At 61.6% G+C, this 115,343-nt stretch carries 101 protein-coding genes, 1 tRNA gene and 3 pseudogenes (2 of these 105 cut by a window edge); 32 read left to right on the plus strand and 73 right to left on the minus strand.

Translation table 11 applies throughout. The features are described 5' to 3' along the window. The 4 genes in view from QUH67_RS21365 to QUH67_RS21380 are tightly spaced (at most 17 nt apart) and all read right to left on the minus strand, a layout consistent with a single transcriptional unit that may run on beyond the window. A protein-coding gene (locus tag QUH67_RS21365; RefSeq protein WP_300940983.1) for an ABC transporter ATP-binding protein crosses the window boundary here: on the minus strand, positions 1 to 878 show its 5' portion. Its footprint begins 25 nt before the window's first position; only the first 878 of its 903 coding nucleotides appear in the window; it begins with the start codon at positions 876 to 878; the stop codon falls past the left edge of the window. Then, positions 875 to 2,236: a nitrous oxide reductase family maturation protein NosD gene (locus QUH67_RS21370; RefSeq protein WP_300940985.1), complete on the minus strand. Its 1,362-nt coding sequence runs from the start codon at positions 2,234 to 2,236 to the stop codon at positions 875 to 877. The genes QUH67_RS21365 and QUH67_RS21370 overlap by 4 nt, the downstream gene beginning before the upstream one ends. A 13-nt stretch (positions 2,237 to 2,249) precedes the next feature. Continuing rightward, positions 2,250 to 4,187 carry a TAT-dependent nitrous-oxide reductase gene (nosZ, locus tag QUH67_RS21375; protein WP_300940987.1) on the minus strand — a complete coding sequence of 646 codons (1,938 nt, stop codon included), beginning with the start codon at positions 4,185 to 4,187 and terminating at the stop codon, positions 2,250 to 2,252. A gap of 17 nt (positions 4,188 to 4,204) precedes the next feature. Continuing rightward, the gene (locus QUH67_RS21380) at positions 4,205 to 6,442 is read right to left on the minus strand and encodes a NosR/NirI family protein (protein WP_300948121.1); all 2,238 of its coding nucleotides are present in this window, start codon (positions 6,440 to 6,442) and stop codon (positions 4,205 to 4,207) included. Between the two features lie 206 nt (positions 6,443 to 6,648). On the opposite strand from QUH67_RS21380, the gene QUH67_RS21385 reads away from it, so the two are divergent. Then, entirely contained in the window at positions 6,649 to 7,527 is an 879-nt protein-coding gene (locus QUH67_RS21385) for a ferritin family protein (RefSeq protein ID WP_300940988.1), read from the plus strand. 230 nt (positions 7,528 to 7,757) lie between these two features. Next, positions 7,758 to 7,940, plus strand: coding sequence for a hypothetical protein (locus QUH67_RS21390; protein ID WP_300940989.1), 183 nt, complete (start codon positions 7,758 to 7,760; stop codon positions 7,938 to 7,940). Between the two features lie 733 nt (positions 7,941 to 8,673). Here QUH67_RS21390 and ccoG read toward each other — a convergent pair. From ccoG to QUH67_RS21420, 6 genes and pseudogenes are all read right to left on the minus strand, one after another. Continuing rightward, the gene (gene ccoG, locus QUH67_RS21395) at positions 8,674 to 10,092 is read right to left on the minus strand and encodes a cytochrome c oxidase accessory protein CcoG (protein ID WP_300940990.1); all 1,419 of its coding nucleotides are present in this window, start codon (positions 10,090 to 10,092) and stop codon (positions 8,674 to 8,676) included. Between the two features lie 5 nt (positions 10,093 to 10,097). Further along, a complete protein-coding gene (locus QUH67_RS21400; RefSeq protein ID WP_300940992.1) occupies positions 10,098 to 10,412 on the minus strand; it encodes a metal-sulfur cluster assembly factor in 315 nt (104 codons plus the stop codon). Continuing rightward, complete coding sequence (locus QUH67_RS21405) at positions 10,409 to 10,915, minus strand: DUF2249 domain-containing protein (RefSeq protein ID WP_300940994.1); 507 nt, start codon at positions 10,913 to 10,915, stop codon at positions 10,409 to 10,411. The genes QUH67_RS21400 and QUH67_RS21405 overlap by 4 nt, the downstream gene beginning before the upstream one ends. An 11-nt stretch (positions 10,916 to 10,926) precedes the next feature. After that, complete coding sequence (locus QUH67_RS21410) at positions 10,927 to 12,234, minus strand: hypothetical protein (RefSeq protein WP_300940995.1); 1,308 nt, start codon at positions 12,232 to 12,234, stop codon at positions 10,927 to 10,929. 37 nt (positions 12,235 to 12,271) lie between these two features. After that, entirely contained in the window at positions 12,272 to 13,450 is a 1,179-nt protein-coding gene (locus QUH67_RS21415) for an NnrS family protein (protein WP_300940996.1), read from the minus strand. A 738-nt stretch (positions 13,451 to 14,188) separates the two neighbouring features. Further along, positions 14,189 to 14,574: pseudogene (locus QUH67_RS21420) on the minus strand (pseudoazurin). A gap of 258 nt (positions 14,575 to 14,832) precedes the next feature. On the opposite strand from QUH67_RS21420, the gene QUH67_RS21425 reads away from it, so the two are divergent. Then, positions 14,833 to 15,555 carry a Crp/Fnr family transcriptional regulator gene (locus QUH67_RS21425; RefSeq protein ID WP_300940997.1) on the plus strand — a complete coding sequence of 241 codons (723 nt, stop codon included), beginning with the start codon at positions 14,833 to 14,835 and terminating at the stop codon, positions 15,553 to 15,555. Here QUH67_RS21425 and QUH67_RS21430 read toward each other — a convergent pair. From QUH67_RS21430 to QUH67_RS21500, 15 genes are all read right to left on the minus strand, one after another. Next, the gene (locus tag QUH67_RS21430; RefSeq protein WP_300940998.1) at positions 15,552 to 15,767 is read right to left on the minus strand and encodes a DUF1858 domain-containing protein; all 216 of its coding nucleotides are present in this window, start codon (positions 15,765 to 15,767) and stop codon (positions 15,552 to 15,554) included. The genes QUH67_RS21425 and QUH67_RS21430 overlap by 4 nt on opposite strands. A 342-nt stretch (positions 15,768 to 16,109) precedes the next feature. Further along, positions 16,110 to 16,349, minus strand: coding sequence for a DUF2274 domain-containing protein (locus QUH67_RS21435; RefSeq protein WP_300940999.1), 240 nt, complete (start codon positions 16,347 to 16,349; stop codon positions 16,110 to 16,112). A 4-nt stretch (positions 16,350 to 16,353) separates the two neighbouring features. After that, a complete protein-coding gene (locus QUH67_RS21440; protein ID WP_300948122.1) occupies positions 16,354 to 17,535 on the minus strand; it encodes a TrbI/VirB10 family protein in 1,182 nt (393 codons plus the stop codon). 11 nt (positions 17,536 to 17,546) lie between these two features. After that, complete coding sequence (gene trbG, locus QUH67_RS21445) at positions 17,547 to 18,482, minus strand: P-type conjugative transfer protein TrbG (RefSeq protein WP_300941000.1); 936 nt, start codon at positions 18,480 to 18,482, stop codon at positions 17,547 to 17,549. A gap of 44 nt (positions 18,483 to 18,526) precedes the next feature. Next, complete coding sequence (gene trbF / locus QUH67_RS21450; protein ID WP_300941001.1) at positions 18,527 to 19,210, minus strand: conjugal transfer protein TrbF; 684 nt, start codon at positions 19,208 to 19,210, stop codon at positions 18,527 to 18,529. Then, on the minus strand, positions 19,210 to 20,457 hold the full coding sequence (trbL, locus tag QUH67_RS21455; protein WP_300941002.1) for a P-type conjugative transfer protein TrbL: 1,248 nt from the start codon (positions 20,455 to 20,457) through the stop codon (positions 19,210 to 19,212). Before trbL ends, trbF begins: the two co-directional genes overlap by 1 nt. 5 nt (positions 20,458 to 20,462) lie before the next feature. Further along, positions 20,463 to 20,846, minus strand: coding sequence for a putative entry exclusion protein TrbK-alt (gene trbK-alt, locus QUH67_RS21460; RefSeq protein WP_320416085.1), 384 nt, complete (start codon positions 20,844 to 20,846; stop codon positions 20,463 to 20,465). Next, a complete protein-coding gene (gene trbJ / locus QUH67_RS21465) occupies positions 20,843 to 21,580 on the minus strand; it encodes a P-type conjugative transfer protein TrbJ (RefSeq protein ID WP_300941003.1) in 738 nt (245 codons plus the stop codon). Before trbJ ends, trbK-alt begins: the two co-directional genes overlap by 4 nt. Next, positions 21,577 to 24,018, minus strand: coding sequence for a conjugal transfer protein TrbE (gene trbE, locus QUH67_RS21470; RefSeq protein WP_300941004.1), 2,442 nt, complete (start codon positions 24,016 to 24,018; stop codon positions 21,577 to 21,579). The genes trbJ and trbE overlap by 4 nt, the downstream gene beginning before the upstream one ends. A gap of 6 nt (positions 24,019 to 24,024) precedes the next feature. Next, entirely contained in the window at positions 24,025 to 24,288 is a 264-nt protein-coding gene (locus QUH67_RS21475) for a VirB3 family type IV secretion system protein (protein ID WP_300941005.1), read from the minus strand. Then, complete coding sequence (locus QUH67_RS21480; RefSeq protein ID WP_300941006.1) at positions 24,288 to 24,584, minus strand: TrbC/VirB2 family protein; 297 nt, start codon at positions 24,582 to 24,584, stop codon at positions 24,288 to 24,290. Before QUH67_RS21480 ends, QUH67_RS21475 begins: the two co-directional genes overlap by 1 nt. Before the next feature lie 23 nt (positions 24,585 to 24,607). Further along, on the minus strand, positions 24,608 to 25,576 hold the full coding sequence (gene trbB / locus QUH67_RS21485; protein ID WP_300941007.1) for a P-type conjugative transfer ATPase TrbB: 969 nt from the start codon (positions 25,574 to 25,576) through the stop codon (positions 24,608 to 24,610). A 129-nt stretch (positions 25,577 to 25,705) separates the two neighbouring features. Then, positions 25,706 to 26,140, minus strand: a complete 435-nt coding sequence (locus tag QUH67_RS21490; protein ID WP_300941008.1) for a CopG family transcriptional regulator — start codon at positions 26,138 to 26,140, stop codon at positions 25,706 to 25,708. Positions 26,141 to 26,149: 9 nt separating this feature from the next. After that, positions 26,150 to 28,144 carry a conjugal transfer protein TraG gene (locus QUH67_RS21495; protein ID WP_300941010.1) on the minus strand — a complete coding sequence of 665 codons (1,995 nt, stop codon included), beginning with the start codon at positions 28,142 to 28,144 and terminating at the stop codon, positions 26,150 to 26,152. A gap of 480 nt (positions 28,145 to 28,624) precedes the next feature. Then, positions 28,625 to 29,026, minus strand: a complete 402-nt coding sequence (locus QUH67_RS21500) for a lipocalin-like domain-containing protein (RefSeq protein WP_300941012.1) — start codon at positions 29,024 to 29,026, stop codon at positions 28,625 to 28,627. A gap of 402 nt (positions 29,027 to 29,428) precedes the next feature. Between QUH67_RS21500 and QUH67_RS21505 the strand changes: the two genes are divergently transcribed. From QUH67_RS21505 to QUH67_RS21525, 5 genes are all read left to right on the plus strand, one after another. Continuing rightward, positions 29,429 to 30,091 (plus strand): methyltransferase domain-containing protein, encoded by a 663-nt coding sequence (locus QUH67_RS21505; protein WP_300941014.1) that lies wholly within the window; start codon positions 29,429 to 29,431, stop codon positions 30,089 to 30,091. Then, positions 30,088 to 30,687, plus strand: coding sequence for a class I SAM-dependent methyltransferase (locus QUH67_RS21510; RefSeq protein WP_300941016.1), 600 nt, complete (start codon positions 30,088 to 30,090; stop codon positions 30,685 to 30,687). Before QUH67_RS21505 ends, QUH67_RS21510 begins: the two co-directional genes overlap by 4 nt. 5 nt (positions 30,688 to 30,692) lie before the next feature. After that, positions 30,693 to 31,478 (plus strand): nucleoside phosphorylase, encoded by a 786-nt coding sequence (locus QUH67_RS21515; protein ID WP_300941018.1) that lies wholly within the window; start codon positions 30,693 to 30,695, stop codon positions 31,476 to 31,478. Between the two features lie 292 nt (positions 31,479 to 31,770). After that, the gene (locus tag QUH67_RS21520; RefSeq protein ID WP_320416086.1) at positions 31,771 to 33,765 is read left to right on the plus strand and encodes a methyl-accepting chemotaxis protein; all 1,995 of its coding nucleotides are present in this window, start codon (positions 31,771 to 31,773) and stop codon (positions 33,763 to 33,765) included. A gap of 374 nt (positions 33,766 to 34,139) precedes the next feature. Next, positions 34,140 to 35,246, plus strand: coding sequence for a PAS domain-containing protein (locus tag QUH67_RS21525; RefSeq protein WP_300941021.1), 1,107 nt, complete (start codon positions 34,140 to 34,142; stop codon positions 35,244 to 35,246). A gap of 81 nt (positions 35,247 to 35,327) precedes the next feature. On the opposite strand, the gene QUH67_RS21530 is transcribed toward QUH67_RS21525, so the two are convergent. From QUH67_RS21530 to QUH67_RS21580, 11 genes are all read right to left on the minus strand, one after another. After that, on the minus strand, positions 35,328 to 35,612 hold the full coding sequence (locus tag QUH67_RS21530; protein WP_300941022.1) for a hypothetical protein: 285 nt from the start codon (positions 35,610 to 35,612) through the stop codon (positions 35,328 to 35,330). Positions 35,613 to 35,971: 359 nt separating this feature from the next. After that, positions 35,972 to 37,099, minus strand: coding sequence for an MFS transporter (locus QUH67_RS21535; protein WP_300941023.1), 1,128 nt, complete (start codon positions 37,097 to 37,099; stop codon positions 35,972 to 35,974). Between the two features lie 100 nt (positions 37,100 to 37,199). Continuing rightward, complete coding sequence (locus QUH67_RS21540; protein WP_300941025.1) at positions 37,200 to 37,841, minus strand: ribbon-helix-helix protein, CopG family; 642 nt, start codon at positions 37,839 to 37,841, stop codon at positions 37,200 to 37,202. A 151-nt stretch (positions 37,842 to 37,992) separates the two neighbouring features. After that, positions 37,993 to 39,747, minus strand: a complete 1,755-nt coding sequence (locus QUH67_RS21545) for a relaxase/mobilization nuclease domain-containing protein (RefSeq protein WP_300941028.1) — start codon at positions 39,745 to 39,747, stop codon at positions 37,993 to 37,995. 936 nt (positions 39,748 to 40,683) lie between these two features. After that, on the minus strand, positions 40,684 to 41,193 hold the full coding sequence (locus tag QUH67_RS21550; protein WP_300941032.1) for a S26 family signal peptidase: 510 nt from the start codon (positions 41,191 to 41,193) through the stop codon (positions 40,684 to 40,686). Then, positions 41,190 to 41,654 (minus strand): DUF2840 domain-containing protein, encoded by a 465-nt coding sequence (locus QUH67_RS21555; protein ID WP_300941038.1) that lies wholly within the window; start codon positions 41,652 to 41,654, stop codon positions 41,190 to 41,192. Before QUH67_RS21555 ends, QUH67_RS21550 begins: the two co-directional genes overlap by 4 nt. Positions 41,655 to 41,904: 250 nt before the next feature. After that, a complete protein-coding gene (locus QUH67_RS21560; protein WP_300941039.1) occupies positions 41,905 to 42,807 on the minus strand; it encodes a replication initiator protein A in 903 nt (300 codons plus the stop codon). Continuing rightward, complete coding sequence (locus QUH67_RS21565; RefSeq protein ID WP_214489757.1) at positions 42,807 to 43,088, minus strand: helix-turn-helix transcriptional regulator; 282 nt, start codon at positions 43,086 to 43,088, stop codon at positions 42,807 to 42,809. The genes QUH67_RS21560 and QUH67_RS21565 overlap by 1 nt, the downstream gene beginning before the upstream one ends. 133 nt (positions 43,089 to 43,221) lie before the next feature. Continuing rightward, a complete protein-coding gene (locus QUH67_RS21570) occupies positions 43,222 to 43,569 on the minus strand; it encodes a DUF2285 domain-containing protein (protein ID WP_320416087.1) in 348 nt (115 codons plus the stop codon). A gap of 229 nt (positions 43,570 to 43,798) precedes the next feature. Then, positions 43,799 to 43,996, minus strand: a complete 198-nt coding sequence (locus QUH67_RS21575; RefSeq protein WP_300941042.1) for a transcriptional regulator domain-containing protein — start codon at positions 43,994 to 43,996, stop codon at positions 43,799 to 43,801. A 148-nt stretch (positions 43,997 to 44,144) separates the two neighbouring features. Continuing rightward, entirely contained in the window at positions 44,145 to 44,432 is a 288-nt protein-coding gene (locus QUH67_RS21580) for a DNA -binding domain-containing protein (RefSeq protein WP_300941043.1), read from the minus strand. 216 nt (positions 44,433 to 44,648) lie between these two features. Here QUH67_RS21580 and QUH67_RS21585 point away from each other — a divergent pair, with 216 nt between their 5' ends. After that, entirely contained in the window at positions 44,649 to 44,903 is a 255-nt protein-coding gene (locus tag QUH67_RS21585; protein WP_214489760.1) for a helix-turn-helix domain-containing protein, read from the plus strand. Positions 44,904 to 45,058: 155 nt separating this feature from the next. On the opposite strand, the gene QUH67_RS21590 is transcribed toward QUH67_RS21585, so the two are convergent. From QUH67_RS21590 to QUH67_RS21630, 9 genes are all read right to left on the minus strand, one after another. Next, positions 45,059 to 45,382 carry a DUF736 domain-containing protein gene (locus tag QUH67_RS21590; RefSeq protein ID WP_300941046.1) on the minus strand — a complete coding sequence of 108 codons (324 nt, stop codon included), beginning with the start codon at positions 45,380 to 45,382 and terminating at the stop codon, positions 45,059 to 45,061. Between the two features lies 1 nt (position 45,383). Further along, positions 45,384 to 45,653 carry a hypothetical protein gene (locus QUH67_RS21595; protein ID WP_300941047.1) on the minus strand — a complete coding sequence of 90 codons (270 nt, stop codon included), beginning with the start codon at positions 45,651 to 45,653 and terminating at the stop codon, positions 45,384 to 45,386. Between the two features lie 270 nt (positions 45,654 to 45,923). Next, positions 45,924 to 46,412 (minus strand): hypothetical protein, encoded by a 489-nt coding sequence (locus QUH67_RS21600; RefSeq protein ID WP_300941049.1) that lies wholly within the window; start codon positions 46,410 to 46,412, stop codon positions 45,924 to 45,926. Between the two features lie 165 nt (positions 46,413 to 46,577). Beyond that, positions 46,578 to 47,519 carry a DUF2493 domain-containing protein gene (locus QUH67_RS21605; protein WP_300941050.1) on the minus strand — a complete coding sequence of 314 codons (942 nt, stop codon included), beginning with the start codon at positions 47,517 to 47,519 and terminating at the stop codon, positions 46,578 to 46,580. Between the two features lie 326 nt (positions 47,520 to 47,845). Continuing rightward, entirely contained in the window at positions 47,846 to 48,913 is a 1,068-nt protein-coding gene (locus QUH67_RS21610) for a DUF7146 domain-containing protein (RefSeq protein WP_300941052.1), read from the minus strand. Position 48,914: 1 nt separating this feature from the next. After that, positions 48,915 to 53,258: a strawberry notch-like NTP hydrolase domain-containing protein gene (locus tag QUH67_RS21615; protein ID WP_300941054.1), complete on the minus strand. Its 4,344-nt coding sequence runs from the start codon at positions 53,256 to 53,258 to the stop codon at positions 48,915 to 48,917. A 265-nt stretch (positions 53,259 to 53,523) separates the two neighbouring features. After that, on the minus strand, positions 53,524 to 54,033 hold the full coding sequence (locus QUH67_RS21620) for a hypothetical protein (protein ID WP_300941055.1): 510 nt from the start codon (positions 54,031 to 54,033) through the stop codon (positions 53,524 to 53,526). A 120-nt stretch (positions 54,034 to 54,153) separates the two neighbouring features. Next, complete coding sequence (locus QUH67_RS21625) at positions 54,154 to 56,262, minus strand: ParB/RepB/Spo0J family partition protein (RefSeq protein ID WP_300941057.1); 2,109 nt, start codon at positions 56,260 to 56,262, stop codon at positions 54,154 to 54,156. Between the two features lie 134 nt (positions 56,263 to 56,396). After that, positions 56,397 to 57,347, minus strand: coding sequence for an ArdC family protein (locus QUH67_RS21630; RefSeq protein WP_300941059.1), 951 nt, complete (start codon positions 57,345 to 57,347; stop codon positions 56,397 to 56,399). A 735-nt stretch (positions 57,348 to 58,082) separates the two neighbouring features. Between QUH67_RS21630 and QUH67_RS21635 the strand changes: the two genes are divergently transcribed. Continuing rightward, positions 58,083 to 58,346, plus strand: a complete 264-nt coding sequence (locus QUH67_RS21635; protein WP_300948125.1) for a hypothetical protein — start codon at positions 58,083 to 58,085, stop codon at positions 58,344 to 58,346. A gap of 26 nt (positions 58,347 to 58,372) precedes the next feature. On the opposite strand, the gene QUH67_RS21640 is transcribed toward QUH67_RS21635, so the two are convergent. The 5 genes from QUH67_RS21640 to QUH67_RS21660 form a co-directional block, all read right to left on the minus strand. Continuing rightward, entirely contained in the window at positions 58,373 to 58,987 is a 615-nt protein-coding gene (locus QUH67_RS21640; protein WP_300941061.1) for a cell envelope biogenesis protein TolA, read from the minus strand. A gap of 417 nt (positions 58,988 to 59,404) precedes the next feature. Next, positions 59,405 to 59,530 carry a hypothetical protein gene (locus QUH67_RS21645; protein ID WP_300948317.1) on the minus strand — a complete coding sequence of 42 codons (126 nt, stop codon included), beginning with the start codon at positions 59,528 to 59,530 and terminating at the stop codon, positions 59,405 to 59,407. A 48-nt stretch (positions 59,531 to 59,578) separates the two neighbouring features. Continuing rightward, complete coding sequence (locus QUH67_RS21650) at positions 59,579 to 63,073, minus strand: ATP-binding protein (RefSeq protein WP_300941063.1); 3,495 nt, start codon at positions 63,071 to 63,073, stop codon at positions 59,579 to 59,581. Continuing rightward, positions 63,073 to 64,350, minus strand: coding sequence for a metallophosphoesterase family protein (locus QUH67_RS21655; RefSeq protein WP_300941065.1), 1,278 nt, complete (start codon positions 64,348 to 64,350; stop codon positions 63,073 to 63,075). Before QUH67_RS21655 ends, QUH67_RS21650 begins: the two co-directional genes overlap by 1 nt. Positions 64,351 to 64,472: 122 nt before the next feature. Next, the gene (locus QUH67_RS21660; RefSeq protein ID WP_320416088.1) at positions 64,473 to 64,790 is read right to left on the minus strand and encodes a hypothetical protein; all 318 of its coding nucleotides are present in this window, start codon (positions 64,788 to 64,790) and stop codon (positions 64,473 to 64,475) included. Positions 64,791 to 65,427: 637 nt separating this feature from the next. On the opposite strand from QUH67_RS21660, the gene QUH67_RS21670 reads away from it, so the two are divergent. The 4 genes from QUH67_RS21670 to QUH67_RS21685 all read left to right on the plus strand — a co-directional run bounded on the left by QUH67_RS21670 (position 65,428) and on the right by QUH67_RS21685 (position 70,424). Beyond that, positions 65,428 to 65,676: a hypothetical protein gene (locus tag QUH67_RS21670; protein WP_300941068.1), complete on the plus strand. Its 249-nt coding sequence runs from the start codon at positions 65,428 to 65,430 to the stop codon at positions 65,674 to 65,676. Between the two features lie 471 nt (positions 65,677 to 66,147). After that, positions 66,148 to 67,521 (plus strand): phospholipase effector Tle1 domain-containing protein, encoded by a 1,374-nt coding sequence (locus tag QUH67_RS21675; RefSeq protein WP_300941069.1) that lies wholly within the window; start codon positions 66,148 to 66,150, stop codon positions 67,519 to 67,521. Between the two features lie 289 nt (positions 67,522 to 67,810). Further along, complete coding sequence (locus QUH67_RS21680; RefSeq protein WP_300941071.1) at positions 67,811 to 69,499, plus strand: hypothetical protein; 1,689 nt, start codon at positions 67,811 to 67,813, stop codon at positions 69,497 to 69,499. A 208-nt stretch (positions 69,500 to 69,707) separates the two neighbouring features. Then, entirely contained in the window at positions 69,708 to 70,424 is a 717-nt protein-coding gene (locus tag QUH67_RS21685; RefSeq protein ID WP_300941073.1) for a hypothetical protein, read from the plus strand. Positions 70,425 to 70,463: 39 nt separating this feature from the next. Here QUH67_RS21685 and QUH67_RS21690 read toward each other — a convergent pair whose 3' ends face one another. From QUH67_RS21690 to QUH67_RS21700, 3 genes are all read right to left on the minus strand, one after another. Beyond that, positions 70,464 to 71,129 (minus strand): NYN domain-containing protein, encoded by a 666-nt coding sequence (locus QUH67_RS21690; RefSeq protein WP_300941075.1) that lies wholly within the window; start codon positions 71,127 to 71,129, stop codon positions 70,464 to 70,466. 170 nt (positions 71,130 to 71,299) lie between these two features. Next, positions 71,300 to 72,241 carry an ImmA/IrrE family metallo-endopeptidase gene (locus QUH67_RS21695; RefSeq protein WP_300941076.1) on the minus strand — a complete coding sequence of 314 codons (942 nt, stop codon included), beginning with the start codon at positions 72,239 to 72,241 and terminating at the stop codon, positions 71,300 to 71,302. Continuing rightward, a complete protein-coding gene (locus tag QUH67_RS21700) occupies positions 72,238 to 72,615 on the minus strand; it encodes a helix-turn-helix domain-containing protein (protein WP_300941077.1) in 378 nt (125 codons plus the stop codon). The genes QUH67_RS21695 and QUH67_RS21700 overlap by 4 nt, the downstream gene beginning before the upstream one ends. A gap of 159 nt (positions 72,616 to 72,774) precedes the next feature. Between QUH67_RS21700 and QUH67_RS21705 the strand changes: the two genes are divergently transcribed. The 3 genes from QUH67_RS21705 (at position 72,775) to QUH67_RS21715 (ending at position 75,417) form a co-directional block, all read left to right on the plus strand. Then, on the plus strand, positions 72,775 to 73,527 hold the full coding sequence (locus tag QUH67_RS21705; RefSeq protein WP_300941079.1) for a multiubiquitin domain-containing protein: 753 nt from the start codon (positions 72,775 to 72,777) through the stop codon (positions 73,525 to 73,527). Between the two features lie 13 nt (positions 73,528 to 73,540). Further along, positions 73,541 to 73,963 (plus strand): hypothetical protein, encoded by a 423-nt coding sequence (locus tag QUH67_RS21710; RefSeq protein ID WP_300941080.1) that lies wholly within the window; start codon positions 73,541 to 73,543, stop codon positions 73,961 to 73,963. A 206-nt stretch (positions 73,964 to 74,169) separates the two neighbouring features. Beyond that, positions 74,170 to 75,417, plus strand: a complete 1,248-nt coding sequence (locus QUH67_RS21715) for a ThiF family adenylyltransferase (RefSeq protein ID WP_300941082.1) — start codon at positions 74,170 to 74,172, stop codon at positions 75,415 to 75,417. A gap of 472 nt (positions 75,418 to 75,889) precedes the next feature. Here QUH67_RS21715 and QUH67_RS21720 read toward each other — a convergent pair whose 3' ends face one another. Continuing rightward, positions 75,890 to 77,671: a phospholipase D-like domain-containing protein gene (locus QUH67_RS21720; protein ID WP_300941084.1), complete on the minus strand. Its 1,782-nt coding sequence runs from the start codon at positions 77,669 to 77,671 to the stop codon at positions 75,890 to 75,892. Continuing rightward, on the minus strand, positions 77,668 to 81,309 hold the full coding sequence (locus QUH67_RS21725; RefSeq protein ID WP_300941086.1) for an AAA domain-containing protein: 3,642 nt from the start codon (positions 81,307 to 81,309) through the stop codon (positions 77,668 to 77,670). Before QUH67_RS21725 ends, QUH67_RS21720 begins: the two co-directional genes overlap by 4 nt. A 918-nt stretch (positions 81,310 to 82,227) precedes the next feature. Between QUH67_RS21725 and QUH67_RS21730 the strand changes: the two genes are divergently transcribed. From QUH67_RS21730 to QUH67_RS21740, 3 genes are all read left to right on the plus strand, one after another. Next, on the plus strand, positions 82,228 to 82,512 hold the full coding sequence (locus QUH67_RS21730) for a helix-turn-helix transcriptional regulator (protein WP_300941088.1): 285 nt from the start codon (positions 82,228 to 82,230) through the stop codon (positions 82,510 to 82,512). After that, positions 82,499 to 83,680, plus strand: coding sequence for a site-specific integrase (locus QUH67_RS21735; protein ID WP_300941089.1), 1,182 nt, complete (start codon positions 82,499 to 82,501; stop codon positions 83,678 to 83,680). Before QUH67_RS21730 ends, QUH67_RS21735 begins: the two co-directional genes overlap by 14 nt. Before the next feature lie 132 nt (positions 83,681 to 83,812). Beyond that, positions 83,813 to 83,886 (plus strand) — tRNA-Gln (locus QUH67_RS21740). A gap of 36 nt (positions 83,887 to 83,922) precedes the next feature. Here QUH67_RS21740 and QUH67_RS21745 read toward each other — a convergent pair. The 11 genes and pseudogenes from QUH67_RS21745 to QUH67_RS21790 all read right to left on the minus strand — a co-directional run. Next, entirely contained in the window at positions 83,923 to 85,137 is a 1,215-nt protein-coding gene (locus QUH67_RS21745) for a cytochrome P450 (RefSeq protein ID WP_300941090.1), read from the minus strand. A 127-nt stretch (positions 85,138 to 85,264) separates the two neighbouring features. Continuing rightward, positions 85,265 to 85,374: pseudogene (locus QUH67_RS34990) on the minus strand (catechol 2,3-dioxygenase); the annotation flags it as partial. 20 nt (positions 85,375 to 85,394) lie between these two features. Continuing rightward, positions 85,395 to 87,671 (minus strand): TonB-dependent siderophore receptor, encoded by a 2,277-nt coding sequence (locus QUH67_RS21750; RefSeq protein WP_300941092.1) that lies wholly within the window; start codon positions 87,669 to 87,671, stop codon positions 85,395 to 85,397. Between the two features lie 268 nt (positions 87,672 to 87,939). Beyond that, positions 87,940 to 88,890: a catechol 2,3-dioxygenase gene (locus QUH67_RS21755; protein ID WP_300941093.1), complete on the minus strand. Its 951-nt coding sequence runs from the start codon at positions 88,888 to 88,890 to the stop codon at positions 87,940 to 87,942. A gap of 124 nt (positions 88,891 to 89,014) precedes the next feature. Further along, positions 89,015 to 89,860: a substrate-binding domain-containing protein gene (locus QUH67_RS21760; RefSeq protein WP_300948127.1), complete on the minus strand. Its 846-nt coding sequence runs from the start codon at positions 89,858 to 89,860 to the stop codon at positions 89,015 to 89,017. Positions 89,861 to 89,911: 51 nt separating this feature from the next. Next, complete coding sequence (locus tag QUH67_RS21765) at positions 89,912 to 90,637, minus strand: PIG-L deacetylase family protein (protein WP_300941095.1); 726 nt, start codon at positions 90,635 to 90,637, stop codon at positions 89,912 to 89,914. A gap of 49 nt (positions 90,638 to 90,686) precedes the next feature. Then, positions 90,687 to 91,688, minus strand: a complete 1,002-nt coding sequence (locus QUH67_RS21770) for a Bug family tripartite tricarboxylate transporter substrate binding protein (RefSeq protein WP_300941097.1) — start codon at positions 91,686 to 91,688, stop codon at positions 90,687 to 90,689. A gap of 13 nt (positions 91,689 to 91,701) precedes the next feature. After that, the gene (locus QUH67_RS21775) at positions 91,702 to 92,571 is read right to left on the minus strand and encodes an amidohydrolase family protein (protein WP_300941098.1); all 870 of its coding nucleotides are present in this window, start codon (positions 92,569 to 92,571) and stop codon (positions 91,702 to 91,704) included. A gap of 45 nt (positions 92,572 to 92,616) precedes the next feature. After that, a complete protein-coding gene (locus QUH67_RS21780; protein WP_300941100.1) occupies positions 92,617 to 93,333 on the minus strand; it encodes a TetR/AcrR family transcriptional regulator in 717 nt (238 codons plus the stop codon). Positions 93,334 to 93,549: 216 nt separating this feature from the next. After that, complete coding sequence (locus tag QUH67_RS21785; protein WP_300941102.1) at positions 93,550 to 94,809, minus strand: MFS transporter; 1,260 nt, start codon at positions 94,807 to 94,809, stop codon at positions 93,550 to 93,552. Between the two features lie 81 nt (positions 94,810 to 94,890). Continuing rightward, a pseudogene (locus QUH67_RS21790) lies at positions 94,891 to 96,705 on the minus strand (putative bifunctional diguanylate cyclase/phosphodiesterase); the annotation flags it as partial. A 519-nt stretch (positions 96,706 to 97,224) separates the two neighbouring features. Here QUH67_RS21790 and QUH67_RS21795 point away from each other — a divergent pair. From QUH67_RS21795 to QUH67_RS21815, 5 genes are all read left to right on the plus strand, one after another. Further along, a complete protein-coding gene (locus QUH67_RS21795) occupies positions 97,225 to 98,988 on the plus strand; it encodes an ATP-binding protein (RefSeq protein WP_300941104.1) in 1,764 nt (587 codons plus the stop codon). 105 nt (positions 98,989 to 99,093) lie between these two features. Beyond that, positions 99,094 to 99,678, plus strand: a complete 585-nt coding sequence (locus tag QUH67_RS21800) for a peroxidase-related enzyme (protein WP_300941105.1) — start codon at positions 99,094 to 99,096, stop codon at positions 99,676 to 99,678. A gap of 128 nt (positions 99,679 to 99,806) precedes the next feature. Further along, positions 99,807 to 100,166, plus strand: coding sequence for a hypothetical protein (locus QUH67_RS21805; protein ID WP_300941107.1), 360 nt, complete (start codon positions 99,807 to 99,809; stop codon positions 100,164 to 100,166). A gap of 262 nt (positions 100,167 to 100,428) precedes the next feature. Beyond that, the gene (locus QUH67_RS21810) at positions 100,429 to 101,388 is read left to right on the plus strand and encodes an alpha/beta hydrolase (protein ID WP_300941109.1); all 960 of its coding nucleotides are present in this window, start codon (positions 100,429 to 100,431) and stop codon (positions 101,386 to 101,388) included. A 48-nt stretch (positions 101,389 to 101,436) separates the two neighbouring features. Beyond that, complete coding sequence (locus tag QUH67_RS21815) at positions 101,437 to 103,359, plus strand: FAD-binding monooxygenase (RefSeq protein ID WP_300941110.1); 1,923 nt, start codon at positions 101,437 to 101,439, stop codon at positions 103,357 to 103,359. A gap of 73 nt (positions 103,360 to 103,432) precedes the next feature. On the opposite strand, the gene QUH67_RS21820 is transcribed toward QUH67_RS21815, so the two are convergent. Next, positions 103,433 to 103,852 (minus strand): immunity 70 family protein, encoded by a 420-nt coding sequence (locus tag QUH67_RS21820; protein ID WP_300941111.1) that lies wholly within the window; start codon positions 103,850 to 103,852, stop codon positions 103,433 to 103,435. 174 nt (positions 103,853 to 104,026) lie between these two features. Between QUH67_RS21820 and QUH67_RS21825 the strand changes: the two genes are divergently transcribed. From QUH67_RS21825 to QUH67_RS21850, 6 genes are all read left to right on the plus strand, one after another. After that, positions 104,027 to 105,001: a hypothetical protein gene (locus QUH67_RS21825; RefSeq protein WP_300941113.1), complete on the plus strand. Its 975-nt coding sequence runs from the start codon at positions 104,027 to 104,029 to the stop codon at positions 104,999 to 105,001. A gap of 320 nt (positions 105,002 to 105,321) precedes the next feature. After that, entirely contained in the window at positions 105,322 to 105,615 is a 294-nt protein-coding gene (locus QUH67_RS21830) for an acyl carrier protein (RefSeq protein ID WP_028346689.1), read from the plus strand. A gap of 112 nt (positions 105,616 to 105,727) precedes the next feature. Then, positions 105,728 to 106,201 carry a 3-hydroxyacyl-ACP dehydratase FabZ family protein gene (locus QUH67_RS21835; RefSeq protein WP_300941115.1) on the plus strand — a complete coding sequence of 158 codons (474 nt, stop codon included), beginning with the start codon at positions 105,728 to 105,730 and terminating at the stop codon, positions 106,199 to 106,201. Next, positions 106,194 to 107,396, plus strand: a complete 1,203-nt coding sequence (locus QUH67_RS21840; protein WP_300941117.1) for a beta-ketoacyl-ACP synthase — start codon at positions 106,194 to 106,196, stop codon at positions 107,394 to 107,396. The genes QUH67_RS21835 and QUH67_RS21840 overlap by 8 nt, the downstream gene beginning before the upstream one ends. Before the next feature lie 21 nt (positions 107,397 to 107,417). Continuing rightward, on the plus strand, positions 107,418 to 108,695 hold the full coding sequence (locus tag QUH67_RS21845; protein WP_300941119.1) for a beta-ketoacyl-ACP synthase: 1,278 nt from the start codon (positions 107,418 to 107,420) through the stop codon (positions 108,693 to 108,695). A gap of 18 nt (positions 108,696 to 108,713) precedes the next feature. Next, on the plus strand, positions 108,714 to 109,649 hold the full coding sequence (locus QUH67_RS21850) for a lipid A biosynthesis lauroyl acyltransferase (RefSeq protein WP_300941120.1): 936 nt from the start codon (positions 108,714 to 108,716) through the stop codon (positions 109,647 to 109,649). Between the two features lie 230 nt (positions 109,650 to 109,879). On the opposite strand, the gene QUH67_RS21855 is transcribed toward QUH67_RS21850, so the two are convergent. The 4 genes from QUH67_RS21855 to QUH67_RS21870 form a co-directional block, all read right to left on the minus strand. Further along, the gene (locus tag QUH67_RS21855; protein ID WP_300941122.1) at positions 109,880 to 110,986 is read right to left on the minus strand and encodes a polyamine ABC transporter substrate-binding protein; all 1,107 of its coding nucleotides are present in this window, start codon (positions 110,984 to 110,986) and stop codon (positions 109,880 to 109,882) included. A gap of 3 nt (positions 110,987 to 110,989) precedes the next feature. Continuing rightward, positions 110,990 to 112,162 carry an aminotransferase gene (locus QUH67_RS21860; RefSeq protein WP_300941124.1) on the minus strand — a complete coding sequence of 391 codons (1,173 nt, stop codon included), beginning with the start codon at positions 112,160 to 112,162 and terminating at the stop codon, positions 110,990 to 110,992. A gap of 8 nt (positions 112,163 to 112,170) precedes the next feature. Then, complete coding sequence (locus QUH67_RS21865) at positions 112,171 to 112,500, minus strand: rhodanese-like domain-containing protein (protein WP_300941126.1); 330 nt, start codon at positions 112,498 to 112,500, stop codon at positions 112,171 to 112,173. 163 nt (positions 112,501 to 112,663) lie between these two features. Beyond that, positions 112,664 to 113,113, minus strand: coding sequence for a GNAT family N-acetyltransferase (locus tag QUH67_RS21870; protein WP_300941128.1), 450 nt, complete (start codon positions 113,111 to 113,113; stop codon positions 112,664 to 112,666). A 167-nt stretch (positions 113,114 to 113,280) separates the two neighbouring features. Here QUH67_RS21870 and QUH67_RS21875 point away from each other — a divergent pair, with 167 nt between their 5' ends. Beyond that, positions 113,281 to 113,898 (plus strand): L,D-transpeptidase, encoded by a 618-nt coding sequence (locus tag QUH67_RS21875; protein WP_300941130.1) that lies wholly within the window; start codon positions 113,281 to 113,283, stop codon positions 113,896 to 113,898. A gap of 72 nt (positions 113,899 to 113,970) precedes the next feature. Here QUH67_RS21875 and QUH67_RS21880 read toward each other — a convergent pair whose 3' ends face one another. Both QUH67_RS21880 and QUH67_RS21885 read right to left on the minus strand, forming a co-directional pair. Beyond that, complete coding sequence (locus QUH67_RS21880) at positions 113,971 to 114,546, minus strand: hypothetical protein (RefSeq protein WP_300941132.1); 576 nt, start codon at positions 114,544 to 114,546, stop codon at positions 113,971 to 113,973. A 298-nt stretch (positions 114,547 to 114,844) separates the two neighbouring features. Continuing rightward, positions 114,845 to 115,343: the 3' end of a potassium transporter Kup gene (locus tag QUH67_RS21885; protein WP_300941134.1), read on the minus strand. It continues 1,400 nt past the right edge of the window; only the last 499 of its 1,899 coding nucleotides appear in the window; its start codon lies off the right edge, out of view — the gene reads right to left on this strand; the stop codon is at positions 114,845 to 114,847.

Here is a 115,343-nt window from a genome sequence, read left to right on the forward strand (position 1 = left end):
TGGGCATAGAGGTCGTCCAGCGTCGGCGCCGCGATTTCGATATTGGTGACACCGGGATTGCCGGCGGCGGCGCGCAACAGCGCCATCTTGGCGGCATCGTCGGGCACCAGCAGGATGCGGCCGTGGGGAGCCGGGCCACTCGGCCCGTTCATCCAGGCCGGCGGCATGGTGGCGCCGGGCGCCAATTCGAGCGAGACGCGGATCGGCAGTTGCGAGATCGAACGCAGCTCCGCAAGCGAGCCCTGCGCCGCCAGCTGTCCGCGATTCATGATCAGGACATGCTCGGCGCGATCTTCGAGCTCGTTCAAGGCGTGCGAGGAGATCAGCACGGTGGCGCCGTCGTCTCGCAATTCGTTCAGGATTTCGTAGAAGGTCTGGCGGAGCGCCGGATCCAAGCCGGTGGTCGGCTCGTCCAGCAGCAACACGCGCGGCCGGCCCAGCAGCGCCTGGGCAAGGCCCAGCCGCTGCCGCATGCCTTTGGAATAGGTCCCTACCCTGCGATCGGCGGCATGCATCAGGCCGACGCGGTCCAGCAGAGGCCATGCCGAGGCGGGCTTGATCTGCTTTAGCCGCGCGTAGAACGCCAGCGTTTCGCGCCCGGTCAGGGCGGCGTTGAACGCGACATTCTCCGGTAGATAGCCAAGCTGGCGACGGGCCGAGAACTCGCCGGCGGCCGGATCCTCGCCGAGCACGCGGACCGCGCCGCGTTCGGCGCGAATGAGGCCGAGCATCAGCTTGATCAGCGTGGTCTTGCCGGCGCCGTTGTGCCCAACCAGCGCGCTCAGCCGCCCTGGACCGAGATCAAACGAGACGGCGCGCAGCGCCTTGACCGCGCCGTAGCTCTTCTCCACGCCATTGACGGAAACAGTGACGCTCATCGCAGGCTCCGGCTGGCTGATGGTTTCGGCGGCGGCGCGATCAGGGGATGGGTGTCGACCACGCCGCCGGGATAGAGTGCCGGAAACTGCGCCTGCGCCCAGCGCAGCACCTGTACCGCCGGACTGTTGATCAGCACCTTGGCCGCGGGCGCGGTCCACAGCACCCGATCAACCAGATCGTTGGGACGGTAGGCGGTGTCGGCAATGCCGTCGCCATTGAGATCGAACGCCGGATTGTCGCTCCAGTAATTGCCGCGGCCGCCCTTCGACCAGTCGAGATCGCGGGTGCCGACATATTTCACCTGGTTGCGGTTGCCGACAAAGGCGTTGCCGATGATCTCGTTGCCCTCTGAACCGGCGGTGAAGTGCACGCCGATGCCGCAGCGCTCGAACCAGTTGTTGCGAAACCTGTTGTGATTGGTGTTGTAGATGAAGACGCATTTGCCGGGTCCGCTGCGCAGGCCCGCTTCGGGCTTCGATTCCGGCAGCATGCCACGCTCATCGGGCGGACCTTCGTCGCGGCTGCTGGCGATGTTGTCGAGCGAGCCGCCGTTCACCCAATTGCCGTCGATCTCGGCGTAATTGGCGTAATTGAACAGCATGCCGTAGTCGCGGTCGCGATCACTGATATTGTTGCGGATGATCAGCCGGTTCGAGAACATGATGGCGTAGCCGACGTGGTTGCCAACCGAGACGTTGCCGCTGACTTCGCTGTCGTTGGTGTACATGTAATGCACCGCGAACCGCACCTGCTCGAAGCGGTTGTCGAGGAAGCGGTCCTTGCGGCTGGAAATCGTGAAGATGCCGTCGCGGCCGTAGCGGAAGCTGTTCCCGGCGATGGTGACATCGGGCGCATTCCATACCGAGACGCCGTTGCCGGCGTCGTTGCGGCGTCCGCCCTGCATACCGTCGACGATGTTGCGCAGCACGCGCGACCCCGTCGCCCCATGGACATAGATGCCGTACAGATTGCCTTCGAGGCGGTTGTCTTCGACCAGCGCGCGTTGCGCTGTCTTCTCCAGGAACACGCCGGAATCCATTTTCTCGAGATCGTGGCCCGATCCCCGGATGGTCACGCCGCGGATGATGACATCAGGCGCCGTCACGGTGACGACATTGCCGGTGCCGCCGCCATTGAGCACCGTGCCCGGTCGTCCGCTCAATACCACGCGCCGCTCGATCCGGATCGCGCCCTTGTATTCGCCCGGCGTAAGATCGACGACGTCGCCGTCCTGCGCCCGGTCGAGCACCGCCTGCAGCGGCTGTTCCGGCACAGCCTTCAACGTCTCCGCAAACGCGAAGCCCGGAATTCCGGCGGCGAGGATCGCCGCCGGAAGGATGCGCTGGAAGGGGAGCACGTACCGTTCCGCCTCAGGACGTCTTGGGCTCGACGAACATGCGGCCCTTCATCTCCATGTGCATGGCGTGACAGAACCACGAACAATAGTACCAGAACACGCCGGCCTTGTCGGCCGTGAACGACACCGAAGCCGTCGCCATGGGGCCAACTTCCATGTTGATGCCGTAGTTCACGATGCAGAAGCCGTGCGTGAGATCTTCCACCGCGTCGATATTGGTGACGTAGACGGTGACCTCGTCGCCCTGCTTGATCTGGAACTGCTCTAGGCCGAATGCCGGCGCGGTCGAGGTCATGTAGACGCGAACCTTCTTGCCATCCCTGATCACCTTGGAGTCGGCCTCGAGATCGATCTTGTCGGCCTTGGCCTGCTTGACCGCATCCGCAAACATCGGATCGGCACGATCCCAGATCGAGACCGGATTGATCTTGGAACGGTGCACGATGGTCGCGTCATGCGGCTCGGCAAAGCTCGGACCGTCATGCACCAGCTTCATCTTGTCGCCGGAGATGTCGATCAGCTGGTCATTCTCGGGCTTCAGCGGCCCGACATTGAGGAAGCGGTCTTTCGAGAACTTGTTGAGCGAGATCAGCCATTTTCCGTCCGCCTCCTTGGTCTGCCCCATCGAGGTGTGGTTGTGGCCGGGCTGATAATGCACATCGAGCTTCTGCAGCACCGGGTCGACCTTCTCGCCCTTGAAGGCTCGTTTGGCGAGATCGATATTCCATTTGCAGACCTGGCTGTCGAGGAACAGCGTCGTATAGGCGTTGCCCTTGCCGTCATAGGCCGTATGCAACGGTCCGAGACCGAGTTCGGGCTCGGCGACCACGACGTCGCGCGGCTTGATCTTGTCGTCGAACAACTGATCGAACAGCCGGACGTCCATCACGGTGACGGTCGGCGAGAGTTTTCCGGCTGCCACGATATGGATGCCGTCCGGCGCGGTATTCATGCCGTGCGGGCTGTTGGCAACCGGGACGTAGCGCGTATAGGGCGAGCCCTTGCGGCCGTCGATCACGGGCACGCCGTTGATTTCCTTGAAGTCGCCCTTCTTCACGGCGTCCTCGATGCGCTTGATGTTGAAGATGGTGACCCAGTCCTGCTCCTTGGCGGTCATTTCGGCGAGCGTGACGCCCTCTTCCGAATTGTAGCAGGTGGCGAAGGCGTATTTTCCCTGGTAGTCGGCATCGACGTTGTCGAGGTTGCCGCTGACGATCACTTGCCAGGCCACCTTCATGGTGTCGCCGTCGATCGCCGAGAAGATCGAGCGGTACTGCGACTTGTCATCGAGGATCTTGCCGTCGTTCGGCAGCGGCACGCCGTCCTCTCCATTGGCGAAGACATAGCCGGTACGCGGGTATTTCTGCACGCGCAGGCCATGCACCGTGTGCTGGTTCGGCAGCTGGATGATCTTGTCGCATTTCATGACGTCGAGACGAACCCGCGCGACGCGGGTGTTGGCCTTGTCGTTCATGAAGGCGTAGCGGCCGTCATAGGTGCCGTCGGTGAAGGAGATGTGCGGATGGTGCAAATCGCCATTCATGTAGGTGCCGCCGCGATTCTTGAGGAACTCGCGGGTCTCGGGCAGCAGCCCCTCGGTCAGGATCTTCAGGCTTTCATTGGTCTGGCCCCATCCGGTGGCGCTGCAGCGGTTGAACACGGGAACGCGCATCAATTCGCGCATTGACGGCAGGCCGACGATACGTAGCTCGCCGGACTGTCCGCTGGAGAAGAAGGTGTAGTATTCGTCCAGTTCGCCGGGATGCACTTCGGCCTTCTGCACAACGGCGGGTCGCGCGGCCGGCGCCTTCGGCGCCGCGGCCTTGGTCTGCGCATCGGCGTTCGTGGCGGTGAATGCTGCGCCTCCGGCAAGACCGACACCCGCGGCGGCCGCGGTGGTTCCAAGCAGGGTGCGCCGGCTGACGCCCTTTCCGTTTTCGTTGTCGCTCATAATAGCCTCCTAGGCTTTCAGGTTGCAGGTGGTGTGATGGCGGCGGCCGGCGGCAAATTGATCGGCCTGCCGCCTGCGGTGATGATGGTGTTCGGACCCTTGCCGCCGCTGCGCATCGAGGGCGACGACAGCGCATCGCGCTTCTCGCGCTTAAGCCGCACCTGAATCTGATGCGGGCAGCGGTGATCGTCGAAGTACAGTTCCTGGCAATGCATGCAGTAGATGCATTCATTTACGTTGATGTGTCCCTCGGGGTGGATAGCCTGCACCGGGCATTCCTTGGCGCAGCGCTGGCAGGGCGTGCCGCATTCGGGCCAGCGCCGCAGCCATTCGAACATCCTGACGCGGCCGGGAATCGCCAGTGCTGCGCCGAGCGGGCACATGTACCGGCAGAAGAACCGCTCGACGAACAGGCCGGCGGACAGCACCGTCAGGGCGTATATGACGTAGGGCCATTCGCGCGCGAACTTCAGCACGATCACGGTCTTGAACGGCTCGACTTCGGCCAGTTGCTCGGCGAGCGCGGTCGAATAAAGCGACATGCCGAACAGGCCAAGGAAGATGATGTATTTGATCGGCCACAGCCGCTCGTGCAGACCCCATGGCAGCCGGTATTGCGGGATCTTCACCGCCTGGGCGATGTTGTTGAGCAATTCCTGCAGCGCGCCGAACGGGCATAGCCAGCCGCAGAACGGTCCGCGTCCCCAGAACAGCAGACCGGCAGCGATCGAGGCCCAGAGCAGGAAGATCAACGGCGCCGACAGGAAATATTCCCAGCTAAAGCCGGTCAGCAGTGAATTGGCGAAGGTCAGGACGTTGACTACCGAGAGCTGGGCATTGGCGTACCAGCCGAGCCAGACCAGAATGAACAGCAGGTAACCGCGGCGGACCCAGACGTACAGCTTGGGACGCCGCACCAGGCTATTCTGAAAGAAGAAGATCAGCGTCAGCGCGCCGAGTGCGGCGATCGTGATGCCGATCATGACCGTATTGCCGCGCCAGATCTTCATCCACAGCGGTTCGTCCTCGGCGGCGAATCCTGCCGCGGGTTCGGGCGGCGCGGCGGCTGGCGTTCCCGGCGTTGCGGCGGGAGATGGGTTGGATTGGGCTGTCTGAACCGCTGCCACCGGTTCGCGCTTGATGTAGCCGTCCGGCAGTGTGTATCCGAGATCGAAGGTGAGCCATGCCTTGTCCTTGGCGCCGATCACCCGTTGCACCAGCAATTGCAGCACCCAGGGCTCGGTCGGATCGAAGCTGAAGTCGGCTGGCAGCACGAAAAGCGCGATTTCGGGAAAGCGCGGCGCACCCTCGGCTTCGAGGCTTCCCAGCCTCGTGTGGTCGCGGTCGCGGAAGCGGATGCTGTTGCTGTCCTGGATCAATTCGACGCGGTCGAAGATGCCGCCGCGGACATAGGCGGCGCCCTTGAAGGAGTAACGTCCCGTTCCCGCGACTACGAGGGCCTGCTGACCGCGCTTGAGCCGGCCGGCCAGGCGTTTGAAGCCGTCTTCGCCGAGCAGGCTGCCGCCGATCGCGGGCACCGCGACGTCGGCGACATAGAGATCGATGAAGGTGTCGTCCGGATCGCCCTCCTCCGGATGCGCGGCGGCGGCGGCATTGCCGGTCTTTTCGAACGCCCTGTTGATGTCGTCTATGGAAAGCACCAGCCGGCGGATGGAACCGTCGCCAACCAGGGTCTCCCAGTCGCGAATCTCGCCCTTGCCGAAATCGATCGTCTTCTTCACTTGCGGCGCCGCGGCGACAGCGCCGCGACCCTGATCCCCGAGCCAGCCGCCCTTGATCAGCTTGGTGGCGGAACGGACGATGCTGTCGCCCATGACCAGCACGGTAACCGTGGCGCCGCTGACGATGTCGACCTGCGGCGCGGGCGCGGTTCCGCGCGCGACGCGGTCCATGTCGGCGCCAATCAGCTTGTTGACGGCATCCACCACGCGCTTTTCGGGAATGCCAAGGAGAACGATTGGCTCCTTGTGTTCTACCATCTTGAAACCGGTCACCACGCCCTTCGGCGTGATGCCGACCAGCAGCTGGATCGGCTTGCCGGAATAGCCGGTGGCGTTGGCAAAATCGGAGTTGAGGTAGACGAAGCCGATGACCTGATCGTCTTTCAGCGCGGGAACGATCGCGGGATCGCCCTGTGGCGGTCCGAAGCGAGTGGCGCCGGCAACCAGTTCCGCCGGCTCGGCTTTGCCGAGATACTCGTTGAGACGGCCAGCGGCGTGCGCCTCGCCTAGCATGGCAATCCAGCCGCAAACGGCCAGGATTCGCAACAGCGTATGAATGTTGACAGGTTTTCGCAAATTGCCGGTTCCAGATTTCAGCAGAACGCCGTTGTTCTGGATCGCAAACTCACTCATGGATAGTGTACTGAAAATGATCGATAGTTGCGCTGGATCAAACTGCCGACAATCTGTCGGTCACTATCTATCAAAGAGGCCTCGATATGCGCGAAGAGCCACTATTTTCCGCAGCGCTGCCGCTTCCTGTCAGAAGTCTTGCCGAGCTTTACGCTATCGCGTTCGAGCAGGCCCGCAAGGCCGCGCAGGATTACCTCTCCACCGCTGCGCAGATGAACGACCGCTTCTCGCCGTCGCGCTCCGTATTCGAGGTACTTGCCTCACACGAACGCGATCATGCCGATCGTCTTGTGGTAGACTGCCTTGCGGCCTGCGGCAAGCGTCCTGATATCCATGAATTACGCTGGGCACCGGCCGAATTGATGCCGACGGCCGATATTCTTGCCGTCGGGAATTCCAGCCTCTCGACGCCATATACCGCTTGGGCACTCGCAGTCAGGTATGGACAACGCGCCTTCGTATTCTGGACCTACGTAATCGCCGTCACGGAAGATCCGACAGTCAGACGGGTAGCGGAAAGCTTCGCGCACGGAGCGCTGTCCGATTGCAATCGGCTCCGTATCGAGCGGAGACTTGCATGGCGGGCCGAGCGCCGCGCGGAATTGGAACACGCGGCACGAGATCACGAGCCAAGCTCGGCAGCGCTCCTAGAAAGCCTTCTCTTAAAGGACATCGTTGCCTGGTCTCAGAACATCACTCCCGCGCAGCGCGGACAACTCCTGAACTCTAATTTTTCAACCATGCCGGAGGTGACGACTCTTCCGAGGGCTTCCAAACATGACGATTCACATCTCGGTGCTGATAAAATCGAACAACTCAGATGTGATGCACTTCGTCGTGCCGAAAAATTGGTCAATATCTACCTTGACGACGCCGATCGAGCCACGACACAGAGCAGCATGGAATTGGCTCAAAAGCTTGCATCGCAGTCAATCATCCGATTGGCGAAGCTTCGGCATCTTTAAGATTGGCTGAACCCGGTGTCAGCTGCAAAGCTCATCAGGTACAATGCCCGTATGATATTCGTCATTCTAGCTCAACCAAAGTTAACCGGCATGCGAGAGTTGTGACCGCTTGCACATTGGGTCTTGTCATCAGGCGGCTCGCACCGGGTCGAGGAACTGGCCGACCTCTGGCTTCAGGCGATTGGAGTCGCCCGAGAGCGACTTGGCCGCTGAGAACCTGGGAGAACGCGGTGTTCGACGATCGCCGTAATCAGCTTGACGATACTACCGACCTTGTCGGCTGCCACGGCGAGCCGCGCCATCGACTGATCGGTGCTGTTCGCCTGGTTGGCCACTTTCGACGATCCCTCGATTTGGCGGCCGATTTCGGCGGCCGTCGCGGCCTCTCCTCGGTCACCGCGGCCACCGACTGAACGCTTGCGGATGCTTCCTCGGACGCGGAGGCTACCGTCGTCGACATCTCGCCCGTGGAGGGTTCGGTATTCGTCAGCGCTGCAGCCGCTTGCTCAAGGCTCGCCGAACCCGACGATACGCGTTCGATGATTTCGCCGACCGCGCTCTTGAACGAAAGTGGTAGATTTTCCATGTCCTGCTTCCGCTGGGCGCCAAAGCGGGCCTCCGATTCGCCTGATCCGCTCGCAATCGTCCGTCTCGAGAAGTCCCTGCTTGAAGACCTGCGTGGCTCGAGCCATGGCGCCGATTTCGTCGCCACGTTCGAGGCCTGCGATTGCGACGGACAGATGCCCACCCGCGAGCGCTTTCGTGCATGCAACCGTTCCGCCGGACGGCCGAGACACGACGAATACCCCCGCGGCGATGAGGACGGCGATCGCTACGCCGCCGACGATGGCGGACGTCATGGCGGAGCTCTGCGCGAACCTCGTTCGTCTCGGCTTCCGCTCTCGTCGAAGCGAACTTGACGACTTCCACGGCAAGCTCGTCGACTTTCATGGAAGCCGGAACCGTCACAGTACGTGCGAGGTCGGCGACTTCCTTGTCGAGCAACGCCATCTCCTCGGAGCGTCTGGCCACGCTTGCAACGATGTCCTTGTGCCGGTTGATGGCGACACGACCACCGGCGCCGGCGTAGACTTCGATCTGCTTGCGCAGCTCGACGACGCGAGCCTTGTTTTCCACCGAGCCCCTTCAGCGCTCAAGGAAGCTGTCCTTTACGGAAAGGGCGGCCCCGGTTTCGTCCCGCGCCGTGAAGACGACATCGCCCTGACCGACAGCATCGGCGGTCAGGGTAACCCGCAGCGTCGCGGAGGTTTTGGGTCCGACCGAAATGGACGAGTCGCTTCGGCCTTCAACGATGGCGAGCTTCGCATCGAAGCCGCTGACGGAGAGCGCATAAATATGAGAACCAGCCGACTTGTTCAGAAGCTTCAACGTGTAGGCGTTGCGCAGCGAGCCGTCCGAGAGCCTGACCGCGATGGGATCCCGATCGTGCTGGACGGATAGGGTCGCCGTTGCCTTGGCCTCGAGACCGATCGCTATCGCGGCGGCCATCACCACGCAGGCTGCTGTCAGGCCCATGGTCTTCGGCCGCACCAGCCGATTGACTCTTCGCTCGGCCCTGCGGCCCCGCTCGATGTTGTTCCAACTTTCGTAGTCGATCAGACCACGCGGGCGGCCGAGCTTCTTCATCACGCCATCGCAAGCATCAACGCACAGTCCGCAGTTGATGCAAGCGAAGTTCGGTCCTTCCCGGATGTCGATGCCGATCGGGCATACCGTGACACACTGGCCGCAATCGACGCAATCGCCCGCAGGCTTACCCTCGAACTGTACCGCGGCGGCCTTCTTCGCGGACATCCGCTGCTCGCCGCGATAATCGCGATAGTTGACGGTGTATGCTTCCGGGTCCCAGATCGCGCCCTGCAGCCTGGGCCAGGGACACATGAAGGTGCAGACCTGATCTCGCGCGAAGCCGGCCAGACCGTAGGTGGTCCCGGCAAAAACGACGATCCATGTCAGCGCATTGACCGAAACGTCTCCGGCCGCGAAGCTCCGCAGCAGGCCCGGGGCGTCGGTAAAGTAAAAGATCAAAGTCCCGCCGGTGGCGAATGAGATCAGCAGCCAGGCGGCGTGCTTCGCGGCCATTTGGGCGGTCCGCTTTGGGGTCAATGGTACGCCGATGTTCTTCAGGCGCTGGCGTCTATCGCCCTCGATCCACCGCTCCACCAGCAGGAAGAGGTCGGTCCAGACGGTTTGCGGACAGGCAAAACCACACCACAAGCGGCCGGCCAGCGCATTGGTCAAGATCAGCATTGTGGCTGCGAGCACCATCAGCCCGGTCAAGAGGTAAAGATCTTGTGGCCAGATCTCGACGAAAAACGCGTAGAGGCGTCCGTTGGCGAAATCGAGCAGGACGGCCTGGTCCGGAGCATTGGGCCCGCGGTGCCAACGGATGAATGGAGTGACGTAGTAGATCGAAAGAGTCACAAGCAAGACGCCCCATTTAATCCGCCGGATCGGACCTTTGACGGATTGGGGCACGACCGGCCGGCCGGCCGCGGCCCTGGCGCGCGTCTTGGCGTGGTCGACTACAATGGTCAGGGCCATGGCCGTCAGTTCACCGCAGCAAAGCCAAGAGAAGCCCGAACGGCGGGGGCGATGCGGGAGGGGTCCCATGCCGGCTCGAAGGTCATCGTCACGACCGCGGAAACGACCCCTGGGACGCCGCTCGCAGCAGCCTGAACCCCTTCCTTCAGGAAACCCGTCGCCGGGCATCCCGGAGTCGTCGCGGTCATCGTAATTCTGACAACTCCTTCGGCGACCGCGATGCCGTAGATGAAACCAAGATCGACGATGTTTTCGCCTAGTTCCGGATCGATCACGACCCGCAGCGCTTCGCGCACCCGATCGGCGAGCTCGCCGCTCACGACGGAGCCCGGACGGTCAGTTCGTAGGTCTCGCCATCGGGCGTGAAGCCGCCGAGCCAACGGAAACCGCGTTTTTCGAGCTGTGGGAACAGAAATACCGGCTCGCGGCGCAGCAGCGCCGACAGGGTCTCGCCGGGCGCAAGCTGGTCCGCGGCAGCAAGGATCCGTACCATGGGCTCCGGAGGATCGAGATCCCGATTGTCGAGCTTGAGGGCGGGCTCTGGCCATTCTTCGAAGGCCGAGGGGTTCGCGACCGCCGCCTGGTCGGGCTTCGTAACCGCCGGGGTGAACAAGACCTCCCACTGGCCGCCATCGAGTTCCCGCTCGGAATGTGCGAATCCCTTTTCGGCCATGACGGCGAATAGCGGGAGCGGCTTGAACGTCGCGTAGAGACGAATCCCCTGGCCCGGCTCGAGACCTTGAAGCGCGGCCATGATGACAGAGAACGGTTCGCCTCCGGATCGAAGGATCGGGCGGACGTCGACGTCGATGTAGTGCGTCATGGTTTCCTCTCTCAATTTCTGGCAAACAGCAAGTGCGGGGCTACTGCGCCGCCAGGAAGCCGCAGCGGATCCGCGACATAGGCGAGCCGCCGGATCCGAATTACCTCGCGCACGATTCCGACGACGCCGAGGGTCATCGCGGCGATCGTAAGCCGGAATATCTCCGGAGCGCCTGCCAGCAGCGTCAACGTCCCAGCGCCGACCGCTGCGTAGTAGACGATGAACCACTTCGTCGCCCTGCCCTCGGCGACGAGGTCCTGGACACGCGGTGTCGGCGCCCGCCCCATCACGGGTCCGTAGGTCTCGAGCCAGGTCAGGAACGCTACGATCTTGTAGAGCTTTGCGAGAACCAGGCCAGAGAGCCAGCCGAATACGGCAAGGAATGCGAATGCCCCCAAATGTGCGGCGAAAGTATCGCTCATCGCGAGTGCGACGCCCACGACAGCCGTCCCTGCCAAGCTTACGAAGGACAACGTCGCCATACGCATGTTGAGTTCAAGCTGTCGCCTCTTTCGGTTGCGGAAAATGAAAGCAATGTCGCGGCCATAGAGCGCCGCGGAGGCCAGCCCGAGAATGGCCGCCATCGACAACACGATCTTCAGGCCGGAATTCAAACCGATCGCGAGGCCGCCGCCGGCAACCGTCACGGCGACGGCGAGAGCTCCGGCGGCGAGGGTAAGCCGGCTCTGCCGGTCGTCCACGTCCGGCGATAGCATGAACATGGCGAGTAGGCGGTAGCTCACGCCCATGGCCGTCAACGTCAGCCAGCCGCCCAACCCGGCTATGGCGTGCAGCGGGACGCCGGTGGTCATGAGAACGTCACCGAGCGACCCCGCCCAACCCGCAAGTCCAAAAGCGAAAATCGCGCCGAAAGCGATCGTGGCGCAAAGCGAGGCCAAGCCGACGAGGACGAAGCGGGCCGGCCCCGTCGGGCGCAGCCACGCCGTCAGGCCGAGGTCGACGACGACCAGGCCGAAGCCGGCGACGAGCAGCACGGCTCCGGCGGGAAGCAGCCAAAGCGCCGGCGGCAGATGGCCGCCCAAGGAAAGAAAACCGGCAAGCAGAACGAGGAGCCCGGCACTCAGGAGCGCCAGCGCCGGCAGCGCGCATTTCTCCGAGAACAGGGGCTTTGCCACGAGAACGGGAACGAACTGGAACAGCGCGCCGCACATCGCAAGGCTGAGCCAGCCGATGCTGACCGCGTGAACTAGGATCAGCGTATCCGGGGAAACTATGTCGGACGCCGGATAGCCGACTCCCGCGATCATGAGCGCAAGCGCGACGAACAGCCACGCGAGCGCCATCGCGAAGTAGGTCATTGTCCATCGAGATATGCTGGCGCCGATCATCACAGCCTCAAAACCTTTTCGCTCGGCACAGAAGTGGCGCGTAGGCGACCGCGAAGCCGAAGAAGGCAAGCATCCATGCGATGCCGGATACCGTCAGCAACGGGAGGGCGTGGCTCGGCTCGAGAGCCGCACAGACACGTGCAAGGGCAGCGACCACGATGGCCGCGTAGACGGACTGAACGAGAGCCGACGCCTTGAGCGCTTGCCCGGTATGTCCGAGCGAAGCTCGTGTCATGACGGCGATCGTCATGCAACCGATCGCGCCGCCGGTCCAGGCATGCACGCCCGCACCTTGGGCGACGAGATTGATCGAGGCCAAGGCCGAGAGGAAGAAACCGGCAGGCACGAACGCATAAGCCACGTGCAGGATCAGGACCAGGCGATCCGAAAAGGTGCGCTCTCCGGCCCAGCGGAGGAGACGCGCCAGATGGAGCAGCCCGGCGGCCGTAAGCGCGCCGGCCGGCAGCCACCCCGTCGGCGCATACACCCACAGGATCATTGCAAAGACCCCGACGATCATAGCGATCGCGTCGAAACGGTCGAAAGGAACTGGAAGCCGTCCCGGCGTGCGGCGCGCGAGCCAGTTGCGCGTGAAACTCGGCACGATCCGCCCACCGATCACGCAGACCAGTGTCACGACGAGGGCGATACCGGCGCGTGTTGAATATTCCGCCGCGCCATGGAAGTGCGCTTCCAAATGGAAGGCGACGTTCACCAGCGCCAAAAGCGAGATGATGGCGACCACCTTCAGGTTGTTCCATTTGCGTCCGGCAGCGATCTCGCGGGCCGCCGCGACCGCAAGCAGCACAAGGAAAGTCGCATCGACGGCCAAAGCGATCTGCCAGGCCACCCAGCCGCCGAACGTCACGGCCAGACGACCCGCCATCCAGGACGAAAACAGGACGGCGAGCGGAACGCCCTGGATGGGAAGCCGCCCGGTCCAATTCGGAATCGCGGTCAGAAGGAAGCCCGCGATGACGGCGCCCATGTAACCGAACAGCATCTCGTGGACGTGCCAGTCCCGCGGCGAAAATGCCAAAGGTAGCGAGACGTGACCGGTGAACACCGCGAGCCACAAGGGAATCATAACGCCGGCATAAACCGCGCCAAAAAGGAAAAAGGGGCGGAAGCCGTGCGACAGAAGTGCAGGCCCCTTGAAGTCTCTCAATTTCTGCATCGTCGCCATGGACGTCGTTCCCGTTTGATTGGAGGCATCGTAGGCCGAAGCGACCCGGCATCTCTTTGTCGTGGCACAAACTACGCGGTCGTTCGTCCTGATGTTTGAACTCCAACAAAGAACGGGCCCGGTGGCTCCGGCATTATCCGAAACATCACCGACGGAGGACGAGATGCGAATTTTCGAGAGCTGCGTGGTCGGGAACGAAGCCACAGCGGCATTGAGCGAAGGCACGCAGAAACCATCGCCGCGGACCTCCTGCGCCGCATGGACGACGAAATTCCTCTCTTGACCTTTCCCGAAGGCAAATCGAGTTGTTGCTCCTGCTGTTCGGCCGAGCCGGAAGCGGCGCAGTAATCAACGAAGCTTGCGTCGAAGCTCCTCGACCAGCCCGCGCTGTTGCTCGGCGTGAGTCCTCCGCGTACGTCTCAGCAGCCTTCATTGCGTCTTTTGGCACGCATCCGACCGCGATCCCTCGATCCGTTCCTTTGGACGCTCTTCAGTTTCGATCAATCATCTCCAACCAGTGCCTATTCGTATCAGATGCCGGCAACGGCTCGCTGCGGGGCAGTTGGATCCCGATCACGCTTGCGACCATTGCACTCGGCGACATCAGGGGACGGCATCGAACGCATCCGCTCTGCGGCCGGCCCATAGAGGGTCTGCACAACGCGTGGACGGATGACGGGGTCCTCTTCCATCCGATGCAATGGTGTGTGCGGCGGCGATAGCCTCGTGTTAGACCGCTTACTTTGCGGCGGTCTTGCTGGCCTCGAGCTTGTCGAACAGGGTCGCGAACACCTGCTTGGCCTTGCCGACCTGCGGGACAGCCTTGGCCTGGCCGATGTTCGTAGGGGATCCAACGACGATCATAGCAACCATTCCCATGCCGTAATGAGGTACGCACTTCACGCCGTAGATGCCGTCCTTGTCGAACTTCACGACGATATCATCGTTGTCCTTGCCTGGAACAGGGTGGCGCCGTCGGGTAGCATGACCTTGATGGATTCCGCGTTGTGGCCTTTATCGGTCGGAACGAACTTGACGGTGTCCCCCGGAGCAATTTTCACCAAGGCCGGCTCGAACATCATCACGGCGACGTCGCTCCCCTGGTTGAGCATCTTGACTTCGATCTCGGCAGCCTTGGCACCGCCGGCAAGCCATGATCAGACACGCCGCAGCGGCGGCCAGCATTGCAGACTTCCTCGTTCCGCTTTCCTTCGAACTTACCCCCGGGGGGCCGGACCCCTGAATGACATAAGCCGACCGGCCCCTCCGGAGATTGCGCCAGCGCAACTTCCAAGCGGGTTCCATGGAGTAAGACCCGCCAACGGCATTGAGGCGTGCGCGGGAGCCGGATATCGTCCGTCGCGATCCAAGGAAAGAGAATCATGGCCTCTGTCGACCGGTCGCTGGTGGCGAATTTGCCGATGTTCGCGGGCCTTTCGCCGGCCGAGCAGGACGACCTGCTGCGCGAAGCGCGCTCGACCCGGTACTCCAAGGGCACTGCGGTCTTCGATCAGGGACTGGAGGCCATCCGGTTCTTTCTTCTGCTTCACGGACATCTGCGCGTCGAAAAGACGACCGCGCAGGGGCAGCAGACCGTGGTTCGCTACGTTTCCGCGGGCGAGCTCTTCGGGGTGGCACAGGCCATGAACCTGACGCACTATCCCGCGACCGCGGTCGCCGCCGTCGACAGCATCGCGCTGGCATGGCCGTCATCGTCATGGCAGCGCCTGATAGCCAAATATCCCAGCCTTGCTGCGAGCGCCCTGCAAACCGTTGGCAGCCGTCTGCAGGACACCCAGGCACGCGTTCTGGAGTTATCGAACGAACAGGTCGAACAACGGGTCGCCCACGCCCTTCTCCGCCTCGCCAAACAAGCAGGACGAAAGGTCGAGAGTGGCGTCGAGATCGACTTTCCGATCAGCCGGCAGGACATCGCCGAGATGACCGGTACGACCCTGCACACGGTCAGCCGCATCCTCAGCGCTTGGGAAAGCGAAGGACTCATCGAGGGAGGCCGGCAGCGCATCGTGTTGCGGGACCCCCACCGCCTCCATGGACTTGCCCAAGGCGACGAGGCCATTCAGGCACGTAAGCGTAGTCCCTAAGTCGCCTCTTTCGCCTTCTCCACGATTTTCGACAGGAAGGTTCCGGTCTCGAGTTCGTGCTCATCGCTCGCCTCGCCGACCGAGTGGAAGTTCGCGATCGGACACCCCACGCATAGCATTTGGAATTTCACAAAAATTCGGATCGTCGATGGCCAACGACGCATCACATCATCGACGATCATTTCCGTAGTGGGTACCGATATGTTTTGCATGCCACCATTCTGAGGCCTCGGCGCCATTGGATCTTTGCGCCCGCGCAAATTTCAGGTCGATTTAACCCCGCCGATTCTCAGAAGGTTCGCCGGCAGGTCCGTGAGCTGGCGATCTCCGTCGTCCTTCGGCGCACTTTCGGCGATCACCAGCATCAAGACCCTAATATCAATAGGCTTTGGTGTCAGGCAGCCAAGTCCGGCATCGGCATCACTTTTGCGAGCCTGACTTATCGAAAGGTACGAGACGGCACGGGCCCGAGTCAGGTCAATTTATTCCGCACATTGGTGCACGGACAATGACAATCCAGCGCTGGCGAACTTCCAGAAACTTTTGAGTGAGCGCTATCCCTTGCCTTGTGCAGGCTGACCCTTGCGGCGAGTCTTTGCAAAGGCTCGGTCGGTTGCCATGAATCGCGCCAGCATTGGCGCGACCAGCTTTGCCGGATCCGAGATCGACTGCCCGGTTTCACGGGCGAGCATGTCGGTGTAGGCCGCGAGATCGCGATGGACATCGGCCGGCAGATCCACGGTGAGCTTTACCGGCTTGTCATCGGCGATAGCGCCGAGCTTCAGCTTTCCCATTTTTTCAGCCTCTATATGGTTCGAGCACGAGGTCGCGATTGACGATTACCCGCACCGGAAAACCCGGCCGGATTGTCAGGGTCGGCTGGATGTTGAGATTGCGCCGAACGATCTGTTGACCGGTTTGGTTCAGGGACTCCCCTACCCCACGGCGAAGGGCCTGCAGAATGGCGCTGTTTCCACTGCCGGCATCCGAGCCGGACCCAAGTTCGGTTCCTACACCAAGCAAAGTCGACAGCAACGCCGCCTTGAACAGCTCGCCCCAGTGGTGATCGACCTCGTCGTGAAGCCCGGCATAGCCTGCGGTATCGGCACCCGGCTGGCGCTCGAGGACAATCGATCGGCCGTTCGGCAGGATCAGGCGTGTCCAGACCAGGAGCACGCGCGACTGTCCCTGTGTAATGCGGCTATCGTAGATTCCTATCAGCCGCGCCCCCTGGGGCACCAACAAAGTTTGACCGGACAGCGTATCAAATAGCGGTTCGGTCACATGCGCCATGATCTGCCCAGGCAGATCGGATCGGATGCCCGTAATAAGGGCCGCCGAAATCACGGACCCCGCCTGGACGACATAACGCGAGGCTGGCTTCGCCACACGGTCAGGGCTCGTGGTCCGCCGATCAACGGCAGCGCTCACAAAAGCGAGCTTGCGGTCCTGTCCATTCTGGGCAGACGCCTCATCGGACGGCGCTGCGACATTTGAGGTCGTCTCGGCAGAAGTTGCTGCAGCCGGTGGTCGAACATTCGTTGACGCAAATACCTTGCTGGTGCGCGCGGCCTCACTTTCCTGACTCATTCGCTGCTGCTCGGGATCGATCCCAAGGGGCCCGGACTGGGCCTGGGCCGCAACAATGGGACGACCAAGATCACCCGGCAACGGCGGCCCAAGGCGCGGCACATCGCGCGGAATGCCCGCATAGTCGCGCGGCAGCCCGGCAAGGCCGTCGGCCACATTGTGGTGATCGATGCTGTAAAGCTCTTCGGAAGCTGGACCACGCGCGCGATTCTGCTGCAGGGCCCACAGCACGGCTCCGGAAACGAGAACGAGCGCGAGGGCCGTGCCCGCAGCCAACACCTTACGCGACAGGCGTGTCACGGGCGGACGTTCTGGACGCAGGCGCAGTGAACTGGCTATCTCCGTAGCACTCTTATGCGAGGTAGAACCAGGACCATCGGCGCCAGTCATTTGCTTATCAGTCACGACGGCCTTCCGTCGCTTCTCATGAGCCGGACTTTTTGCTGAGGGTTGCCGCCAAGTCGCAGCTCTGCCGCGGCAAACAGCCGATCGACGATCAGCACGTTACGATAGGTTCGGTAGTTGACGATCTCGGAACTGCCGTCGGGACCGATGACAAACAGCGGAGGCATTTCTCCCTGAACGATGCCGGGCGAGAACTCGATATAGACCTTGCGGCCATCGTCATAGACGCCGATCGGCCGCCAAGGCGGATTGTCGCCCTCGAGGGCGTAGCGATAGCGACGCTCAGAAAATTCAGGAAAAGCTGGCGTCGGGGAAACTGCCCGGGCACGGCCGGACCTGTCCTCGGGATAAAACCAGGCGACCGATGGCATATAGTGCTTTTCACGCGAGCGCAGCTCGATGAGATAGGTGCGCCGGTCCGTGTTGACCACGAGGTTGGTCTCAATCGAAGGCCGCGTCGGCTTGACCATGATGTGGACACGTCTGGTATCGCCGCTTCCGCTTTCGGTGTCGCCAACGACCCAGCGCACGGTGTCGCCAGCCGACACCGGCCCCGAGCCCGTGAGCTGCTCGCCGGGCTCAAGTGCGATATCGGTGATCTGTCCGGGGCTCGCGTAAATCTGATAAAGGGCGCCGGGACTAAACGGGAACACTTGCACAGCATTGAAGTAGCCGGCGCTACGCGGCTCGACGCGCGCAGCGTCATTGGCGGTCTCGATCCGCGCAGCAGGCTCCTTTGCCTCAACGCTTCCCTTCTTGCCTCCCTTCGCCGGCGTCCAGGACGGCGGAACGTGAAGGGATCGTGGACGATCCTCGGCCAGCGAGGGCGGAGCGGGAAGTGGCGGGATATCGTAGTCGTAGCTGATCTGCGGCGGTTTGGAGGCCGCACAGCCGCTGAGTGCAAATACGCAAGCCAACAAAAACGAGCGCATGACGTCGCGTACACTCGGGCTAGCGCATCCAGGAATCTGCATATTCACTGCCCAAGCTCCTTCGACCAGTTGATGGCGTTGACATAGACCCCGAGAGGATTTTTGCGCAGACGATCAGCATCGCGCGGAGTTTCGATCACGATCGTGAGGATGGCGGTCCAGCGCTCGGTGGCGGTAAGCTGCCCATTGTCGTAGCGGCGCTCGATCCAGGCGACCCGAAAGCTTTCCGGCGAGGCACGAATGACGCTGGATATTTCCACTGCGATCTGCAGCTTGCCGAGTTTGGCAAAGGGATCGTTGACGCGGGCGTGGTCATTGAGGGCGGCGGCGCCGCGATCGGTCGTAAAGTCGTAGGCGCGCAGCCAGTCCTGACGCAGCACGATGGCATCAGCCGACAGCCCGCGAACATTCTCGATGAAGCGTGCCAAATGAAAGGCAATCTGCGGATCGGTTGGCTGATAGAAGGGATTGGCTGGGCTAACCGCCTCTGCCTGGCCGAGACGATCGACCTCAATGACCCAGGGCGTAATGCTGCCTTGAGTCGACTGCCAGACAAGACCGGATGCGAGCCCCGTCGACAGGATCAGCGAACCGAATGCCATCAACCGCCAGTTCTTCGCCTGCACCCGCGCCGAGCCGATGCGCTCGTCCCACACTTGCGCCGCTTTCTGATAGGGCGTTACGGGCGCAGGCGTGCGGCCATAGTGAACGGATGGTCGTTTGAACATCACTTCCCTCCTTCGGAGAGATCGACGGAGGCGCCTCCTCCACCATGGTCGGCAGTGCGAACGACGTTGGTAGCGGCCGACGCCCCCTGACCCATTGTCTGCATCCGCTTCAAGCGTCTGGCCGAACTGGACTGACTGTCCGGAGGTGAGGAACTTGCCGGTGGCTGAGCTGCGCCAGTTTCACCGGCTGGAGTGCCACCAGTTGAAGCCGAGCCGCTTGCAGCCGCGGCGCGACGAAGCGGGCTCGTCATCGCGGATGCGGCGGCACCCGCGACGCCGGACAAACCATCCGCCCGAAACGCTCCGCTCGCACTACCCGCTAGCGCCGCAGTCCCGCGCGCCGCGCCGGCGAGTGCACCGAGGCTTCCGGCAGCGAGGCCCGCTCCGGCCACCACGACCCCGCCGGCAGCTAACCCCGTGCCTGCGGCGGCTCCGGCGCCAAGTTGCGGACCGCCGGACACGATGCCATTGGCGATGCCGGGCCCAAAGATTCCGAGGCCCAGCAGCGCTAACGCGGCGAGCACCAGGGCCATGGCATCTTCAATGCCGACCTGTGCGCCGGCCGAGCTAACGGTAAATTGTGAGAACAACGACGAGCCGATGCCGACGATGGCGGCGAGCACCATGACTTTGACGCCGGACGAGATGACGTTGCCGAGCACGCGTTCGGCGGCGAAGGCCGTCTTGCCGAACAGACCGAACGGAATCAGGATGAAGCCCGCGAGGGTCGTCAGCTTGAACTCAATCAGGGTGACAAAGAGCTGGATTGCGAGGATGAAGAAGGCGAGCAGCACGATCACCCAGGCAAACAGCAGCACCGCGATCTGAACGAAGTTCTCAAAGAAGCTGACATAGCCCATCAATCCCGAGATCGACTCCAGGATCGGCCGCCCCGCATCGATACCGACCTGCGCGATCCGCCCCGGACGCAAGAAATCCGCCGACGATAGCGCAGTGCCTGAGGCCTTGAGGCCAAGACCGGCAAAGCTCTCAAAAACGATGCGTGCGAGATTGTTCCAGTTGCCGATCAGGTAAGCGAACACGCCGACAAAGATCGTCTTCCTCACGAGGCGAGCGATGATGTCTTCATCGGTACCCCAGGCCCAGAACAGAGCGGCGAGCGTGACATCTATCGCGGCGAGCGTGGTTGCGAGGAAGGCGACTTCGTTACCAAGCAGGCCGAAGCCGCTGTCGATATAGCGGGTGAACGTTTCCAGAAATCGGTCGATGACGCCGGTGCCACCCATTGGAATCACTCGCGTTCGGGTGTTGCAGCGGGCGGCCAGCCCTGGGGGAGACGATCAGGATGCTTGGGCTGCGCCAACATCGGTGTCGGGCTGCCTGGTTGAGCATCGGCGGAAGTAGCGCCCGGTGTTTTCTTTGATCCGAGGAAGCGACGGCGGTTCTCCGCCCAGATCAGACGGCACGCCTGCAGTTCTGCCACCTGCTCGGAGGTGACCTTCCGGCAGCGTTCGAGTTCGCTGCCAAGCGGACTGGTTGCCCGGGATGCCCAGGATGCCGCTGGTGGACCGTCACTGTCGTCGCGAAGCTGGATTGCGCAGGCTGCGACGAGGATGGGGACGGCAGCCGCTGTCGTCACAAGCATCACCCGCTTAAGTCCATCACGTCCGCTCATTGGTGAAACATCCGCACGCTTGAAGGCTGATAGCCCCGACCGGGTGCGAGAAAGCGACGAAGCTGCTCCCTGCCCTGGTCCTGGGCGACGGTGCGCTGTGCGGTCTCGAGGCTTTGTGCCCGTCCCTGCGCGACAACTGCTGCCGTAAGGTCGGCGAGCTGCTGCGCCTGCAGACCAAGGAGCTGATTGCCGGCCTGACTGGCCTGCAGCGCGCCGGTAGCGCTTTGGCTTGAGCTGATGAGAGCCGACATCTCTTTGCGGTGAGTGTCCAGATTCCCGACCACGGTCGCCTGAACGCGCAACGCATCCTGCAGGCCGGCCACAGAATTCTGCCAGCGCGTCTGCGCATTCGCGATCAACGCTAGATCTGACTCGTTCGTCGAGGCCGGCGCATAGGTCGTCGAGAACGCTCGATCGACCTGCTTGATATCGTAGGCAATGCGCTGGGCCTGACCGAGCAGCGCTTGGGTTCGCTGGATCGACTGATCGAGCTGCTGCAGCGAGGAATACGGCAGGCTGGCGAGATTTCTGGCCTGGTTGATCAGCATCTGCGCCTGGTTGTGCAGCGAGGTGATCTGGTTGTTGATCTGCTGCAGCTCCCGCGCGGCCGTGAGCACGCTCTGCGCATAGTTGTTGGGATCAAATACGATCAGTTGCGCCGAGGTGGACGAAACTGCGCATGCGGCGGCAATGGCGAGCGCACCCACCGCTGAGAGGTGACGGCGACGCTTCATGATAAGCCTTCCTGCTTGATAAGACCGGGAATGAGATCGGCAGCCCAACCCAGCCCACGCGCGTTGAGCCAGCCGGTGACAAAACCGTCACGGCCGTGTTCGGCGAGCACTCGCTCGATCATTGCCTGATCTGACTTCGAAGAAGCCGCCGTGAAGGCGAGCGCGAACTCTTCAAGACCGAGCTCAAACAGGCGATTGCCGCGTCGGGATTGGCAGTAGTAGTCACGCTTGGGCGTGGCGCGCGCCAGGATCTCGATCTGCCGGTCGTTGAGGCCGAAGCGCCGATAGATAGCCGAGATCTGCGGCTCGATAGCTCGCTCATTCGGAAGGAGTAGCCGCGTTGGGCAACTCTCGATAATGGCGGGCGCAATCGCGGAGCCGTCGATATCCGAGAGCGACTGCGTGGCGAAGACGACGGAGGCATTCTTCTTGCGGAGCGTCTTCAGCCATTCGCGCACCTGGCCGGCAAACCCTTCGTCATCGAGCGCGAGCCAACCTTCGTCGATAATGAGGAGCGTTGGCCTGCCGTCGAGCTGGCCCTCAATTCGGTGATAGAGATAGGACAGGACGGCCGGCGCGGCGCCGGTGCCGATCAGCCCCTCGGTTTCGAACACCTGAACCGAACTTATTCCAAGCCGTTCGGTCTCGGCATCGAGCAAGCGCCCAAAGGGGCCGCCGAGGCAGTAGGGTTGGAGGGCCCTTTTCAGGCTCTGCGACTGCAGCAGCACGGACAGACCGGTCAGCGTTCGTTCGCCAATAGGCGCCGAGGCCAGCGAGGACAGCGCCGACCAAAGATGTTCCTTGGCTTCTGGCGTCGTGTCGATCTTTTCGCGGGCGAGGATGGCTGCGATCCATTCCGCCGCCCAGCCACGCTCCGCCGCATCGTCAATCATGGCTAGCGGCTGCAAGGCGACTGGATCGGAGGCGTTGTCGGACAGCGCACCGCCGAGATCGTGCCAATCGCCCTTCATGGCGAGAGCTGCGGCCCGGATAGACCCGCCGAAGTCGAAGGCAAAGATCTGGGAGGTTGGATACCGGCGGAACTGCAGCGCCATCAGCGCGAGCAGAACGGATTTGCCGGCACCGGTCGGACCGACTACCAGCGTATGTCCGACGTCCCCGACATGGAGGGAGAAACGAAACGGCGTTGATCCTTCCGTCCTGGCGAAGAACAGCGGCGGCGCGCCGAGATGAGTGTCCCTCGCCGGCCCTGCCCAAACCGCGGACAACGGTATCATATGGGCCATGTTCAGGGTCGAAACCGGAGGCTGGCGAACGTTCGCATAGACGTGGCCGGGCAACGAGCCCAGCCAGGCATCAACGGCGTTGACGGCCTCTACCATGCAGGTGAAGTCGCGTCCCTGAATGACCTTCTCGACCAAGCGCAACCGTTCGTCCGCGACGCGCGGATTCTCGTCCCAGACCGTGATCGTGGCAGTGACAAACGCCTCTCCGATCAGATCGGAGCCGAGCTCCTGCAACGCGGCGTCGGCATCGATAGCCTTGTTGCTGGCGTCGGTATCGATGAGAGACGAAGCCTCATTGGTCATCACCTCCTTCAGGATTGCGGCAACGGATTTCCGTTTGGCGAACCATTGCCGCCGAATCCTTGTCAGGAGTTTCGTTGCATCCGCCTTGTCGAGCATGATCGCCCGGGTCGACCACCGATAAGGGAAGGCAAGCCGGTTGAGATCGTCCAGGATCCCCGGCGTGGTTGCCGTCGGGAACCCAACAATCGTGAGCACCCGCAGGTGTTGGTCGCCCAGCATCGGCTCGAGCCCACCCGTCAGGGGCTGGTCCGCCAACAGCGCATCGAGATACATCGGAATCTCGGGAACGCGGACGCGATGTAGCTTGGTCGAGACGCAAGCATGCAGGTAGGTCAGGGTCTCGCCGTCATCGAGCCATCGGCACTCCGGCATAAACCCCTCGACCAGTTGCAGCACGCGGTCGGTCCGATCGACAAAGCCGCGCAATACCTCATGGGCGCCGGCAGACTGCCCGCGCTCCCGCCCCTCAAAAAGGAGACGCTCGGCCCGCGCCGCATCCTCCGCCGGCGGCAGATACAGGAAGCTGAGGAAATAGGCTGACTCGTAGTGAGCTCCCTCTTCCTCGAATTGGGCCCGGCGCTCGGCATCGACCAGCGCCGATGCCACATCCGGACAACTGCTTGGTGGATAGGCATTCGATGAATACCTCTGCGCTTCAACAAACACCGCCCAGCCGGATCCGAGGCGCCTCAAGGCGTTATTGAGGCGGCCGGCAACCGCAACAAGTTCTGCTGGAACAGAGGAATCAAGATCGGGCCCGCGAAAGCGCGCGGTCCTCTGAAACGATCCGTCCTTGTTGAGGACGATGCCTTCGCCGACCAGTGCGGCCCATGGCAGGAAATCCGCAAGACGCGTGGTGGAATGGCGGTATTCGGCAAGGTTAATCATTGGTGCTCACACATTCAGATGGGTTGGGATGCGCAGATGGCGTCTTGCGGTCTCGACAAAGAGCGGATCGCGCTTCGCGGCCCAGACGGCAGCAGCATGACCGAGCGCCCAGATCAGGAGGCCTGCGATCCACAGCCGCAGGCCGAGGCCGAGCGCTGCGGCAACGGTGCCGTTGACGATGGCGATCGCACGCGGCGCGCCGCCGAGCAGGATCGGTTCGGTCAGCGCGCGGTGCACCGGAATTGCAAAACCTTCAACCGGCCCGTCCATCAGATCAGCACTCCGCCGCCGAATGAGAAAAATGCCAGGAAGAAGCTCGAGGCTGCGAACGCGATCGACAGACCGAACACGATCTGGATCAGGCGCCGAAAGCCGCCCGAAGTGTCGCCGAAGGCGAGCGTAAGGCCCGTGACGATGATGATGATCACGGCCAGAATCTTGGCGACGGGCCCCTCGACCGACTGCAGGATCTGGTTAAGCGGCTGCTCCCACGGCATGTTGGAGCCGGCGGCCTCTGCAGTGGGCGGGATCGCCACGGAGCTGAGAGCTATTGCAACAGCTATCATTCCGCTTCTCAATGTGACGCCGTTCATGATGGGTCTCCTGCGGGTGAAATGAGGTAGTCGCCCTCGGCCGTCAGGCCATCGACGCGCACGAGTTCCGTCAGCCGTCGGTCCGCACCGCGGCCGGAGAGAACGGCAATCACACCGATGGTGTCCGCGATCAGCGCCCGCGGCACGGTGATGACGGCTTCCTGGATAAGCTGTTCGAGGCGGTGAAGGGCGCCAAGCGCCGTGCCGGCATGAATGGTGCCGACGCCACCGGGATGGCCGGTGCCCCAAGCCTTGAGAAGGTCGAGCGCCTCGGCCCCTCGCACCTCACCGATCGGGATTCGGTCCGGGCGTAGCCGGAGTGAGGAGCGCACGAGGTCGGACAGCGAGGCGACACCATCCTTGGTGCGCAGCGCCACAAGGTTAGCCGACTTGCATTGGAGTTCGCGCGTATCCTCGATCAGCACAACGCGATCTGCAGTTTTTGCAATCTCGGCCAGCAGGGCATTGGTCAGCGTGGTCTTGCCGGTCGAAGTACCGCCGGCCACGAGGATGTTTTGACGGTCCCGGACAGCGTTCCGCAGCCCTTCAGCCTGAGCGGCTGTCAGGATGCCGGCGGCGACATAGTCGTCGAGCGTGAAGACGGCCACCGCCGGCTTGCGAATGGCAAAGGCTGGAGCGGTCACCACCGGCGGCAGCAGCCCCTCGAACCGCTCTCCCGTCTCGGGCAACTCGGCCGAGACGCGTGGCCGCGCGGCGTGAACCTCAGCGCCGACGTGATGGGCAACGAGCCGCACGATGCGCTCGCCGTCGGCTGCGGCGAGACGCTCGCCGGTATCTGTCATGCCCCCCGACAACCGATCGACCCAGAGCCGGCCATCGGGATTGAGCATGACCTCGACGATCCCAGCGTCTTCGAGCCAGGCCGCTATCGCCGGTCCGAGCGCGGTGCGCAACATGCGTGCACCACGCGAGGCCGCCTCGGACTGAAAGGAATGAACTGCCACGCTTGCCCCCGAGGTCGCCGAGATATGAGCTCGGCGGTGGGGATCAGTAGAAAAGGCAGGTTACGCGCTCGTGCAACAAGCTCATATCAGTCGGTGTGCCGTGGCGTAGCAAAAGAAAGAATGGCGGAATCACTCACGAGGAACGGTTGGCGACATTTGCGTCGGATCGACGTCGAGCGAGATCTCCTGGGCCAAGGTCTGGCCCCTGGCCAGCCGGCGCCCGAGGGCTCCAACAAACCCCTCATACCGTTCCCGGCCCTTGGCCTGTGCGGCGGGCTGCGCCGTATCAGGCAGCGGCGGCGTTGCGGTCAGCCAGAACCGCACGAACAAGGCCAGCGCTTCATTTGAGATGGTGATATGACGCTCCAGCCGCTCGACCTGCCGAGTCAGCCGGTCAAGGCGACGGCCGAGCGCCGCCTCCATCCGCTCCGAATTGTCCGGCGACAGGAACGAGGCCAGCGCGGTTTCGACGATGAGCGCCTGAGGTACTCTCTTGCGGTTGGCATGATCGGCGAGCTGGCCCGCAAGGTCCGGAGGCAAACGAAACGTGTGCTTGGTTCGCATTATCTCATCCTAGAGGTCGAGGCCGTCGCCTGGATCCATCGCGGCCTGACGCGCCAGACCGGGAACGTTCATGCGCAGCGCGCGCGCCCGTATGGCGTGACTGTCGCTCTCGTCCTCCGTGAAGTCGAACTCAGGTGGAGGTTTCAAAACCTCTGGCGCGATATTTTCGTGCTCGGGAAGCTCCGGCTCACGGCGAATGCCGGAATTTGCGGTAGATTGCCGAGCACCCGAGAAGCTTACCGGATCGGCAACATTTGAATTCTGCGCAGCTGGCTGCCGGCTCCAATCGTCTGTCGCCGCCCCACCGTCGGGCTCGAGGGAGCGTGAGTTTGGCGGTGGTAGCACGCGCTCGGTCAAACGTGGATCCTCAAAGTACCTCGCCTTCCTGGCGCGGATCGGTGGCACGCCGGAAACCAGCACCAGTTCGTCCTCGGGCGGAAGCTGCATCACTTCGCCGGGCGTTAGCAATGGCCGCGCGGTCTCCTGTCGCGAAACCATGAGATGGCCAAGCCACGGGCTGAGCCTGTGACCGGCGTAGTTCTTCATCGCCCTTAATTCCGTGGCAGTTCCAAGCGCATCCGAAACCCGCCTGGCCGTACGCTCGTCATTGGTCGCAAAGGAAACGCGCACATGACAATTATCGAGGATCGCGTTATTCGGCCCGTATGCTCTTTCGATCTGATTGAGCGACTGCGCAATGAGGAAACTCTTGAGCCCATAGCCCGCCATGAAGGCGAGCGCCGACTCGAAGAAATCAAGCCTTCCAAGCGCCGGAAACTCGTCGAGCATGAGCAGCAATCGATGCCGGCGGCCCTTTGCGTGGAGGTCCTCGGTGAGACGACGACCGATCTGGTTGAGGATCAAGCGCACCAGCGGCGTGGTGCGGCTGATGTCGGACGGAGGCACAACGAGATAGAGCGTCGTCGGCCGATCGTCTTCGACGAGATCGCGGATGCACCAATCACAGCGGCGCGTCACCTCGGCAACAACAGGGTCGCGGTAAAGGCCGAGGAAAGACATCGCGGTCGAAAGCACGCCGGACCGTTCATTCTCGCTCTTGTTCAACAGTTCTCTCGCTGCGGACGCGATCACTGGATGGGTCCCGGCTTCACCGAGATGCCGCGTGGTCATCATCGCGCGGAGCGTGGTTTCGATCGGCCGCTTTGGATCGGACAGAAAACTCGCGACGCCGGCGAGCGTCTTGTCCTGCTCCGCATAGAGAACGTGAAGGATGGCTCCGACCAGCAGCGCGTGGCTGGTCTTCTCCCAATGGTTTCGCCGCTCCAGGGACCCTTCTGGATCGACCAGCACGTCCGCGACATTTTGGACGTCACGAACTTCCCACTCCCCTCGCCTCACTTCCAAAAGGGGGTTGTACGCTGCACTCGCCGAGTTGGTTGGATCAAACAACAGCACCCGGCCGTGTCGGGCACGAAAGCCTGACGTCAGGGTCCAGTTTTCACCCTTGATGTCATGGACGATGGCACTCCCCGGCCAGGTCAGGAGTGTTGGCACAACAAGTCCGACACCCTTGCCGGATCTGGTCGGCGCGAAGCACAGCACATGCTCCGGTCCATCGTGCCGCAGATAAAGCCCCTCGAACCGCCCGAGGATCACGCCATCTGCGCCGGCAAGGCCAGCACTTCGAACCTCAAGCTGGCTGGCCCAACGTGCAGAACCATATGTAGCCGCTGTCTCCGCCTCCCGAGCCCGCCACACCGACATCGCGAAAGCGACTATAATCGAGATGATCCCGCCGGACGCAGCGACGCATGCCCCTTCAGCGAACACGTCAGGTGCGTAGGCATCGTAGGCATACCACCACCAGAAGAAGGCCGGAGGCAGATAGATAGGAACGCCCGGCGCGAGCTCAAACCAGGGGTGTCCGAGTTGCGGCTGATAGCCGAGACGCCAGGCTGTCCATTGCGTCGCGGCCCACATCGTAATGAGCACGACGGTCAGGACGCAAGCGATCTGGCCCCAAAGTATTCTGGTTGCGGACATGGCATGGAATATCGAGCGACTCCGTAATCCGCACACAAGCCCTCTTGCAGGCTGCGAGTATTTTCGGATGTTCAGGCGAGCAAATTGGTGCGTCAGTCGCCGAGCGCCGCAAGAAAGACGACCAGGACGTTAGTCGCCGCATCTATTCGAGGCTGAGCCGTCTGTTTAAAGAACAAGCGCACCTTCTCACCGGAGATCCCTTGTCGCAGCATGGTTGTATTCCAGCCGGTGTCCCAGAAAGCCGTTCAAGATGACAACCATCGGGAAAGACCCGTTGGCCGGGCATCCTCGCCGAGCCATCGGATGCCCTGTCACCACTAACCGGGGGTTGGCGTCGCTGGACGAACGCATGGAAGGTTTGTTGAACGGCACAACCCTAAACGATTTACGCTTGACCCCGATGAACGGACGTCGGCAACAGCCGATCCGATATCCGCTTCGTGCCACAAGCAGGCACCCCCTTAGGCGCACTCGCACAGTTTACTTAACTCGTTCCCAAACAAGTTCGGTTGTTAGGATCTTACCACCGACCGTGGTTGGTGGCGTCATGAGGGTTAGTCGATCGCCGTCGAAACGGACGAGGCGGATCAAGTCCGTGTTCACCCAGTTTTCGACGGAAGCAATTTCGACGTGGTGCACAACTTTGTCATCGACGACATTATAGCTTCCGGCGTACGCGAAGAGCGTCGCGAAGGCTTCGGCACGTTCTTCAACGGAGGCTGATATTCGATCGCCGCTTGACAACGGCTTTCTGCCGCCATGGCTTACAATAGCCGACATTCTGCCGTCACCAGTATACGTGATATAACCAGCTCGAAGTGGGCTGGGCGGCGATGCGGCGGCCAAACGCCACGTACCGACAATCTTGTCCAACGGTTTCAAGTTATCACTCCTGCTTGCGCGACAACGACGGCGATGGCGGGGCGGACAGTAGCGCTAAGACCCTACTCACCATTCCAGCCCTCGTTCCACTGGCAAAGAAAGCGCATGCATCTTATCGGCAACTACCGGCAAAGGAAAACCTGCCGACTTGGATGCTGACTTCCGCTTCGGGTCAATCGCGTCGATCTGGCCAAAGGCCAGCCACTTCCGGTCTACCCCAATAACCTGATATATTCAGAACTGGGTCGGCATGTCTCGAAGGTGCCAGGAAGAGACTCGTGCAACGCAGCATTCGCTGGCACGAATATTCATACTTTTGGGTGCCGATAAGTGGCCAGGCAGCTTGTAGCAGTGGTATAGGCCCCATCAGGCAGTTCCACGATCGAAATGCCGGGAGAACGAATGCGCAAACCGCGGTTCATCGCTAAGCAAGGACGCAAGCCATCCGGCCTGCTGGGCCAGATCGTTGTGCGCGTCATGGCAACGGAAACGGCCGACGAAAATGCGTTTGCGTTGGATCTGTTGCAGCTTCAGCCCCAGGACGCCGTACTGGAGATTGGATCTGGCCATGGGGACACTCTGGCGAAGGCGGCCAATGTCGTCTCGCGTGGTTCCCTTTGTGGAATTGATTTCTCAACGGTGATGCACCGCCACGCCATGCGTCGACATCGGCGCTTGGTGGCGGAGAAGCGAATTGAATTTCACTTCGGAAGCAGCGACCAGCTGCCCTTCGATAACCAGTCGTTCGACAAGGTCTTCGCTGTCCATACTGTCTATTTTTGGGAGAAGCCGCTTGATCATCTTGCCGAAGCACGCCGCGTGCTGAAACCGGGAGGTCGCTTCGTTGTCGGCTTTCGTCCGGCGGAAGATACTGGGTTTCGGGCCACGTATCCCAGTGAAATCTACAATATCCGGTCCGAAGCCGAAATTGCTCAATTGGTTAGAGACTCCGACTTCGAGGCGGTCGCATTGCGCCGACATACGCGAGGCGCGTTACAGTTTAGTTTCGTGATTGGTACATCCACGCCAAGGGAGGGTTGCCAACCGGAGGCGACGCGATCATGATGATACCCGGATGCTTTCAAGGCACTGGAATGCCAGACGCAGGCTGGTGGGAGGCACTTTTCCCCGATCCGGCTGCGATCCTCAAATCGGTCAGGTTGTCTCCCGAAAGTGACGCGGTCGATCTTTGTTCCGGCGACGGGTGGTTTACGTTGCAGATGGCACGCATCGCCCGCCACGTTGTTGCCGTCGATATCGATGCTCGATTACTTGAGATCAGCCGCGCAAGACTCAGCGAGTCGAGCGTCACTAATTGTACGTTCGTCGCAGGCGACGCGTATGAACTTCGGACAATGGTGCCAGAGCCGATCGATTTCGTCTTTATGGCCAACGCTTTTCATGGTGTTCCGGACCGGCTGAAGTTGGCTAATGCGATCAAAACGGTGCTCAAGCCGGCAGGTCTGGTGGCCATCGTCAATTGGCACGACCGTCCCCGTGAAGAGACAACAATTCTCGGTGAACCTCGCGGCCCCGAAAGTGGATTGAGATTATCTCCATCCCGTACTATCGAGGCGGTGCAGCCAAGCGGCTTGATGCTTCAAGATATCGTTGAAATCTTGCCTTATCACTATGGAGCCGTGTTTCAGAAACCGGCCTGAGAACAATGCCATCCATTCTGGACAGCAAAAACACGGCCGCGCCATCGGTTTTTCTTCCGGCCGCTTTGTTGCGCGAGGCCCGTCGGCAGAAAAAACTGGCAACCGCAGACGTCCCCGCCATCTGCATCCTCGATCCCGATGGCGACATGGTTCGGCGGCTGCGGGAGAGCGACGAGGCTCAACCTTTCAAACCATGGGCTTGTTATCATACGCAGCTCGATACGTTCATGCTTGCCGGCCAGACAGTCGGTATGGTCGGGTGTGCAGTTGGTGCACCGTTCGCCGTGCTTGTCGCCGAGCAGCTTTTCGCCAGCGGCTGTCGCTTATTGATCAGCTTAACATCTGCTGGACAGATCACGGCGAACACACCGCCACCCTATTTCGTTATCATTGACCGGGCGCTAAGGGATGAGGGCACAAGCTATCACTATGCTGCCCCCTCCGAGTATGCTGAGGCCGCTCCGAGTCTGGTGAAGATGGCGCGCGATGCGCTTGGTTGCGCAAAACAGCAAGTTCTTGTCGGTGCGACGTGGACGACGGATGCGCCGTTTCGGGAAACTGCTGATGCGATCGATCTGGCGAGATCAAAAGGTGCATTGGCCGTCGAGATGGAGGCCGCCGCGCTCTATGCTTTCGCTGCCGCCGCGGGGGTTCCTGTGCTCTGCCTTGCCCACGTTACCAATTCGATGGGACAGGCCGGAGACGACTTCGAAAAGGGCGAGGCCGACGGCACGCGGGATGCATTTGCGGTGCTTGCGCGCCTCGTCAATGCGTTCCAGGGGCTTTCCTAAACGCGGCGAATGGTCCAAGCGAGCAAATTGGTGCGTCAGTCGCCGAGCGCCGCAAGCAAGACGACCAGGACGCTAGTCGCCGCATCCGTTCAGGTTCACTAGGCGGCCTGCCAATCGCTGCAATCGCGGATTGCTTCGACCAAGATTGGACATGCCGGTACGAGTCAATCACCGTGGAACTACGGGCACTAACTCACGTGAATCCTTTAGGCTATTTCGGATAAACTTGACGATGCACCGCTATCGTTGATGCCATGCCGCTCCATATCAGGCATTTTTAGTCAGGCTACCCATGAAAATGAGTTTGTCGATCTCCAAGATCATCGTCACGTTCGGTCTGTTGCTGGTGCTGGGCTTCACTGCCGTCGTTGGCACCGGCGTTTACTCGCTGCGTGAGCTGAAAGTTGGTGGCCCCCTTTACTCCGATATCAAGCTGGGCAACGACTTGGTTGCCGATATCCTTCCTCCGCCGGCCTATGTGCTAGAAGCGTATCTTGAAGCAACGCTCGCGATGCGCGAGCCAAGCGAAGCGGCAACTCACGGTGAGCGTCTAGTCCAACTCCGCAAGGATTATGATGATCGCAAGGTGTTTTGGACTGGATCATCGCTCGAACCCGATTTGAAGGCAGCACTGGTTTCGAAGTCTGACAGCGAGGTGCAAACGTTCTGGAGCCTGATGTTCGACCGGATACTTCCGACCCTAAAGAGCAAAGACTTGGCCTCAGCGGAGCGAGCTTATGCGCAACTGAAGGACGTTTATGCAGCGCACCGCGGCATCATTGACAATGTTGTCGAGCGCGCGAACAAGCGGAATGCGGACATGGAAAAGCTCGCGGCCGAGCGCGATGCCCGTATTTCATGGATTACATGGAGCGTTTCTTTCGCTGTCTTGGCGTTGATTGTCACTGGTCTTGCCTTTATTGCGCTGGGTGTCGTGCGCCCGATCGTATGCATGACCGGAGCGATGCAGGAACTTGCCGCCGGTGATCTCTCTGCTGGCGTTCCATATGCCGGTCGTCGAGACGAGGTTGGTGCGATGGCTGCCGCCCTAGTCATATTCAAGCAAAGCGCATCGGAAAACGCACAGCTTCGCGAGGAGCAGTTGCGCGGCGAAGAGCAGGCCGCTACCGCCAAGCGCCGTGCCATACTTGAAATGGCCGACACGGTGGAACGCGAGAGCGCCTCCGCCGTGGAGACGACATCAGCTTCGACCCAGCACGTGCAGGAAACCGCCGCTTCATTGTGCGAAATTGCTCGCGACCTGTCCGTGGAGTCGCAGGCAGTCGCCGCTGCCTCTGAACACGCATTGGCCAGTGCAGAGACGGTCTCCTCGGCGGCCGAAGAGTTAACTAGCTCCATTCGCGAAATCGCTTCTCAGATCGCTCGCACCAGCGAAGTAACCAAATCTGCTGTTGCTGGACGCGAACATGCGAGTGGCACGATTCGGGCACTCTCGGAATCGGTGCGCAGGATCGCGGAAGTAACCGATATCATCGGCAGCATCGCCGGTCAGACCAACCTGCTGGCTCTCAACGCAACGATCGAAGCGGCGCGCGCTGGCGATGCCGGGCGCGGGTTCGCTGTGGTTGCCGCAGAGGTCAAGTCCCTATCGACCCAGACGGCCAAATCCACCGAAGAGATCGCCCGTCTGATCGCTGAAATCCAGTCATCGACCGAAGCCGCGGTTGCATCTGTCGAGGCAATGGGAGGCCACATTCTGGAGATCGACGGGGTGGCGACCGCAGTTGCTGCAGCGATGGAGGAGCAAGATGCGGCTACCCGAGAGATTGCCCGGTCGATCTCCGAATCTGCAGGAGCAGCTCGGGAAGTTTCCGCCAAGATTGCAAACGTCAGTCTAGATGCGGATTCAGTGAACGAGCGGGCCGCCGACATGAGCCGGACAATTGCCAGCGTCTCAACCGGCCTCGCGTCGCTTCAATCCGTTCTGGTGCGCACGGTGCGAGGGGCTACCACCGAAGCAGACCGCCGCTCCAGCAAGCGCTATCCGCCGAATTCCCAAGTTACCGTAACCGATAGCAGACGCACGGAGCATTCCACCACGCTTGTGGACATCTCGGAAGGCGGAGCCCGGGTTCGGTGTGTTCCGCAACTCCAGGTCGGCGAGACCGCCACCCTGAGGATCAGTTCGTTTGCTCCGGCGCTCCCTTTCGTCGTGCGAAATCATGATGGCGAGGCTGCAAATGTCGCCTTCAGGCTGTCAGATGAGTTAAAAGATCAATTGGGGATGTGGATAGCCCGCAATTTCCATCGTGACGCAGCTGCCTGATCCGAGCGCTGTAACAGGCAAACAGTCTGACCCGCTCCCACCACTGGACGCGAACCAGCGCCACGCATAGGGGTCCGCGAATGTGCCGAACAGCGACGTTGGCTTGCGTGAGTGTCGCGCGCGGATTTTCTGCTGCGCAAGTCATGCTTCTTTTAAGCCGTCTATCATGTCCACGGTGGAATGATCTCCGTGCACAATCTAAGGGCGCCAACAATGCTACCTCGGATTTACGATCCGCAATTAAGACCCACGGGCCGTGTGGCGCTTACCGAGTAAGCCGTCAGAATTTCAGCAACAACCCAAGCCAAGGCGCTTAGCTTTACGTATCATATTAGGACCATCCTTTAATCGAATCATTTGGAAGGCCAGCCGTTGTGCCAGAGAGGGAACTTGACCACGTCGATAAATTTCCTCGCGCCTTCCTCGATAATCTCGGGGTTGGAATATCGTTGGTCGATGTCGCCCGCGGACAAATAGTCTTTGCCAACACTGAATGTGCGCGCATTTTTGGATGCTCGCAGCAGGAACTGAACAGCGGTCAGATCACATTTATCGAATTGACGCATCCTGAGGATCGCGATCGGAATCTTGCCGAGCATCACCGGCTGTTGAAGGGTGAAATCCGTCAGTATCGGCTGAGAAAGCGATACCTGAGGCGGGACGGCAGTGTCGTTTGGGCCAGGGTCGCGGTGAACGGCATTAGTGACAGCGCGGGTACCTTGCGATGGTGCTGCGCTGTTCTAGAAGACATAACCGAAAAAGTGCGGCTTGAGCAGCAATTGTCGCTAGCGGTAAGAGTCTCCGGAATGGCGACCTGGAGCTATGTCGTCAGGACGAATACGTCGGAGACCTCTAAAACTTACAATTCCGTGTTTGGTGTTGGGGAAAACGAGGGGGCGCCGAGCTTGGATGAGCTGCTTAGGCGTGTGCATCCCGACGACCGAAAATCCGTAGCGACAACAATCCAGCGAGCCATAGCAACCGGTAGCGGCTACGCACAGGAATACAGAATCGTTCAGGAGAACGGGCACGTACGTTGGCTGCGAAGTATGGCCAGTTGTACGCTAGACACCGCGGGATGTGTCACCCACCTTTTCGGCGCGACGATCGATATAACAGAGAGTAAAAATCGAATTCAGCACCGTTCGCCAAAGCAGATGAGCGAAATGCTAGCCTATATTGACGAAAATTGGAATGAGCCGCTTTCAATCGACCTGCTTGCGAAACAAGCTGGATGCAGTTCAAGAAAGATTCACAGATTTTTTGCGTCGGAAGGTACGACAGCGGTCGCGCATATCAAGAAAGTTCGGTTGCGCCACTCGCGTCAACAACTGAGCAATCCCGAGCGGGGCACAACGGTTACCGGCGTCGCGCTAGCTTGTTGTTTCCAGAATGTGGGCCACTTTGCCAGGGACTACCGAAATGAATTCGGTGAATTGCCATCAGAGACGTTGAAGCAGGCCCGAAGCTCCGAAAGATGACTGCGTTCGCCTTTTTCGTCGACCCGGAAATCATCGCATATCGGTCTGGATTAAGCCAACGCCAGCCTCAGGCATGAGATCCTAAATGATGATCGAAGCTGCTTTAGCCTTTAGCAACTCTACGGAAAGGTGCACCAACTTCTTTTCTATGCCGTTCAACAGTTTCAGTGTCTTTTCGCGCACGTCCGGATCTTCTGTACTTATCGCTATCGCAACTACAATTGCGACGTCTCTTTCGAGGGCATTTCTTGCCCGTTTTAACGAAGGAACGCTTCCGGCTTCGGTCGCAAGATACTGATGAGGCGCTACTGTTGAGCCAGCGCGCCGCTGATTTTCTAGTTTCCCGAATTGAACTACTTCGCCCATGAGAGGGTCTCGAATCCCGTTCTTTGTCTCTTTGTAGGCGGAGTCTAAGCTAAATGTTCTTTCGTTTACCCTAGGCCGAAAGCCGCCGTGGTGCTCCAGATCTGCCATTGGAAGCGGTGGGCCGACAGGTCTAATGCCGCAGTGGATCACTCGCGTCGGATGTGCCGAACCACGGCGACTTCCGGTCTACCCCAGTGAACGGATATTCTCAGGATGCGCGGGCATGCGTTGCAGCGGCTTGAGGGAGAATGCATCAAGTTCATTCCGCTCGCCTCGTCTCGTCAGAATCCAAGTTAGCGCAAACCAAACCCCGGCTACGATCTGAAGCCCTACGTTGAATGCAAACGCGGCCTGGTAGGCTATCTCAGGATAGTGCCCATTGGTGGATCCCAAAGCTGAAGCACTAAGCCCGTCACGTATTGCACGACAAACGCACCACCGATGTGGAAGAGGTTAAGAGCCGCATTCGCCCTACCCGCCAGTTCCTTTGGGAAATACTCGGCCAGGATAGCGTAACTGAGAACAGTTCCAGCACCGACTGCCGCCACGACGATCCACGGGACATATGACGGGAGCGGCCATCGCATGATCAATGCCAACTGGGCCCCGATGAACACCGTGGCGACAAGGCCCAACGGGCCCCGCGGCCCGATCCCACGTCGGCGCGCGCGATCGGCCACAACGCCCCACAGAAGCCCGCCCAAGCTCAAGGCGATTGCCATAACAAGCAAATGCCAGAGTAGTCCCGACCGGTCGACGCGCTCGACATCGCTGAGCCATGGCGCCGCCCACAGTCCTTGCAACGCCCATGCCGTCCCGATGCAGGCGGCTGAAACCGGAGCCAGGCGCCAGAAGCGTGGGTCGGCATAAACTGTCCTTAGACTTTTAGGCGTTGGTCCGCCCGCTACCGACATAAGTGTCGGCACCTCTGGGACAGCAAGATAGATGACAAGAGCGCAACCGGCCGAGACAATCGCGAGCAGCGCAAACAATGCTCGCCAGCCCATTGAGACCAGCAGAAATTCTGCAGGCAAAGTTGCCGTCAGAGCGCCCAAGCCCCCCAGCATGATCGTCAGGCCGTTGAGCAATGGCACCCGTTCGCTGGGAAACCAGAGCACGAGGGCTTTCAGTCCGGCCGTCAATGACGCTGCGACACCAAGACCGATCAGCGCTCGACCGCAGAGGAGCAGCCAAAAACTATCCGAGACGGCGAATAGTGCTGCGCCCAGAGCTGCGGCAACCATCACGACACTTTGGATTGCCCCCGGCCCATAACGGTCCAACAAGATGCCGATCGGAATCTGGGCTGCCGCGAAGGTCAGGTAGTAAACGGACGTCAGCAGGCCGAGATCGCCAGCGCTGAGGCCAAATTCCGACGTCAAAGAGCCGGCGACCGTCGCATTGATCGTCCGGAATAGAAACGAGAGATAGTAAGCGGCAACGAACGGCAGGAACACCCGCAGAATCAGGTGCCAGTTTTCTGTCAAGCCGCCGACACCTCGGCGTCGGGTCGCAAGGCTGGACAGTCGGGACCGTGGTGGCTGTTCGACCGATTCTTCGTGAGCAATTGTCTCTTTCGCAACAGGTCTAGTGCAGAGGCAGTCCCGCCTTCCCTGGAAAGTTGAACAGGCTGCCGCCCTCCCGGACGGCAGTGGCGTGCTCTACTTCGAGGCTGACCGGGTTTGACGTGCGGAGATCTGCCTCGTGAACTGGCGAGGAGGTCTTTGCCACTCCCTTACCAAAATCGTCAGCTAGAGTACCTCTCTTGTAGCCGAGCCGATCCACCGTCTCATGCACGAGCGAAGTCCCCGACTGAACGCGCCGCCAAACCTGTGTCGCAAATTCATCGAACCGCTCCGACCCTAGCGCACACGCGGCCCGCAGTGCTGCTGCCGGTAGCGGCGGCGTGACCGCAAGCTGGTATCGAGCCTGCAGCGCGACACTCTCGTTGACAACCCTAAGATCCCGATCGAGCTGTTCGAGCTGGCGGCTCATAAGAGAAAGGCGGCGATCTACCGGGAGATTATCGCTATCCTCGTCCGAACCGAAGAACTGAGCCAGGGCGGCCTCAACGAGCGCCGACTTGCTGGCGCCAGGACGTTTGGCGGCTGCCGCTAGCCGCGCGGCCATCTGCTCCGAGAGGTAGACGCCAATTCTGGGCTTCATCGTTGACCCTTTGAAATCCTGATTTCCTGCAGTGCGCGTCTGAAGCAGCGGCGCGCTGAACAAAAGGGGCTGCTCACGTCCCCGAGCAACTGCTCAATCGCAACCATCGTGCGTTCGGATAGATCGGCGTAGAGGAAGGCCGATCGAGATTGCATGGCACGTGGCGGCCGGCGCGAGGTGCGACCTGGCGCGGAAGTGCCGGGCAGTCCGCCAATCAGATTCCCAGGCTAATTTTCCTTCCGAAGCTCCAGGTCACCCCGCCTCCGCGTGCCGCGACGCCGGATACCTGTCGATCGAGATGCTGCTCCAATGCCGGTCGCCAAGGCACGAGCTGGAATCCAAGCCCGTCATCGATCATGGCAAACCGGCCAGACGACAGTATTACGCGCTGACGATAGACGCCCGCGATGCGCTCGCCCTCCGACGAAGGAGTATGCGATAACCCCGTCTCGGCCGAGAGTCTTGCAACCGTCGCATCGAGTTCCCGCCGCCTTAGCGTGTTGAGGAGATCGCGAGCAAAGATGACCCTTGCCCCCTGTCGCCGCGCAAGGCCCTCGCCTGCGAGATAGTCAACCCGGCGCTCCATGGCTTCGCGCAGTTCGGATCCGAAACCGCCGCTCGCCACGATCGAATCCCGCGCGAGCAATTGCCGGTCAATCCAGGTCGCTCCCGGCGCCGTGATCTGGGCTTCAACACTAAGATCCGATCGGGTGGCGAGCGAAAGCCGCTCAGCGCCTCTCGCATCCTCGTAAGACCGCGCCTCCACGATTGCGCCGGGCGCCGCATCGCCGGTCATTTCAATATCGGTGAACCGGATGTGATGCGTTCGTCCATCGATCCCCTCGACGATCGCATAGGCCGAGCCTTTCAGTTCGTCATGCAGTCCGCGCTCGACCAGACGCCCTAGCACGGGATCTGTCGGTTCCTCGCCGTGCAAGGCAAAGCCGGAGACATCCGGCTCGCGGCCACGAGCGCTCATCGCCCGATGCATGGTCTTGATGACATCGCCGCGAATCGACAGGTCACGCAGCCTGTCCTCAATACCAGGCTTGAGGGTCCAGCGGCCCGGTGCAATCTGTTCTGCAACACCGAGGCGTTCCAGCCTCGCTGCCCGACCGACCATCAGCCGTCGGAGCCCCAAGTCTTCGCCTGACGCATTTGGCCGAAGGTTCGCCACGCCGGCGCCCTCGTCGGCGGCGACACGCAGCGCCCGATCGAGGCTGGTCCAACGTTCGGCCTCAACCTCCCTTTCCAGGGCGGATTGGATGTCCCGTTCGCTGCGCGGACCGAGTTCGAGCGTAACCCGCTCGGCAGCGCGATCCCGAAACCCGCGGCTGATGTAGTCCCGGCTGATGACCAGATCCTGGCCATCCTCCGCGCGGCCGCGGATCAGAACATGAATATGCGGATTGTCGGTATTCCAGTGGTCGACCGCGATCCAGTCCAGTTTGGTCCCAAGATCCCGAGCGACGTCGGTCATCAACTCGCGGGTGAACGTGCGGAGGTCGCCGAGCTCGGCGGCATCCTCCGGAGAAATGATAAATCGAAAATGATGGCGGTCGTCCTTGCAGCGTTCGGCAAAGGCGCGTTCATCCGCCGCATCTGATTTCGCGTCGATCATCCGGGCGTCCGCACCGTCGCGTGTCACTCCCTCGCGCTTCAAGTAAGTGATGTGCTTGGACAGTGGTGCCGAGCGAAAGCGGGTGCCGTGGTGACGGACCACGCGCGCCTTCATCACCACACGTCGCGAGGTCGAGCGGAGCGACAAGGAGAGCGCGGCACGCCGGCCCCGTCCGAAATGTGACCGGCTCGCTCCACCTTTACCGCGGCCGAAACTGTCGCCGACATGCCCAGCCTTCTTGGCCGCTCGCATGACCTGGCCGACAAAGCTCTTCGAACGCGCGGAGCTACGTCCGCGGTCGCGAATGCGGCCAGGGCGAACACGAAGTTCATCGTCGCGCTGGCTCATGATGGCTTCCCTGCAAACTTGCGCAGGCCGACGGCGCCGGCTGCGTTGATTTCCTTGACGATTTGGAAGGGAGCGACGGCTAGATCACTTTCGATACTCTTCAAAACCTCAACTCCACCAACCACATGCGCCCGACCGAAGGCGGCGCTTTTCCCTTGCCATCCACAGTCGCTGGTTCCCAGGGCCCAACTTCCAGGCCAACAGACTCCCGGTACTCGTGGCGATTTGCGACAAAATCCAGTTCGGGTCATGCGGTGGATCCTCCGACGGCAACTACCGAACAGCTCGGCTGGTGACCGATTCATTGCGAAGGAGCCGCCGCGACTTGGCAGTTGACGTGCGAAGCCCCCACTGTTTGCGAGCCAGGCGAGCGTTTGCGATAGCGATCGTTACCCGAAGGGCCGAGACACCCGCAGGGTGGCTCGGTGAGGAGCGAAGCGACGAGTAGAGCGCGGGCCGAAGGCATCGCCCGTACGCCTCATGACTTGGTGCAGCGCCTCGAATGCAAACCGAATGTCCGTCACGCTGCGCCCGCCCGCTCAACAAACAGCCGCTCGACAGCAGGCAACCCCCGCCAAGGAAGTGCACGCCTGCCGTCATCTGCGGCATGTTCACGCTGCTCGTTGTCCAGCAATCGTATGACCGCCGCGACGTAGGCCGTCGTTCCGCATGGAAGCTGATGGCGGTGCGGTCCGTGCGCGCACGCCAGGCTCGAAGAGCGCGGAACCAGCGATCCGACACACGAATGGCGCGACCGCCAACATAGCAAGATTCGTCGGATCGAACGAAGCGACACTGCCGAGCCAGCAAGCTCGCAGACACGCGCTTTCCGCTGCAGGCTGTGAGAACGATGCTTCACTGTTGGCCGGCAAGGAAAGAGTGGAGGCCCTTCGGAGGAGCCGTCATCCGTCGGGTTGTTGAGGAGTTCGTGCATGATCACTCCTCGTTGGTCCACACGGGTACCGCTCTGCCGATCACTGCGGAGGCAGGAAGTGGCCCGAAGTAGCGGCTGTCCAGCGAGTCGGTTGACTGCCAGTTCATGACAAAGATTTCGCCATCAGCAATGACGCGGCATCCGTTCCAGGCCGGAAGCGGACGGCCTCTCCCGTCGCGTTCCTGCGCCTGGCCGACCTCGACGCCGTCGACGGTGATCGTCAGGCGGCTTCGGCAAACCTTCTGCCCGGGGAGGGCCAGCACGCGCTTCAGCATGGGGACACCGATCGGCAGATAACCATTGAGATCAAGGAATGCAGCAAGGAAATCTGGCGGCTGAATCGCGACAAGTTCGGTAACGGCCAATGTGGTCATCGGATGAAGGCGGTAAAGACCGGTTGGAACGCTGTTCGATGCATTCCATATGTAGCGTGGTGGCGCTCTTTCGATCGTTGAAAGCAGAAGAACGGTTACCACAGATGCCGTGAGAACTGTCGCACGCCGGGCGCTCATGACATCATCCTGCGCCGATGGAGCCAGGCCTGGTGCCGGGACCGGGTGTATGTCCGAGGTACTTCGTTGACCGACAACCGGTTATGCGCATGGTGCCAGTAATCGGGCGCGGCGTCGGCAGGATCGATGCCGAGCGCCTCAACGGCATCGATCAGCTGCATTACGCGCTGGACCCTCGGCCAGCCTGACAGACGCAAAAGGATCTCGCCACCGGGTTTGACGTAAGGAACAGTCGAGCAGCGCTGGCCGGGTGCTACCGCCCGCAAGATGTCGATGCGGGAAACGACCGTCCCAAAATCGTTCGACATCCAGCGCACGAACGCAAAAATGCTGCCGGGCGCGAATGAAAGGACCCGCCTGCGACGATCGAGGATTCGTTCCTCGGCGATACGACCGAAACGGATGCGATTCTCGATGCGACCTTCAAGCCATAGCAGCTCAACCTGCGTGAGATCGCTCATGCGGCTGCTCCATCTGCTCGGGGGTCAAACGCCTTGGTCCGCCCAAGCAGGCGGCGCAGCGCCCACTTACCAACAGGCTGGAAAACGACCGTCCCCGTTAGAAGGAACCCGAAGGATTCCAGGTTAGTAAAGTTACGGCCGCGACAAGCTACTGAGTACCAAGACGTTTCATCCGATTTTGGTCCTCGATAGCACGAGGATCGGGTCCTCGATGGCACGTGAATCCCGGTCCCCGATAGCACGAGCTGATTCACAGGTTTTCCCCCGTGCGACAGAAACCACGCTTGCGCAGACGTTCTACAAACGGATCGACGGGAGTCGGCGTAAAGACGAGACGTTCAGCGCCTCGAGGTCCCGGTCGGATGAAAAGACGGTAGCCAGGCATTGCCTGGCGACGGACTATTTCGCGCAGGTCGTAGGCAAAATGTTTGAGCGGCGAGAGGCTGCCGGACTTGGCGTGGAGATGAACAAGATCGAAACTCCAGCCGCCTTGCTGATGGCCGCCGTGCTTACGGACGACCCGATAAAGCCAACGCTCAAGTCCACCTGTCAGGTCGAAATAGGCCCGGTCGATCGTGAGCACGAGCGCGTCGTCCAATACACCGCCGTAGAACCAGTCTGGCAGGATCAACTCCAGTCCACGCGGGCGGCCGTGCACATCCGCGGTCTCCTTCCACTCGTTAATCCAGGAGAACCGGTGCCGCCGGCGCTCCGTCGGTTGCCGGATCGACGTCATCACGCTGGTCGATTGCAGCCGGTCGAGCGCCGCCTTGAGACGGTCGTAGTCGCGAGCGCTGGTACCGCGGCCGACGAAGGTAAGGATTTCGTAGGGCGTTGTCGCCATCAGGCGGGAGGTCTTCAACCCGCTGTCTCGCGCTTCAACAATCTGCGAAGCCGCCCAGATCAGCACATCCGCGTCCCAGATCGTCGCCATGCCGTGTTCCGGCACAGCCTCGACGCGAATGGCGATCTTGCCAGCGCGGAAGTCGATCGGAACGACGCGCCTGGACTTGGCCAGGGAGAAGAACGGATATGCCATTAGGTCCTGCGCGTCGCGTGCCGCGAGGTCGCCCGGAAGCGCTCGGAACAGGTCGAGCTGTTCGCGCTCTAAGATACCTCGGCGCCAGGCCGGCCGATCATGTTCCCTGGCCATCAGCGTCGCGCCTTGCCCGCGTAGGGAATGGGGCTCGCATGCCGCCTGGCGGGTAGCACCGTGCCGGCGCCTGGATCAGAGGTGGAGGTTTTGGCGCCCCGATCTGCCCAGGCCCTCAGATCCTCCAGCGCATAGACCACGCGCCCACCAAGTTTTCGGTAGGCAGGGCCGGTGCCGTAGGTTCGGTGCTTTTCAAGCGTGCGACCGGAAAGCGAGAGGAACCGCGCAGCCTCGGGCGTGCGCAGATAGCGCGGCGGCAAGCCGGCGTTCGGATCGGGCATTTGAGAGGCTCCATGATCTTCTGGAGCGCCGGCGAGGTTGGCGGCGCGTCGAAGGTCAGGGTGGCGCAGTGAGGGCGCGAAGGGGGATGCCGATGATCGGGAGGTCCGTTTTCGGCACCCCTTGAATGATCGGCTATTGCTTGGGGCGCGACCGCCGAAGCAATGCCCGATAGCTGCCACGCATCAGCGCCAGCCCGCTCTGGACCAGGCGGATCGTGCGGTTACGCAGGTCATGGGTTTTCCAGGCATGATCCGGAATGCGGCTTTTGCCAAACAAGGCTTCTGCGATGGCGCGATAGCTGTTTCCTTCGGCTTGGCCATCGAGGGCGCGGATGGCAAGCGTTATCCGCTGGCGTCTTTGCGCAGACAGCGCAGGAAGTGGCGGTCCCGGCCGCCGTCCGCCAAGAGCCGACCACAGCCGATGCGCGGCGCGCGAGCGAACGTCGAACTCGGCGTCGAGCGGCAGTTCGAGGATCAGCAATGAGGCCTCAGTTGGGGGCTCCCTCAGCCAGAGCCGATGCGTCGTCCCGCCTAACCGGACAACGGCATGCCATCCATCTGACGCACGCCGAAGCTCGGCGCCGGTCAGTTTGGTCAGGTCAAAATCGTACCGACAAGCATCAATCGACGAACGAACACCCGCCGGCAGCACGGTCGGCAGAACCTCGGGCGCCCAGAAGATGGCCTGCGTATCGAAGGAATGGCGGGGGTCAGCTGCGAAAAGAAAGCCCCCATCGCTCTCGGAATTTTTCCTCGCTCAGCGCAGCCTGCGACCCGCCACGCTGTAGCGAGCGGTAATCTTCACGATAGTCGAGATTGCGACGAAGACACTCCCAGGCGAAGTCAGTTGCTTCGGCACTCTGCAGGCTTGCATAGGCATTCGGCGATCTCCAATCGAATTCCGACATCGTACTACTTTCCCCATGCTTAAAAGGACAGGGAATTGCAGCACGAAAATGGGGACCCTTTATGGTTGCACGATACGCTGTCGCTATTGCGTCATTCAGCTTTGCAATCAAGGGACAAACAAGAAGTCATCTTTCTGTCAAATGGAATTCACTTTCCATCTTCTCGCCGGCCTCGATGCAGCAGATGACGATAGCCCTGGTCCGCCATCCATTTCGCGCGAGCAAGATGGGTGTCGAACGCACGGCGTGCACGTTCCGGCTCCCGGACGGCATCAATGTGGAGGATGAGGCGCGCCGCTTCGCGCCAATCCGCGTTATCGGCCTCGGCGTCGAGCAGGCGCAAGTAGGTGACGACGTGTTCCTCGTCATACACTGTCAGGACGGGATCATCGGGAGCCGTATCTGCAACATTGGGATCGAGCGGTGGCGACGGCATTGAAACTCCTACTATTTTCTAGAAGCTTCGACCTCGGGACATCTTAGCTGCCCTCAGGCGATCTTTGTACTGGGAAGCCCGGCCGCTTAGAGGCTTTGTTGGCCCCAAAAGATTAACCAACCGTTTGTACGGAACGTTCCCACCCGTCGGATATCACGCGCGATTGTAGAGAATACTCCGTGGTGAAATACTCTTCAAGGCGCTGCCCTCTCACGTATGGAGATACGAGAGGTACTCGCGCTCAATCTGAGGAAGCTTCGACGGGCACGCGGCTTTTCGCAGGAAGAGTTGGCGCACCGTGCCAAAATCGACCGTACCTATATCAGCTCGCTTGAACGAAACCTTTACGCCGCCGGCATCGACGTGGTGGACAGGCTCGGACGGGCTCTTGGGGTCGAAGCCGCAGATCTTCTCAGGCTTCCCCCTGCCGAATCAGGCGAACGAAAGAAGCGGACGCCGTCCAAGCGTTGAAATCGAAATTTGGATCGGGTGCTGGTGCAACGCCTTTTCGCGAGCCGGGCCTAAAGGCAAGCCAGGCCGGACGCAGTCCCGCCTTGGCCGATCCTAGCCGAAAATGCAGGAATCAACACCCCGCTCGACGAGCGGGGTGTTGGGTCTGGTTCGGCTCAGTCCCCGTTGGGCTTGCGGCTGCGGGACCAGATCAGGGTGGAGGTCTCGGCGTCTTCGTCGTCGAAGAGGTTGGCGTAGATCGGAGCGTTAAAGCTCGGATCGTCGAGCTTCACCGAAAGATAATCGCGACCCTCGCTGGAGCGCTTCGGCCAGGCGGCCCCGATCTCGGCGCGGCCGACATAGACCCGGTGGCTCGGCGCGTTGTCGCTGGTCCGGTCTGTCTCGGGCACGATGCGGACGCCCTTGGTCTGGAGGCTCAAGGTGACGATCTCGCCCTGTAATTCCTGGCCGGACTTCTTGAATGAACCGATGTTAGCCATGTCACTTCTCCTTAGCTTGTTTCGAGCCCGCGACCACCGCGGCCTCGATGGCGATCTGAAAGCCGAAGGCGATCGACGCCGCACCCGCTTGGGCCGCAGCGCAGCGGAGGATGGCGGCGGTGAGACTTTCTTGGCCCCGCGAGGAATGGGCGAAGCCCAGGGGAAGAAAGTCGATCCGTCCGCCATTGCGGTTCAGGCGATCGAGGCGCAGCCGGCCTTCGGCCAGATCAAGCCAATGAGAGGCAAGGTGCTCGCGTGCTTTGAACAGCATTCGAGGAGATGTGCCCAGCTTTCAATCGGTCCGAACAGGAGACCCTGGCGCCTCCGGGAAGGAAGAGAAAACCTGGCGTACAGAAAGGCGGCCAAGCGTCGACGAGACAAATCGGGCCAACGACAACGCTCCAAGCCTTCAGTATTATCGTCCACCGACGGGATCGTCACCGCCCGTTCGAAGCGCTCCCGCGCGGGCCGTTATCTCTCGGTCACGAAGAACGACAGCCTCCCGCTCCATAGCCAGCCGAGAGATGACGGAGCCGAACGATCACCCGTCTGGGGTCACCGATCCCAAGCGTGGTCCCAAGGGTGATGGAGCCGAACCAGCACCAACGCCCTCGCTGAGAACAGGTGTCGTCGTTATCGCCACGCGGGCCCAAGCGGTGAATCCGATGCCGACCGCGCCGACCAGGGCAAACACTTCCCGCCACCATTCCGAGGAAATGCCGATATGAGCGAGGTTGAACGTCACCTCATAGCCGGCCCACGCCGCGGGAGCCGCGAACAAAAGGGCTATGACAAGACGGATGGCGGGAGAGCGTGTGACAGAGAAGAGATACCGACCGGCCAAAAGTCCGAAGGCACCCGCGACAAAACCAACAGCGATGGCGCCAATGGGACCTATTCCAGTTCGATACGTATACATGCCGGCGGTCATGCCGACAAAGAACGGCAGTGCATAGACTGCGAGCGTGAATAGCGCCCAACAGACGACGCCGAGCCCGGCGATATTGAGAAGAATGCCAATGATGATCATGGTGGGGGGTCCCGTGACAGGTTTTGCAAGGGTTACGCCTCCACCACCACCACGGCGCAGCATTTGGTATAGCCGAAGACATGAGGTGACGGGAGAGGAAATTCGTTGGCGGTACCGCCGTCTGGTCAAGACGGAAATGTGCCTTTGGTCCGGCAGTAGCGGGGCTTACGCGCCGCCGTCGCCGCCGAACTTCCAGACGGGAATGCCGAGCTTGCGCGCCTTGTCGGCGAGATTGTCTTGAATACCGGTGCCGGGGAATACCATGACGCCAACTGGCAGGACGTCGAGCATCTGGTCGTTGCGCTTGAAGGGTGCCGCCTTGGCGTGGCGGGTCCAGTCCGGCTTGAAGGCGATCTGCGTTACCTTGCGGTGATCGGCCCAGCGGGCGGCGATGCGTTCAGCCCCCTTCGGTGATCCTCCATGCAGCAGGACCATGTCAGGATATTTGGCCCGGACCTTGTCAAGCGTATCCCAGATCAGGCGGTGATCGTTGCAATCGAGTCCACCGGTAAAGGCGATCCTGGTGCCCGCCGGCATCAGCGGCTCAAGGGCGACACGACGTTTGGCTGCGAGAAAGTCGCGGCTGTCGATCATGGCCGAAGTCAGGGTGCGATGGTTCACCAGAGACCCCGAGCGTGGCCGCCAGGCTGAGCCTGTGTGACGCTCGAATTGCTCGGCGGCCTGGTCGCGGAAGAACTCGATGGCGTTGCGGCGTTCGATCAGGGTCATGCCCTCGGCGATGAGGCGTTCCAATTCGACCGAGCGGATTTCCGAGCCATCCTGATCCTTCTGGCTGCGCTTCTGCGCCAACTCATTGCCGTCGAGGTCGCGTTCGATACGCATCGTGGCGCGGTGGAAGAGATTGACGCTTCCCCACAGCAGGTTCTCAAGATCTGGTTCGAGACGGGTCTCGCTGAGCGTCGCGATCAGGGCGTCAAAGATGTCGGCGACGGCGTCGGCGACGGTGTGCGCTTCAGGCAGCGGTCTGGGGTCGGGTTCGTCCTGAAAGGGGCGATAGCCATGGAGTTGGAGTTCGGTGAGAACGTGATCGGTTGGGGATGTCGTGAGCGGCGGATCCCAGGTCTGTTCGTCGCGATCAGTCGTCATGGCGGTTTCCTTTGTCGGAACGGCCGCGCCCATCGCGGCCTTCGTGGCGACGAAAGGCGGCGGGCGGACCGGACCTGCACCGCGAAGCGGCCGAAGCAGAGCGGAGGATGGCGGGAGCCGGCTATTTTGCTTCGCGATGTAAAGCGTCTGTAAGGACGCGACGGAAAATAGCCGGCTCGCGCCATTGCGTGGCCGGGCCGCTTGCCGCAGGGTCGCCCTCTCAGAAGGCCGGGGAGCGATCCTCTACGACCCACCCGGAAACGCCTGCGAACCGGCGCGAGGGAATGCGCAAGACACTGCCTTCGTGGGCCCGTACCGGCGGCGAGTCAGAACTCAATGAAGCGCGCTACGTCCTCCGGGGCGAGTTGCACTCGCAGGGCAGCCCGAAGCGCATCAATGCCGAAACCTCGGAGATCCTCGTTGAAGTCTCCGCAGCGCGGCGACAGGGCGATCGCCTCGATCCCGTTCGCGCCAGCCCGTGCGCTCAAGCTTTCCATTGCATGATCTCCGGCGGGATCGTCGTCGCGAACGATGTAAAGGCGACGCAGTGTGGCCGGAAGGAGAATGGCTGCGAGGTGAGCGGCTGAAAGTGCCGCGGCCATTGGCATATCAGGCAAACCGCAACGGAGCGACAATATGGTTTCGATCCCCTCGCCGGCCGCCATCACGTCGTCTGCGACACCGAAACGAACGGCGTTACCGAGGAGATGGCCCATCGCGCGCCGTGGCGTGTCGATTGGCGCCTTGCCGCTGGCCGAACGATCGAACCCTTGCGGATTGAGGTAGGTACGATGCGCGCCGGTAATCCTTCCGTCAAGATCGGTCACCGCCGCGATCATCGCCGGCCAGGTCTCGGTCGGTTCGTATGGATCCGGGCGGTAGTAGCAGCGCGGATGGAACCGAAGGCTTGCGCAATCGCGAAGAACCGTGATGCCGCGGGCACGGAGATTTGCTTCCGCAAGCGTCCCCGCAATCGGCTGAGACATCGCGAATAGCCGCCGTGCCGATTCCGGAGATTTCCTGGTCGCCGACTTCGGCGATCCAGTCGGTACCACCGAATGACGCGGTGGGTAGTCCGGTTCAGGTCGTGGTAGCCTGAGGAAGCGTCTTGCTTCGCCAGCCACGTCGCGGAAATCGACGAAGCCGCAGCTTTTGCGGATGACGTCGAGCAGATCGCCGTGCTCGCCGGTGGCGGCGTCGGTCCATTTGCCGGCGGTGCGTTTGCCGGATGCATCGCGGCTCAGACGTACGAACATCGAGCGGCCAGCGGCGTTCCTGACATCGCCGACCTGCCAATAGTTTCCGACCCGCCGCCCGTTGGAGAGATAGTGACGGCACACCGCCTCGGCTTCCCGCGCCAGGCGATGCGCCAATTCGGTTGCATCGCGGGGCATGTCACGCCGCCGCAGATTCGGAGATGCGCGAGAGCGGATAGCGCTCCAGCACTTTGCCCAGGATTGCCGGCCCGGAAGCGTCCGTCGGCACGAACAAGCGCAGCTTCCACGAGATGATTTCGTGGAACAGGCCATAGGCTCGCAGCCGGTCCCGCATCGCGTCTGTAAAACCGGACAGTTCGATGCGGTTCACACCCATGACGCGGACGCGACGAAGTTTCAGGCCTTCGGCGAGATCGAGCACGGTCTTGCCGTCCATCAGCGCCGTAAAGGCCCCGTCCGGCGTCAACGTCGCCATACCGGTTGAAAGTGCGCCCACGACCCAAGCCGGCGAGACCTGGCGGCCAATGATGCGCTCGCCGGTATCCAGTTGGAGCCGGTAGACCCGCGTCGACTCGTTGGGCAGGCGCTTCCAGATCGGTAACAACAATCCAGACACGATGTGGATCTCGCTGTCGGTGAATTCCGGTACCTCGGCAACCTCCGCGGTCCAGACACGCGAAAAGGTCTCGCGGTCGGTCTCCTGCCAGTGGGTCTGTGGCATCATCGCCAACGCGACAGTTGGATGCTCCATCGGTCGAATGAGACGCACCCGGCGTTCGACCTCACCGTCGTCAGTCATCAGACTGCGAGCCGGTACCTGCACTGCCGCTCGTCTCGACTGGCTGTTGACCAGGAGCGCGGCGCGCGGATCGGCGAGACGATTGAGCGCGTCGTCGAGGGTAACGGGTCTGTTGCGATCACGTTGGGTGATCGTCAGCAGACGGGTCTCGGCCGACGTGCCGGGATGGGTGTAGATGGTCTGCCGATCGGCGATGGCAAAGGACTCTGCCGTGAGCGTTTCCAATCCGACATCATAGGTACCGCTTGCGATCGCCCCCTCGATGCGCGAGGTCAGCAATCGTTCGAAAGCCGTGAACAGGATGTTCTGCAGATCGATAGTCATCGCCAGCAGACGGTTGAGGAAGGTCGTGATCGGCGGCAATTCGTCCCTGATGCCGTTGGCATCCATAAGCTTGAGCCCTGTGGTATCCTCAAACGTCTGGAGTGAACAATCCTCGACCTTGCCCATGACAAGGAGAACGTAGAGCTGCCGCAGGGCATCGCCGGCATAGTGGCTCTCCAAATTGTCCTCGGATCTGAACAACCCCTGCCCGCCGGTCTGGCGCTGGCCTTTGGTGATGGCGCCGAGGGTGTCGAGACGCCGCGCGATGGTCGAGAGAAAGCGCTTCTCGGCCTTCACGTTGGTCGCGATCGGGCGGAACAGCGGCGGCTGCACCTGGTTGGTGCGGTTGGTACGGCCAAGGCCCTGAATGGCGGCATCGGCCTTCCATCCGGCCTCAAGAAGGTAGTGAACCCGAAGGCGGCGGTTTTTGGCTGACAGCTCCGCATGATAACTGCGTCCGGTACCGCCTGCTTCGGAGAAAACGAGGATGCGCTTGTCGTCATCCATGAACGCCTGGGTTTCGGCGAGATTCGCCGAACCCGCGCGGTTCTCGACCACGAGCCGATCGATGCGATCGGCGCCCCGCTTGCGAACGATCCGGCGCGAACGGCCGGTGACTTCGGCCACCATGTCGGTGCCGAAGCGCTGAACGATCTGATCGAGCGCGCCGTGGACAGGCGTTAACGAGGCGAGTTTTTCGATCAGCCGGTCGCGGCGCGCGACGGCGTCCCGACACTGCACTGGCTGGCCGTCACGGTATACCGGCCGTGACGACAAATTGCCCTCGCTGTCGATGAAGGGCTCGTAGAGCTGGGTCGGGAACGAATGCGCGAGATAATCCAGCACGTATTCGCGCGGGGTAATGTCGACCTGGACGTCGCCCCATTCCTCGGTCGGAATTTCGGCGAGCCGCCGTTCCATCAGCGCCTCGCCGGTCGAAACAATCTGGATCACGGCGGCATGGCCCGCCGCAAGATCGCGATCAATGGCTGCGATCAGCGACGGCATCTTCATCGCCGTAATGAGGTGGTTGAAGAAACGCTGCTTGGCGCTCTCAAAGGCGGAGCGCGCGGCGGACTTCACCTGCGCGTTCAAAGTGCCGGTGGAGCCGGTGATGTTGGCCGCCTGCATCGCCGCATCGAGATTGTTATGGATGACGCTGAACGCGCCCGCATAAGCGTCATAGATGCGACTCTGCTCGTCGGTGAGCGTATGCTCAACCAGCTCGTATTCGACGCCCTCATATGACAGCGATCTGGCGGCATAGAGACCGAGCGCCTTGAGATCGCGCGCCAGTACTTCCATCGCCGCGACACCACCGGCCTCAATCGCCTCAACGAACTCCGCCCGGGTGGCGAATGGGAAATCTTCGCCGCCCCACAGTCCAAGCCGCTGCGCATAGGCGAGATTGTGGACCGTAGTGGCGCCGGTCGCCGAGACGTAGACGATGCGCGCGTTCGGCAAGGCATGTTGCAGGCGAAGCCCCGCGCGGCCCTGTTGTGAAGCGGCCGCGCCGCCACGTTCACCTTTCCCGCCCGCCGCATTCTGCATCGCGTGAGACTCGTCAAAAATGATCACGCCGTCGAAATCCCTGCTCAACCATTCAACGATTTGCCGGACCCGAGAAACCTTCTCGTCACGCGCGTCGGAACGTAGCGTGGCGTAGGTGGTGAAAAGGATGCCCTGCTCCAGACGGATCGGTGTGCCCTGACGGAAACGCGAGAGCGGTGTCACCAGCAGGCGTTCCTGGCCGAGTGCGGACCAGTCACGCTGGGCGTCCTCGATCAGCTTGTCGGATTTGCTGACCCACACTGCACGGCGGCGACCCTTGAGCCAGTTGTCGAGCAGGATACCGGCGACCTGACGGCCCTTGCCGGCGCCAGTTCCATCACCAAGAAACCAGCCACGCCGAAACTGGACGGCGTTCTCGGCGTCCGCGGGCGCAGCCGAGACGAAATCGAACGTCTCGTCGACCGTCCATGATCCCTGGAGAGTGCCGCCATGGGCTTCGCCGGCATAGATCACGGATTCAAGCTGTGCATCCGACAGCAGGCCGTCCGACACCACATTCGCGGGAAGATGCGGCCGATAAGAGGGAATGGGTGGTGCGACCGACGCCATCGCCGTTGACTGCACGAGCATGGTGGGATGGGCTTGGGAGCCGGGAATACGGATCGACTGTAAGCCGTACTGTTCGTAGAGGGCTTCGGTGATGCGGCCGTGCTCGACGGGGTGCCACGCCAGGGTTTCGTAGGCGAGTTCGGTCGCGGCAGGCTCCATCGCCGGAGCTGGGGTGGAGGACGGGCGCATGGCGCAGGCCCGCACCGTTTTGGGAATGACCGGACGCGGGGTCGCTACATTGGCGACAGTCGATCCGATCGGAGACCGAGGTGGCACCTGCTGCATCACCCAGCCGAGCAATATCGCTAAATCCGGCGCCATGCCCGGAGACAGCGGAAACACCGTCGTATCTTCAGCGGGTTCCTTGTCGATCACGGTCAGGCGCGTATCGATGCTGGTGCCGTGTTTGGCGTAGACCGCGCCGTCGATGGCGGCCGAGAACACGACGCGCCCGCGTTCCTGCAAGGCGATGAAGGCGTCCCTCCATGCTGGATTGTCGGGCGCGCAGCTCGCGCCTGATATCGCGACCAGACGACCGCCTTCGGCCAGGCGTGCCAACGCCGAGGAAATATGACGGAGCGCTGCATCGGCCATGCGGCGGTCGACGTTGGCGACGGCCGAGAACGGCGGGTTCATCAGCACGACGCTGGGGACGGTGTCGGTGTTGAGATGATCGTCGATGTGCGCAGCATCGAACGAGGTCACCGCGATGCCGGGAAAGAGGAGTGACAAAAGTCCCGCGCGGGTTTCGGCCAACTCGTTGAGGGCAAGAGATCCCCCGGCGAGTTCGGCGAGGATCGCAAGCAGCCCGGTGCCGGCCGACGGCTCCAGGACAACGTCAGCCGGCGTGATCGCGGCGGCCAGGCTCGCCACAAAACTGAGCGGAATGGGCGTACTGAACTGTTGGAACGTCTCGCTCTCTTCGGAGCGGCGGGTATGGGTAGGAAGAAGGCTGTTGATTTTGACCAGCATCGGCAGCATGGCGACCGGCGATGCGGCGCGTGCGCGCATCGCCGGGGCGAACTTGCGCAGGAACAGCACCGTCGCCGCTTCACAGGCGTCGTAGCCGGTCTTCCAGGCCCAGGCTCCCGAAGCGTCGGTGCCGCCAAAAGCGGCGTCCATGGCGACGCGCAGGAGCGGCGCATCGATGCGACGACCACTTTCGAGATGAGGAAGGAGAAGTTGCGCGGCCAGGCCAATCGCGGCAGATCGGCCTGCGATATCGGAAGCGGCCTCAAAGCACGCGGATGCGGCGGCAGAAGCGGAGATGTATTTCATGGAAGTAACCTCGAAAGAGCGGAGACGGGTCGAGCCGCAGGCGCTCTCTCTCGACCTCGCCGGCTCAAACCCGTCCCGGCCGCGCTCTTCCTTTGACCCGTCCACGAACAAAGGGTCCGACGCATCAGCGTCGGACCCTCGAGTTGCCCGCGATCAAGCCGGTTGCGCCTCCGCCTCGATCAGCCGCCTGGTGTGCTTCTTGACGCTGCAGGCACGATTGATCGGCCCCTGCCCGCTACACGGAACCGCGCGATGGCCGGGAGCCCTACAAGTTAACGGGTACAGTGGATCGCACCGAAGGTAAGGCGGCCCGACCCGCGACGACATCAGCGCCGACCTCATCCTCGGTGACCTCGTTCAGGCGCACGTTGGAATAGCGATGTTGCGTCAACCAGCGCTCGGCCGCTTCGTGGCTTTGGGCTAGATGAAGCAGTTCGGCATTGTCGCCATATTCCTGGAGGATGCGTACCGCGCCGATGGCAGGGCGTCCGACGATCTCGAAGCGGAGATCGCTGTCGAGGGAGTATATACGCCTGACCGTCAGCACCACGACGCCGCCGTTCCCGAAATCGCCCTCGTGGAGTGTGAAGCTGGCAGGCGAGATCCCGTTCGGCCGGTCTCTGGCCGGTTCTTTCCCGACGAGGCGCCCGGCGCCGTTGCGGGTTTCCCACGCCGCGAGCTTCTTTTTGAAACGCGCAGGCGGCCTCGGCGTGCCGTCGGCATAGCGAATGAGTGAACCGAGTGGTGCATTTTCGTAGACGGTGCGAGCAGACATGATTGTTCTCCTGAAACGATGAAAGCCCGGCATGTCCCTGTCATTGGGGGAGCCGGGCTTGGGGATGGGTGTGAGGCTGGGAAGGTGCGAAGCGGCCGCAGCCGCCTCGCCTTCACTCAACTATTCAGCTGCGATGATTTGGGGCCGGTCTTCGTCTGCGTCGGCGGCGACTTCGTCGTCCTCCGAGAGGAATTCCGGAAGCGCCTCGACGTCCGCAGCCGGACCTTGCTGCGCGTCATCGATGTCAGGGAGACGTAGCGGCTCGGGCAGCCAGCCCGTGCCATCGAGCAAACGCTCGGCCTCCCGCGCCATGTCGCCTTTCTTCAGGTGGTCGATGAGTTGCACCGACGGCTCACCCTTGGCCTCGCGCACCGCCTGGAGAATGCGGGGCTTGGTGACGCGGCCAAGGTAGTTATCGGCAGTCGGCTTCCAGCCTGCGGTCACCATGTCGAGCCCGACAGCGCGAGCCAGGGCATCGGCCTGATCGAGCCGGCGTCGGACGCCGTGGGCGGAGACGCGCCCCTCATTGTACCGGTTGGCGGGTTCGTGAAGTGCGTTGACCGCGGACGAGGCGCAGTGCGCGAACAGGGCCGCCTGCGCGGTCCTGTCGAGCGCAGCAAGCGCGTCCCACAGGCCGCCCTCCTCCTTGGGCAACCGCGCCTTCCATCCATCGTGGCGTCCGTCGATGGCGACAGCCGGCGCGCTCTCCTTCAGGCCGGCAGCCTGAGCGGGGAACGTCGGCGTTCGGATCGAGATCTCCAGGCAGCCGCTCGACGATGCGAAACGGTAGAAGGTCGCCAGCACGAAATTGTGCAGAACCGCCTGGAAGGCGACGGCGGGGCTGTTGGCCAGTGCATCGCGCAGCGCCAGCGTGCGATGCGCTGTCAACTCGGTGACGAGCCGGTCCGGTAGCGGCTTTACGGCATCGTCTTCGCCGACTGGCTCGGTCGACGCACCACCGACCGTGATGACGGCACGCTTGATCGTACCGGGCTCCCGGTTGTCGACTGGCTCTCCCCCAGCGTCGGCGTCGCCTTCGGGGACGTGGGGCACCTCGTCCTCAGGACGAACGTAACCGCGGTCGATCGAGAGTAAACCTTCGGCGTCGATACTGACGAAGGTGCCGGCACGGGCGATGTCGGCCGGATCGTAGATGAGCGATCGAGCTTCCAATACCGAACGCGCCGCCTCGATCTCGCCAAGACGCTGGTCGATCTCGTCAGGCAGTTCGTCGGCGTCCTGATAGTCGGTCTCGATCCTGGCGTACTCGGCATTCAAGGCGTCGAGCGTCGCCCGCTCCTCCTCCGTCAGTTCAGCCGGCTGACCGTCGAGTTGGCGCAGCCCGTTGGACTGACCGTAGGGGAAGTCGACGGCAACTGTGATCCACTTCCAGCCCTCGGCCGCGATCGCCTCGGCCACGATCCTGAGCTTCTCCGTGACCATACGATCGAGCAACGGTATGTCCTGCAGCCACCCCCCGTCATCGTGCTGAAACAAATCGCGCAGCACGACGCCACCCGCCTGCTCGTACGCGTCGAGCCCGACGAATTGGGCCCGGCGGTCGGAGGCGCGGACGGTGTGTTCCGTGAGCATCCGGCGGATCTGGTACGGCTCGTCGTTCTGAGAACGGCTCACATTGTCCCAAACCTGCTCCTGACGCGCCTGGTCGCCGGTGACGGTAAGGGCCATGAGTTGCTCCAGCGTCATGCCATCCTCGGCGTAGACGTCGTGCAGCTTCGGCGACACCGAAGCCAGGCGCAGGCGCTGCTTGACGATAGCCGGTGTCACGAAATGTCGTGCGGCGATGTCCTCTTCGCTCATGCCGCCGTCACGGAGGATCTGGAACGCACGGAACTGATCGAGCGGATGCAGGCCGACGCGTTCGTCGTTTTCCGCAAGCGAGTCGTCTTCGGCAATACCGCCGTCCCTGACCACGCAGGGGACCGGTTGCGTCTTCGCCATGCGCTTCTGCTTCACCAGAAGCTCGAGGGCGCGGTATCGACGCCCGCCCGCAGGCACCTCGAACATGCCGGTCTCCGTGCCGTCGGCGTCGACGGCGGCACGGACGCTGAGGCTTTGCAGCAAGGTGCGTTGCGCGATGCTCTCGGCCAGTTGCTCGATCGAGATGCCCGCCTTGACGCGGCGAACATTTGACTGGCTCAAGACCAGCTTGTTGAAAGGAATGTCCCGGGACGGACTGAGTTTGATCTTCTGAACGGCGCTTGCCATGTCGGATTCTCCGCGACGGGCGGCCGAAAGACTCTCTCTTGACCTCCTACCCGTCACAGACAAGCCGGCGCGCCTCTCACTCTCTGACGCGCAGCACCGGTTGGAAGCTGACACTGAGACGACGTGCTGCTGCATCACGCGGCCTCCTCGTTGCCCTCAACGACGGAATCGATCGTGGGCGGCAGAAAAGCGAGCAGGAAATCGGCGGCCTTCGATGCCGCGCTCGCGGCGCGCACGACGGCGCGACTATCCTCGCGCAGAACCTCCAGCCAGGAACCGATGTAGTCGGCGTGGCGCACGGTTGGCACGATACCGAGCGAGGCACAAAGGAAGGCACCAGCTATTTCGGCGACCAGCTCTTCGCGCGCGTATGATTTAGAGCCGAACGAACCCGAGTGGTCGCGGTTGAGGCGAGACGCATGACCGGTCCAATGACCGAGCTCATGGAAAGCGGTCCGGTGCCAATTGATCGGCTCGAAGTAAGCGGCCGGCGGCGGCACCTGCACGAAATCGCCCGCCGTGTTGTAGTAGGCGCGCGCACCGCCGATGCGGAAATCTGCGCCGGTCGCCGCAATCAACGCCTCGGCTCGGGGCTCAATCTGGCCCGGTGGCGGCGGGACGACCGATGCAGCGACCTCTTCGGGCAAGCCATCGCACTGGTCCGTATTGAAGACGGTAAAGCGCTTGAGAAACGGGATAGCGCCCGGCTCTTCACCGGCCTCCGCGGCGCGCCGACGTTCGTCGCCCGGGGTGAAGCGATCGGCATAAACGACGGTCGTTCCCCGCTCGCCCTTCCCGACGTGGCCGCCAAGCCCGAGCGCCTGGCGAAAAGTAAGCCAGCTCTGTCCGGAAAAGCCGTGCTCGATAACGGAACCCCATAGGATCAGCACATTAATCCCGGAATATCCGCGCTGCGTCGAGGCATTGCGCGGCATCGCGAGCGGGGCCTTGATCGCTGCCGTCCCCCATGGCTGCACCCACGGAATACGGCCGGCCTTCAGCTCGGCGATGATCTTGTCGGTGATTTCGGTGTAAAGGTTCGCGCGGTCGTTGCCGGCACGAACTCGGGCGGTATGTCCAGACATCGCGGTTCTCCGCGACGGGCGCCGGAGGCCTCTCCTCCGATCTTCAACCCGTCGCGGCAGACCCGGCCCGCACTCTCACTCTTAGCGACCGCGCGGCGGCTCTTTGCGTTGGAAATCGAAGCCAGAAGGGTGAAGACCTGCGTGGCGAGGCTTCAGCGCAGCCGACGGCCCGGTCCCGGAGGGATTGTCGCTAGCGAATATTTGGAATCTGAGATGCGAACTGATGAAGGCCACGCCTCTCACGCCTATGTGCGCGAGAGGCCGAGCCTCTTGGCGAAGCAAGCGTCAATGCGAGCGCCAAGCGCTCTCCATGAACAAGGAAAAGAGGCACCCGCAGGAGGGTCAGCATAGCGCCGACGCGATAGCGGCGGGACCCGGGACCGAGTGCAGTCGCGAGACCGGTTAAGAAGGCACCCGAACGAAGGGCAGTGATAGCGACGCCGGAATGAAATGACGGCGGACCGAGGGCGAGTGCCTCCGGCGAGCGACTCATGATCGCGCGAGGGATCGAAGCCGGATGGCCGAGACGCCCTGCGGCTCGGTTCACGAGAGCCCGGTGCGGCACTTGCCGCGCGCACCCAAACGAAAAGCCGGGAAGACTAAGTTCAGGGACTGGGTGTCTGCGGTCAAAGATTCGAACCAGATCTTGAGCTCCCGCCGTTGCGAATCCCAGCCATGTGTTATCGACCGGAACGAATGACGGACAAGACGATTCGCCGTTCAGGAGCCATTTCTATGCTGATGACAAGTGAACGAAGGCCGGCGATACGGACGATGCGCGGATGGGCGATTGACGTGCTCCAGGATGCTGGCGCCATCCGCGAGTGCGAGGAGCACGGTTGGATGCAAGACCGCGCCGATCCGCACGCGTGGGAGCGAGCGATCGATATCGCCCGTGAAGACCCGCCAGCAGGGGTCTCCGCTGAAGCAGCGGCGGCCGAGGTTCGCGACGCGCTGAACTCGATCGGTGATACCTGCCCAGAATGTCCTCCTGATTAGAAGGACGGCGCCGAGCATGACAGAAACTAACCCCGCGCGCGCCGCAGCGCAGCCTCCAATCGCTCCTTCTCCTTATCCCAGCGGGCTTTTTCGGCTTGCGATCTCTTCTCGATAGCCTCGGCCTCGGCCTGGATGACGGCGGCCCGCTTCGCGTGCTCCTGCTCGGCCTTGTCCAACGCAGCCTGCGCCTTGCCGATGGCCTGCTGCCGGCGTTCACGGTCCTTCTGCCTGGCGGCCTCTTCGCTCGCCCGTTCACGCTCGCGGCTCCTCCGTTCCCGTTCGTAGTCGAAAGCGGCCTTTCGTTCCAAAACCTTATCGACGGGGCGAGAGGAAGGCTTCTTCGCCTTTGGGCCTTTCGACTTGCGGGCGGCTTTCGTTGGTCTTCCGCCGCCAAGATCGGTGGGAAGCTCGGCATGTTCGCTGAAAGGTCGGTCCGTTCCAACCGGGCGCCTGAGAACGACGCCGGGCTTTGCCATGGTCGCGGCGATGACGTCCGGGTCGTGGCTCTCCTTCGCCGCGCCCTGATGGAAGAGATTGCTGTCTGCGCCCCACGCTTCCAGAGCCGCTTTCATGGAGGGAGCGGCCATCGCCAGATCGAAGAAGCCCAGCGAGGTCTGGTAGGTCTTCAGTTTTCTCGCCATGAGACGCTTCCCCGCACCGCCCACTGACCGCTGCCATGGGATCAGCCGTGCTGTCTACCTCGCGAGCAGAGAACTTACGCCTCCAGGACGCGCTTCATTCCTGAAAAGCTACTGGAACTGTTCGAGCGCACGGCCTGGCCTCTTGTGCCCACCGGTACCGCGGCGCGCCCCGCCAGCCAAGGACCCAAGGTGGATATAGGCGCCCGCATGCGGGGAATGTGGCGGTAGCCGGGAGATATCGAAATGAGATGCTCATCGCAATGGTCGCCGCATCCGTTTGCTCGCCAGCGATGGCAGCGGACTACCTGGAAAGGTTCTAGCCGTATCGGACGGAGACACATTCACGATGGAAGCCGGTGGCGCCAAAGTACGCGTGAGGATCTGCGGAATCGATGCACCCAAACGCGGGCAAGCTGGTTACGGACAGGCCGCCGGCGTGCTGTCGAGCATGATCGAGGGCATCGCGCGCGCCTTGCCGAGCTCCTTCTGCAGCGCCTTGCGGTCGCCTCCGGAGAGGGGCGTGGGGTGGTGCTTCGGTGCCATCCGGACGCCTCGTTTTCAGGTGCGATTAGGCAGAGCCTCGACGGCGAGCTAGGCAGCCCTGCTGGTGGCTCGGACGCGTGTGCCCGACTGAAGGTCGTGGACGATCGTCGTCGGCTCGATGGCCGTCGCAATTTCGCAGAGATGGCGGTGATGGGTGAAGTAGACCACCTGTCCCGTGGCGGCCATGCCGGCGAGCAGACGAAAGGCTTCTTCCGCTCGAAAATCGTCGAACGTCTCCATGATGTCGTCTGCGAAAAATGGAGGGGGAGCTTGGGCTCTTGCGAATTCGTGATACCCGGCTACGCGCAGCGCCAAATACAGCTGGAACCGCGTGCCTTTCGACAGTTCGGAAGCGATCTTCGACCCGCCGTCGGATCCCTTGGCGATCAGGAGCTCGCTTCCATTCGACGGTTGGGTGACGAGCTCCGAGTAGGCCCCTCGACTGATCAGCGCGAAGGATTCCGACGCGCGCGTCATCATCGAACTCCGATGACGGTCGCGATAGGCGCGCAAGGCCCTGTCGGCCGCGGCCGTCCCGAGCTTCAGCCTGAGATACGCCAATGCCCTGTCTTCGATCGTGAGGAGGACCGTCCGCCGTTTTGCTTCCAGGATCGCGACGGCGGCGTCGCCGCCGACGGCGGTTATCTTGTCCTCCGCCCTGCTCCGCGCGGAGAAAAGGTCGCGGCTCCGGCCGTCCTCGTCTTCGAACCGACTTTTCAGGGCGATCATCTCGGCCTCCAACGAGACCCGATCTATCGTCTCGAGAATAGTCTCGGCCTGCTCGATGGTTTCCGCCTGCACCCCTTCGAGCAATTCGTCGCGGGCCTGGATCGATCGCGCCTCGAGATCGGACCTGCGAGCGAGTGCGCGCAGACGACCGTCGACCTCCGTCAAGGATCCGACTCCGAAGTGACCCGTCATCAGGCTCGCTCGGGCCTGCATTTCCGCGGTTTCGTCCTCCAGGACGCGTGCCTTGTCCTGCTCGACTGCGAGCCGCGATTCCACCTCACGCCGTCTGTCAGTCGTCTTCGCGGCGGTCGCGATGCAGTCCATGACGGCCTGGCAAAGTCCGAGGGTGTCCGGACTCGGTGGCAGCCCGACCGAAGCGGCGAGCGCATCGACTTCGGTCCGGAACTGGATCTGATCGCGCTGCATCTTTGCGATGCGGTCGGTCAATTCCGCTCGTTTTTCCAGAGTCGAGTCCAGTTCTGAGAGCGCTTCCAGCGTTTCACGCACGACGGCTGTCGTAGGTTGGATTTCGCGCTGGCCGAGCCAACAGGTCGCGCAGACCTCTTGCCAGCCCTTGCTCCACGCTTCCTCCGCCAGCCGGGCGTCGCCGAGTTTCTTCTCACGGAACCTCAGGTCGCGCCGTCGATCCTCAATTGTCGCCCGCAGGATCTTGGCTTCGACAGCGCGGTCGAGCGCCGCCTGGCCGGCCGCCAGCATCGCGGCGACGTCGTCAGCCTGGGAGATGTCGACGCCTGCCGAACACATCGCCTTGGCGATCCGCTCCCGCGTACTGATCGTTTCGATCTGCGCTTCACGACATTCCCGTTCGGCAGTCAGCAGTTTTCCGTTGGCCTCGATTGCCCGGTCGCGCTTCCGTAGCCACAGACTTAACCCGGCAAGCCCGATGCCGATTTCGAGACCGCGTCCGATCACGCCAAGGGCCCTCTGGATCTCTTCGGCCAATTCCGAGCGTTTCCGCAGGCTTTCCTGCAACTCTCGTCCGGTCTGCTTCAGAGCCGCCCGTACCTCGGCCTGTTCCAGCAGTGCACTATTCAATTCCGCGACGCGGGCGGTATGACCGAAGCGCTGCTCCGTGATCAGATCGAGCTTCCGCATCGCGGTCTCGAACGCGATGGCCGTCTTTGCATCCAACTCCGCCTTGTGGATGGCCCAGGCGGCTTCGCGGGCGGAGTGCGCTTCGCCGGCGTCCTTGTCGCTGACGACGCCAACCACGGAACCGAGCGCATCGATTCTCGCAGCGAGGCGTCCGGCCTCGGCGACGAGGCGATCCTCTTCGCCTTGCCGCGAAGCGATTTCGAGAGAAAGATCCGCCTCGATCGATGCCCAACGCTGAAGTTGATCTTGCGTCGGTACCGATGCTGCGCAGAGCGTATTCCTGTCGCCGGTCCAAGGAAGCAACTCGGTCAGGCGGTCGGCGAATTCGTCCGCGCGCTCTCGGCATATGCGATCGGCCGCGCGCGATCGTGCCGCGTCGTCGATCTGACGAGCCATCGCGATGGCCGCTGTTAATGCGCCGGTCGTCGCCTCGTCGAGCCCACCGTCACGGTCGTCGGTCCTTCCTTCGGCCTCCGACAGCGTCTCAACCGCCTTGTCGACTTCCGCTTCGGCCGCAGCGAGGGCCGCTTCGACGCCCGATCTCCGCTCCATCAGATCGCGAAGCGGTCCGGTGATCGCCGCCGGCAGGACAAGTCGTGCGGGATCCTGCTCCGAGGCATGATCGATGCGGGTCAGCACCCGCGCGATCGTTTGTTCGGCGAGACCCAGACGGAGACGACGGTCGGGCAAGTCCTTCTCCGCCGTGACGTACCGCGCCCGCAAGTCCGTCAGCAATTCAATGCGGTGTTCCAGTCCGCTCGCGGAAGCGTTCACGACGAGGCGTTCGAGTTCGTCGCGCAGATTCTCGATGGTCTCGGCGACCGTCTGCGCCTGCGTCGCGAGCTTCGTCTGCCGGATCATCAGTGCCGGAAGGTCGTCGGTCCAGGTCGATGGCGCGTCGGGCAGCGAGGCGAGCGGAAGAAGCTCCGCCCGAAGAGAACGAAGGGTCTGCAGTCTCGGTAGCGCGTTGACGAAGCGTTGCACCTCGTCGATACGGGCCTGCGTGCGGCCGCGCTGGACGAGGGCCTCGGTGTAGGACGACGACGCTCCGTCGCGCTCGATGACGAGCCGCGCGTATTCGGACGCGAGCGTGTCGGTCCGGTCCCGCTCTTCCTTCAGGGCCGCGAGCTCCTTCTTGAGGTCGGCAAGGACTCCCGATCGCTTTCCCGACCGGAAGAAGCTTTCCGCCTCCGCTCTCGCGGAGCCGAGACGTTCGCTCAGATCAGCGAGCCCGGCCGTCGCCGAGAACAGCAGATGGCCCAGATCGCCCTTGCTGGCGAGAATACTTTCGCCGCCGGCCTCCAGCGTCTCATCGTCGAGACAGAACATCGTCTGATACGCGTTTCGATCGAGACCTCCGAGTTCTCCGAGCAGCACGGCATCGGCAGCAGGATTGCCGGCATCGTCCAGCAGGCTGTTGTGGGGCAGTTTGAGCCGGGAAAAGCTACGCACGGTCCCGAAGATCTCGAGGTCGGCTTCGATCCGCATGGTCGGATAAGGGTGCAGAAAGTTGAACGGGGTCTGATGAGGGATGCCGTAAAACAGGTCCATGCACGCCGACAGCGCGGTGGATTTACCGGCCTCGTTGGGCCCGTAGACGATGTGCAGGTCGGGCGCGCCGACCGGGCGCTCGCCGAAATCGATGACCGCGTCGGTGAACTTGCCGTAGCGTCGAAGTCCGAGCTTTCGGAGGCGCATCAGCGTACTTCCTGCGAGCTGCCTGCGGCAAGACGCGCCAGTACCTCTTCCGATCCCTCGCTGGCGAGTCTGCCGACGAGCAGGTCAAGGCCGGTGTCGTCCGGAGCCAGGCTGCGTCGACATTCCGGGGGGAGCTGCGCGAGAAGATCGTTGACGATACCGTCCGCTTCGGCTCGGAAGGCCTCGGAACCGACGATTTCGTCGCTCATCGTCCTTCGCAGCGTTTCGACGGGGTCCGCGCTCTCCGCCGAATCGACTATCGGCCGTCGGCAATCGGTATCGATCTTCTCGATCCACACGTTGCCTATCGCTTCCGCCCGGGCCTCGGCTTCGGTGCGCAGGAGATCGGCATCACGCCGGATGCTCCAGGCCATGGATGTCGCTCCGGAAACGGCAAGTCGCGCGACGAGATGATCCGATACCGATCTGCCGGCCGCGTCTCCAAGCGCCTTATCGAGCCGAGCGGCCAAGTCGGACCACGACGTCGCCCCCGAGGCGTCGACGGCAACGCGTTCGAATTGCGCCAGCCCGACGATGCGCTCGTCGAGAGTGACGGACCCGTCGTCCAGTACGCTGGCTAACGTCACTGATTTGGGACCCTGCTCGCCGACGTCGCGCCCTTGCGGAATGCCCGGCATCACGACGGTGCAGGGGCCTTCGGTCGTCGAGCGCTTGTGGACGTGCCCCAACGCCCAGTACCGAAAGCCCGAGCCGAGGAGTTCCGCCGTGCTGCATGGCGCGTAGACGTCGTGAGGTGGCGAACCGTCTAGACTGGTGTGCATGAGTCCGATGTTGATGGCGCCGGCGACGGGCGGCCGGTACTTGGCGAGAAGGCTTTCCGGGGCCTGCGGCCTGGCGAAGCTGAGTCCATGGATCGCGATGGGTCTCTCTCCGCGATTCCGCGGGATCTCGACGGCGTCGGCCCGGCCGCCGAACAAATGGACGTTTTCGGGAAGGACTAGTTCCTTCGTTATCTTTGACAGAGCGTCGTGGTTGCCCCGGATGATGAAGACCTTGATGCCTGCCGCATCTAGGCGGCGGAGTTGCTCGGCAAGAAAGCGGGCAGTCTTCATCGAAGTCTGCTCGCCGTCATAGAGGTCGCCGGCCAGCAGGAGTGCGTTCACCTGCTCGTCGAGGCACAAGTCGACGATACGCGAGAAAACCTGCCGGCTGGCGTTGCCGACGAGTTCCGCCAGTCGCGGATCGCGCAGCGCGAGCGAACACAACGGCGAATCGAGATGGACGTCGGCTGAATGCACGAAACGGTAGGCGCCCATAGTTACAAATCACTCCGGTCGAATCAGCGAAGTCTACCGCGTCGCGGAAATCGTTATTGGGTTATCGGAGACAACCGGAGATCGCCGTCTTCGATATCCCCAGCGCTTTGTCGCGACCGCATTCATTCGAACACCGGCCAGCAACCGTCCTCTTCATGGCGGCCAGTCCGCTGCTGGCAGGTGTCGTCCAGCAACCGCTGGCCGACGGCCTTCCAGACCGCTGCCGGCCCGTAAAGGCGGACCGCATCGGCCTTCTGGATTTCAACGGTGCGGCCGCCGCGGGAGCACGACACCCTGAGAATATGCTCGGGAATTTGGGACAGCCGCTGCGTCCGGATCCGGGTGGCCGGTATCACGGGGCCCGTGTCGGCGAGCAGGTCCCCCAAGACGGATTGCCAGTATTCGGGGGGCATCGGATCGGCCGGGCCCCGCGTTGGCATTCTACGGGGCTCCCTGCCGACAGCAGCCGCAAGCTTCTCCATCTGCTTCGGGGTCGGCATGCGCCAGCTCGCGGGTTGGTCGGTCATTCCATACTAGAACATAACAAGAACATTGGAGTCCAGCCAGACATGCCGTTTGAGCGAATTCGCGATCCCGATCTCGTGGAACGCCACCGCATCGAATGAATGCCAAGTTGGGTGGGAAGAAGCGTCGGCATCTCGGTCCGCACGGGCGCCAGCCCTTGTGCATCTTTTGCGGCGGAACGACTCCCGCATCGACCACCAACCCGCGCAGTCATCCTTCGACGGCAGGATCTGGCCGGAAGGCTACGAATTTCCGTTGACTTCATAAGAACAAAATAAGAACATTAGGCCGGTCCAGTCAACCCGGAACTGCCGATGCCGCAAAAGCGCTGCGCCCAATCCACAGGCGGACGCCGAAACGCTCGAAGCGGCCACGGATCAGGCGATCGCCGCGTGCGGTGGCAGCGCGCGTGAAACCGTGAAGGCGCTGCTCGTGGCCAACCCGTTTTTGGAATCGGAATTAGGAGCCCTGCGGGCGGACGTATCGAAAGGATATGCGCGCGGTTACAGGCACGGAAGGTTCAATACGTATAGCGGCTGACAGGGGTGCTCCATGGCCGAAGTGACGTACTATGTCGCGCTACCTTTCGTCGCCTCTGACGACGGTGTAGCTGCCGGCGAGCCTACAGAATGTTTCAATCCCGTCGCTGTGGTCATGCGCGCGGAAGCCCTCTCGCGCAAAGAGGGGCATGTTGGCGCGGTCGCATTCAGCCGGACGGGTGATCCAGCCACCGGGGATTTTAGCGATGCCAAAGTGATCAGGAAATTTGGCGATATACCGGATGATTTGAGCACGTTGTGAGGAGTGCGATGACAGACATTGCGATCAATCTCAAACAGCGGTTCGGGTTCGCGATGGATGTGTGCCTTGAGGCTTATGACCTGCTGCCCGATGGACGATCCTTCGTCCGATCGGATCGAGACGAGGCTGCAATCGACTTATTCAAGAACTTGGCTGGTTCCGTTGATGGTATCACATCCTCGGTCTTGATGCGGGGGCAGAACTTCGTGCGGCCTACCCGGAAGAATTCGAAGAGACGTTGACGCATAGCCTCGGAGCCGTCGGCGCGGGATTGTTGCCGGCCAATGCCACAGAGTTCGTAGAAGCGCTCAACCGGACGGTACAACGTAATGCTTTGCCCGCATCCAGGCTGGGCTGTGCTTTGTAATCTGACTTGCGCCGTGACCGGCTGGGCTTAAGGAGTCACAGACTCTCGCCGTGGTTGATGCTAATAACGTTCTCAACTGGTATTTAGATTGTTGGGAGGCGATAGTGAAACGCATTGCTTTTTGTTTTGATGGTACATGGAACGCATTGAACGCAAACACGCCTACCAACGTGGTGCTTATGGCTGCGAGTATCGTGCGTGACACGAAAAATGGAATAACGCAGATCATTCACTATGATGAGGGGGTCGGTACAGGCCGTCTTGAAAAATTATCCGGCGGCATGCTTGGCGCCGGACTGATTGAGAATGTGCGAGAGGCCTATCGCTTCCTGATTTTCAATTACGACCCGGGCGATGAGATCTTCGTCTTCGGGTTTTCGCGAGGCGCTTTCAGCGCCCAAACCTTCGTGGGTTTTGTGCGCCACGTCGGACCGCTGCGGCGGCTGCATGCCGCCCGTATCGACGAAGCGCTAGAACTGTACCGCGAAAGATTGACCGATGCAGATGGCGCAAGCGAACGCATGCGGAAATTCCGCGCGGAGTATTCGAGCAATGTTTGTGTCGGCGCTGATGATGATGCTTGGCGTTGTAAAAACATGAAGGATTATCAAACGGGCTCTGCGCCACCTTTGACGATCAAATATCTCGGTATCTGGGATACAGTGGGCGCCTTAGGCGTGCCGGCGATCGTACCCATGAGCGGGTTGATGAATCGCAAGCACGCATTCCATGACGCGAGTCTGAGTGATTTCATCGAAAGCGCCCGGCACGCCGTGGCGATTGATGAGCGCCGCGCGTTGTTTCCGCCCGTTCTGTGGGGCGATCTTGCGGCCATCAATGCCACCAAAAACGCGAAGCCCGACGATATCGATGCGCCGTATCAGGAGAAATGGTTCCCCGGCACGCATGGCTCGGTGGGCGGCGGCGGCGATATTCGTGGCCTGTCGGACGGAGCCCTGGCCTGGGTATTGAAAGGCGCAAAGCGTGCGGGATTAGCCTTAGACACGGCCGCCGGCTCGCGCATTCAGGGTTTCGAGCCGAATCCTCTCGCGCCTTTGATCAACATGAGCAAACCAGAGAAGAGCTTTACCAGCATCGTCACCACGGACCGGGATGGCCCCGAACATCTATGGCAATTGTCAGCGGCGGCGCTCAGGCGCTGGAAGGCTCCCTCTGAGGATTTGCCGGATCAAAAGCCCTATCGCCCAAAGACCCTGAGCAAGATCGCGGACGCACTAGCCTCATACGTCATCGACCTTGGCCATACCGATTCAGCCGAGATCTTGGCTGAACATGTCGTTGTGTCCGGTGATCAGCTGCGCAAACTCGCCAAGCACTATTACGACGACGCTGGAAAATGGAAGATCATTTTCGACGCCAACCGCGATACGATTGACGATGCCGATGAACTATTCGTTGGCTGGAAGTTGCGCATCCCGGCTCTGCCGGCACCTGCAGCACCGGTGTCGGTCGAATGATCAAACGTTTGGCTGAGAGGACAGATGCCCAGAGGCGTAGGCTACAAAGCTCATGCGGATACTTCCACGTATTCCAGACTGAGGACCGACCCAGACACATTACGGCGCGCGCTGAGAATAAAGACTTCTATTGCTTTACTTTTTTCATTTTCGAGTGATGCTGGAACAAATGAGATGTCCAAAAATATCTTCCAACTTCATCTTTGCTGACGAGGCAAGACTCGCTTCGCAACTCTCATGCGCATTGTCTGAACCAGGCATCTATCTCCCGGTCTGTGATGGTCCGCGAATGCAACGACCTGATCGAGAGATCGAAGTGTTGCGGCGCCACAATGCCGCAGGACGCGCGCGCGCTCACACTATCTATATGGCCGGCCTGCCAGACGACGCATTCAATGCCTTAAATAGGTCGCTTAGCGCCCGCCATCGTGAGCCTTGTCGTCGCGTATCCTCTATGAATGATATTGCGCCCCTGATATCGGAATCGGGCCCGTCCAGTGTTCTTCCCTGGGGCCGTGATCGTATCGGCATCGGCCTACTCAAGGCTTTGCGCGCACGGCAGACAATCACATTTGAAGAGAGACCCTCTCAGTATGATTGGGTCGCGTCCGAGAGCGGCCATATTGTTGTTTGCGAGGAGGGCGAAGGGCTGGCCCAGGTCATCGCGGCGAACTATGCTTTCTCCCTAAACGCAGGGTTATTTCTGATTCCTGAAGTCGATAAGGACCGCGCCGAAGACCTTCTTGAAGCTTTCTACAAACTACAGGATGGCGGAACCGATATTTCGCCCGACGAAGGACAAGCGCGATTGAGACAAGAACTGCTCAATCTATGCGGATCGATTCCGATCCCAGAGAATGGTTCGGTTACGTTCATTGGAAAATTGCCGTACGGCTTTGCCTACCCTGAGCACCCGACTACGCACTTGTTCGAATATCCAGATTTAGGTTGCGCCGTCGTCAATGGATTTTCTGCAGGCCAGCAACGAAGGCCGGCGACCGGCGTCGTCGTTCTCGTCGATCCAAGCACGACTCCAGCGCCAGAGATCCAGTCAGCCATCGAACTACTCGAACCGCGGCAGGCTTTTATCAGGGTTTATCAAGACCGCGCCGCGAACGTTCGACACGTCTCGGAGATGCTTGAGCACTTTCCGTATGATCTTCTGATTATCGCCACGCATTGCGGCGACAGTTCAGGCTACCGCTGGACTCATCAATTCAAGGATTCGGAAGGATTGGATCGCACCGTCGTTACGGATGTTGCGGTGGGATTTGCGCGTACGGACAATCCACAGATTTTAAAGGTCGGGCACTTCTTTCGATTCGTGTCCGTTGACGGCGTTGATTGGACCGATCGTGAGGCTAAGTCTCGACTATACGTTGGCAACGTCATGCATGATTTCAACAAGCTCCTTGATGAAGGTCCGAGCAAATCCAAACCCGTAAAAAGGGAGACTGTCGGTCGGGTCGTGGGTTCTTCCGCATTAATGATGTCTGACAGCAACCTGATATTTGCTCAACACACCATAGCGAACATGGGTACGCCGATCGTCATCAATAATGCGTGCCTGTCGTGGCATAGGCTGGCTGGCGACATGATGTTTGCGGGCGCGCGCGGGTACATCGGCACTCTATTTCCAGTGCTCTCGTCAGAAGCCGCGGAGGTTGCCACCAAACTCCTCAACGAGCATTGGGGCAAGCCACTGGCGGTTGCGCTTTGGTCGGCTCAACATGATGTGTACGGCTCGAAACTCAGGCATCCCTATGTCGTCGCAGGCGTCTTTACGCAGAATCTGCAGATCGACCCTGCCGATCACCCAAACCGAATTAGAAGGCAGCTTTCCAGCACGCTCGAAGGTTACAAGGAGATGCTTGCAGGCGCTGAGGCGGTCAGCGAGACCAAGCGCGCTACTCTACTCAAAGATATCGTCAAGATTTTCGAGGCCGAGATAGCTCACTTCAACAATTTGCAGGACTGACCAATCACAACACTGAAGATCAAAGCGGAGGCCTACCTAATAAGAAAGATGCGCCACCACCGGTCGTTGGACGGCCAATACTGCTTACGAAGCGAGATTTCGGAAATACCAAGGTATCAAGGACGACGGTCAACTTGACGCCTTCGGTAAAGGTATCATTGCTGCCAAATTTGGAAGTACAATCGATCTTTAGGCTAAAGAGCTTCACATGACGAAAATTCGCCGTCACTGGCTAGACTTTTTGCTATTCTTGATTGCTGTCATTTCAGCAGCTGCAATCATACTATTTCATGAACAGCCGTTCGCGCGTGAATGGGTTTGCCAAACGATAAAATGCGTGACGCTCCCCAATGGGGGAGCGTGGTACAAAATTGCTTACGACCTAGGGATAGGCGGCCTAACGAGCTTAATGTTTTACTTCCTTTTGGTCCGATTACCAGAAGGACAAAAACGTCGACGGGTAAAACGCAGCCTGTCAGGTCATTACCGTGCCTTTAGGAAGGATTTGATCTCTACGATACTTGCCGCAACAGAAGGCTCTTACGACTACGATACCGTGGAAAAGCTGCTCGATCAAAGAGCATTCCGAGAGCACTTCAAGGAGAAAGTAAGTGAATCGGAAGAAAGGTGGCACCGATTTCTTAATCGGCTGGAAGAACATCACATACGTGATTTGCTGACCACGATGGAGATTTTCCGAGACGAAATTTCTTTCCTGCTCAATACAATCTATATTGCGGATGATGAACCATTCGAGTTCTTCAAGCGCCTCTCGGCAGCTATTTATGCGCAAAAAGACGTTACGCCGGAATACGATCCAGTGAAGCAGCTAGCTGGCTTTCTTTGGAATTTGCTGGCGGGCTGGGATTGGGTCTCGGGGTACCGCGAACGTGACGTCGTGCAGGAAATGATCGAAGCGATTTGACCGCACACAGGGTGCGAGCACTCCGAGGCGAGCGGCACTCTAAACCCAAGTCGCCGGTTTTATTAGGGCTGTGCCATCGGGCAATATAATCGGATCGGGAAACTGTGACGAAGCCAGATCGCTAATTTTTATATGCCTTACAAAACTGGATACAGCACGAAGCTGAGGCGCTGGAGCCGAAACGGGAGAGAGAAGCCCTACGACTTTACCAAGCTCCCGCGTGGCGATGCGGATCGGCTCGACAAGGTCGGTATCGTTCGAAAGCACCGCTGCAACATCGTAGTCGTTTCGGAATGCGCCCAAAAGCAGATGTGACGCCAGGTTGACATCACTCCCCTTCTCTTCGGTTTTGTGAACCCGGACAACCACGGGCCAAGGCTGAGGCAGCGGCGCAGCGAGGTGAGGTCTGAACGACGGAGGATGGACAAGCCCAGCAAATTTTTTAGCGCTGAGAAAATTCCCCATGTGCAGGGAAATCTCAGGAATGGTTGAAAGCGCGTCGAAATAGACCTGCTGGCGACCGGGGGCTTGCGGATCGTGCCGACCTGATACGCGCGCCGTGTAGTAACGAACGCCGATAACTTGATTTTCAGGGCGCAGGGTCTTTTCGGCTACCTGCTTGATATCAAGCCATTTCAGATCCGGCCTCTGTTCGAGCATCCGGTAGTAGAGATTGAACCCGTCTACATAAATGATCGTCCGCATCTTTGCCTAAAGCCACAAAAAGCAAAGGCCGCGTCCGGGTTTCCCCTTGGCGGCCCTTGAGCCGACAGCACGCTGCCGGCGAGTATGCTCGATATATATAGCAAACTTGCTTGATTTGCAACGCAAAAGTTTGGCAAGAGAGGGCCGGAATTCCCAATTTTATCGATTTTTCAAGCACTTGCTTTGAAACCAGCCGGCATAATAATTGTGGTTTTGTTCAGCGTCAGCTTAGCATGCATCAAAATGAAAACATTGAAGGGGGTACAGAACCCCTCGGCGACGAACTCATGGACAACCTTGTTTCGGTCTTCGAGGGCCAAGGTATTCGGGCGAGACATCCGTTTACCGGTGGCAGGAATAAATTTGGCCATCACGCTGTCGGGTGTGATCGTTTCTGGAAGCACCAGACCACCGAACCGGCGAACAAATTCCGGCGACGGGTCGATGCGCCGCACGTCGGATTTGAACCCATGGATGTTGCACGGCGTTGGCGCATTCAAAACGATGATGGCGCATGCTTTTTCATTTCGGCGCACATATTCGCGGAACGAAGCGTAGGCCGACGCCCCAAATTTACGTCCAACAGCTAACGGCACTTTGATTCCAAAAGGGCTGTCCGCTGTAACTTTGGCAAAGTGACCGTCCTGGAACAGAGCGATAGAAGCGAAGATATTGGCTTCTCTTTCGAAAAGCTCGGAGATATCCGGCTCCAACATTTTTTTGCAATCTTGGACCCATCGAAACAGCCCCCGCTGATGCGGCAGCTCGTTGTGACCGGTCTCGTGAAGCTTGAGGAAGTTCTGCTTTTCCTTGTTCACCGAGCCGTCGATGTGAACGATATTGCCGTGTACGTCGAGAATGCCGAGCACCTTATCGATTGCTGATTTCACAAGGGTTTTAGCGGCCAAACCGAACTTTCGTGCGTAGCGCTCAATCACGCCTTCATCAAATGCGCTGATCGGCGCCAACTTGAGTTTTGCAGCCGCCATCACATCATCGATCGGCGTAGGCAGTCGGCCCCACGCGTCACTTTTGTTGAGAAGATCGATTACCGAGTTGCGGACGGTCGTATATTGTTCAGCAGTAAGCGATGAATCATCTGGTTTGATCACGAACTGCCCTTCTCGGTTCTTATGAAACTAAGGAAGCGCAGCAACTGCGCCTCTTCATCGTCTGTCAGGTTTACCTCGCTGAATGTCGCAACGCGTCCGTGCCGTTCCGTCGACCCACGGGTTGCCGCTATGTAACCGGCCAGCTCCATCAGATTTTCGTAGTCGACCGCATAAAGGGTCGCCAATGCGTGCAAGAGATTCGGAGACGGCTTCTGAATCTTATCGTTTTCTATTTGGCTTAAATAAGCATTCGAGATCAGTTTGTTCGTGCCCTCTTCCACTTGGCGTAATGTGAGTCCGCGCGCGCTCCGTATCGCCGCCAGATATTGGCCAAGTGTGATTTTTTCTGAACTCCTCTCGGTGGGTGGGTTCATTGCTCTCTCCTTTGAACGTGTTGATTTTGTTCCGATTCTCGGCGCTGCCGCTTGAGTTGTCAAGCTTGCAAAGTACCTGCTTGATAAACCTAGCACGCTGTGTGTATAATGCAGGCAGGTCGTCGTGAGCGGCCTTCACATTGCAAAAAGGGCGCGAAAATGACTGACAACACCGAGAATAAGGGGGTTACCCCCGGCGATAATGTCCTTGAAGGCGGGGCGCAGACCCTGTCCGAGGCGAATTTCCGCATCAAAATTGCGGGCGCAGACCTGAACTTTCGTAATCTGAGCCTCGACGATGCGAAGCCGACCGGCCACCAGATCGTGGCTGCCGCCGGGTTCCGTCCCGTCGAAAACTACGGCGTGCTCCAGTGGCTGGACACCGGCGATCTGGAACCGCTGCGCCTGAATGAAACGGTCGATCTCCGCCCGGGCGGCGCCGAGCGCTTCGTCATCGCCCAGACGGACCGCGCCTTCTTCTTCGAGTTGGAAGGTGAACGTCAGGAATGGCTCCTCGCCTTCATCAACGGCATCACGCTCAAGCGGCTCGCCGGGAAAGACCCCGAATCGGTCATCGTCCTGCTTGAGCGCGAAGATGCCCCTGACGAAGAAATCGAAGACGAACAGACGGTCGATCTGTCCGGCGCAGGACTGGAAAAGTTCCGCATCCGCCCGGTCGAGAAACTGGTCGGGATCTTCGTCAACGAGAAGCTGGTCAAGATCGAACGCGGTGAGCACACCGGACTTGAGATCAAGCAGGCCGCGATCGCTCAGGGCGTGCAGATCCAGTTGGACTTCGTCCTCAGTCTGGAAAAGCGCCAGGGCGAAACCCAGATCATCGGTGACAATGACTCCGTGAAGGTCAAGAAGGGCCAGAAGTACGTCGCTATCGCCGACGACGACAACTCCTAAGCGGGGGCCGGATATGACCCCCGACGTTCAAGACGCTATTGATGAAATAAAGCAGCACTTCCGCGGGCTCAACGTCCTTGTCGGCCCCGACAAGGACGGGGGCGCCTGTGTCATCGTCGAGGGCGTCGGCCTCGGCGCCCCCTACGCCCAGCCGGATAGCTGGATCGGCTTTCACATCACCCACGCCTGCCCCTACGCCGATGTGTATCCACATTTCGTACGGCACGACCTTTCCCGCATCGATAAAAACGCTTTGGGTGAAGCAATTTCTCCCGGTCATAATTTCCCCCAGCCCGGTGTCGTGGTCGGTGACGCGCTGCCGTCGCGCCCGGCGATTCAGCTTTCGCGAAGGGCCAACAAGCGCGAGCCCAATTCCGATCTTGAAACCCCTTTGCTCAAAACATTGAAGGTGCTGCGATGGTTGATGTCACGATAAATGGCCGTTCCTGGCATTTGGTAATACCGGACGGATTGTACGACAGGCTGCATGCGCATTTGTTTCCGGGCGACGGCGACGAACACGGCGCGGTGATCGCTGCCGGCATTTCGCGCACGTCTGACGGACGGATTCGGTTGTTGGCGCGTACCCTTCACCTCGCAAAGGACGGCGTTGATTACGTTCCCGGCAAGCGCGGTTACCGCATGCTGCGCGCGAATTTCATCCGCGACCGCATTCTCGAATGCCGGGATGAAAAGCTGGCCTATCTGGCCATCCACAATCACGGCGGTACGACCAGCGTCAGTTTTTCTCCTGACGATTACGCCAGCCACGAACGCGGCTACCCTGCCCTTCTCGATGTCGCCCGCGGCGTGCCCGTAGGTGCGTTGGTTTTCGCACCCCGCGCCGTTGCTGGGGATATCTGGCTGCCGGATGGCACCCGCGTCGAACTTGTCGATGGTTCGATCATCGGCCGGCGCCTGCGCCGCATCGGACCGACACTGCCGTCATACGCCGGTAGCATCGATCCCGATTTTGACCGTCAGGTCCGGCTGTTCGGGGACGCCGGTCAAGCGATCTTGGCCGGTGCGACAGTCGCCATCATCGGGCTGGGCGGCGTCGGCTCCCTGCTCGCCGAATTCTTGAGCCGCCTCGGCGTCGGTCATTTCATTCTGATCGATCCCGAGCGCATCGAGGGCACCAACCGACCGCGTGTGATCGGCGCTACGCGCTGGAACGCGCGTACGTGGTTCACCCGCGACCCATGGCCGAAATGGATTCAGCGGATCGCCCGTAATACGGCGTCGTACAAGGTGGATATCGCCGCCCGTGTCATACGCCGCGCGAGCAAGCATGCGACTATCGAACGCCTGAAGGCGGATGTGCTCGATCCGAAGGTCGCGAAGAGGCTGCTTGATTGCGATTATATGTTTCTCGCAGCCGACACGATGCGCGCCCGGCTGCTGATCAACGCGATCGTGCACCAATATCTCATTCCCGCCGTGCAGGTCGGCAGCAAGGTCGTTCATGATAAGGACAGCGGTGAAATCACCGGCGTCCATACGATCACGCGGCCAATAACCCCGGAATGCGGATGTCTTTGGTGCAACCAGTTGATCAACCGGGCTAAACTTCAGGAAGAAGCGCAGACCGAGCGTGAGCGCCAGGCGCAGCGTTACGTGGACGAACAGACCATCGTCGCGCCCAGCGTGATCACGCTCAACGCCGTAGGCGCAGCGCAAGCGGCAAACGACTTCCTGTTCTACATGACCGGCCTCGCGAGCGATGAGGCATCCACCGCCTATATGCGGTTCGACCCGCGCAAGCGCAGCGTATCGTTGGACAGCCCGCGCCGGTCGTGGGATTGCACCGAATGCGGGATCGGGCCCAAGGGCCGGCTGGCCCGCGGCGACGCCGGCAAGCGTCTGCCGACCTTCCACGAAGGCGACTAGACCGGCACGCGCGGGAACCAACCATGGGGTTCAAAGGGGAGCAGGAAACGCTCCCCTTTGCGCTGTTTGACCGGGCGCACGGTCATCCATGGTTCGGTGCCGGTGGAGCGGGAAGGCTGCAAGCCCGGCTCGTCGTTTCCAAAGGGCCGCGAAACGCCCCTTGGTCGATGGGTGCAGGGAGAGCCGAAATCTCGTGATCCAGCGGCAAGACGCTGGCCATGGGGTCTCGGGGAGCACGGAGGCCCCCTGAGTGGTGATGAAACGGCCTCAATGGTGCAGCTAGCCGGACTCAACCGGCGCAGCCCTTTCGAGCTGAGGGATCCTGGTCGGGGCTCGTTTGAATGTAGCGGCCCGTTGAGAAACCGCCAAGTCGATAAGCTAGTGCGCGGCCTGCCGACTGACGAGATGGCGTTTGCTGCGAGCCGACTCTGAAACATCGCGGCCCACCCCGGACCCCGTCGACTTCGGGCATCTAATTCGACGGCTCGTTCTCAAGCAGCTCGGGGAAGATTGCACAAAGTCTCGAAAAGGTCGATGCTCCGATTTGCGGCGCTTCGATGTGAATTCCAACGTCCGCCCACGGAAAATCCGGATTGGCCGACGCCGAGGCCCAGTTGAGGCTGGTCACAACCACATTATCGTCGTCCCATATAATTACCTTGCCATGGAGCGGTGTTTTCTTGGTCTTGACCAAGCGGACCCCTTGCGATGCAGCCTCTTCCGCTAGGGCGCGGCCGTGGCGGTTTTTCAAGGGCCCGGAGTTTTGCGTGTACAAAACGACAGCTTGCATTCCTTGGCGTGCGGCGGCTACCTCACCCTGCATTATCGCGCCGGGCCTAGCCGTAGAACCCAGGCGGTTGCTACCCACAAAAAACCGGCGTTCCGCAGCCCCGCTCGCTGCCCGAATGATACGGTCGTGTGATTCACCGGCGACGATCGCCATTCGCGCCGACGTGTCCGTTCCGGGCGAGGACCTGCGCAGATCGCGGGCGGTCAACGCCATCTCGGTCGCGATGCTGTCCGCAAGCCCCCGGCGACCGACCATCCTTTGCAGAGCGATCGCAAGATCGGCGATCAGGAAATTGTCGCGCAGCACCACCGACAGTTCGACCGACTGAAACGGCGAGGATAGCCAATTGCAGGAGCCAATCGCGCCGAGCCAACCCTCGTTGGTATCGAGCAGGATGAGCTTCGCGTGCGAGCCGGTCGAACGCATGTGAATCCGCACTCGACCGTGCATCACCGGATCATTGCGGATGAGGCGCGCTATCTCAGTCGCGGCCTTCGAGTTTCGCTTCTCGGTATCCTCGTCTTCTTCGGCGCCCCACAGCAGGTCGAAGGTGACTCCACGCTGACAGGCAGATTGGATGAGGCCTTGCAGCGCCTCAAATCGCTTCGCGTCCAGGAACGTGGAATGGACGATGACCCGCCGCAGCGCCCGTTCGAGAAGCGAAGCGAGGCACTTACGCTGCTCTGAACCGCCAATGATCAGATCCTGAGGATCAAACGCACATGTTCTGACGAGGAGGTCCTCCCCGAACTCTTCCCGCGGCCCCGAATACGCGACCGGCATCTGACCCGAACCAGCCGGAAGGGCAGCTGCAGCGGAGACGATCGTCCGGAGATTTGGACCCGCCCGCTCGGGTAGGCCACGAGGATTGCCGTCGATCACTCGGACCACCATGAATTCGTCGTCACGCAACTGGGCGGTTCGGTCATCAACAGATGCCACCTCCTCGTTCCACCCCCCGGCGGCAATTTCAGAGAGCCGGCGGAGGTTGGCTTCGTTTGACGTCGAGGGACCGCCGCCTTCGACCGAGATGGTCCGGATCTCGGCGCCGTTGTTTCTTTCCTGCTCCAGCCTGGAAGGAGGCATGAGCAAGACATCCCTAGCGTGAAAGAACTCGCCCGTCGCCCATTCAATGATGAAGTTTGCGCGCTTGGAAACCCGCGTGGGATAGAAGGGAAGTGGATTGCCTCCAACGACTGCGCGGAATCCGAACACGCTCGCCCGGAATGCCGCGTTCTCGCTCGTCAAATCGACCTCGATGAGCCGAAACCGCATCAGTCGCGCCAAGGCCGCAGTGATCATTTGGTGCGGAAGCCTAGTCTCTTCGGCGAGGATGGAAATCGACTTTGCGTGGCGGGTGACGGACCACAGGACCAGTTCCTCGATCACGCTCCAGCGCCGCCCCTTATCGATGCCGACCTTGCAGTTCACCCTGAACACAGGAATGGCGATGAGAACCGTCATCGTCGCCCTCTCAGACTCTCAGGCGGAACGATGGATGAGAGATACACTCCAGTGTCCTCGCGCTTCTCCTTGCGGAGAACGCGAATCGTATCCACTACCCTGGTCAGGAACGACAGCGCGTGCTTCTCTTCGTCCGGATTGACACCCTTCACAGCCTCTTCCAGAAATGTCAGGCTTCCGACGACTATCAACTGGGATTTGGCGCGGCTCAATGCAACGTTCATGCGCCGCTGGTCGCGAAGAAAACCTAGTGCGCTGAAGCCCGCCCCCGGGTTGTTCCGGACGAGGGAGATGATGACCAAATCGGCCTCGCTCCCCTGGAATGAATCGACCGTGCCCACGAACGGAGTGTTGGGCCTCACAGGGGAAAATTGCTTAATGTGCGCAAGGTCGGAGTTGAGAAGCGACTCGATACGGCTCTTCAGCTTATCGACCTGAGCCTTGTAGGGCGAAAGGACCGCCAGCGTCGGCGGCTTAGCAACGCCCGGACGCGCCCGGACCAATCTTAGAACGTCGATGACCGAATCGATTTCAGCGGGATTGTGCCACCGCGGGCGCCCCATCTCCAGTCGGGATGCCGATCCGGACGAGCTGACGTGCTTGAAATCAACCGCCACGACTGGCGACGCGGGTAGGGGCTGCTTGTTGACGAATGGGAATGGTGTCGTTTCCGCTTCGCGAATACGCTTGTCGTAGGTCTCGAGCTTATCATCGTAGAACCCGTGGGAGATTATGCGGGCGATGGCAGGATCCATGCGCCGCTGTTCGGTCAGCGTCCCAGCGATCTGGCGATGGCTGGAATTCTCGATCAGTCGCCGCTCGTCGGCGGTGACGATGGATTGGAACAACTCCAGCAGGCGAAAGGCGACGCCCGAGATATCCCTCAGTCGCTCGTCCTCGCTCGCGAGCTTCGTAAGCTCTTCGAGTTCGTTGTCGCGCAGTAGCGGACCGACCCATTGCTCGGCCAAACCGATGGCCGAAGTGACCAGACCGTGGTCCTTGAGAACCGCACCAATACGGTCTGCTCCGAACGGCGATAGCTGATTGTGATCTCCGATGAGGAGTCGGCGTCCGGAAAGCATCAGGGGCCCTATAAGCTCCGGCCCCGTCGCTTTTGCTGCCTCTTCTATCAGGACCCAATCGAACTGCTCCCGGGCTTCCACCAGGCGCTCCACGTCGGGGGAATTGGTGGTGGAAAAGACGATGTTTGCACCGTCGAGTAGAAGGCTCGAGATCGCATGCAGCCCCGATCGCTCTTCACGCGACACGAAGCTCTTGCGATCCGCGGAGCGGCTGGCCGCCTGCCAGAGCGTTTCGACCCGTTGTCTCAGAATCGGTGGCGCGGAAGCCGATAATGGACTTTTGAGGAGCTGTTCGAGGTACTCGATGCCCAACAGATGGACCTCTTCGTCGCTCGACGCGCGGCGATCCGGGGTGGTCGATCGGACGACGATTACGTTGTCCAGTTTGGCCAGCCGTAACGCCTCGCCTATCCTTTCCTGCAGGTGGTCCAGGGCGTCGTGGCCTTGCGCGCTGATCAGCATTCGGGTCGACGGTTCGGCTTTGAACCGGCGTCTCACGGTCTCAGTCGCGAGCTTCGTCTTGCCTACCCCGGGGGGACCTACGACAAAGTAGGATGGCAGCGTCGACCACAGTCCTACGAGCGCTTTTCGCTTCGGGACATCTAGATCGAGTAGGTCGGCATCCTTCTCGTTCGTCTCGTCGATGGTCTCGCGGCTTGACCGGCGCACGCGCCACGGATCGTCGAGCATCTCCGCGAGGTCGAGCCTTGTGTTCAGCGCCTTGATGTTGGCCAATCGGCGGGAGATCACGCGCTCGGCACCGACATCCCGTTCGGAGCGAAGGAAGAACGGTCCGTCGACCGGCATTTCTTCATCGACCTCGAACAGATACCCGTGTCGACCGTCGACGTCGGCCACATCGACGAAACGAGCCGGGACGTCGGATCTTTGCGACGCCCCCAGGTTCGCTGTCTGGCTGATCCGCCAGTTCGCATCTGCTTCGCGCCCGTCGTCCTCGAACAATCTCCGCAGTGCAACGGCCGTGTCGGAAAGCTTGATCTTCTTGGCGAACTTGTCGCGGTCGTTGTCCGGCTCAGCCCGGATCACGACGTAACGCCTGCCGCCGCGGCGCTGCGTCTCCAGGATCTCTATCGGGTAGATTTCGAGCGCCTTGACGACCGCTTCCACGATCTGAATGAGCAGGAGACCGCGTCTGATCTTGACGTCGACGCGTTCGTGCTCGTCGGGCTGTCGGTCCCCGAACGCGCTCCAATCCAGGACATCTGGTCCCAGCCGCGCCCGCGTCTCCTCGGCTTGGCGGGGAATGGAAGTTGCCTTGATCGATTGCGACAGGGCAAAATCGTCGTATGCACCGAACGGCAGCGCATTTCCTCGCGGCGCCGCCGCGGCACAGACGGCTATATCCCATTGCGCTGCACCATCCTGTCGGTAAGCACGCAGCCGATAGAACATGGCATCGGTCACGAGTCCCAGCGTGCCGGTTTTCGCGTTAAAACGACGTGGCACGATGAGAGTCGCACCGGTGTCCAGATCAGCTTGTATCCAATTGAGCTGTTGACGGAATTCGTCTACGGGAATCGCGCCGTTGCTTGCGGTGTAGACTGTCTGACCGAGTTCTTCGCTCGGTGGGAATCCAAGAATGAAAGTCCCAGGCTGAATTGCGGTAGCCTGCGCAACGCTTACGATGATGTCATCAATCGACCGCGCTATCGAGACCGAGTCCAAGTAGTCCAATCGTGTTGGCATGATGAGCCGCTTGAGGAGCGTCCGCTCCGACGCGTTGAGCACGATCGGTGTGTTGACCTCGCCAGCCGAAACGAAATCGCCGGACGTCAGCATTCGAAGCCGCAAGCATTCCGCGATCAGCAGCCCAAGCGTGCGCCAATCTTCGGCGAACGAATAGGTGGAAGGGCGCTCCGTCGACCCGCTTACAGTCGCGTGCGATCGGTCGACGGGACCGGCCCCGACCCAAAGGCTCCACTCGAAGCCGCCAAGCTGGAAATCCGCCTCGTCCGCGCCCTCGGTCATGATGCAGTCAGCGGATATGGCTCCGTGGACTAGCCCCTGCGCATGAACTATTCCGAGGGCCGTCGTTATCCGGCGGATGTTTTGCCAGAACAGCGTCCGCGAACGCGACGCACCAAGATTCTGCAGCCAGTGGTAACGTCCAGCGCGGAGCATTCGCGAGGAAAGAGGTCCTCCGACGCTCTCAAGCAGGACTCCGAAGTTCTCGGAGTCCTCGACCCGTTCGATCACGTCGACGATGACGTCCCTTGCACCAGCGTAAGCCATGACGCGTTGAACCTGGCGCAACTCGTGCAACCAGAGACGCCGCAAGTCCTCGTCGATCGGACCGCCGGTTTTTCGCCAAAGCTTTAGCCTGCGCGATGCGCCGGTAGTCTTGTCCTCGACTTCGAACAAGGCTGGCTTTAGTGGGGACCGTGCGCCCAACGACATGCCATCGCCGAGAAAGACAAATCTATCTTCCAGCGAAGCACTTGCCTCCTTTCCACGCTTTTTCTTGTTCATGATCAGCGATGGTGACGAACGTTGCACCTGTAGAATTCGTTGTTCTGCAAAGACTTCGAATCGCAATAGTTGTATTCGAATTTAACACAACGAGAGGCAGGGACAGCACCCGACTCTTGATTCCCACTGTTTACCGATTCGTCGTAGACGCGCTGGAGTTGAGTTTGACACTGCTCGCAGGTCGTGAGCTAGCCCGGCATAGCAAAGATCGTGAACGGCCCGGCGAGCCGTGATTGGACGTGAGTTTGGCGCTCGCCATCGGCCTGCGATCACAATTGAGGCATCGCGCCCCCCCGCCCTCGCCGATTTTACGCTGCGACTTTCCTCCTGCCGCTTCCACGGCGCTTCCACGAGCGAAATTTCGAGCCAAGTTCAGCGCAACAAAAAGCCCTCGAAAACGAAGCGTTTTCAAGGGCTTGATGAACTGGTTGCGGGGATAGGATTTGAACCTATGACCTTCAGGTTATGAGCCTGACGGGTTTGCTGCGACACCGTCGATAGCGATCCTCATTGCACCATCGAGACACACAGAGCGCGCAGAACCGCATAGCGGTCTGGTTACAGGTTCGAGTGCTTTTTTCCGAACCAACAACGAAATAAATATCTGGCCGGAGCCCTGTTTGCGGTCGCGGTGGGCTCTCGCCCCAAGTGTCGGGAAAGCGCTTTCATTATCAGAGCGGGCTCGATGCATCGCCCCTTACGCCAAAAAATTCGACAATCAAAAGCCGCAGCAGCTTCTTCCTTTTTGTTCGCCGTGGCACCCCAATCGTACGATGAGTTTATAGCCGCCGTTCCACTCTAGGCCGTCACCTGAGCATGATGCCGGGATGATCGACACGTCCGACATTTTCTCGATTAGCGAAAACGCAAGTGCCTGTACCTCGTCTGATCGCAGGTGACCTGAGCGCGATCGCGGGGACAACTCCTCGCCAAGTTTGCGATCTTCTACAGGGATGCAAGCCTCACCGGTAAGCTCGAATGACAATGCGCAAGAAGGACAACTTGCTTCGGGGCGATCGGACGCCGGCCTATGTCGACCGGGAAACCGGAGCGGCCGAATTGCTAGTTTCGACGGACACTTGGGATCAATGGGTGAAGGAGGGTCGCCTGCCCCCACCGTGCGATACGTTCCCTTCGGGCACCCCCCGCTGGCGCTGGGAAGACGTAGACCGTAAGCTGTCCGGCAAGAAGGCGGCGGACACCGATGCGGCCGTATTGGGGGCAGCGAACTTTGGCAAGAAAAAGGGAATCCGGCGTGACGCTGCCTGAGGGCGTTGAGAAGACCAGCGTTCGCAAGCCGAACGGCAAGGTCTACACGTACTATTATTGGAATCCCGGACGCGGCACCGATCGCGAGGGAGAGCGCATCAAACTACCGAACGCCGACACTCAGCCGGTGGCATTTTGGGCCGAAGTCGAGCGTCGTAAAACATCGGAACCGACAACATATCCGTCAGGCTCCATCGGCGATCTCATTGCGCGCTACCGCCGCAGCGATGAGTTCACGCGACTATCGGAAGGCACCCGATCGAATTACGAAGTGACCATGCGTCGCTTCGAGTCGCATGATACCTGGGGCATGGTGGCCGTCAAAGACCTGACGCCGCTCGCAGCTCAAACTGCGCGCGATGCCATGAAGGACACGCCGGTGATGGCAAACCAGATGCTGTCGGTCGGGCGCACGATCTGGGATTGGGCCATCCCCCTCGACCTCGCTAAAATCAATCCCTTCGACAAGGTGAAGGACTTCGACATCCCCGATCGCGGGCATGTGCCATGGCCATCCTGGGTGATCGATCACGTTCGCGCGCACGCGTGGCCAGATCTGGTCCGGATGACGCGGCTCGGGGTTATGACCTGCCAGCGCGGAAGCGATCTGATCCGCATGGGTCCGGAGCATCGCGATCGCAACGGCCTATGGTGCCGGCCAAAGAAAACCCGCAAGCGCCGGCGCGCCTTCCACATTCCGCTTTCCACTGCCGACGCGCTCGAACTCGACCGCTGGGCCGAAACACCGGTGACGTTCACGAACTCCCGCTGGCTGAAGCCGATCGATCGTTTCCGCGAGGATCTGTTTCTCTACTCTCCCAAGGGCGCGCAATACACGGCCGACGGTCTTCGCGCGCGCTGGGGGCGATGGCTCGCCGATACACCCGAAGGCCGCGTCATCTGCCGCCGCTGGAAGGAATGGGTTGGCGCCCAGGTCAAGAAATACGATTGGGACATCGATCCTGATGACGCCGACCATCCGACCATCCATGGGCTGCGCGGGACCGGAATCCTCGCCCGCTCCGAGGAAGGCTATGAGGTCGACCAGATCGCCAACGATATCGGCATGTCCCGCCAGAACGTCGAGCATTACATGCGGTTCCGCGATCAGATGAAGGTCGGCGCCGACGGCCAAAAGCGGCTTCGTCTTGTGAACAAGGAGGACTAGAGCTTAACAAAGGAAGACTAGACCGCGAACGCAGGCCCGGCTATATGGGCCCTGCAAATCGCCGGGTTTGCAAAACTCTTGGCCCTGATTGCAAAACTTCCAGAAAAAGTTGTTTGAAATCAGAGTCTTAGGTGGGGAATGGTGTAACGGTAGCACAACAGACTCTGACTCTGTTTGTCTAGGTTCGAATCCTAGTTCCCCAGCCAGCTTTCCAGGCCCCTTCCTTTGTTGGAGCGCCCCCATCAAACTCCAGCCACCACCGGGAGCTCCGAGATCATACGGATGCCGGGTCGTCTCCGCCAATGAACCTGCGACGGCTCGACCGCCAGTTTCAGTTCGGGCCAGCGCGTGAACAGCGCCTGCAGCGCGCAGATCGCTTCGATCCGGGCAAGCTGGTGGCCGAGGCAGAAATGAATGCCGGTGCCGAACGCGAGATGCCGGTTCGGCCGCCGTTCAAGGTCGAGCCGTTCAGGGCACTCGTTCGCGTGAGGGTCCAGATTGGCGGCGACGATCATCGCCATCACCCGGTCGCCCTTCTTCAACTTCACGCCTTCGAGATCGACGTCCTGGCGGACGTAGCGCGGCTTTGAGAATTGTACCGCCGAGACAAAGCGCAGGAATTCTTCGACCGCCAGTCCGGCCCGGCTCCAGTCCGCGGTGAGCCGGTCGCGCCGGACTGGATCCTTCAGCAGTTCGAATACCGATCCGCTGATCAGGTGCGTCGTCGTCTCGGAGCCCGCCCCCAGCAGCAGAAACACCATCGAGATCATTTCGTCCGGCGTGATGCGTCCGCCTTCCTGCTCGACGCGGACCAGTTCCGCGATCAATCCTTCGCCGCCCTGCTCGCGGGCGAGCTGCAGGCGTTCTTTCAGATAGCGCCGCATCTTGATGAGGCCGCCGATCAGCCGCAAAAATCCGAATGCGCTGGTGAGATGCGCCATCGAATCGGCCCAGGCGATGAATTTAGGCCGGTCGGCCGGCGGCAGGCCGAGCAGTTCGCAAATCACCGCCAGCGGCAGCACCCGCGCATAGCGCTGCGCCAGATCGGCCGGGCTCCCCGCGGCGAACAATTCATCGGCGAGACGATCTGCAACGCTGCGGATATGCGGCTCCATGTCGAGCACGGCGCGTCGGCGGAAAGCCTCGTCGACGATGTCGCGCAGGCGCGTGTGATCGGGCTCGTCCATCGTCAGCATGTTGTTGGCGAAGGTTGCGATCAGGCGCGGCATCCACCAGGGCAGCCCGGCCAGCGCCCCGCCCTCCTTGCGCAACGTGAACAGCGCGCCGTCCTTCAGCACCCGCGCGGCCGCCTCATAGGTCGTGGTGACCCAGACCCGGCCGATCACCGGAAATTTTGTCGCGACGGCCGGGCCGATCGCGCGCAGCTGCGCAACGCCGGCCCGTGGATCGCGAAAGAACGCCTCGCTCATGAAATCGAAATCGACATACCGTGCCATTCCGCGGTACCACATTGCCGTTTCGCCATTTGATCAAGATGGCGTGCGACGGCGAGGCCGCAAGGCTCGCTTGTTCGATTGCCCTCGCCGCAATTTTGTCAGTGCCGATGATACTCGCGTACGCCGTTTACACCGGCGGCGTCCCATGGGTATGCAGCGACTCGATCGCCCTCAGCGCCACGCCTCGCCGTTCTGGCGTTCTTCCCCAGTCCAGATGACCGGCTTCCAGTCCGGCGCGCCACACCAGCGTCCGATGATTACCAGCGGTATCCCAGGCTAAGCAACGCCTTGCGCCGCTCGCCGTAGAAGCAGGCCGTGGTACCGTCGCAGCTCGATACGAAAATCTTGTCGGCCACGTTGGTGACGTTCAGGGCCGCGCGCCACTGCTGATACTCGTAATGCACCGCCGCATCGAAAAGTGTCCGCGACGGAACCGCCAGGGTATTGGCCTGATCGGCGAAGGAATCGCCGATATGACGCACGCCACCGCCGAAGCCGAAGCCGGCGAGCCATCCGGTGCGGAACGTGTAGTCGCCCCACAGCGACGCCAGCCTTGTCGGCATCGCGACCGGCCGCTTGCCGAGCAGCGCTGCATTTACGTCCTGGCTGATGAACAGGTCGTAGGAAGAGACCGATCCGACCATCTTGAACTCGGGGGTCAGGTTGGTCGTCATGCTCAGTTCGAAGCCACGCGACGTCACTTCGCCGTTCTGGACCTGGTTGAAGGGCGAGTTCGGATCGACCGTGAGCGCGTTGGTCTTGCGAAGATCAAACCAGGCACCGGTGATGTATCCATTGAAGCCTGCGGGCTCCCACTTCGCACCGGCCTCGATTTGCTTGGACTCTTCCGGCGTGAAGAACTGACCCGTTGCCGTCGTTCCGATCACCGGATTGAAACCGGTGGCGTAGGACACGTAGGGCGAGAGACCAAAGCCCACGTCATAGATCAAGCCAGCCCTGCCCGTTGCCTTGCTGGTGTCGCGAGAGGTGTTCGGCACGGCAAGCCTGTTGAATTGCTCAGTCTCGACCCAGTCGTTGCGGCCGCTCAGCACCAGGGTAAAGCGGTCGAGCTTCATCTGGTCCTGCAAGTACACGCCGAGCTGTCCCTGATCGAGGATACGGTTGAGGTACGGCGTCACGCCCGTGACGGTACCGCCATAGACCGGGTTGAATATGCTCAGCGGGTTGCCGCCTCCCGAAGCCTGATAATCGTCCAGCCGATACTTCTTCAGGTCCACGCCCGCCAGCACCGTATGGCTGATGGCGCCGGTATTGAAGCGGCCCTCGAGCTGCGTGTCGATGGTGCCGAGGTCAGCCGACCCGTTGGTGAAGAAGTGGTAGCGCTGCAACTGCGCGTTGGAAGACGGAGTGACGTTGTCGTTGCCAATGTAGGAGTTGATGTTGGTTTCGACATGGGCGTAGCGCGCGTTCTGGCGGAACGTCAGGCCGTTCGAGAAGTCCTTCTCGAACTGGTATCCGATCATCGTCTGCCCGCGCATAAAATAGTCCTGGCCGGGTTCGCTCTGGAACAGCTTGGTCGGGATCTTGCCGTAGGGGGCGTTCACGACGCTGCCCTCATACGGCAGCCAGTTGTTGCCGTTGGTCCTGTCCTTCGACGCCGACGCCAGAACGGTGAAGCGGGTATCAAAATCCGGCCGGTAGGTGAAGCTGGGCGCGATAAAGTAGCTGTTGTCCTGGGTGAAATCGACCTGCGTGCCGCCGCCCTTGACCATGCCGACGACGCGGCCGTCCAGCGTTCCGGTTCCCGGCGGAAGCCGGAAGCGTTCATTGACATCGAACGCCACATAGCCGTTGCCGAAGGAATTCACGCCGGTTTCGATGTAACGGATCGGTTCGGCCACAGGCATCTTACTGACGGCGTTCACAACGCCGCCCGGCGATCCGCCGCCGTAGAGCACCGATGAGGGGCCACGAAGCACCTCGACGCGTTCAAGTCCGAACGGCTGCAGCTTCCACGTCGCAAAAGCCGTGTTGAATAACGGCAAGCCGTCGAGAAAGGTGGCATCCTGCTGCGCGCGAAAGCCGCGCAGCAGGAACCAGTCATTGCGGGTATCCGCGCCGAAAACCTCGCCGCTGACGCCCGGCGTGTAGCGCAGGATCTGGTCGAACGACTGCGGCTTCTGATCGCGAATCTGGTCGGCGCCGATCACCGAGACCGACTGCGGGATTTCGCGGAGCGGGGTGTTGGTCTTGGTGCCGCTCAGGGTTCGGTTGGCGACGTAGCCGTTCAAGGGACCTTGCGGATTTTCGGTCCCGCGCGACGCACTGCCGTCCGCGTTTTGCGGGAGTGGCGCCGCGTTGCGGTTCGTCTGCCTCGCCCTGTTCACAGCGCGGGTCCGCGGCGCGCTGGTCGTCGTCGCGCCCTGATTTCGTGCGGGGTTTCGCGCCGCAGGTGCGTCAACCGTGACCGGCGGCAAAGACGACTGCGCCGCGGCCTCGCCTGCGATGTCCGCCACCAGCAACAGGGCACCCGCGGTGCCCAGCATCGATCGCAAGGCAAAACCTGAAATCATATTCTTGGTGTCCCCGTTCGGCAGCAGCAGAAATGCTTTCGAACGGATAGCTGATCGTGCGCTGTTTAGGTTTTGGAATGGCTCGAAATCTCGCGAGCGCGCAGCCATGTGTTGCACGGCAGCATCAGACTGGAATCATTCTAGTGCTGGCAGAACAGTTCCTGTTACTTTTCCGATCGCGGAGCCGAGCTTGCCTCCGCGCACCCACGCGAACGCGTATGTGCGCAGAAAGAATCGACACCAGAAGCAGGAAGCGAAGACACGGATTTCACACCGGCGGCGTTCCGTGCGTATGGAACGACTCGATCGTCTTCAGCCCCCACGCCTGGCCCTTCTTGCGCTCCTCCTCGGTCCAGACGATCGGCTTCCAGTCAGGGGCGAGGATGAGGCGGGCGCCGGCGTTGGCGACTTCGACGCGGTTGCCGCCGGGCTCCCAGACATAGAGGAAGAAGGTTTGCTGGATCGCGTGCTTGTGCGGGCCGGTTTCGATGTAGACGCCGTTTTCCAGGAAGATGTCGGCGGCGCGCAGGATTTCCTCGCGGCTGTCGAGCGCGTAGGTGACGTGGTGGAAGCGGCCGGCCTTGCCGTAGTGGTCGCGGGTGTAGGCGAAATCGTAGCTCTTGTTCGACATCGTCATCCACATCGCGGCTTCCGTGCCGTCGTTGAGCACGATCTGCTCGGTGGTGCGCAGGCCGAGATAATTTTCGAAGAAGAGCCGGTTGGCCCTGATGTCGACCGCCAGGCAATTGAGGTGGTCGAGACGACGGACGTTGACGCCGCGCGCCGGAAACCGTTGCGCCTGGTTCTTCAGCGCCGGTTTCAGTTCGGGCGGCGCCTGGTACCATTCGGTCTCGTAATAGAGTTCGACGATGTGGCCGTCCGGATCACGGCAGCGAAACGCCGGGCCCTGCCCCATGTCGCCATCGACCCAGCCGATGCCGAAGCCGGAGCCCTTCAGCGCGGCGACCCGGCGCTCCAGCGCCTGCGGGCTGCGCGTACGCAACGCCATGTGCTCCATGCCTGAGGTTCTGGACGCCGTCAGCTTCAGCGAATAGCGCTCATAATCGTCCCAGCCGCGCAGGTAGACCGAGTCTCCCTTCTGGCCGCTGACCGTCATGCCCATGACGTCGACGAAGAACTTCAGGCTTTCGTCCGGCTTCGGCGTCAGCAGTTCGAGGTGGCCGAGATGGGCGAGATCGAAGATCGGCTCCGGGGTCATTGTATCGCTCCTGATTGCGTCGACATTTTCGCTCGTGTTCGACCGAGAGGCCGCAGCGTACCGGGTCGCCCGGTCCTAGTGCGCAATTGCGCGCAAGGCCGGGCGATGACGGCTGCGCGCGCGGTTACCTGAGCGCTCGCGTCACGTCGTCGAACAACTCGTCAACGGCGAACGCACGCGGAATGAGCTTTTGCTGCGCAGAATATGTGATGATCAGCTCCAGCGAACGCTGCATTTCGTGCCGGTCAAACCGGGGTGCAGCGGATGACGCGGCGGCGGATTCGGCGAGCATCCGGTGAACTTCCCGCACCACGTCCGGATGCTGCTCGGACAGGGTCCGGCTCGCCACCACCATGTGATTGATCGGCACCACCTTGTGCTTCCCGAACCACGCCTTCTCTTCCGCCGCGATATCGGCAAACAGCGGCTTCACATCCGGGTGGTCCGATTTCTCGCCCAGCACCGCATCGAGTTCGCCATCGACCAGCATCTGGATAATCTGCTTGCCCGCGCCCGCCCGCTTGGTCGTATCGACGAATTCGGCGACATGCGCGTCCTCGAACGTCACCCAGTCGATCGAATCCAGATCGACGCCGTCATCATTGGCGAGGATGCCGCGCAGCCAGGCGCCGGTGGTGGTGGTGAAGGAACGGATGCCGACGCGCTTGCCGTTGAGGTCGTGGGGGCTGAGTTTTCCAGCCTTGGCATGATACAGCGCGTGGCCATGCTGGAAGCGCGCCAGCACGACATCCGGCAACAGCACCATCGGCTTGTCAAAGGATCTTGCCATCAGATAGGTGACGATCGCCATCTCGGAGACGTCGAACGCGGCTTCACGGACCATGGGCTTGAAACCCTTGTTGGTCGGCGAATACGGCACGAAGTCCAACTCGACGAGATTCGAGCGGATCGACCCGTTCTTGAGCGCAGCCGTACCGGGGTGGTCGCCGAGCAAGGTGCGCAGGCGCATCGCCACTTCAGTGATCCCTTAGCTTGTCGATCATTCGGATGACGACCGTCTTCATGCCAGTTCCTCCATCGCCATCGGGAACAGCTGCTGATAGGCCTCGCCATAGGTCATCGGCTTGCCGGTATTGCGGCCGCCCTGCACGCCGCGCTGCAGCGCCACGCGCTCATAGTAGGCCCACAGGTGTTTTTGCGCGGCGAGAATTTCAAACGTCTTGCGTTTGATCTCCCAGACCTCGTCGATGTTGAGGATCACCTGCGGCTTGAAATTGCACATCTCCGGCTGGTGCGGCTCGAACAAAAACACCGGCGGGGCCGAATAGGTGTATTTGGCGCCGGGCTTGTGGCCCATCGCCTGCGCGACCACGCGGGTTTCCTGGGCGAAATGCGCGGCGTTCGGATGATCGAAATTATAGGGGTCCTCCAGCGCATGCGTCAGCACGAAGGACGGATTGAGTTCGCGGTAGATATCGACCATGCGGTCGAAATGGGCCTCGGTGAGCCGCAGCGGATAGTCGCCGGCGTCGAAGAATTCGATTTCGGCCCCCAGCATGTCGGCGGCGCGCTCGGCCTCGTCGCGGCGGCCGGCCTTGACCTTTTCCATGGTCGCGCCCGCCTCCTTCCAGGCGAACTGGCTTTCGCCACGCTCGCCGAACGACAGGCAGGCGATCTTGACGCGATAGCCCTTCTTGACATGCAGCGCGATCGCGCCGCCCGCGCGCCAGACGAAATCGCCGGGATGCGCCGTGACCACCAGGCCCGTCTTGCCGGTATTGCTCATGGATTTCCTCCTTGTTCGTTACGTATCGCCGGCCGTCCCGGCGCCGCGACTATTGTTTGGCAATTCCCGCGCGGTCGATCACCGCGGCCCATTTGTCGATGTCGCTCTTGAGCCGATCCAGAATTTCCTCGGGCGAACTGGCCTTAGCCTCGATGCCGAGATCCAGCGCGCGCTTCTTCAAATCCGGCATGTCGAGCACCTCGCGCAGCGCGGCGTTGAGCGTCTTGATCGCGTCCGGCGGCGTTCCCTTGGGCGCGAAGATCGCATTCCAGGACCGCGCCTCGAAATCGCCGCCGCCGGCTTCCTTCACCGTCGGCACCGCGGGCAGGAACGTGGTGCGGTTGGTGCCTGAAGACGCTACCGCAATGGCGGCCTTGTCGGTGACATGCGACTGCACCGCCGTGTAGTTTTCGATCGCCATCTGGATATCGCCGCGCAACAGCGCGATCAGCACGTCCGGCGAGCTGCGGAATGGCACGATGGTGACATCGACGCCGGCGGTCGATTTGAACAGTTGCGCCGAAAGATTCTGCGTCGATCCGACATTGATGGTGCCGACATTGAGTGCGGCGGGCTTTGCCTTCGCTGCCTTGATGAATTCGCCCAGCGTCGGATACGGCGAACCGGCCTGGGTGACGAAGATGAAGTCGAAATAGCCCATGCTCGACACCGGAACGAAATCGGTCACCGGGTTGAAGCCGAGGCTTTTGAACAGCGACACCGAGATGGCGGTGCCGTTGGAGAAAAGCGCCAGCGTATAGCCATCCGCGGGCGCGGACAGCACGGCGCGGGCGGCATTGATGCCGCCGGCGCCCGGCATGTTCTCGATGACAAAACGCTGGCCGAGCTTGTCGCCGAGTTTTTCGGTGACCAGCCTTGCCGTGACGTCGGCGACCCCGCCGGCGCCGAACGGCAGGATCAGCCGTACCGGCTTGTTCGGATAATTTTGCGCGTCGGCGACGTGCGGCAGCAACAAGGCCAGGGCCAGCGCAGCGAGGGCGAACAACGCCCGGCACTGGCTCATTGCATATCGCTTGCGCTTGTCCGCCATCGCCAACGCTCCCTCAAAACTCGAACAGCCGCGCCGGATTGTCGACCAGGATCTTCTGCTGCAACTCGGGCTCCGGTGCAAACAGCGGGATCAGATCGACCAGGTCGCCGTCATTGGGCATCACCTTCACATTGGGATGCGGCCAGTCGGTTCCCCAGATCACGCGATCGGGCGCGGTTTCAATGATGCGGCGCGCGAACGGCACCGCGTCGTGGAACGGCGGACCGCCCGACGACACCCGTTCGCAGCCGCACACCTTGACCCAGCATTTTTCGTCGCGCTGCATCAGGTCGATCAGCGTCCGGAACGGCAGCTGTTCGAGGCCGTCGGAGGCCTTGACCCGCCCCATGTGATCGATGGTGTAGCGGACCGGCAGCTTGGCCAGCATCTGCGCATATTCGGGCAAATCGATCGCATCGAAGTGCAGATCGATATGCCAGCCGAGCGGCGCCACCATGGAGACGATGCGGTGAAACACCCTCATATCGGGCACGCCGCCGAGATGGCGCACGAAGTTGAAGCGGCAGCCGCGAAACCCGCCTTCGTGCAGATCGCGAAGACCCCGCTCGGCGATGCTGTCGTCGATATTGGCGACGGCGCGAAACGTGCCGTCGCTGACCGCGATGGCGTCCAGCGCCACCCGGTTGTCGGTGCCGTGCACGCTGGCATTGACGATGACGGCGCGGCCGATCCCGAGTTTTTTATGCAGGGCGCGGAAATCCTCCAGCGGCGCATCCGGCGGCGTATAGGGCCGGCCCGGGGCGTAGGGATATTTGTCGCCGGGACCGAAGATGTGGGTATGGGCGTCACATGCCAGCGCCGGAAGCTTGAATTTCGGCGTTCGCGTATCGGGATCGGGTCCGGGAATGGTCGGCTTGTCCATGGTGCCTTCTGCAGTGTTGAGCGCGCGGGATGGCCTTCGCGCAATCTAATTCGCCGAATTTTCTCTTCGCTTGGCCACAGCACCTTTTACGGAGGGCTGCACCGGCCTTGCCCGGCTGTCGATGTGATCGATATCGGATGCGCGCAGCGAGGCGACCGTCGCCGAGACGAGTTGCTCGATCGCTTCCGCCATATCGGCGCCGTCGGCTTCGCCGCGCGACAGCCGCGTCACCCGCTCCGGATTGACGAGCGTATAATAGAGCGCGCCGAGCAGGAATTGCGACCGCCACACGATCGTCGTTCGCGGCAGATGCGGCAGGCTTTCCTCGATCGCTTCGATGAAGGCGTTTGTGGTGTCGTCGAAAATCTCGGCAATGATCCGCCCCACCACGGCGTTGCCCTCCGCCGACATCACCGCCCGCAGCCGCGTAAACCGCGCGCCGCCGCCGGCAAGATCGGTGCTCGAGGAAAACGCCGGCTGCACATAGGCGCGCACGATCGCTTCCAGCCGGTCCTGAACGTCACGCACGCGCCTTGCTGCCACCAGCAACTCGATGCGGCGCCTGTTCATCGGCCCGCAATGGCGCTTGTAGATTTCGAGCAGCAGGCCGTCCTTGCTCTTGAAATGATAGGTGATGCTGCCCGGATTGGCGCCGGCCTCCAACGCGATGTCGCGGATCGATACGGCATTGAAGCCGTGCGTCGAGAAAAGCAGCTCAGCCGCGCTCAGGATGGCTTCCCGCATGTTCGGATTTCGCGTCATCGCATTGGCTTTCGACTGTCGACTTTTGTACGTTTGTATAAATTACAAGGTCCAGTCAACAAACAATCTGTATCGGTGGAAGGCGCCTTGCATGGCGCTATGCCGGTCGGCAGTTTCACCAGCGGATGTCGACGCCCTTCATTCGCGCCGAGGCGAAGAAGTGGGAACCGTGCTGAAGGCAGCCGATATCAGGAAGGCAGTGAGCTTGCCGGCGGCCTACCGCGCATTCGCCGGCGCATGCACGTGCCAGAGGTCGGCGCGCCAGTGCAGCACGACGGCCAGCATCAAGGCGAGGCCGGCCGCCGCGTAGAGCGTTCCGGTCGCGGCAAAGCCGATTTCGTCGATCAGGCTGCCGGCGGCCAGCAAGCCGATCGGCAGGCCGTAGATTACCATCATGCGCACGCCCATCACCCGGCCGCGGAAGTTTTCACTTGATGTCCGCATCAGGATGACGGCGACCGAAATCATCGCGAGGCTCTGCGAAAAACCTGCCACCATCAGGCACAGGATGGCGGTCGGCACGGTCTGCATCTGCACGAAGATCAAGAGCGTCACGTACCACGCGACGGTGGCGCCGATCATCAGCCGGGCCACCCTGATGTCGCGGATCAGGCTCAACACGATCGAGCCGGCCAGCGAACCGATTGCAAAACTCGCCGAGAGGTAGCCGAGTCCGGTCTGATTGGTGCCATAGACCGTCTTGGCGATGTAGGGCAGCAGGCCATTGGTAAGCGGATAGGCCGTCAAATTGGCGAGGAACGCCACCCACAACGCGGCCTGCATCAGCGGCGTGGTCCAGACATAGGCGACGCCCGCCTTGAGATCGCGCAACGGCGAGCGCTGCAATGCCTCGCTGGCGGCCTCGCCCGCCGCATGCGGCTTGACGGGGGCCACGATGCACAGCGTCAGCGCGGTCGCCATGCAATAAAGGCAGACGATCGCCACATAGGCCGGACCCATGCCGAGTGCTGCGAACAATCCGGCGCCGCTCAGCGCACCGGCGATGCGCGCGGTGTCCATCGTCGTCCGCGAGATGCTGATCGCCCCGATCAACTGGCCGTGCGGCATGATGGTCGCCACCAGCGCGCTGCGGACGCCGAGGTCCGACGGGCGGACGACGCCCATCACCGCCGCGATCACGAACACATAAAGCGGCGCAAGGTGACCCGACAGCGCCAGTATCATCAGCGCGGCGGCGAGCGTTGCATAGACCGCGCGCATCATCGCCAGCAGATCGCGGTGACCGATCCGGTCGCCGGCAACGCCGATCATCGGCGCGACCAGCGTACCGACATAGCCGAGCGAGGCGAACAAAGTGAGCAGCAGCACCGACCCGGTCTCGACCAGCACGTACCAGCCGAGAATCAGCGTTTCCATCTCAAACGCCCACGAGGTGAGCAGATCGGCTGGCCACTGAAAGCGATAGTTCCTGACACGGAACGGTGAGAGCGCGGAAGCCGGCGCCGGATCTCTCAAGATGCGTTGTCGCGATTCATCGCGGTCCACCCTGCCCTGTTTCTTGTTATGCAGACTGGATAGCAAGCTGCGCCCGGCGTTTCAAGCAGCCGACATGGTCTTGCCGCGATGCGAAAGCAACAGTCGCCTCACCTCGTCGGCAGGTATCGCCGGACTGAACAGAAAGCCCTGCATCTCCGTGCAGCCGAGAATGCGGAGCAGATTGCGCTGCTGCTCGGTTTCGACGCCTTCGGCCGTCGTGGTCATATGGCTGGCGGCCGCGATGTTCACCACCGCCTGGACGATCGACGACGATGCGCCGGGGCCGGCGATGTCCTGGATGAAGGAACGATCGATCTTGATCTTGTCGAACGGGAAACGCTGCAGATAGCTGAGCGAGGAATAGCCGGTGCCGAAATCGTCCAACGCGATCCGGACGCCCAGCTTGCGCAACTGATGCAGCATGTCGAGCGCCACGTCGTCGTCGCGTATCAACACGGCTTCGGTGATCTCGAGCTCCAGCCGGCTCGCCGCAAGGCCGCTGGCCGCGAGCGCCGCCGCCACGTTCAACGCCAACGACTGGCTCCTGAACTGCACCGGCGAAACGTTGACCGCAACGCGAACGTGATCCGGCCAGGTCACCGCCTCGGCGCAGGCGGCATTGAGCACCCACACGCCGAGCTGGTTGATCAGGCCGCTGTCTTCCGCGACCGGGATGAATTCCGCCGGCGAAATCATGCCGCGCTCGGGATGCCGCCACCGCAGCAGCGCCTCGCAGCATGAGACCTTGCCGTCCTCGAGATTGACGACCGGCTGATAGTGGGCCTCAAAGCCGCCGTCGCCGATCGCCTGGCGCAGTTCGAGCTCCAGACTCCGCCGTGCCCTGGCGCGATGTTCCATGCCCGTCTCGAAGAAACGGTAGGTCCGCCGGCCGTCGCCCTTGGCGCCATAGAGCGCGAGATCGGCGTTCTTCAGCAACTGGTCGAGGTCCAGGCCATCGACAGGCGCCACCGCGATCCCGATGCTGGCATCGGTGGTGATCAGATGCCCCATGCATTCGAACGGCTGCCTGATCGCGGCATGGATACGATCGACCAGCCCGGTGGTTTCCGAGCGCTCCCTGACGGCGGTCTGGATGACGGCGAACTCGTCGCCGCCGAGCCGGGCCGCCACATCGGTCTCCTTGAGACAACTGCGCAGGCGCTCGGCGACGGCCTTGAGCAGCTCATCGCCGACCGGATGGCCGAGCGCATCGTTGATACCCTTGAACTCGTCGATATCGATGTAGAGCACCGCCAGTTGCTCGTCCGGCCGTACTGCCTTCAGCGATTGTTCCAGCCGTTCCCGGAACAGGACCCGGTTCGGCAGTTCGGTCAGCCCGTCGAAATGCGCCAGATGCGCGATCTTCTGCTCAGCGCGCCGCCGCTCGGTGATGTCCTCGATCGTCGCAACCCATCCGCCGGTCTTGAGCGGTCGATTGATGATCTCGATCGCCCGGCCTCCCGGCGCTTCCGTAGTCTGCCGCGTCGCCTTGCCGAGCGACACCGTCCGGATGATCGCGTTGCAGAATGCGTCGACGTCGCCGTCGAACGATCCGGTTTCCTTGCGATGGGCGATCAGCCGCTGCATGGTGCAGCCGGGTTTGGCTACCTCGGGCGATAGTCCGAACATGTCGATATAGGGCTGGTTGCAGATGATGATCCGCGCGGATGCATCATAGAGCACGAGGCCCTGCGGGATGTTGTTCACGGCGATCGAGAGCTGACGCCGCTCTGCCGCCAGCCGCTGATCGGTCAGGCGGTCGCGCCTGACCAGCAGACCGGCGATGACAGCCAGCACGGCGGCAAGCGCCAGCAGCACGCTTTCGCGAAGGTCCCACGCTCCCGAATCCGCCGCCAGCATCGCAACGAGCAGGACTCCGCACAGCACCAGCAGTTTGAAGGTCCTGCTGCCCAGTGCAGAACCGGTCGAACCGCCCGACATTTGACGACAGCCCTCGTTGCTCAATCGATCCACCTCTGGATCAAGACATGAGTCCGCTACGGAACTCGGACCGCTGATGGTGCGCCCCGCGGCAGTATTTCGCAGCACCCATGGAGGGCGAGTTACAACTTTCGGTTAGCGATCGGTTACCTCTTCACACGTACAGGTTACTTTCGCGACGCAGCCTTGCAGGCTTGCCGGATTGTCCTGCCCGGATGCGGCTCTTGTCCGAGATGGTAAACAAAAGATTAACCCGGGATCGGCGGCGCGTGCGGACGGAAATGCGAGAAGGCCCATGTTTTCAGGCATAATCGACGTTCTGCGGCGTCGACGGCGGACCGTTGTGAAAACGAATCCTGACCGAGATGGCGCGGATTTAGCCGATACGAAACTTCACGAGTTTAACCGTTTCGCTAGTCGGGGCTGCCCATAATGGGCGCCAGACCTCAATTCATGAGATTCAGCACCGTGACATCCTTCGGACGTGTGATTTCCGTGCGCGGCTCCCTCGCTCGGGTCGGACTTCTGGCCACAGGCCCGATGCCCGCCACCGAAGCCCGCGCTACTGTCGGGCGCTTCATCAGCATTCGCTGCGCGGGGGCCACCACGATCATCGCGATGATCACCGAGGTGTCGTGCGAGAACCAAGCCAGCGGCGATGACTACATGGCGACCGCATCGGTCGATCTGCTTGGCGAAATATCCGGCGGCGACCGTCCCAAATTCCAGCGCGGCGTCACCAATTATCCGACGATCGGCGACGCCGTCGAGGTCGTTACGGCAGAGGATCTTCGCACGGTCTATGCGCCGAGCGGGTCGGATCAGATCAATATCGGCACCCTGCAGCAAGACAAATCTGTGATCGCCTATGTCGACGTCGAGGAAATGCTTTCCAAGCATTTTGCGGTGCTCGGCTCTACCGGCGTCGGCAAATCGACCAGCGTCTCGTTGCTGCTCAACGAGATCCTGCAGGCGCGGCCGAACCTGCGGGTCTTCCTGCTCGACGTCCACAACGAGTACGGCCGCTGCTTCGGCGACCGCGCGATGGTGCTCAACCCGCGCAACCTGAAACTGCCGTTCTGGCTGTTCAATTTCGAGGAGATCGTCGACGTCCTGTTCGGCGGCCGCCCGGGCGTGCCGGATGAGCTCGACGTGCTCGCCGAAATCATCCCGATGGCGAAGGGAATCTATACCCAGTACCAGAATTCCGACCGGATCGGTCTCAAGCGCGCGGACCCCAAGTCGGGCGGCTACACCGTCGATACGCCGGTGCCGTATCGCCTGTCCGATCTGATTTCGCTGATCGACGAACGGATGGGCAAGCTGGAGAACCGCTCCTCGCGCATCACCTACCACAAGCTGATCTCGCGCATCGAAACCGTGCGCAACGATCCCCGCTACACCTTCATGTTCGACAACGCCAATGTCGGCGGCGACACCATGGCGGAAGTGATCAGCTACCTGTTCCGGCTGCCTGCCAACGGCCGGCCGATGACCATCATGCAGCTCGCCGGTTTCCCCGCCGAAGTCGTCGATTCCGTGGTGTCGGTCCTCTGCCGCATGGCGTTCGATTTCGGCCTGTGGAGCGACGGCGTCTCGCCGCTGTTGTTCGTCTGCGAGGAAGCGCACCGCTATGCCGCGGCCGACCGCAACATCGGGTTTGGCCCGACGCGGAAAGCCGTCTCACGCATCGCGAAGGAAGGCCGCAAATACGGCGTCTTTCTCGGCCTCGTCACCCAACGTCCGGCCGAACTCGACGCCACCATCATCTCGCAATGCAACACGCTGTTTGCGATGCGCCTCGCCAACGACCGCGACCAGGCGCTGCTGCGCTCGGCGGTCTCCGACGCCGCCGCGAACCTGTTGTCTTTCGTGCCGTCGCTCGGCACCCGCGAAGTGCTGGCGTTCGGCGAAGGCGTGGCGCTGCCGACCCGGCTGCGCTTCAAGGAAGTTCCGGTCCATCAACTGCCGCGCAGCGAAGCCACCATCGCGTCCACCCCGTCGGTCACCGCCGGTCATGACATGCATTTTGTCGCCGCGGTCCTGGAGCGCTGGCGCGGCGCCACCTCCAATCGCGATACGCCCAGCAGCGATCCCGCCGCCGGCGGCGACCGCGCTTCCGCCCGCGTTATGACGCCGGTGGAAGCGCCGATGCTGCAGCCCTCGATGGGGCTCGACCCCGACCGGTTCTCGCTGTTGAAGAAGCCGTTGCGCTGAGAGCCGCTTACGCGGATTCTTCGCGCGCGCCGGTATCGATCTTGCCGCAATAGGATATATGGTTCCGGCGATGCCGCCTAGCGGCCTTAACGTCGGAACCATTTCATGACCAAGCCTGCGTCCCAACGATTTCAGCCGCCCGCCATCGACAAGCTGCCGGAGGACATCCGCACCCGGATCCTCGCGGTGCAGGAAAAATCCGGTTTCGTGCCAAACGTCTTCCTGACGCTGGCCTATCGCCCGGATGAATTTCGCGCCTTCTTTGCCTATCACGATGCGCTGATGGAAAAGGACAGCGGGCTGACCAAAGCCGAGCGCGAAATGATCGTGGTGGCGACATCCGCCGCCAACCAGTGCCATTATTGCGTGATCGCCCATGGCGCGATCCTGCGCATCCGGGCCAAGAACCCGGTCATCGCCGACCAGATCGCCGTCAACTACCGCAAGGCCGACATCACGCCGCGGCAGCGCGCCATGCTCGACTTCGCCATGAAAGTGAGCCGCGACGCGGAGACGGTTTCAGAGACCGATTTTGCCGCAATCACCGGCCACGGCTTTTCCGACGACGACATCTGGGACATCGCCGCGATCGCGGCCTTCTTCGCGCTGTCGAACCGGCTGGCCAACGTCACCGCGATGCGCCCGAACGACGAATTTTACATGATGGGACGGCTGCCGAAGCAGGGCTGAGCCGGCCTGCGCGCCGGGTTCCAGACCTTGCGTGATGGGATTTCTGTCCCGCGTGCGACAAGATTTGGTGTTGGAAGCGCCGCCGGCATGCTATGCAGACCCAAGGATTTCTTCGCGGATCGTCGGCAGTGAAAACCCAGCGGCCCATTATTTCGGACGAAGAGCACGTGGTGCTCAAATTCCGGCCGCGCACCTCCGCCCGCCCTCCGATCCCGCGGGAAGAATCCGCCCCGGCTAAATTCACCAGTGGCACGGCCATCAACGCGCGGCCCGCGAACGACCTGTCGCGCTACGAGCGCCCGCGCGACGAGGGCGATGATTTCCGTCATCGCATGCTGGCCAATGTCGCAGCGCTCGCCTTCACCGTGGCGCTGACCGCCATCGGGATCTGGCTCGCGGTCAGTATCGCCGATCTCCGCAGGACGCAGGATTGCGTGCTGATGGGCGGCCGCGACTGCGCCCGGATTTCGGTGAAACCGCAGGGGTAAGGCTTCCGGTCGATACCACCGCAGATCGTCGTGCCCGCGAAGGCAGCGCGCCCGGCTGGCTCGCAATGGCGGCGGACATGCTTCGTGTTACCGCGGGGTGGTATAAGAATTTATTATATCGTTGCGAAAATCCCCGATACGTTTGCCCCCAAGCAAAACAAAAGCGTCGGGGAGGCCCCATGAAAAATTCAATCGCGACCGCAGGCTTTGTTCTTGCAACACTCCTTTCGATTCCCGCGCGCTGGCACAGACGAGGGCTCTGGTGACCGAAGAGATGATGGTCAGGACGGCTGACCCCGGCATCGAAATATATGTCCGCAACAAGCGGCCGGCCGACATGACCTCGTTCCGGCCCGAGCAGACCGTGCTCTACGTGCACGGCGCGACCTATCCCGCCGAGACGGCGTTCGACCTCAGGCTCGACGGCATGTCATGGATGGAATACATCGCCGCGCGCGGTTACGACGTCTGGCTGCTGGACCTGCGCGGCTACGGCAAGTCCACGCGGCCGGCCGAGATGGCCGACAAGCCGGAAGCCAATGGCCCCATCGTCACCGGCCAGACCGCGGTCAAGGACATCGGCGCCGCGGTCGACTTCGTCCTGCAGCGCCGCAACATTCCGCGCCTGAATCTCTTGGGCTGGTCGTGGGGAACGACGCTGATGGCGACCTACACCACGCAAAACGCTGCCAAGGTCGAACGTCTCGTGCTCTACGCGCCGGCCTGGATCCGGCAGACGGCGTCGCTGGTGCAGGCCGGCCCGGGCAAGCTTGGCGCGTACCGGATGGTCAATCGCGAGCAGGCCAAGGAGCGCTGGTACGCCGGCGTGCCCGAGGACAAGAAATCCGGCCTGATTCCCGCCGGCTGGTTCGACGCCTGGGCGGATGCGACCTTTGCAACCGATCCGGTCGGCGCGGCGATGAGCCCGCCGGTGCTGCGGGCGCCCAACGGCGTGGTGCAGGACAGCATGGACTTTTTCGGCGCCGGAAAGCCGTATTACGATCCTTCAAAAATCACCGTGCCAACCCTGCTGGTCCACGCCGAATGGGACCGCGACACGCCGCCCTACATGGCACAGATGCTGTTTCCGCTGCTGGTGAACTCGCCGGACAAGCGCTACGTCGCGCTCGCCGAGGGCACCCACAGCATCCTGATGGAGCGGAACAGGCTAAAACTGTTCGAAGCGGTGCAGGCATTTCTGGACGAGGGCAAGAAGCCGTGATGGAATCTTGTGGGATGGGTTGAACCCTTCCTTCAGAGGCGCCACACCATGCAATTCCACCTCAACGGTTTTGAACCCGGCGAGCCTGATATCGCCGATCCCGCCGAGCGCGTGCTGCCGTCCGGCATGGCAGGGTCAGTCCCCGCCGAAGTCGACGTCCTGATCGTCGGCTGCGGGCCGGCCGGCTTGACGCTGGCGGCGCAGCTTGCGGCGTTTGCCGACATCAAGATCTGCATCGTCGAGCAGAAGCCGAGCCGGATGCTGCTCGGCCAGGCCGATGGCATCGCCTGCCGCACCATGGAGATGTTCGACGCCTTTGGCTTCAGCGAGCGCGTTCTGAAGGAAGCCTGCTGGATCACCGAGACGACATTCTGGAAGCCGGACGAGCAAAAGCCGGACAACATCGTGCGCAGCGGCCGTGTCAGGGATGTCGAGGACGGGCTGTCGGAAATGCCGCATGTCATCCTCAACCAGGCGCGCGTGCATGATTGCTATCTCGATGTCATGCGCAAATCGCCGTCAAAACTTGAGCCCTATTATTCGCGGCGCCTGCTTGACCTCGATATCTCGACGGCGGCGCAGGCAGAAGATCACGCGGTGACGGTGCGGCTCGAACGACTCGATGCCGGGCACAAAGGCGAAACCGAGACGATCAAGGCGCGTTACGTCGTGGGCTGCGACGGGGCGCACAGCACGGTGCGAAAATCGATCGGCCGCGAGCTGCGCGGCGATTCCGCCAACCATGCCTGGGGCGTCATGGACATCCTGGCCGTCACCGACTTCCCCGACATCCGCTTCAAGGTGCTGATCCAGTCGGCCCATGAAGGCAGCATCCTCGTGATCCCTCGCGAAGGCGGCTATCTCGTCCGGCTCTATGTCGAACTCACCAACCTCGACGCCGGCGAGCGCGTCGCCAACCGCCACATCACCTCGGATGATTTGATCGCCAAGGCGCGACGCATTCTCCACCCCTATACGCTCGACGTGAAGGAGGTCGCCTGGTGGTCGGTCTACGAGATCGGCCAGCGGCTGACCGACAAGTTCGACGATGTGCCGGCGGAGGACATCGCAACGCGCCCGCCCCATGTGTTCATCGCCGGCGACGCCTGCCATACCCACAGCCCCAAGGCCGGCCAGGGCATGAACGTCTCGATGCAGGACGCCTTCAATCTCGGCTGGAAGCTCGCCGCCGTCCTGCGCGGGCGCAGCGCACCATCTCTCTTGCACAGCTATTCGGCGGAGCGGCAGGCGGTTGCGAAAGAGCTGATCGACTTCGACCGCGAATGGGCCGAGATCCTCGCTTCCGCCAAGGGAGACAACAAGGGCGCGGATGCCGCGCAGACGCAGGACTATTTCGTCCGGCATGGGCGCTATACCGCGGGAACGGCGACGCATTACCGCCCGTCCCTCCTCACCGCCCCGGCGGACCACCAGCACCTCGCCAAGGGTTTTATCATCGGCACCCGCTTTCACTCCGCGCCGGTCGTCCGCCTCGCCGACGCCAAGCCGCTTCATCTGGGTCACGTCGCCAAGGCGGACGGCCGGTTCCGGATTTTCATCTTGGCCGGTCGCGGCGATCCCGCCGCCAATTCGCCCGTTCGCGCGCTGTGCGACTTCCTGAGTGCAAGTCCGATGTCTCCCGTGAAGAAGCACACGCCGTCGGGCGCCGATATCGATTCAGTGATCGATGTCCGCGCGGTGTTCCAGCAGGCGCATGCCGAACTCGCAATCGAGGCGATGCCCCCGCTCCTGCTCCCGCCGAAGGGACGCTACGGGCTCCGCGACTACGAAAAGATGTTCTGCCCCGATCTCAGGAGCGGCCACGACATCTTTGCGATGCGCGGCATCGATCGGGAAAAGGGCTGCATGGTGGTGGTGCGGCCGGACCAGTATGTCGCGCATGTGCTGCCGCTCGATGGCCATGCGGCGCTGGCGGCCTACTTCGACGGGTTCATGCTGCCGACGAATTGAAACGGAGCCGCATGAGCGCAGCGATATGCGCGAAAGTCCCGGATGTCGCTTCGCTTGTCCGGGCCGCGCTTGCTCACATATGGACTACCCGTAACGCCCGGACGGGCCCGGACTGCAGTTCGTCCAGGCATTCCGCCATCACATCGATCAGATCCCTACCGGCGGACGTGACGAAATACTTCGACAAGTCCGTGATGTCGGACGATATGTCGTTTCCCCATGGCGGGCGCTTCGACCTGTCCGCGAAGTCCCAGATCACACGATCGGGCGGGAAGCTGCTCATCTCGGTTCGGATCTGCGCCAGTTCGATCCTTGCCTGCTCGGCGCGCGCCTTACCCAGCTCGCCCTTGTAGAGTTCTCGTAACAAGACCGGGAAGCGGCTGCCCCAGCCCGCAGGCTCGAGATTTCCGGAGACCGTCGAAAAAAACGCATGAAAGAAATCCGGCGTACCGATCTCATCGCTGACGTTGCCGAGGTCAAGATAAATTGTCATTCGCATTCCCGCAGTATCGTTCGGCGGATTTGCGCAGAGCACTGCACTTCAAAGCGTTTGGCTTTGGCCTCGGGCCGCCCGCAAAGAAGTCAAGGCGGCCGCCGTTGACACCGGCTTGCAGGTCGACTGAGATGAGCATCTGTATCCGCGTAGAGACTTTGTAGATTCCACACGATGGCCAAGCTGATCAAGCCCGATCGCTGCAATAGAGATCAATGTGTCGCAACCCTGTGGAAGCGCCTCAAACTTGAAGACGCCGTGACCGCGGACACAGGCCTCCAGTTGGCGTGGCTGGCAGACGATCTGAAGCTGCGAAGGACGCCGCAACTGACTCTCACGGCACAAAGGCTGGCCCAGCATTGGCTGGATAAATGGGTGCTCTCGCGCTGGAATGGCGCCGACGATCCTGATCGGACATTCGCCAAGGCCTTCGCATACTTCTATTGGGGACGTGAAATTCTGCTTGAGTTTCGTCAAGCTGAAGGCTGGCCGGATGATACCAGGGACGAAATGCTTCACGAGCTGCTTGAATGGCAGGGGCTCGCCATTGCGGCCGGCCAGGAATGGTTTGCCGAACGAGTCGCGCCCTATCTGCACCGCCTCTGCATGAGCGGCGCTCCCGGCAAGGGCCGCGTTCCCGGCACGAGGCAAGGGTTCTTTGCCTATGATGAGCCGGCCCTGCAGTTTTCTCAGGCGCTGCAACGAACGTTGATATCAGGCCAATGGCCCGGAGCGGCAGACCTTGCGGAAATGGGCAGTTATGCCGCGCTGTTTGCGAAAGCCGATCACCCGGACCAGTTTCGCGAGGCACTGGTAGAGTATTGCGACTACCGCATTGCCGAGTGCTTCGGATACCACGGCATCGACGCAAACAAACGACGCCGTCCCTCGGTTTACGAGTCAGTGATGGATCTCGGTAGCTGGAATCAAGTCTACCCGGTCGAACTGCTGACGCTTCAATATGCCTTCGACAAGGCGACCGGGCGCAAGCTCTCGCTTGATGCTCCGCACCCGCTGCTGCACACAGTTTTGATGATAACGCCGCTTCCGCCGCTGGTTCCGTTTTTTGAAGATGACCTGACCTCGAAGCTGAAGCAATACGGCCAGTCTGTCTTTGGACCGGCGTGGCGACCGCGCGGACTGCAATAGGCCCCTGCCATTGCAGCCACGACGGCGCCGAGGCGCGCTTGATCGGTACTTCGATGTCTGCGCATGTCATCATTGACGGGATGGTGCCTAGCTCTGACATGCATTCTGCCCGGGGACGCCGGACCGCTGATTCCGTCCCCAACCGGCCATTTTTGTCCCATAATCGATCCCCGCCCGAACGCCCCGCCTCCATTGAACTCAGCGGCCTGCTCCGATATACGGGCTCTCGACTCCGGCCAAGGGGAACACGGCCTTCCGGGGCCACGCCCCCGCCCTCTCAAGCCGTCCCGGAATATCCTCAAGTTATCAAAGGCTTAATGATGTCTTCCACATTCGATCAGATCGCCAACATTATCGCGGAGACCTGCGACATTCCGCGCGACACGATCAAGCCGGAGAGCCACGCCATCGACGATCTTGGAATCGACAGCCTTGATTTCCTCGACATCGCCTTTGCCATCGACAAGGCGTTCGGGATCAAGATGCCGCTCGAAAAATGGACCCAGGAAGTCAACGACGGCAAGGCCACGACCGAGCAGTATTTCGTGCTGCAGAATCTCGCCGATCGTATCGACGAACTGGTCGCCGCCAAGAACGCCGCGCCGGGCGCTTAAGCTCCATTTCCGCTCCGATCGATCGGCGCGGGGCTCTGGATTCTTGGTTGTGACGCGTTTTCTTGACGCGAACCGGCCTTCACTTCGCTGGAAAACGCTTTAGTCACCCGCCATGAACCTCGACTACTTCACGCTGATCGACCGCATCGTCGAGCTCAATCTCGACGAGAAGAGAATAACGGTCGAGGCGCAGGTTCCGGCCAAGCACACCATCTTCGAGGGGCATTTCCCGGGTTTTCCGATCATGCCCGGCGTGCTGCTGACCGAAGCGATGGCGCAGAGTTCGGGCTGGCTGATCCTCGGCGTCCTGAAGTTTGAGCGAATGCCGTTTCTGGCCATCGTGAAGGAAGCCAAGATGCGGGGCTTCGTCAGTCCCGGCGAATTGCTGACGATCGAGGCGCGGCTCGAGCATGAAGGGTCCGGTTTTGCCGTCACCAAGGTCAAGGGACGCGTCGGCAAGGAACTGAAGTGCAGTGCCGAACTCACCTTCGGCCTAGCCCCCTTCCCCGACCCGGCCCTGCGCGTGCATATGGATGCGATGGCCAACAAGATCGGCTTCCCACTGCAGGCGATAACGCATGACTGAGTCCACATCTCCGGCGGCGAAGGAAGTCTGGATCACCGGCATCGGCATCGTCTCCTCGCTCGGCGAGGGGCTGGATGCGCATTGGGACGCGCTGAACGAAAAGAAGATCAATTTCGACGACAAGCGGTTTGCGCCCTACATCGTGCATCCGCTGGCGCCGGTTTCCTTCGACGCCCAGATCCCGAAAAAAGGCGATCAGCGCCAGATGGAAGCGTGGCAGCGCATCGGCACCTATGCCGCGGGGTTGGCGCTGGATTCGGCCGGCATCAAAGGCAACAAGGACATTCTAGGGCGGACCGACATGATCGTCGCGGCCGGCGGCGGCGAGCGCGACCTGGCGGTCGACGAGGCGATCATGAATGCCGACGCCAAGGGCAATTCGAGTCCGGCCTTTCTCAACGAACGCCTGATGAACGACCTGCGGCCGACGCTGTTTCTGGCGCAGCTCTCGAACCTGCTCGCCGGCAACATCGCCATCGTGCATGGCGTCTGCGGCACGTCGCGGACCTTTATGGGCGAGGAAGCGGCCTCCATCGACGCGGCAAGGATCGCGCTGGCCCGCATCGAATCCGGGCAGAGCGAGATCGCGCTGGTCGGCGCCGCCCATAATGGCGAGCGCTCCGACCTGCTGGTGCTCTACGAATTCGGCGACTTCAATCTCAAGGGGACGTATGCGCCGGTCTGGCAGCGCGAAGGCAGAAGCGGCTTTGCACTCGGCTCGGCCGGCTGTTTCCTGGTGCTGGAATCGCGCGAGCATGCCGAAGCGCGCGGCGCCAAGCCGTATGCGAAATTGACCAAAGTGGTCGCCGACCTCGCCAAGCGCAAGCAGCCGGGCGCGGTGACCAAATCGCTGGAAACGATGTGGCCGAAACTCGGCGTCACCGGCGAAGCCGGCCAGGTGATCACCGGCGCGACCGGCGTCGAGCCGGTGACTTCGGAAGAAAAGGCGTTCCTGCGCCAGCACCCTGGTTACGCGGTCCGCGCCACCGGCACGATGTTCGGCCATACGCTGGAGACCCAGTTTCCGCTGGGGCTGGCCTTGGCGGCGCTATCGCTATCGCGCGGCGCGCTGTTTCCGCCCAACGATCCGACCGGAACCGAGGTTGAAAAGACAGGCGCCCCCGACCAGATTGTGGTGGTGGGGACCGGTCACTGGCAGGGCGAAGGCATGGCCCTCGTCGAGGCCGTCAAGTAGGGCGCGAGCATCGGGGGAACCATGTCAGTAGCACGCGATAAATTGGGCAGGCCGATCGTCGTCGTCACCGGCATGGGCGTGGTGACGTCGCTCGGCGGCGGCAAAGAGGACAATTGGCGCAAGCTGACCGCCGGAGAATCCGGTATCCGCACCGTGACGCGCTTTCCGGTCGAAGGGCTGAAATCGACCATGGCGGGCACGGTCGACTTCGTCAGCGTCGATCCCGTCACCTCGACCGGATTGACCGAGCGGCTGGCCGAGATGGCCACCGAGGAAGCGCTTGCGCAGGCAGCCATCGGCGCCAAGGCGGATTTTCCGGGGCCGCTGTTCCTGGCGGTCGCGCCGGTCGAGGTCGAATGGCCGCAGCGGCTCGAACTCGGGCGCGCGATCGGAAAGACCGAATTCAACTATGGCGACATGCTGCGCGTGTCCGGCGGCGGCCGCTTCGCGGCCTACCATCACCGATTCATGTTCGGCTCGGTCGCGAGCCACCTTGCTGATGTGTTCGGCACCAAGGGCTCGCCGATCTCGCTCTCCACCGCCTGCGCTTCCGGCGCGACCGCGATCCAGCTCGGCGTCGAGGCGATCCGCCGCGGCGACGCGGATGCAGCGCTGTGCGTCGGCACCGACGGCTCGGTCAACCCGGAGGCGCTGGTGCGGTTCTCGCTGCTGTCGGCGCTGTCGACGCAAAACGATCCGCCGCAGGCCGCTTCAAAACCGTTTTCCAAGAACCGCGACGGTTTTGTGATGGCGGAAGGTGCCGGCGCGATGGTGCTGGAGAGCTACGAGTCCGCGATGGCGCGCGGCGCGAAAATTCTCGGCGTCGTCGCCGGCTGCGGCGAACTGACCGACTCCTTCCACCGCACCCGCTCCAGCCCGGACGGCAAGCCGATCATCGGCTGCATGCGCAAGACGCTGGCGGATGCCGGCCTCGAGCCGGAACAGATCGACCACATCAACGCCCACGGCACCGCGACGCCGGAAAACGACAAGATGGAGTACAACACCACCGCCGTCGTGTTCGGCGAGCATCTGCCGAAAATCCCGGTGTCGTCGAACAAGTCGATGGTCGGGCACACCATCTCGGCAGCCGGCGCGGTGGAAGCCGTGTTCTCGCTGCTCACCCTGGAGCACCAGCGGATTCCGCCGACCATCAACTACGAGATTCCGGATCCGGCGATCCTGTTCGACGTGGTCGGCAACACCGCGCGCGACGCCAAGGTGACCGCCGTGATGTCGAACTCGTTCGGCTTCGGCGGGCAGAACGCCTCGCTGATCCTGACCCGCGAACCGGTCTAGCGGCCAACGATCTAGACCATGAACCGCCTGCTCCTACGCACCAAGGCGCGCCTGCGCGACGCCGCCAAGCCCGTGGCGGAAGCGGCCGTCGGCGCGCTGACGGTCGCGCTGTTGCGCACCACGCGCCTGTTCGATCCGGACAAGACCGCGAATTTCTTCGGCCGCGCCACCCGCTTCATCGGACGCCGGCTGCGCGAGGACCGCATCGGGCGCGAGAATCTCACGGCCGCATTTCCCGAGAAATCGAGCGCGGAGATCGAAACCATTTTGGCCGGCGTCTGGGACAATCTCGGCCGCATCGGCGCCGAGTTCGCCCATCTCGATCACATCTGGGACTACGACGTCGATCATCCGGACAAGCCGAGCCGCGTCGAGTTCGGCGCGCGCACCAAGCAGATCTTCGATACGCTGCGCGACGACGGCAAGCCCGCGATCATCTTCGCCAGCCACCTCGGCAATTGGGAAATTCCTGCGCTCGGCGCGGTCGCGCACGGGCTCGATTGCGCAATCCTGTTCCGCCGGCCGAATATCGAATCCGCCGACCGCGCCATCGAGCGCATCCGCGCCGTCAAGATGGGCACGCTGGTGCCGGCCGGCCGCGAGGCCCCGCTCAAGCTGGCCGAAGCCCTGCAGCGCGGCCAGCACGTCGCGATGTTGGTCGATCAGTACATGGGCAACGGCGTCGAGGTGACGTTCTTCGGCCGCAAGACCAAGGCCAACCCGACGCTCGCCCGGCTGTTGCGGCAGGTCGAATGCCCCGTCCATGGCGTGCGCATCATCCGCCTCCCCAACCATCGCTTCCGCGCCGAACTGTCCGAAGAGGTCAAGCCGGTGCGCGACGCCGCGGGCCAGATCGATATTCAAGGCACGATGCAGGCGGTGACAGATGTAATCGAGGGCTGGGTGCGGGAATATCCGGACCAGTGGCTCTGGCTGCACCGGAGATGGCGGTAGCGGTCGCCTTCGGCCATCACAATAGGCCGAGGCTCCAAGCTTTCATGGCCACCGTCGAGGCCAGGATGAAGGCGATCTGCAGCAGCGTGCGCGTGGAAACCAATGCAAGGATGTTGTTGGTCATGTGATGCTCCTGACGGGAGCTATAAATTCCAGTCCGGGTTCCAGCAATAGGTGTTTGCCGGGCGGTAGCATGGATGAGCGCAGCGACATCCGGGCTATAGCCAAAATTACTTCCCCGTTTTCACCCGCGTCCACAGCCGGTTGATCACGCGCTGGGTCGCCGGATCGCGGGCCTGGATGACGAACAGCTTCTTTTGCGTTGCTTCATCCGGATAGATGTTTTTGTCGTTCAATATCTTCGGATCGATCAGCTTCTGGCTCGCCAGATTGCCGTTGGCATATGACAGGAAGTCGGAATTCTTCGCGGCGACGTCCGGACGGTAGAGATAGTTGATCAGTTCGTACGCCTCTGCGACGTTCCTGGCATCCGCCGGGATCGCCAGATTGTCGAAGAACATCTGCGCGCCCTCTTTCGGAATCGTGTAGCCGATCTCGACGCCGTTCTTGGCTTCCGCCGCGCGGCTGCGCGCCTGCATGATGTCGCCGGACCATCCGACCACGAAGCAGATTTCGCCCGACGCCAGCGCGCCCAGATATTCCGAGGAGTGAAACTTGCGGACGTTCGGCCGAATCTTGCCGACGAGATCGGCGGCCTTTTCCAGATCAGCCTGTTTGGTCGAGTTCGGATCGATGCCGAGATAGCTCAGCGCTGCGGGCAGAATGTCGTCGGCGGAATCCAGCATGTGGATGCCGCAGTCCTTGAATTTCGCGAGGTTCTCCGGCTTGAAGACGATGTCCCAGCTGTCGATCTTCGCGTCGGCCCCGAGGATTTTCTGCGCGGTCTTGACGTTGTAGCCGATGACGGTGGTGCCCCACATGTAATTGGCGCCGTAGTTATTGCCGGGATCGTATGTCGCGAGCTGATCGGTCACGACCGGCCAGGCGTTGGCGAGATTCGGCAGCTTTGCCTTGTCGAGCTTGAGGAAGACTTTTGCGGTGATCTGGCGCTGCAGGAAATAACCGGTCGGCACCACGACATCGTAACCGGACTTGCCGGCCAATAGCCGCGTCTCCAGCGTCTCGTTGGCGTCAAACGTGTCGTAGACCACTTTGATGCCGGTTTCCTTGGTGAAATCCTCCAGCACCCCCGGCGCCATGTAGTTGGACCAGTTGTAGAAGTTCACGGTGCGCTCTTGCGCCCATGCGGGCGAGAGCGACAGCGCGACCGTCGTGGCACCGATCAGGCGAAGCAACCCCCGGACGGAATCGCGCATCTGCTACCTCTTGCGGCGGCCGTGCACCGCGTCCGACAGGCGTTCCAGCGCGGTGTCCAGCGTTTCGTCCTTCTTGGAAAAGCAGAACCGCACCACCGAGGTCACCGCGTCCTGCTCGTAGAACGCCGACACGGGTATCGCCGCCACTTTGTAATCGTTCACGATGCGGTTGCAGAACTGAACATCGGTTTCGTTGAGGCCGAGCGGCGACAGGTCGACGGTGAGGAAATAGGTGCCCTGCGACTTCAGCACGGGAAAGCCGATGCTCTCCAGCCCCTTGGTCAGACGGTCCCGGCTTCGCTGCAGTTCCTTGCGCATGTCATGAAAATATTCGTCCGGCTTGCCGAGGCCGTAGGCGACGGCGGCCTGCAGGTTCGGCGCTGTCGTGAAGGTCAGGAACTGATGCACCTTGGCTGCGACGCGCAACAAATGCGGCGCAGCGCAGACGAAGCCGATCTTCCATCCCGTCAACGAAAAGATCTTGCCGGCGCTGCCGACCTTGATGGTGCGGTCGCGCATGCCGGGAATCGTGATCAGCGGGATGTGCTCGCGGCCGTCGAACAGGACATGCTCCCACACCTCGTCGCAGATCGCGATCGTATCGAATTTCTGGCAGAACCGGGCCAGCAGTTCGAGGTCCTCGCGGGGATAGACCACGGCGGCCGGATTGAGCGGGTTGTTGAACAGCACCGCCTTGGTCTTCTCGTTGAAGACGCTGGCCAGCATCTCCTCGGTCAGCCGCCAGCCCGGCGGCTCCAACCGCAACAGGCGCGGAATACCACCGGCCTGCCGGATGATCGGCAGATAGCTGTCATAGACCGGCTGGAAGCACACGACCTCGTCGCCGGGTTCGACGACGGCGAGAATCGACGCCGTCAGCGCCTCGGTGCCGCCCGAGGTCACCATCACTTCCGTCATCGGGTCGAGCGAGAGATTGTGCCAGCGGCCGTAATGGGCGGCGATCGCCTGCCGCAATTCGGGGATGCCCATCATCGACGGATACTGGTTGTAGCCGTTGAGGGTCGCGTCGGCCGCGGCGCGGCGGATGTCCTCCGGCCCGGGATCGTCGGGAAAACCCTGGCCGAGATTGATGGCATTGTTGTCGCGGGCAGCCTGCGACATTGCCTCGAACACGGTGACTGGAAGGTCGGCAAAGACCTTGTTCATGGATGTCATGGTGGAGATCAGCCGCCGGTTCTGGTCGGAAAACCTGCAGCTTTCCAGCCGATGATGCCGCCGGCCAGATGCTTGTCGTAAGGCAGGCCGGCCGCCTGCGCCGCCAGCGAGGCCGTCACCGAGCGCTTGCCCGAACGGCAGGCGAAAACCACCTGCTTTCCTTTCGGGTCCGGGATGGCCGCCGGATCGAACGACTGCAGCGGAACGACCACGCATTCCGGATAGGCTTCCACCGCCACCTCGTTGGGTTCGCGGACGTCGACCAGGAAGTAGCGTCCGTCCGCGATCCCGCTGGAAACCTCCTGCGGGGTCAAATCGTGCACCTGATGGTCCGCCACGCAATATCCTCCTGAGAACCTGCCGCGAGGGCTCATACCAGCCCGGCCAAGCGGGCGCCAAAGTCGCCCCTCGCGGGGCGAAAATCAAGCGCTCCGAACGGTTTGAACGGCGGCCCGAAGCGGGCGGCCGTCCATCGCACCCGCTGTCCTGCCACCGCGGGTGTCAAACGGGATATTCTTTCACCATGGGCCAGGCGCCGTTCCGTATCTGCGGGCCGGTCGACCGGTAGCCGCGGCGCAGATAGAAACCAAGGGCGTTCGGGCTTGCCTCAAGGTGGACCGACAACAACCCGCGCTCGCGCATCCGTTCTTCGAGCTTGTCGAGCAATCCGGCACCGACGCCCTGCCCGGCAAATTCGGCTGCCACATAAAGCCCCTCCAGGCGGTGGCCGCGAATGGCCCCCCACCCGGCGGCGGCGCCGTCCAGCTCCGCAACCCATACTTCAAACTCGCGCAGCTTTTGCTCCATGCCGGCGAGCGTGAGCCGCGCAGCCCACGCCTGCGCCTCGGCGACGGGCATATCGGGCGGTGCAAGCTCAAGGATCGATCCTCGGCGAATATCGCAGAGACGGCCTGCGTCCTCGCGCAGCGCTGCACGGTATAAGGCACGCATCGTCGTCTGCTCCCGGCATTCTTGCCGTGCGGCACACCATCACCGCGCCGCGCCTTTATTTCCACACTTTTCGAGCACCAAATCGCAGCATGTGAGATTTGTGCGGCAAGTAAGACTTCTGGGGCAAGTAAGAACTTCTGAAGCAAGTGAGACTTGGAGGACACGCGATGATCGGGCGTGGGCTCGTGTTGTTGCTCGTGGGGTCGCTCGGCGGCTGCATGCAGGCGACGTTGGCGCCGCCGTCGAACGCCAGTCTGACGCCGAGAGACCGGCAATTGCTCGCCCATGCGCCTTATGCCCCGGCGAGCATCCCGGAGCCGTTTCGCCGGCACATTGTCGATTACACGCGCAAGGAGCTGCCGGGCACGATCCTGGTCGACACCAACGCGCGCTATCTCTATTTCGTGCTGCCCGGCGGCAAGGCGATTCGCTATGGCGTAACCGTGGGCGAAGAAGCGCTGGCCTGGTCAGGCGTCGCAACCGTCGGCCGCACCGCCGAATGGCCAGACTGGATTCCGACGGCGGAGATCCAGGCACGACTAGGCCCCTACCCCAAGCGCGTCGCCGGAGGGCCGGCCAATCCGCTCGGCGCGCGGGCGCTCTACCTTTACGAAGGCAACAAGGACACGTTGTACCGCATCCACGGCACCAACCAGCCGGAATATATCGGTCAGGCGATATCGTCAGGCTGCATCCGCCTGACCAACGAAGACATCATCGATCTGGTCGACCGGGTGAAGGTGGGTGCGATCGTCGTCGTGCTACCGCCGGGCCGGAGCGCTTAGGGCCCTACCAAGCCGGCATCCGAATCGCCGCAGCGACGGCCGGAAGCCGAGCCGCCTGTTCTGCGCGCGGCGCTATTTCCGTGGCTGCCACTGCATGAATTTATCCAGCAGGGCTTCGGACTCCTTCGGCTTTTCCTTGGCCGCTGCGGCGGCGAACGGTCCAGCAGCCGCCGCCTCTTCGCCGCCTTGCGTCCGCTGGAACTGCTTGAATCCCTCGAGCAGCGCCTGCGAGTCCCCTGATGGTGCCGCCGCTTGCGTCGGCGTCGCCAATGCAGGCGTCGAAATGGAAACGGCGAGTTCAGCGGGATCGCTTTTCGAATTTGGCGACGCGTTGAAGACGACGTACGCCAGGATCGCAGTGGCCCCCACCGCTAAAGCGACGGCCCCCGCCGTGGCGAGCAATCCGCGTGACCGAGAGCGCTCGTCAGCGAACTGCGATTCCAGGGGGCGGGCAAATTTGGCAAAGGCTTCCTCGCGCATATCATCGAAGCGAGAAGAACGGGGATCGGTAGGCAAATCGCCTGAGACCGCGTGCTGCGTCGCGCCAGATCGGGGCTCTGCCGTGCCGCGCGCGGAGCGCGGAGCGTAGTACAGCGGATCCTGCGGACTGACGGGGTCAGGATGGTCGTTCGCGCTGACGAAACTCATTTGCGCTACTCCTTACAAATACCCAGACCATTACAATAGCCGGACCATTACATTGAAATCTTTGCCGTTCAAGGCTTTAGCGGGGCATTCCGGGCTCGGCCCGACGCCATATGGCGCGGGGCATTCGCGCCCTGCGGGCGGCAGCCAGAGAGGAAAACCTTAAACTGCCGTTTCCAAGCGTTCAAGCAGACTGGTCCAAACCACGACGGCTGTGGAGTCCGAAGTTTTGTGCGGGCCGAGAAACCGTCAGGCTGTTGCCGCCATGCGACAAGAATCAGGGGAACCCTGCGAGATTCGCTTAGATCGTGACCTGCGTTCCCACTTCCACCACCCGCCCGGTGGGGATCTGGAAGTAGTCGGTCGCGTCGTTCGCCGACCGGCTCATGGCGATGAACAGGTGATCCTGCCAGAGCGGCATGCCCGACTGCGCCGAGGGCTTGAGCGACCGTCGCGACACGAAGAACGACGTCGCCATGATGTCGAACTGCCAGCCGAGCTTGCGCGCGATCACCAGCGCCTTCGGCACGTTCGGCGATTCCATGAAGCCGAATCGCAGCCGCACGGTGGAGAATTTCTCGCTGATCGTTTCCATCTTGACGCGTTCGGCCGGATCTACGCGCGGCGTCTGGGCGGTTTCGATCGTCAGGATCACATTGTGCTCGTGCAGAACCTTGTTGTGCTTGAGGTTGTGCATCAGCGCGGTCGGCACGAAGCTCGGATCGGAGGTCAGGAATACCGCCGTGCCCTTGACGATGTGGGGCGGACGCTTTTCGAGGCTCTTGATCAGGTCGGTCAGC

Source organism: Bradyrhizobium roseum, assembly GCF_030413175.1.
Taxonomy (GTDB): domain Bacteria; phylum Pseudomonadota; class Alphaproteobacteria; order Rhizobiales; family Xanthobacteraceae; genus Bradyrhizobium; species Bradyrhizobium roseum.

What these genes read in the sequence shown, in the direction of transcription:
- QUH67_RS21515 (WP_300941018.1), top strand. Translation starts at nt 30,693, where the DNA reads ATGCCATCCATTCTGGACAGCAAAAACACGGCCGCGCCATCGGTTTTT.
- QUH67_RS21770 (WP_300941097.1), bottom strand. Translation starts at nt 91,688, where the DNA reads ATGGCGGACAAGCGCAAGCGATATGCAATGAGCCAGTGCCGGGCGTTG.
- trbK-alt (WP_320416085.1), bottom strand. Translation starts at nt 20,846, where the DNA reads ATGAGCGGACGTGATGGACTTAAGCGGGTGATGCTTGTGACGACAGCG.
- QUH67_RS21480 (WP_300941006.1), bottom strand. Translation starts at nt 24,584, where the DNA reads ATGATAGCTGTTGCAATAGCTCTCAGCTCCGTGGCGATCCCGCCCACT.
- QUH67_RS21595 (WP_300941047.1), bottom strand. Translation starts at nt 45,653, where the DNA reads ATGCTGTTCAAAGCACGCGAGCACCTTGCCTCTCATTGGCTTGATCTG.
- QUH67_RS21870 (WP_300941128.1), bottom strand. Translation starts at nt 113,113, where the DNA reads ATGCGTGCCTTATACCGTGCAGCGCTGCGCGAGGACGCAGGCCGTCTC.
- QUH67_RS21720 (WP_300941084.1), bottom strand. Translation starts at nt 77,671, where the DNA reads ATGACGGTTCTCATCGCCATTCCTGTGTTCAGGGTGAACTGCAAGGTC.
- QUH67_RS21670 (WP_300941068.1), top strand. Translation starts at nt 65,428, where the DNA reads ATGGCCGAAGTGACGTACTATGTCGCGCTACCTTTCGTCGCCTCTGAC.
- QUH67_RS21845 (WP_300941119.1), top strand. Translation starts at nt 107,418, where the DNA reads ATGTCAGTAGCACGCGATAAATTGGGCAGGCCGATCGTCGTCGTCACC.
- trbJ (WP_300941003.1), bottom strand. Translation starts at nt 21,580, where the DNA reads ATGAAGCGTCGCCGTCACCTCTCAGCGGTGGGTGCGCTCGCCATTGCC.
- QUH67_RS21840 (WP_300941117.1), top strand. Translation starts at nt 106,194, where the DNA reads ATGACTGAGTCCACATCTCCGGCGGCGAAGGAAGTCTGGATCACCGGC.
- QUH67_RS21855 (WP_300941122.1), bottom strand. Translation starts at nt 110,986, where the DNA reads ATGCGCGATTCCGTCCGGGGGTTGCTTCGCCTGATCGGTGCCACGACG.
- QUH67_RS21600 (WP_300941049.1), bottom strand. Translation starts at nt 46,412, where the DNA reads ATGATCATCATTGGCATTCTTCTCAATATCGCCGGGCTCGGCGTCGTC.
- trbF (WP_300941001.1), bottom strand. Translation starts at nt 19,210, where the DNA reads ATGTTCAAACGACCATCCGTTCACTATGGCCGCACGCCTGCGCCCGTA.
- QUH67_RS21765 (WP_300941095.1), bottom strand. Translation starts at nt 90,637, where the DNA reads ATGAGCAATACCGGCAAGACGGGCCTGGTGGTCACGGCGCATCCCGGC.
- QUH67_RS21880 (WP_300941132.1), bottom strand. Translation starts at nt 114,546, where the DNA reads ATGAGTTTCGTCAGCGCGAACGACCATCCTGACCCCGTCAGTCCGCAG.
- QUH67_RS21730 (WP_300941088.1), top strand. Translation starts at nt 82,228, where the DNA reads ATGCGCAAGAAGGACAACTTGCTTCGGGGCGATCGGACGCCGGCCTAT.
- QUH67_RS21745 (WP_300941090.1), bottom strand. Translation starts at nt 85,137, where the DNA reads ATGGCACGGTATGTCGATTTCGATTTCATGAGCGAGGCGTTCTTTCGC.
- QUH67_RS21575 (WP_300941042.1), bottom strand. Translation starts at nt 43,996, where the DNA reads ATGTCGGAATTCGATTGGAGATCGCCGAATGCCTATGCAAGCCTGCAG.
- QUH67_RS21510 (WP_300941016.1), top strand. Translation starts at nt 30,088, where the DNA reads ATGATGATACCCGGATGCTTTCAAGGCACTGGAATGCCAGACGCAGGC.
- QUH67_RS21605 (WP_300941050.1), bottom strand. Translation starts at nt 47,519, where the DNA reads ATGACGACTGATCGCGACGAACAGACCTGGGATCCGCCGCTCACGACA.
- QUH67_RS21850 (WP_300941120.1), top strand. Translation starts at nt 108,714, where the DNA reads ATGAACCGCCTGCTCCTACGCACCAAGGCGCGCCTGCGCGACGCCGCC.
- QUH67_RS21585 (WP_214489760.1), top strand. Translation starts at nt 44,649, where the DNA reads ATGGAGATACGAGAGGTACTCGCGCTCAATCTGAGGAAGCTTCGACGG.
- QUH67_RS21755 (WP_300941093.1), bottom strand. Translation starts at nt 88,890, where the DNA reads ATGACCCCGGAGCCGATCTTCGATCTCGCCCATCTCGGCCACCTCGAA.
- ccoG (WP_300940990.1), bottom strand. Translation starts at nt 10,092, where the DNA reads ATGGCCCTGACCATTGTAGTCGACCACGCCAAGACGCGCGCCAGGGCC.
- QUH67_RS21795 (WP_300941104.1), top strand. Translation starts at nt 97,225, where the DNA reads ATGAGATTCAGCACCGTGACATCCTTCGGACGTGTGATTTCCGTGCGC.
- trbG (WP_300941000.1), bottom strand. Translation starts at nt 18,482, where the DNA reads ATGCGCTCGTTTTTGTTGGCTTGCGTATTTGCACTCAGCGGCTGTGCG.
- QUH67_RS21410 (WP_300940995.1), bottom strand. Translation starts at nt 12,234, where the DNA reads ATGACCTACTTCGCGATGGCGCTCGCGTGGCTGTTCGTCGCGCTTGCG.
- QUH67_RS21495 (WP_300941010.1), bottom strand. Translation starts at nt 28,144, where the DNA reads ATGTCCGCAACCAGAATACTTTGGGGCCAGATCGCTTGCGTCCTGACC.
- QUH67_RS21530 (WP_300941022.1), bottom strand. Translation starts at nt 35,612, where the DNA reads ATGGGCGAAGTAGTTCAATTCGGGAAACTAGAAAATCAGCGGCGCGCT.
- QUH67_RS21405 (WP_300940994.1), bottom strand. Translation starts at nt 10,915, where the DNA reads ATGACGCACTACATCGACGTCGACGTCCGCCCGATCCTTCGATCCGGA.
- QUH67_RS21835 (WP_300941115.1), top strand. Translation starts at nt 105,728, where the DNA reads ATGAACCTCGACTACTTCACGCTGATCGACCGCATCGTCGAGCTCAAT.
- QUH67_RS21385 (WP_300940988.1), top strand. Translation starts at nt 6,649, where the DNA reads ATGCGCGAAGAGCCACTATTTTCCGCAGCGCTGCCGCTTCCTGTCAGA.
- QUH67_RS21490 (WP_300941008.1), bottom strand. Translation starts at nt 26,140, where the DNA reads ATGCGAACCAAGCACACGTTTCGTTTGCCTCCGGACCTTGCGGGCCAG.
- QUH67_RS21655 (WP_300941065.1), bottom strand. Translation starts at nt 64,350, where the DNA reads ATGGGCGCCTACCGTTTCGTGCATTCAGCCGACGTCCATCTCGATTCG.
- QUH67_RS21380 (WP_300948121.1), bottom strand. Translation starts at nt 6,442, where the DNA reads ATGCTAGGCGAGGCGCACGCCGCTGGCCGTCTCAACGAGTATCTCGGC.
- QUH67_RS21685 (WP_300941073.1), top strand. Translation starts at nt 69,708, where the DNA reads ATGACGAAAATTCGCCGTCACTGGCTAGACTTTTTGCTATTCTTGATT.
- nosZ (WP_300940987.1), bottom strand. Translation starts at nt 4,187, where the DNA reads ATGAGCGACAACGAAAACGGAAAGGGCGTCAGCCGGCGCACCCTGCTT.
- QUH67_RS21645 (WP_300948317.1), bottom strand. Translation starts at nt 59,530, where the DNA reads ATGGCACCGAAGCACCACCCCACGCCCCTCTCCGGAGGCGACCGCAAG.
- QUH67_RS21545 (WP_300941028.1), bottom strand. Translation starts at nt 39,747, where the DNA reads ATGAGCCAGCGCGACGATGAACTTCGTGTTCGCCCTGGCCGCATTCGC.
- QUH67_RS21430 (WP_300940998.1), bottom strand. Translation starts at nt 15,767, where the DNA reads ATGCAAAACATATCGGTACCCACTACGGAAATGATCGTCGATGATGTG.
- QUH67_RS21830 (WP_028346689.1), top strand. Translation starts at nt 105,322, where the DNA reads ATGTCTTCCACATTCGATCAGATCGCCAACATTATCGCGGAGACCTGC.
- QUH67_RS21505 (WP_300941014.1), top strand. Translation starts at nt 29,429, where the DNA reads ATGCGCAAACCGCGGTTCATCGCTAAGCAAGGACGCAAGCCATCCGGC.
- QUH67_RS21710 (WP_300941080.1), top strand. Translation starts at nt 73,541, where the DNA reads ATGACCCCCGACGTTCAAGACGCTATTGATGAAATAAAGCAGCACTTC.
- QUH67_RS21560 (WP_300941039.1), bottom strand. Translation starts at nt 42,807, where the DNA reads ATGGCCAGGGAACATGATCGGCCGGCCTGGCGCCGAGGTATCTTAGAG.
- QUH67_RS21435 (WP_300940999.1), bottom strand. Translation starts at nt 16,349, where the DNA reads ATGGGAAAGCTGAAGCTCGGCGCTATCGCCGATGACAAGCCGGTAAAG.
- QUH67_RS21475 (WP_300941005.1), bottom strand. Translation starts at nt 24,288, where the DNA reads ATGGACGGGCCGGTTGAAGGTTTTGCAATTCCGGTGCACCGCGCGCTG.
- QUH67_RS21630 (WP_300941059.1), bottom strand. Translation starts at nt 57,347, where the DNA reads ATGTCTGGACATACCGCCCGAGTTCGTGCCGGCAACGACCGCGCGAAC.
- QUH67_RS21875 (WP_300941130.1), top strand. Translation starts at nt 113,281, where the DNA reads ATGATCGGGCGTGGGCTCGTGTTGTTGCTCGTGGGGTCGCTCGGCGGC.
- QUH67_RS21580 (WP_300941043.1), bottom strand. Translation starts at nt 44,432, where the DNA reads ATGCCGTCGCCACCGCTCGATCCCAATGTTGCAGATACGGCTCCCGAT.
- QUH67_RS21635 (WP_300948125.1), top strand. Translation starts at nt 58,083, where the DNA reads ATGCTGATGACAAGTGAACGAAGGCCGGCGATACGGACGATGCGCGGA.
- QUH67_RS21550 (WP_300941032.1), bottom strand. Translation starts at nt 41,193, where the DNA reads ATGAGCGCCCGGCGTGCGACAGTTCTCACGGCATCTGTGGTAACCGTT.
- QUH67_RS21800 (WP_300941105.1), top strand. Translation starts at nt 99,094, where the DNA reads ATGACCAAGCCTGCGTCCCAACGATTTCAGCCGCCCGCCATCGACAAG.
- QUH67_RS21620 (WP_300941055.1), bottom strand. Translation starts at nt 54,033, where the DNA reads ATGTCTGCTCGCACCGTCTACGAAAATGCACCACTCGGTTCACTCATT.
- QUH67_RS21780 (WP_300941100.1), bottom strand. Translation starts at nt 93,333, where the DNA reads ATGACGCGAAATCCGAACATGCGGGAAGCCATCCTGAGCGCGGCTGAG.
- QUH67_RS21625 (WP_300941057.1), bottom strand. Translation starts at nt 56,262, where the DNA reads ATGGCAAGCGCCGTTCAGAAGATCAAACTCAGTCCGTCCCGGGACATT.
- QUH67_RS21555 (WP_300941038.1), bottom strand. Translation starts at nt 41,654, where the DNA reads ATGAGCGATCTCACGCAGGTTGAGCTGCTATGGCTTGAAGGTCGCATC.
- QUH67_RS21860 (WP_300941124.1), bottom strand. Translation starts at nt 112,162, where the DNA reads ATGACATCCATGAACAAGGTCTTTGCCGACCTTCCAGTCACCGTGTTC.
- QUH67_RS21715 (WP_300941082.1), top strand. Translation starts at nt 74,170, where the DNA reads ATGCTGCGCGCGAATTTCATCCGCGACCGCATTCTCGAATGCCGGGAT.
- QUH67_RS21565 (WP_214489757.1), bottom strand. Translation starts at nt 43,088, where the DNA reads ATGCCCGATCCGAACGCCGGCTTGCCGCCGCGCTATCTGCGCACGCCC.
- QUH67_RS21590 (WP_300941046.1), bottom strand. Translation starts at nt 45,382, where the DNA reads ATGGCTAACATCGGTTCATTCAAGAAGTCCGGCCAGGAATTACAGGGC.
- QUH67_RS21760 (WP_300948127.1), bottom strand. Translation starts at nt 89,860, where the DNA reads ATGCGCCTGCGCACCTTGCTCGGCGACCACCCCGGTACGGCTGCGCTC.
- QUH67_RS21660 (WP_320416088.1), bottom strand. Translation starts at nt 64,790, where the DNA reads ATGCCAACGCGGGGCCCGGCCGATCCGATGCCCCCCGAATACTGGCAA.
- QUH67_RS21705 (WP_300941079.1), top strand. Translation starts at nt 72,775, where the DNA reads ATGACTGACAACACCGAGAATAAGGGGGTTACCCCCGGCGATAATGTC.
- QUH67_RS21615 (WP_300941054.1), bottom strand. Translation starts at nt 53,258, where the DNA reads ATGAAATACATCTCCGCTTCTGCCGCCGCATCCGCGTGCTTTGAGGCC.
- QUH67_RS21520 (WP_320416086.1), top strand. Translation starts at nt 31,771, where the DNA reads ATGAAAATGAGTTTGTCGATCTCCAAGATCATCGTCACGTTCGGTCTG.
- QUH67_RS21690 (WP_300941075.1), bottom strand. Translation starts at nt 71,129, where the DNA reads ATGCGGACGATCATTTATGTAGACGGGTTCAATCTCTACTACCGGATG.
- QUH67_RS21815 (WP_300941110.1), top strand. Translation starts at nt 101,437, where the DNA reads ATGCAATTCCACCTCAACGGTTTTGAACCCGGCGAGCCTGATATCGCC.
- QUH67_RS21750 (WP_300941092.1), bottom strand. Translation starts at nt 87,671, where the DNA reads ATGATTTCAGGTTTTGCCTTGCGATCGATGCTGGGCACCGCGGGTGCC.
- trbE (WP_300941004.1), bottom strand. Translation starts at nt 24,018, where the DNA reads ATGATTAACCTTGCCGAATACCGCCATTCCACCACGCGTCTTGCGGAT.
- QUH67_RS21700 (WP_300941077.1), bottom strand. Translation starts at nt 72,615, where the DNA reads ATGAACCCACCCACCGAGAGGAGTTCAGAAAAAATCACACTTGGCCAA.
- QUH67_RS21825 (WP_300941113.1), top strand. Translation starts at nt 104,027, where the DNA reads ATGGCCAAGCTGATCAAGCCCGATCGCTGCAATAGAGATCAATGTGTC.
- QUH67_RS21650 (WP_300941063.1), bottom strand. Translation starts at nt 63,073, where the DNA reads ATGCGCCTCCGAAAGCTCGGACTTCGACGCTACGGCAAGTTCACCGAC.
- trbL (WP_300941002.1), bottom strand. Translation starts at nt 20,457, where the DNA reads ATGGGTGGCACCGGCGTCATCGACCGATTTCTGGAAACGTTCACCCGC.
- QUH67_RS21820 (WP_300941111.1), bottom strand. Translation starts at nt 103,852, where the DNA reads ATGACAATTTATCTTGACCTCGGCAACGTCAGCGATGAGATCGGTACG.
- QUH67_RS21775 (WP_300941098.1), bottom strand. Translation starts at nt 92,571, where the DNA reads ATGGACAAGCCGACCATTCCCGGACCCGATCCCGATACGCGAACGCCG.
- QUH67_RS21415 (WP_300940996.1), bottom strand. Translation starts at nt 13,450, where the DNA reads ATGGCGACGATGCAGAAATTGAGAGACTTCAAGGGGCCTGCACTTCTG.
- QUH67_RS21610 (WP_300941052.1), bottom strand. Translation starts at nt 48,913, where the DNA reads ATGCCCCGCGATGCAACCGAATTGGCGCATCGCCTGGCGCGGGAAGCC.
- QUH67_RS21640 (WP_300941061.1), bottom strand. Translation starts at nt 58,987, where the DNA reads ATGGCGAGAAAACTGAAGACCTACCAGACCTCGCTGGGCTTCTTCGAT.
- QUH67_RS21680 (WP_300941071.1), top strand. Translation starts at nt 67,811, where the DNA reads ATGCAACGACCTGATCGAGAGATCGAAGTGTTGCGGCGCCACAATGCC.
- QUH67_RS21425 (WP_300940997.1), top strand. Translation starts at nt 14,833, where the DNA reads ATGGCCTCTGTCGACCGGTCGCTGGTGGCGAATTTGCCGATGTTCGCG.
- QUH67_RS21440 (WP_300948122.1), bottom strand. Translation starts at nt 17,535, where the DNA reads ATGACTGGCGCCGATGGTCCTGGTTCTACCTCGCATAAGAGTGCTACG.